Genomic DNA, 115,343 nt, shown 5'->3' on the forward strand with positions numbered 1-115,343 from the left:
ACCCAAAGATTAAGTCTCCTTAATAATAAAGTTTAGACTTTAAATAATAAACTGAAAAACACAAGAGACCATTACAAAAGTTCCCACAAACTTATACATCCATTATTGATTGCATCAACCCGTGATGAAAATGCATGCTCTTCATCTTCATGTATAACCAACGCTGGTAAAATCGATAAAGCTGCTCTGCTTCCCCGTTTTGCGTAAAATAAAAGACGAATTGCCGGAGTTGATGCACGCGCATGAATGGGAATGATACAGATACCACCAAAGCGACCTTCTAAAGCATGCAAGATATCCGTTAGTGATTGTGGACGCGCAATGAGCCCTAAATATCCACCTGGCTTAACGATAGCTGCTGCACTGCGTAGCCAGTTATCAAACATCGCTTCAGGCATAACATGTGCTTCAGATTTTTGTTTATCAGGTGTCTTGCGATCCATAGGATTATTAAAAGGTGGATTCATAATGGCAAAATCAAAGCTATTATCTATCAAACCTGCTTTTATACGAGCACTCCCTGTGAGGGTCACATCTGCTTTTAACAAACAAACTCGCTCAGAAAATTTTTCATTTTGCTTTAGCGTAAGTGTTTTTTGTGCATAAGATGTCATAAAAGATGAGCGCTCAACTAATGTAACATGAACTTGCGGACAACGCGAAGCAACAGCCAACCCTGCTGCTCCAGCCCCCGCCCCTAAATCAACAACCTTGCCCTTTAAATCAGTGGGAACCAAACTGGCTAATAACATAGCATCCATTCCAGAACGATGACCATGTTTATGGGGTTGAACCAAATAAAATTTCCCGCGATGAAAACTGTCTATTGTTTCATCACTCTGATTCGTTGTTTTATCCATTCCATTTAAAAGCCTAATGTTCACCTTTATCAACAACCCTTTGGTCCTTAGAACAACATTACACGCGTTAAAAAACATTTCTTACCCATATCATTCCAAGCTTACACTTCAAAGCACCATCAAAAGCTTGAGTCAAAACAAAACCCCCTTTATGCTAGCGAATAAATAAAATTTATATATGTCCATTGCAACACTCTAGGAGTCAACATATTGAGTGCCGTTATCAAACAAGAACAAATAAGAAATAATCAAATTTCTCTTCAATCTCTCATTCGCCTTACGCAACAAGATATGGAGCGCGTCAATCAATTTATTTTCTCTATGGCAACATCAGAAGTTGAGATGATCCCTGAAATTTCTAACCATCTTATTTCATCAGGTGGAAAGCGATTACGTCCAATGATCACATTAGCTGCTGCTCATATGTTCGGCTATCAACATGACGGGCATATAAGACTTGCAACAGCCGTTGAGTTTATGCATACAGCGACTTTGTTACACGATGATGTGATTGATGAAAGTGATTTACGACGCGGAAAATCTACAGCACGAATGATTTGGGGAAATCAAGCAAGTGTCCTTGTTGGAGATTTCCTATTAGGACAAGCTTTTAAAATGATGGTTGATGTTGGCTCTATAGAAGCGCTCTCTGTCTTAGCAAACGCTGCTGCAATTATTGCTGAAGGAGAAGTTATGCAACTTTCTGCCGCAAAAAATATCAAAACCAGCCCTGCAGACTATCTGAAAATCATCAATGCAAAAACAGCGGCACTTTTTTCGGCAGCTGCTGAAGTAGGCCCCATTGTTGCTGGTTATGGAAATAAAGAGCGTTCTGCATTACGTGATTATGGAACATCTTTAGGATTGGCTTTCCAATTGATTGATGATGCGCTTGACTATAGCGGTAGTGCTCAAAACTTAGGAAAAAATATAGGAGACGACTTTAGGGAAGGAAAGATTACAATGCCTGTGATTCTCGCATATGAGCGTGGGAATATGGGTGAAAAAGCTTTCTGGAAAGAAGCGCTTGAAGAAGGCAATAGCAATGACGAAGCCTTTGCACACGCGCAACACTTAATGGAGAAGTATAATAGTGTCACAGATACCATAGAACAAGCACGCATCTATGGAAAACAAGCAATTAATGCTCTTATTCCCATGCATGAAAATCTTGCTTACAATGCTCTCGTTGAAACTGCTGAGTTTTGCATTGCCCGCGTAAACTGATTCTTTGTAAGAATCGCAGTATTTCTTAAAAAGTAATGAGATATGATTTATAAACGACACAATCGATTGATTATCTTGAAAAGGATTAGCTCCATGTGCTCTGCAACGATATCCCGACTTTTTACCCTCTTTATGGTGGGCATCATGCTGATGCCATCCCCTACCTACAGTAAAATAAGCACGGCGACTCACACAAGTTCATTTACAGGTGCTTATTTAGCTGGAAGGGTTGCAAATCATGAAAACAAAACAGATCTTGCGATCAATTATTTTAAACAGGCACTTGTTTATCAACCTGATAACATTGAAACACAAAAAGAGCTCCTTGAAGCTATGCTCTCAGTCGGAGACTTTAAAGAAGCTGTGCAACAAGCTAAAAAACTCAAAGAGCAAGATGTTATAACTCCCTTTGTTTCCTTAACGTTGTCAATAGAAAGTCTCATTAAAAAAGACTATAAGAATGCCAAGCTTCTTCTACAATTAAAAGAACCTCCCATAGCCAATAACCCAATACCTGAACTCATCGGTGCTTGGATTACATTTGGATCTGGACAAAAATCTCAAGCAATTGCTGATCTTAAAAAGCTCAAAGGTCCTGTCTGGTATGAGCTTTTTATATCTTATTATCTAGCACTTATGAGCGACCTTGCAGAACGACCACAGGATGCAAAAAAATATTTTATTAAAGCACTGAATAACAAACAGGGCACTCTTATCGCTCCTAATACTTATGAACGTATTATTACAGCCTATGCTTCATTCCAATTGCGCCATAATATGCGTAAACAAGCTCTTCAGACAATCCAGCATGGCGAACAAATGTTGTCAGCTCGAGAGGTTTTCAAAAACTTTCGAGAAAAAATTGAAAAAAATACTTTCTTAGAAAGATTGATTAAAACACCTCAACAAGGAGCAGCCGAGGTGTTGTATAATTTTGGAACAGCTCTCAACCACAAAAATTCAGGACACATTGCACGTATTTTCAAACAATTATCTTTCGCCTTATATCCTCAAAATGACGCAACGCTATTTCAGCTCGCACATATTTCTGCTAAATTGGATGATCCTTATCAAGCCATCAAACTTTATCGCGCTTTATCCCCTAAATCTCCTTATTATAAAGATGGACAAATTCATCTTGCATTTCTTCTTGCCAATAACAACAATTATAAAGAAGCAATAAAACTATTGACATTGTTAAATAAAAAATTTCCCAATGATCGTAACATTTTGATAACGCTCGTTGCTTTTTATATGCAGGATCATAAGTTTCTTGAAGCTACTCAAACTCTAGACTATGCTATTGCTCAGATAAAGAACTTTCAGAAGGACGATTGGAAACTTTTTTATCAACGTGGTATTGCTTTTGAACGTTTAAAACAGTGGGCGAAAGCAGAAATTGATTTGCGAAAAGCCCTTGAATTTTTTCCAAACCAACCGCAGGTTCTAAACTATTTAGCCTATTCGCTTGTAGAACGAGGTGAGAAGCTTGAAGAATCACTCCACATGCTGCAAAAAGCTTCTTCTTTGCAAGCGCACAACAGTCATATTCTTGATTCTTTAGGGTGGGCTTATTATAAACTAAAAGAATACAACAAAGCAGTCCAAATATTGGAAAATGCTGTCAGGTTACAACCTGAGGACCCAACATTGAATGATCATTTAGGGGATGCTTATTGGAAAGTTGGACGTAAACGTGAAGCAATATTTCAATGGAATCATGCAATTGACGAAAAACCAGAAAATTCTAAACAAATTCAAGAAAAATTGAAATTTGGTTTGCAATAAACAATGCTTAACCGTAAACCACATAAAATAATAAACAGAGAGACTAGAATTTCTTTAGTTTCTTTCTATGTCGTTCAATATTTAAAGAGTATAAAGTGTGAAATTGCCTGAACATCTTAACCCTAAACGTTCTTTTCAGGGGCTAATCTTAACTTTGCAAAATTATTGGGCCCACTATGGGTGCGCGATTTTGCAACCTTACGATATGGAAGTTGGAGCTGGAACTTTTCATCCAGCAACAACGCTACGCTCTCTAGGTCCGCGACCTTGGAAAGTCGCTTATGTTCAACCCTCTCGACGTCCAACAGATGGCCGATATGGTAAGAATCCAAATCGTTTACAACACTATTATCAATTCCAAGTGCTTCTCAAACCCTCTCCGCCCAATCTACAAGAACTTTATATAAAGTCGTTACAAGCTATCGGGCTTGATACACAACTACATGATATTCGTTTTGTTGAAGATGACTGGGAAAGCCCAACCCTTGGCGCTTGGGGACTCGGATGGGAATGTTGGTGCGATGGGATGGAAATCTCTCAATTTACTTATTTTCAACAAGTTTGCGGCATTGAATGCGCCCCAGTTTCAGGAGAGCTCACATATGGTCTTGAGCGTCTAGCGATGTATATCCAAGGGGTTGATAACGTCTATGATCTTAACTTTAATGGTTTGGAGAAAGAAAATAAAATAAGTTATAGAGATATCTTTCTACAGGCAGAACAGGAATATTCATATTATAACTTCGAATTTGCTGATACAAAACTGCTCCACCAGCATTTTATCGATGCTGAACGCGAATGCAATGCACTTCTTGATGCGGGAAAACCTAATAAAGAAAATGCATTCCATCGCTGTGTTTTTCCTGCATATGATCAATGTATTAAAGCGAGCCATATCTTTAATCTTTTACAAGCACGTGGCGTTATTTCTGTAACTGAACGACAAAATTATATTCTTCGCGTCCGTGATCTCGCACGCCGTTGTGGGGAAGCCTTCTTACTCACAGAAGCTGGACAAATATATACTGGAGAAGCCTAATGTCTGATCTTCTTCTTGAACTGTTCAGTGAAGAAATCCCTGCACGTATGCAACGAAAAGCTGCTGCTGATCTTAAAAAAGCTGTTACAGATCAACTTGTCAATGCTGGATTGACCTATAAAGCTGCTCGTGAATATTGGACCCCCCGTCGACTAACATTGGACGTACGTGGACTTTCTATACGCTCAAAAGATATCCATGAGGAACGCAAAGGTCCCAGTACAAAGTCACCACAGTATGCAATTGATGGTTTTCTCCGTGCAACGGGGCTCAACGATATTTCTGAAGCGCAGATTGGACATGATGATAAAAAAGGGGATTTTTATATTGCTAAAATTGTAAAAAAAGGCAGGTCAGCAGAAGAAATTATTGCCGATGTTTTACCAGATATTATTCGCAACTTTCCGTGGCCAAAATCTATGCGTTGGGGAAAAGATTCCGCAAAAAGTGGTGCTCTAAAGTGGATTCGACCTTTACAAAATATTCTTTGCGTCTTCGGACCAGAAATTGGTGAAACGCATGTTATTCCGTTTACAATTGGCTCTCTTGAAAGTAACAATCTCACTTATGGTCATCGTTTCTTAAGTAACGGAAAGCCATTCCAAGTGCGCCGCTTTGATGATTATGTGATGCAACTTGAAGCCCATAAAGTCATTCTGGATACTGAAAGACGAAAAAATATTATTTTAGCAGATGCCCAAAATCTTTGCTTTGCAAACGGTTTAGAACTGGTTCAAGATAATCTCCTCCTAGAAGAAGTTGCGGGTCTTGTTGAATGGCCTGTTATTCTTATGGGTGATTTTGACAAATCATTCCTTGATATTCCTCCAGAAATTATTCGCTTGACCATTCGAGCCAATCAAAAATGTTTTGTCACCCGTAAACAAGGAAAAAAGGTAAAACTTTCTCATCACTTTATTCTCGTTTCTAATATTCTTGCCAATGATGAAGGCAAAGAAATTTCGAAAGGAAATAGTAAAGTTGTTCATGCCCGTCTTTCGGATGCCCTTTATTTTTGGCAAACAGATCAGCGTGATTTACCCGATATTCAACACTTGGAATCTTCTGTAAAAAAATTTGATCTTGATATAAAGAAACCTCTTGATCAAAGAATGGCGCGACTTGATCATTTGAATGTAACTTTTCACGCCAAATTAGGGACGCAAGGTGCAAGAGTAGAACGCATCGCTAAACTCGCCCAAGAAATTGCACCTTTAATACAAGCAGATCCTCTTTTAGCAAAGCGTGCAGCAATCCTCGCAAAAGCTGATTTGCAAACGGAAATTGTCGGAGAATTTCCTGAACTACAAGGGGTTATGGGGCAAAAATATGCCCTTCTGCAAGGGGAAGATCCTCGCGTAGCTGTCGCAATTGAAGAGCATTATAAACCTCAAGGAGCAACAGATCGTCTTCCGCAAGAACCACTTGCTATAACCATTATGCTCGCCGACAAAATTGACATGCTGGTTGGCTTTTGGCTCATTAATGAAAAACCAACGGGCTCGAAAGATCCCTATGCATTAAGACGAGCAGCCTTGGGAATTATTAGGCTTGTCCTTTCACGAGACTGGAAAATTAATCTTATGCCACTGTTTCAGTTGGCAACGAATCTTTTCATACAACAAAAAAATAAATATGAAATCTCTCAACAAGAAAATCCACAATTGCAGAATTTTCTTCCAGAAAAAACAGAGTATATTTTATCTGATCTGTTATTCTTTTTTCATGACCGTTTAAAAATCCATCTAAAAGAGGAAGGGGCTCGCTATGATGCCCTTGAAGCGGTTTTAAACAAAGATTCTGATGATTTTTTATTGGTTGCACGTCATGTCGAGTCTCTTATCGCTTTTATTAATACCCATGATGGAATGAGTTTTGTAGCCTCTGTAAAACGTACTGCCAACATTCTTGAAAATGAATTTCAAAAAAACACAACAATAGCGCATGAAATTAATCCTGAGCTCTTTGTTGAAAAAGAAGAAAAGAAGCTCTATGATGCAATCTGTGAAGTAGAAAGAAAGGTTCTTGCGCCCATCTATGCAACAAATTTATCGTTTGCACTCGGTATTTTAGCGCCGCTTGGAAAATTGATAGATCTATTTTTTGAAAAAGTATTGGTAAACGATAAAAGCCCTGACGTTCGTACGAACCGCCGGGCTCTTCTCAAACGTACTCACACACTTACACAAGCGGTTGCAGACTTCTCAAAACTTGTCCTTTAAAACTAAAATGTCCTATGAACTGATAAAAATAATAAAGATAAATTTTTTTTATTAATGAATATTCCAGAATATTATAAAGAATTCTCTCGTGGGATTTGCTTCTAACTTTAAAAAGCAGTAGAATTTTTTATCGTCAATAATACTTTATATTTAATCATAAACACTGTATAGTGTAAATTTTTCTTATCATAAATCCCATCTCTTATTGAATCAATTAAAAAAACTCCTCCGCACCCTACAAGCTGGGTGAATGTGTCGATAACTTATTGAAAAAAAGTTCTCCTCACGAATAGTTCCAAGTAAAATAGGTGCTATCTGTTTGCACTTTTATTAAACAAGAAGATATCATACTCAGTAGATTTTATACACTTTATGGGGAGTGTTCCTCTTCATAAATGCTGTCATAAAATGAAGGAGGAAAATATGTTGAGAATTTCTCTCCAAAATAAGCATATAAATGTGTACCGTATGGCTATTCTGTAAGACAAAACGTCATTGGATTGCTTATCCATTGACCTTCTTTAAAAAAATATTTTTTAAGTCTCCCAAGCCCTTTTTACGACGGAGACCATAAGTGTGTATAATGATAAAGCCATTTAGCCCCCTATCTTTGCACTTGTAAAAGGAGCCAGCGAGCTCCCTTACGTACTTTTACCAGCCCCAAATGCTGCCGATAATCCTTAGCTCTTGAGACAGTTCATAAGAGATGACTTTTCTTGCACAATTTTTGTACACAAACCATTCTCCCTTGTTGCGTGCAAAAAAACGATTTTGCTTAATTCAAAATAGAACAGTTTTGAAATGAGAAAGCTATTTTCCATAAAACTGCTCAACATAAAAGCAATTGCTCAATACAAAAATCGTCACACTATCTTAACTGATAATATAATAACAGTGCTCGCTTATCGCTTCATACAAACAAAGACAATGGCGCTTCTCATTATAATCTTTATGAAGAAAATCAAAAGATCAATCTAAGCTAGAGAATACGGCCCTTTAAACTCAATCCACAGCCAACTCAAGACTAGCATCATGATATAGTAGATTAAAGCTATTTGATATTGAAAAAATTATGCACTTAAAGAAGCTGTTTTTTATCTCTAAAATGCTATTAATTAAGATATGTTTTCATCTTTCTCAATGCTTCTTTCGAAAGAGCCTCTTTAACAAGTTCGTCTGACCTGTTAGAATCTAATTCCTTTGCAATAAGGGTACGTGCTGTAGAAATTGCCAAATCGATAGCTGATGAAGAAACCATGCGGATTGCATCCGCTTCTGCTTGAGCGATTTTTTGCTCAGCCAATTTGTTGCGGTTTTTTACATATTCTTCTGCTTTTGTACGAGCTTCAGCAATCACGGATTCAACTTCATGCTTTGCCGCTGCAATAATTTCTTGTGCATCTTTTTCTGCTTCTGCATGCTTGCGTTGATATTCAGCTAATATTTCCTGTGCTTCTTCACGAAGACGTAGAGCCTCATCCAGCTCATCTTTGATACGCTTCGCGCGTGCATCAAGATGATGTAAAACTTTCTGCGGAATCTCGAAATAGACTAAAAGAGCTAAAAAAAGAACTAATCCAACAAAAGCCCAAAAGGTATCACTCATCTTTGTCTTCCTCAATAATCCGCAGTTTTAACAACTGAACGAACAGCCTCTTTGCTGATATCAACATCAATCAATTTTTTCACAATTTCAAGGGCGACTTCTTCAGCGATAGAACCAACATTTTGCATCGCTTTATCGCGAATTTTTGCTATCTGTTTTTCAGCATCTGCAAGCTTTTTCTCTAAACGCTCTTCAATTTCTTTCCGTTCAAGCTCTGCCTTTTCTTTTAATTCTTCACCAGCAGCTTGTGCTATAGTATGAGCTTTCAAACGCGCTTCTGCTAATTCACACTCATAAGTTTCAACAACAGTATCTGCTTCCTGCTTCATGCGCATTGCCTGATCTAAATCAGATGCAATTCGATCTCGACGTGTTTCAATAACACCACCAATACGCGGTGCAATCACACGAGAGATAAACAGATAAAAAAGTCCGAAAGAAATTGCCAACCAGAAAAAATGCGAACTAAAATGAACAAAATCAAAAGGCGGAAACACACGACTTGCATGCTCTGCCACTTTCTTGATATGTTCTATCGACGTTTCAGTATTCTGTGCACAAGCGCTGGAAACAAACATCTTCTTTCATCCTTTAAATAGCTTAAACCCTCTCTAACCAATGATAATTAACGAATAATTCTCTGGTTAAGAGCCTAAAAGGGTAAATCTTTCCTCCTAGCGAGAACAAATATACCCTTTTGATGATGATTAAACTCCAAAAAGAAGTAATAAAGCAATGAGCAATGAAAAAATACCCAAAGCTTCTGTCACAGCAAAACCAAAGACGAGACGTCCAAACTGACTATCTGCGGCTGATGGATTACGTAACGCACCAGAAAGATAGCTCCCAAAAATATTACCAAGCCCTAAAGCTGTTCCTGCCATACCAAAGCAAGCAAGACCAGCGCCAATATATTTTGCTGCAAGCACCATTTCCATATTATTCTCCTTTAAAGCGAAATTGCACTATTCGACGGAAAACCGCCAGTTTTATTAATGTCCTGGATGAATTGCATCATTAAGATACATACATGTTAAAACTGTAAAGACGTAAGCTTGAAGAAATGCAACCAAAAACTCAAGGGCCGTAATCGCTACAGTCATAATAAGGGGCAAAATCGAACCACCAACGCCCACGATTCCTACCCCAATCATTGAAACAACAAAACCTGAAAACACTTTGAGCGTAATATGACCAGCTAGCATATTCGCAAAAAGACGAAGTGAAAGACTGATGGGGCGGGAGAGAAAAGATATAATCTCAATCATTGTCACGAGAGGCAAAACGACGACAGGAACCCCACTGGGAACGAACAGTTTCAAAAAACTAACCCCATGCTTATAAAAGCCATAACCAATCACCGTCAAAATAACCACCATTGCCAACGAAAACGTGATCATGATCTGTGAGGTCACCGTATAAAAATAGGGGAAAAGACCAATAAAGTTAGCAACCAAAATAAAAGTAAACAGAGAAAAAACTAAAGGGAAAAACTGCATTCCCTGCACACCAGATGATTCCCGCAAAGTCGACGCGACAAACTCATAGGCCATTTCTGAAAGAGATTGCATCCGCGTTGGAACCAATCCACGACTTGATGATGAAATAAAGAGAAAAACAGAGGTTATAACAACTGTAACGACTGTAAACAACGATACATTTGTAAAGGATAAATCCATATTCCCTATGGAAATCTTAATCAGCCGTGAAATCTCAAACTGATGAATAGGATCTGGAGCGTGCGCTGTCACTTCAACCTCATTTATCGGACCTTCTCATTGGTCTCTTTATTTTGTTCATCTTGGCGCAATACGCCTTTTTGCCCTAATTGACTGGAGGAAACATACCCCACAGACCGAAGAATACTCAATACACCAGCAGCAAATCCAAGAAAGAGGAAAAATACCAATCCCCACGGCCATGAACCTGCTAACTTATCAAACCCTACCCCCAAAACAATACCAACAATAACACTTGCCAGAAACTCACTGGAAAGCTTAATAGCATCCGCCATCCTTCCTTGTGATTTTTCCCGCCTATCCTTATGCTCACGCTTCCTTAATGCTTGCTTGCGCACTAAAGCTACACTTAAGTTCTTACTACGACATTCCAAATCCTCTGAATGAAAACACTCTCTTTGCTTTTTCTCTTCAACCTTCTTGCGACTTATAACGGGTTTTTCGCCCATCGCCATCATTGGGCTCCTTCATCAAAAAGCAAAGTAAAAATGCATCTCATAAAACTGTGTGCATCATATTGTTCCCGAATTTATTCGTCAAGACACTAAAAGAAATCTATCACCAATTATCGTATAAATTTTATCGCCTAAATAACATATTTTTCAATTCACATGCTTTTTTAAAGATATTTCTTAAAATCCCCAAACCAATTTCACAATATCTCCTAAGAATACATAAAAGCTTCTGTGAATAATATAAAACTCATAGGCCCACCCTCTTTATGCTGAAGCGACAAGACAGCACCATTATACACTTTGTTAACCCCAATGTTGCAACAGCTCGCGTCTTGAAAAAAGCATAAAGAGCATTTTTTTTCTTTAATCGTTTTTACTTACACATCAAACCTACTTATTCATAATGGTAAAGACACCATTTTAATTTATTCAATATGAATATGTTTGAAATATGAAAGAATTTTATGATTTTCGACGTTCTTAAATCAATATAAAAAGTGATGATTTATCATAATAAATCAAAAGATTATAAAATTTATAACGCTAAACATTAACACACTTGCACATCATCATTCTCGCTTGCAAACAAATGGAATGCTGTCTTATTTTCCATCAAAATCATATCTTTTCTTCCTATTCTTTAAATATTCTGAACATATGTGAATTCATATACACAAAACATATCGTGTAACACTTTGATAAGAGTGCACAAACATAACTGATGTCTTCTTCTTGGTAACATACACCTCTTCACTGGTTGTGAATCAATTGTGTAGGCTTTACCCTCATGCGTTCATGAAAATTAACATACCATTGAAAGTTGAAAATAATATGAAATCATTCGCTAGGTCTTGTACGTTAATACCTATTTACAGGCACCATCGTGAAATGGGCTTAGAAGCATAAAGAGATTTTTCTTTAAGCCTGCGATATAATGAATTACAATTTCAAATAGAGTACAACAAAACTCGAATACGATCGCTATACCGTTTTATATAATTTAAATCTAATTTTTGAATCTCACACTTTAAAATTGAATGTTGTTAGATTCAGCGGATATTTTTACTTGTTATTAAAAAAAATCATCGCAAGCAAAAGTGCTTATGAATACTCTTTAGTTTTATGAAAATATAATTTAATGCTTCTCTTCAAACGAGTACCATCATTATATTCCCTCCCCTCATATTATCTTTATTTTTACATCAAAATACACTCTTAAAGGGATTGTATGCTCTTTCTTCAATATTCCCTATTAAATTCTTCTCATAACATACAAATAAAGAAGCTTTATCAAGAAAAATTAAACTGAGAAAGTTCTATAGCACGCATGATAAATGATTATTGATTTATGAATACATTAAAATAAAGATTTTTTTCTTTTATGAAAAAGAAGCTATTTGTCTGTGAAAATTATCATTTCACTTTCGATATTTAGAACACTATAAATCATGAAAAGGCTTATTTTTAAGGCTCTATAGATTTCATTCACTTTAAAATAAAGAGCTATCATTTCTTTTTAGAACGTGTCGCAAAAGGATTATCAGATGCGCGTAATGATAAGCGCACTGGGACACCAAACATATCAAATGTTTCACGTAATCCATTGACAAGATAACGCAAATACGATTGGGGCATGACTTGGGGACGTGAGCAAAAAATCATAAATCCGGGAGGACGTGTTTTCACCTGTGTGATATATTTAACCTTAAGTCGACGCCCAGAAATCGCAGGGGGTGGATGATGTGCCACGACAGTTTTAAGCCATTGATTCAATTTAGCCGTGGAAATGCGACGATTCCATACACGGTGCATCATCATGACATTTTCCATAAGCTTATCAATCCCTTGGCCATATTGTGCTGATAAAGGAACAGCTCTCAAATCGCGAACTTGAGGAAGAAATCGCGCACATTTTTCATGCAAATCAATCAATGTAGCCTGACTATTTTCAATAAGGTCCCACTTATTGAAAGCAATAACTGGAACACGCCCTTCACGAATCACAAGATCAGCAATTTGTAAATCCTGCTTCTCAAAAGATATCGTTGCATCAAAAACAATGACCACCACTTCTGCAAAACGAATGGCACGTAAAGTATCAGCGACCGATAGCTTTTCTAATTTTTCCTGAATTTTCGATTTCCGACGTAAACCTGCAGTATCAAAAAGTTTAATATGACGACCACGCCATTCCCAATCGACAGAAATAGAATCCCGTGTCAATCCTGCTTCTGGTCCTGTTAATAATCGATCTTGCTTCAGCATACTATTGATAAGGGTGGATTTCCCAGTATTGGGACGACCCGCAATGGCAATCCGAATGGGCTTGCTTTCATCGTACATAAACCCCTCTTCTTCCAAATTGTTTACATCATCACCAACAGATGCAGGCTGTACCGTCATATCTTCCTCTTTGTTGTTGCCAAAAGCGCGCTCTGACCCTACAGCCTTTATAATGGCATCACGAAGATCGCTAAGTCCCAAACCATGTTCAGCCGATATTGGACACGGCTCTCCCAAACCTAATGACCACGCCTCATACTCTCCCCCTGTTGCCGCTTTTGACTCAAACTTATTGGCAACAAGAACAATCGGTTTTCCTGATTTGCGAACCAGTGAAGCAAAATTTAAATCACTCGGTGTTATTCCGCTCTTTGCATCAAACATAAATAAAACAAGATCTGCTTCATCAATCGCAGCTTTTGTCTGAGAACGCATACGCCCCTCAAGGGTATGATCTCCCGCTTCTTCCAGCCCAGCCGTGTCAATTACATCAAAACGTAGATCTTGAAGTTTTGCCGCATGAATACGCCGATCACGTGTTACACCAGGCTTATCATCAACCAAAGCCAATTTTTGCCCAACCAAACGATTAAAAAGTGTTGATTTCCCAACATTGGGACGACCAACGATAGCAATGGTAAGGCTCATCGATTTATTCCTTATTTACTTTGCCCTCAGCTTGCATAAGCTCAAGCATTATTCGAGCCCGATCTGTTATATTTGATCTCAAAACACCTTCTGCAGAAATTTTCTGAAAATAATCAACAGCCTCATCAACCTTTCCTGCTTTATAAGCAGCTAAGCCTAAAACCTCTCGTGCAGACATACGCATAGGATCAATATCACTTGCCATATCTTTAACGCGCTTTTTGACATCATCCAAGGTCCCTGTATCAACCAAAATATAGGCTGCCCGAATTTTCGCAACTTTCCGCAAAATCTGCGGTGCTTTCTCATCCGCTGCAACAGAATCAAAGATTTCTACCGACTTGATAAGATCACCTTGCTCCATGCGTAAAGAAGCCTCTCGCAAACGAGCGAGAAAAGGATATCCCCCAAAATGAGAGTCTTTAACATTTTCCAATTGCTTTATCGCCTCATCAAAATGACGTGTATCCGCAAAATTAAGGCTTTTTACAAATGCATCACCAATATGGCTGGCTTTCTTTATTTGTGCATGATGATAAATTTGATAAGCAATTATCATGAGGATGAAAAGAAGAGCAGCCCCAATAATTGAAAAACCATACCGTCTCCAAAAAGCAAGCGCCTTTTCCTGACGAAATTCTGCATTAACTTCAGCAATAAAACTATCATACGACATATCACATACCTTGCAAAAAATTCACTTTCTACACTTTTACGCATAAATGGACAAAGATGGTAGTCCTCATTCACGAAAAAAACTTTAAGTTGCTCCGTTTATTCATTTCAAAGCAATATGTATTCCAATCGATTGGACCTTTGCAACTGTATCAATTAAAAATGATGTAAATATCCTTTTGCTTCACATAACCATTTTTATATAATTTGAATTTATAAAAAAGATCATAACCGTAATGTCATACATGCGCTTGTTGATAATGTTAATCATTCGTCCCTCATTAATGCATACAAAAGACAATTTTTAAAAGTCTTTTTAAATAACCCTTTCCCTATCTTTGGTTGTAGAATAGCATTAAATATACTTCCTAAGCTTTAAATAAAAATTTTTATATATCCCTTCAACTTATCTGCATACGATGAACAATCTTTTGGTATCGATCCTTAAAGCTTTCAAAAAATATCCTATTGTAACGGCCAAACCCACATAAGCATGGGAACAGCAACAATAATGATCAACACCGCTAAGGGAGCCCCCAAACGTGGATAATCACTAAAACGATATCCTCCTGGCGCCATCACGAGCATATTGCTTTGATGTCCAATAGGTGTAAGAAATTCACACCCCGCACCAATGGCAACAGCCATCAAAAAAGCTTCAGGTTTATAATGAAGAGAATGAGCAAAACTTGATGCGATGGGAGCGACCATCATAACTGTCGCAGCATTATTTAAAAATGGCGTGACCAACATGGCTGTCACCAACATCAGTGCTAAAGCGCCAGATGGTGGGAAAAATATTGCCAGTTGGCTCAGCCATTGACCAATGAGATCCGTACATCCCGTTTTCTCTAACGCTTCACTCACTGGAATAAGAGCCGCTAATAGGACCAATATTGGACCATCTAATGCCTGATACAGATCACGTACGGGCAAAACGCGAAAAATAACCATTGCAGCAGCAGCAGAAAAAAAAGAAAAAGCAACTGGAACAATATGAAAAGCTGTAAAAATAATGGCTATAAATAAAATGGCTAAAGATATAAAACCATGTCGTAAATTTCCAAACACAATATTTCGTTTTGCTAAGGGTAAACATTTCAATTCCCTTAATAAATTTGGAATAACCGCATCTTGTCCTTGTAAAACAATCACATCTCCAAGATGAAAAACAATATCATCAAGTCTTGCCCGCACCCTTTCATGTTGACGACTTAACGCAAGCAAATTGACATTATAGCGATCAAAGAGGGAAAACTCTTTCGCACTAATGCCAACAAGAGGCGAATTATGCGTGATGACCGCTTCAATAATATCAATGTCACTGTCCTTATCCCCTGTAGAAAGAGTTTGCTCCTTAGAAAACTCTAAACGAGCAGAATTCATCACGCTATCTATTCCTGTATGCGATCCTTCCAACAAAACGATATCGTTTTCAGACAAAACAAAATCTGGTAGTGGCGAAATAGATACTTTATTTCTGATGATTTGAATCACCATAACATCACCACTTGATGGCTTAACCAAATCAACAATACTTTTCCCCACAATGGGTGAATTTATTGGAATATGCACTTCTACAACATAATTACGAATATCAATGGCATCATCAAATGATCCACCAGAACGCACACGCACTGGCAAAAGCCAATAAAAACAGACCAAATATAAGACACCAACCGTCGCAATAACCGCACCAACTGGTGTAAAATCAAACATCGTAAAAGGTGTTCCTGCTAAACGTTCTTGCATCGCTGAAATAACAACATTGGGAGATGTTCCTATCTGTGTCATAAGCCCCCCCAACAAAGAACCAAAGGCCATGGGCATCAAAAAGACAGAAGGAGAAACCTGAGAACGACGAGCAAACTGAAAAGCGATCGGGAGCATAATAGCCAAAGCACCAATATTTTTAACAAACATTGATAAAACGACAACAGAAAAAACCAAAAAAGCTAATTGAAGGCGCACCGATTTCACATCTGGCCATATCCGCTGAATAATAAATTCCATTATACCAGAGCGTGATACAGCCGTACTGACAACAAACACACTTCCCACGATAATAACAATATCATTACTAAAACCGCTAAAAGCTTCCTTTGGACTGACAAGACCAACAGCACACGCTATTAATAATGTACAAATAGCGACAAGATCATAACGAAATCGATCCCAAATAAATACAACCATCATGAGACCAATGATCGAAAAGGCCATTATTTGATTTTCTGTCATAATACTCACCTCTCCCCATTAAATTATAATGAACAAAAACATAACTTTATATGTTTTAAATATTCCTATAAACAGCAGTAAGATAAAAGCAGACATAGGAATATTTTATGATAATTTAAAGTGATAAAAAATATGATGCGCGTAAACTTATCTCTCCTTCATTATGCGTGCTTTTCTATAACGTGCTCAATCCAAAGAAAATCAATAAAAAATTGATAAAGTGATATTGCAAAAAAGATGAGAATAACTCTAATATAGAGGGTAGATGACTGTTGAAACTGGTACACGCTATATTTTAACCTTTGTCATTGCTTAAAAGAGTTTATCTTCACTCTCAATTTTAAAGAGTGATAAAAATGAAAGAAAAAAGAATGGTCAAGCTTAATAGTGGGTATCAAAGTAACCTGAAATATTGGCTCACTTGCATTATTGGATTTATTGCTATCTTAGCAATTATAGTTGTTGGTGGATTTTATATTGCAAAACCCTATCTTGACAGTTTTGTAAAACAAGAGATAGCCCGTCGTGCCATAAAAGCAGAAACATCTGAAGTCAGCATTCTAGGTAAAGTCAATTTGAAGAATGTTACACTCCCCGTTCCAGCCGGTACATCACTGAAAATTGGTGCCATTTCTGCCCGTCCTCCTTTTTCTTTTATTCCTGGAACTTTTACATTTTATAATGTTGATTTAAAACATAATAATATTCATGTAAAAATACCCCAAATTTCTGTTAAAAATGTATCCTTAAAAGATAAAGACAGAACAATCACATCACGTCTGTTACAATCAATGATGCGTATTGATCTTGCTTCAATAAGTGCCCCGAATATACAGCTTTCTATAGAAAATAAAAACAAACGAACAGAAACAGTTGAAGTTAAGAATTTCCAGCTTTCTGATTTTAAAGGCGGCCATATCCGTTCCGTTAGTATTAAAAATATGGATCTTAAAACGGTCGCAGTCAATGGCGATAAACAAATGCAACTGATGGCTAAAAGTGATACAATAAAGGCTTATGATATCGACATCAATTATGCCTATTCTATCATTTTCGGAAAAAATAACGCTCTCAATCAAGGGAAAACCGTTACAGGTCCTATCTCTCTGAACAATATAAGTGTCGATATTTTTGAAGAAGCAGAAAAAAATAGCTCTTTCTTTCTCGGCCAATTTAAAACATCTGGCCTAAAGATGAAACCGCTTGAACAAACGCCTGAAAAACTGCTCAAAGCTTATCTTAATGCAAGGAAAGAGAATAATAAAGTCGCAGAAAAAAGAGCACAAAATGGTCTCCTTCTAAACATACTGCTTGCTATTACCTCAGCAGATGCCAAAGTTGATAATGTCACCATTGATATCCCACCATTGAAAGCAACGCTTGAATCATTTCAACTTAAACCAAGCTTGTGGAAACATCCTATCCCCAAAAAGCTTTTTCTTTCACTCAATAACTTTTCCGTTTTACCTAAAAAAATGAATGAAAAAGATTTAGAACTTTTAAAAAATATGGGATTTGAACAAATTGATTTTTCAGGAAAATTTGATATTTCTTACGATGAAAAAAAACGTATGCTCTTTCTTGATGCAATGTCTTTCAATATGAAAGATGTTGGATCTGGAAACATATCGGCTAAGGTTATTGATGTTGATGAAAAGCTTTTTTCTGGTCAACAAAATGTCATGATAGCTGCTTCTCAAAACCTTGGCATCAATGAAATTGATATACAATATCGGGATGCAGGCTTTATTGATAAGCTTTTTTCTTATCTTGCAAAAAACCTTAATGACAGCCAACATGATCTTAAAAAGGAACTCTATGACGATTTCTATTTAATGATGACACAAACCCCAAAAATATTGCTCAAAAATCAAAATGATGCAGAAAAAATTTCAAAATCCTTAGGTGAATTTGCTAAAAATCCACAAACATTAATTGTTAAGATTAAAGCAAAAGATAATAAAGGGCTCACAATGGTTGATCTCGAATCCGCTCTACAAAATGATCTATCCAAGGCTTTAAGCAAAGTAGATCTCGCTATTAAAAATGAAGCATCGCCTTAAACATATCGCGTTTTAGAGATGATGATCTTGTCTATAAATCAAGAACTTTATTCCTCTTTTTGCTTTTATATGATACAGAAAATATCATGATAGAGTCACTTACACAGAGAATATAGAAACATAAAATTGTCGATAGTTGGAGTTGTTCATGTCTGATTTATCTTCAAATCGCTTGCCTAATCGCGCTTCTCGTGTCACCAATCAAGCGCTTTCTGCTATTGAGCGTTTTCTCCATATTGAAGCTCTTAGTGGTATTGTTCTTTTACTTGCTGCTGCTTCTGCACTCATTTTTGCTAATTCTCAATATGCTGCTCTCTATGAATCTTTCTGGCATACACCTCTTGGCTTTAATTTGGGACATTTCACTCTTTCATGGGATTTACATTTTTGGGTTAATGATGCCCTTATGACTATTTTCTTCCTCGTTGCAGGAATGGAAATTCGACGCGAAATTCATGAAGGTGCTCTTGCCGATTTTAAACAAGCAATTTTACCAATTATTGCTGCAATAGGGGGCGTTTGTGTCCCTGCAATCATTTATTTCATTTTCAACTCTAACGGCGGACATATCCACGGTTGGGCTGTGCCAACTGCAACAGATATTGCATTTGCTCTTGGTATTCTGGCTCTTCTCGGAAAAAAAATTCCTTCTAATCTTCATATCATTCTTCTATCATTAGCGATCATTGATGATATTATCGCTGTTCTTATTATTGCTTTTTTCTACTCAACAAACATTGAGCCTAGCGGTTTAATGATTGCAGGAGCGGGTATTGCTTTGGTACTCTTTTTTCAATGGATTGGACTTGCATCAGCATGGCTGTACATTTTACCTGGTGCAATCATCTGGTGGGGTTTATTGGTAACAGGCGTTCACCCATCACTTGCTGGTGTCATCTTGGGTATGATGACTCCCGTTTTTCCTACACGCACTCTTGTAGCACCACTGACTATGCTCAGCAACGCTATGCAAATTCTTCAAGAAAAAAACACAAAAACAGATCTCCATCATATTTCAACTGCATTGAAAAAAATGCGTAAAGGACAACGGGCCATGATTGCTCCAGTGACACGTGTTCAAAAGGCGCTGCATCCATGGGTTGCATACGGTATCATGCCGATTTTTGCCTTTGCAAATGCAGGCGTAAGTTTTGCAAACTTTGACCTTTCTTCTGACAAATCATTCTTAATTGTTCTTGGTGTTGTCATTGGTCTTTTTGTTGGAAAGCCTCTTGGTATTATCACTGCCAGTTATCTAGCCGTAAAATCAGGACTATGTCGTCTTCCTCCTCAAATGACATGGGCCGGTATTTTACTGATTGGTTTTTTAGCAGGAATTGGCTTTACAATGTCTATCTTTGTTTCAATGCTCGCCTTTAAAGATATTATCCTGCTTGATGCTGCAAAAATTGGTGTCCTTTGTGGCTCTGGTTTATCTGCTCTTATTGGTCTAGGATATGGCTTTATTTATATTAAGCGCAATAAAGACATCTCTCATAGTTCCGAATAAAACCAAAGAATCATCTGCTTTGTTGAACTGATTTTTGAGCATAATCAAGATTTTGCCTACCGTTCTTGAAATGGATGTATCTGCTTGCTAAGATATTTTTATCTTACTTTCTTGCTGGTTAAATGAGCGATTTGAAAAGCTCCATAACAACGTTAAAAATTGCTTTTTGTTGTTTCATTTATCAGAGATAAGAATATTAAAGTCTCAAAAAAAGTTGCTGTTATTATCGCCTCTGTCCTTAGCTTATTTGCTGCCCTCAAACATGCTTGAATATATCTCTACAGATCGTTCTTATATCGCTATATTCGTCTCTACAAGAATGAAAACTACCATGATCACAACAGAGATTAATAATCTTTTTGGCAGAGCTTTCCTCTTTCAAACTTTTTAAAAAAGTGGGTTACAATTTAATGATTAGCAATCGTCTCAATTAAAATATTAAGATATATAATATTTTTTCAGTACTCTTAAATTATCGTGAGAAAACCTTTAAAACTTTAGATCCCACATAGAAACTAGATCATAAAGGAGAATAGATCACAGATAAATTTTTAAATGATATTCATAAATGGGTATATTTTATTTATTGTCAAAACAAGTCTTGTCTACATGATGTTGTATTTGATTATGAATTAAAGGAACAGAGGCGGTTCCATCAATGATGATAAATCGTTCGTCTATTTCTGATAAAAGTTGATATCTTTCATAAACCTTTGCAATAAATAAGCGTTTTTCTTCGTATTTTAAGGCTAGACCATCCCTTTTTTGCAATCATTCGATAAGAGCAGCAGGAGGCAAATGAAGGTAAAATGTGATCTAAGGTCTTGGAATAGCTTGATTTAATTGAATCACACTTTCAAGAGAAAGACCTCGAGCGTAGAAATAAACAAGACTAGAATAAACATATCGATCACTGATTAATAAATTTTGCGATGAAGTTAAAGAAGGGGCAATAATTTCAAGCGTATGTTTGCGTCTATCTGTTGCGGCTAAAAGAGCTAAAAGCAATGGATCAATCTGTTTTCCACTCTCTAAATAATCTCTAACCTCTGATTTATTTCTATACCAATTACTAGGCTGAAAAGTTTGTATGATATGTTTTTCTTGTGAGTAATGACGAGAAATTTCTTTTGTTTGAGTTGTCTTTCCACTCCCATCGAATCCACATAAAGTAATAAAAGAGCCAGAATATTTTTTTAGAGACCACATGGAATGATAAATATCTTTATTAAGATTACATTTTCTCTCCATCCATATAATTTACATCATTTTACATCCAAAATCTTCTTGTTTACAGATAAGACATTTTATCTCTTGACATCAGAAGTATGATATCAAGAGCCCCCTCCCCATCAATATGTGCAAAGGTACACTGAAGAGGCGGTGTCTCTTTATAGAGCTTATGAAGATTTAATAATTCTTTCTGTATGTCTTGAGAGTTAAATGTATCACGGATACGTTCAGAGGTCTTGATATCTTTACAAAAAGCCAAAGCCCGCCGCATAGGCTTGGGGTCATCACTCAAGTCAACTTTCAGATCTATTTTACTCAGAGCTTGATAACAGCCTATAATCTTAGTCTTATCATCAAGGGTAAGTTCATAATTCTCATCGGTCATCAGATATTGAATGGATTCACTGATTTCCCCCTCATCAACACCCAAGATAATAATCTTATAAGGAACTAAGAGTTCATTCTGGACGGCTTTTGAGAATGTATAGGTGTAAAGCTCTTTTCCATAAAGCGCTTCATCATCCATAGACGCCAGAATGCCATTCATTTCATGAGCTTGTTTTTTAGCATTGTCAGCAAAGATCTTAGGCGTTGCTGTCATATATAGACGTTTTTTACCTTGAATGATGCTGTTGTCATGAACCTTGATAAATTCAGATTCATGCTTATCTGTTCCCATTGAGCACCCCCATCTTTACGCTTATGGAGTAACAAGCCGGCACCATCGTTATATTTGCCAGCCCCCAATGTTGCGACAGATCTTGCATTAAGACGGTTCATAAGAGCCATTTTTAATCCTTTCTTATACAAATTTTATCCACACATTCATCCCGCTTTTGATATGCAAGGGAATGATTTTGATTGATTCAACATAAACAGATTTGAAATGAGAGAATCTTACGGTATTCGGGGCTCTCATTCAATATGCAAAACAGTGAATTATCATTATAAATCAATGTGTTATCAATGCATGGAGGAGCTTGAAATTTTTATAAATTATTGACTGCTAGGATAATATTTTTAATTTTGAACCAAATAAAAAGAAAATTCTCAATGAAAGAATTTCACTGTATTCATTATCTTATTAAATTAAAAATATAAATTATGCTTATAAAGAAAATCATTCATACATATAAAAACTTTATGTTCTTGAAATTGAGCGTTTAAAAATACTTAACTCTTATCCAGTCCATAAACAGCATGTAATGTTCTCACCGCAAGTTCAGTATAAGCGCTATCAATTAAAACAGAAATCTTAATCTCAGAAGTCGTGATTGCTTGAATATTAATGCCCTTTTCAGCTAAAGCCTTAAAAGCTGTCGCCGCAACACCTGCATGGCTGCGCATTCCAATACCAATCACAGATATTTTGGCAAGATCACTTTCAAATTGGAGAACATCAAATCCAATTTCTTTCCGATTTTTTTCAAGAAGTGCAACGGCTTTTTCTACATCAGCTGATGGGACCGTAAAAGTCATATCTGTTTTTGAGCCATCTTCAGAAATATTTTGCACAATCATATCAACATTAATGCATTCTTCAGCCAAGGGACCAAAAATTGCTGCCGAAATCCCTGGACGATCGGCAAGCCGACGCAGCGAAATTTGTGCTTCATCCTTAGCAAAAGCAATACCAGTAACATTTTGTTGTTCCACGATTTCATCCTCATCGCAAATAAGTGTTCCAGAAGAACTCATTGGATCCTCCATGCCTAATGCATCAGGATCCTCAAAACTTGAACGTACAAAGGTACGAACTTTATGAACCATAGCCAATTCAACAGAACGAACCTGTAAAACTTTTGCTCCAAGAGAAGCCATTTCCAGCATTTCTTCAAAAGCTACTTTTGGTAAGCGGCGGGCTTTTGGTTCTATACGTGGATCCGTTGTATAAACACCATCCACATCGGTATAAATATCACAGCGATCAGCTTGTACAGCCGCTGCTATAGCAACAGCACTTGTATCTGATCCCCCACGTCCTAAGGTAGAAATCCGATTATCCGGAGCTACCCCCTGAAAACCAGCAATAACAGCAACCTGACCTTCCTGAAAACGCTCTATTAAAAAAGATCCATCAATATCAATAATACGTGCACGACCATGCGCATTGTCTGTATGAATAGGGATCTGCCAGCCAAGCCATGAACGTGCATCAACACCCATTTCTTGAAGAGTTAAAGCCAGCAAACCTGAAGTAACTTGTTCACCAGAAGCAACCACAACATCATATTCACGAGCATCTCTATGGATAGGCGAAACATCACGCGTCCACTGAACAAGTTCATTGGTTTTACCGGCCATCGCAGAGACTACAACAGCAACTTCGTGGCCTGCATCAACCTCTCTTTTAACATGCCGAGCAACATTATGAATACATTCAATGTTTGCGACAGACGTTCCACCAAATTTCATGATAATGCGCGCCATTAATAACACTCTTACCTTTACATCTTTTATCTCAAACGATAATGAAAATAAGATGCTGTATCAACTAACCATTTTCTCGACATAGCGAATATCTATCATTTGTGCAAGTTGCATTATGATTATATTAATTTTTCTTGACTTTGTATAAAACCTACTGGACTTGATCATTAAAAATAAAAGGAAGGCAACATGATAGATGAAACACAAACAACTGTTGATCAAAGTGAAATTGATCACTTCTCACGGATTGCTACAGAATGGTGGAATCCACAAGGAAAATTTCGACCTCTTCATCAATTTAATCCAACACGTCTTGCTTACATCAGAGAAAAAATCTGTTTAGAATTTAATCGTGACCCTGTTTCACTGACGCCCTTTGATAATTTGAAAATTCTTGATATTGGCTGTGGGGGAGGATTGTTATGTGAACCAATGGCACGTCTTGGCGCTACTGTTGTGGGCGTTGATGCCGCACAAACGAATATTGAAGTTGCAAAAATCCATGCAGCCCAAAATAACCTTTCAATTGATTATCGCACGACAACAGCAGAAGCACTCGCCAATGAAGGAGAAAAATTTGATATCATCCTTAATATGGAAGTTGTTGAACATGTCGCTGACGTTAATCTCTTCATAAAAGCGACAGCAAAAATGCTAAAACCACAAGGGTTGATGTTTGTTGCAACACTCAACCGCACGTGGAAGGCATGGGGGCTTGCTATTGTAGGCGCTGAATATATCCTCCGTTGGCTCCCTAAAGGAACCCATGATTATAAAAAATTTCTAAAACCTCGAGAGCTTAAAAATTTCTTATCAAAAAACGCTCTGTCTGTCATTGATGAGATAGGGATTACTTATAATCCATTAAACGACAGCTGGAATCGCTCAAAAGACATGGATGTTAACTATCTCCTTCTCGCAAAACGGTCTTAAGGGTATGTCATAATCTTAAAAGTATGTCATTTACAGCGATTATATGCCTTGCAATAAAGAATTGAGTTTTCCCTCAGCTTCTAAAGCGTAAAGATCATCACAACCACCAACGTGATAATCACCTATAAAGATTTGTGGAAACGTATTACGTCCATTCGCACGCTGTACCATTTCTTGACGAAGGGACGTGGAGGCATCAATATCTGTATATTTTACGCCTTTTTTATCAAGCAAATCACGTGCTTTTGTGCAATAAGGACAATTAGGACGTGTATAAATAATTATCTCTTTCATAAGTATTATCCTCCAAGTATTTTTTAATAAAATCCACTTTAAATTCCTATTGAGAAGAAGGAAATATAGAATCTTCTTTAAGGACACGCGAAAATGTTAGCACATCAACCCGTCGTGCACCTGCATATTTTAGTGCAGCAGCAGCTGCCGTAACTGTTGCACCCGTTGTAAATACATCATCAATCAGTAAAACGGAACATTCTTTGAGATATTTTTTAACTTTATGCGAAACCTTAAAAGCATTTTTTACGTTAAGTTTTCTTTCTCTTGAAGAAAGGCTAACCTGCGGGCGCGTATGCCGACAACGAACAAGCCAACTGGGTTTTAAAAGCTTTTTTTGTGATGCTGCAATATAACGCGCAAGCTCAGCAGATTGATTATAACGCCTCTCCCAAAAACGACGAAAATGCAATGGAATGGGAATAATAACATCACACTCATCGATAACCTCACGTCCAGCAGATATCATCCAATTTGCCATAAAAGAGGCCAATTCTATATGATCACCATATTTTAAGCGCGTTACCAAAGTGCGTGCAAGACCTTTATGAACAATGACTGAGCGAACACGTGAAAAAGGGTAAGAATTACGCAGCGCTTCACCACTGAGAAAACCATCCCCCATATCACAAACAAAAGGTGTCCCCATAACAGGACAATAAGGTTTCGTAATAAATTGGAGGTCTTTCCAACATTCAGAGCAAATCGTACCATAAGTAGAGACATTTTGCTTACATCCAGGACAAATTGGTGGATAAAGCATCGTTTTAAAGCGCTCAATGAATTGACTGAGTACATCCCCGCTATTTAAAGCCGCTTCTCGAAAGTAAAACATTATAAATTTAGGCTTTTACAAGTTTCCCGTAGAACAAAAGTTCCTTTGTATTTCCTCAATTTATAAATTTAATTTCTTTAAAAACTCTTAAGCTTCTATAAACTTATTTTTCTTTCACATTATAAACTTGACAGAGCGCGCACAAACATGAACCTTTTCAAAATATATTCTTTCATAAATCGAAAGTGTTCCATAATATGCCGTATCCTTTAATTTTTGATCATAACTGCATTGAACAATTCCGCAAACGCGCCTTCCAAAAAGCAAAAAAAGGATATGACTTTTTACTCTCTCTCACGGCAGAAGATCTCTATCAACGTCTTAGCACTGTTGAGCGTATCTTTACATTAGCCCTTGATTTACACAGCCATACAGATCTTGCCACACAAGCTCTCATAAAATCTGGAAGGGTTTGTTCTATAGAACGTATTGAAACCGATACGCTTTATCAAAGCCATGATAAAAAATTTCATTTACGTCATCGAGAATTTCTTGATTTCCCTCAAAACTATTGTGATCTTATTGTTTCACTTCTTTCATTACAATTGACGAATGATACCCCTGGTGTTCTAAGCCAGATAAAAAACACCCTTAAACCAGATGGCTTATTTCTGGCTGTTATGACAGGAGCAGGGACACTCAAAGAATTACGTGAATGTCTCCTAGAGGCTGAAATTGAGATCTATGGTGGAGCAAGCCCTAGGATCTATCCTTTTGTCGACATTCGTGATGCAGGCGCTCTTTTACAGCGTGTTGGATTTGCTCTTCCTGTAGCAGACGTTGAAGAGATTACAATACGTTATAATACAATGTTTGACCTTATGCACGATCTTAAAGCAATGGGAATGCAAAATGCCCTCATCAATCGCTCACGACGCCCTGTCTCCAAACGCTTTTTTCTCCGCGCTGCTGAAATCTATGCACAAAAATTTAGCGATCCTGATGGACGTATTCGTGCCCATTTTTCTTTCATCTGGCTCTCTGGTTGGGCTCCTCACCCCAACCAACAAAAACCTCTACACCCTGGTTCTGGGCAAATATCTCTTACAGAGGTTTTAAAACCCAAAAAAATATAACCCAAAATTATTTTTCAAAAATACTTTTATCCGTTGTTTGTAATATTTGACTGGTGATTGTTCCTGCTATCATTGAATCACTCACATTTAAAGCGGTACGTCCCATATCAATCAGCGGCTCAATAGAGATAAGGACAGCGACCAAAGTCACAGGAAGCCCCATGATTGGTAACACAATCAATGCTGAAAAAATAGCCCCTCCCCCCACACCAGCAACACCAATGGAACTCAATGTTACAATCCCAACAAGCGTCGCAATCCAAGTAGGATCAAGAGGATTAATCCCCATAGTCGGTGCAATCATGGTCGCAAGCATCGCTGGATAAAGACCTGCACACCCATTTTGTCCAATTGTTGCCCCAAAAGAAGCTGCAAAACTCGCAATGGATTGCGGTACACCGATCCACTGTGTTTGCGCTTCAATATTCAAAGGAATAGTTGCAGCGCTTGAACGACTGCTAAAAGCAAATGTTAAAACCGGCAAAACCTTTTTAAAAAAACGGAAGGGATTAATCCCAAAAATGCCGAGCAACACTCCATGAATGCCAAAAATTAAAATAATACCGACATAAGAAGCAATGATAAAAACGAGTAAATTTAAAATATCTGCAACATGCGAAGATGCACCTACTTTTGTCATAAGTGCAAAAATACCATAAGGCGTCAAAGCAATCACAAGACGAACTAACCGCATAATCCAAGCTTGTGCTATTTGAATAAATAAAAGTGCTTTTTCCCCTTTTTCTGGCTCATCTTTCTTCAAAAGAAGAACCGCAGCCCCTAAAAATGACGCAAAAATAACAACACTGATAATTGATGTACGCTTGGAACCACTTAACTCAGCAAAGGGGTTTTTAGGAATCAAGGATAAAATCATCTTTGGAATATTCATATCTCCAAGTTGAGAAATACGATCTCCAAGAACAGTAGAAACATTTTGCCCTTCATGCACCAAACCATTTGCGGTTAAACCAAAGGCATTCACGACTAAAACGCCAACCAACGCTGAAAGAGCCGTTGTAAAGAGCAATATTGAAATGGTCATTATACTCATTTTTCCAACAGCATAAACAGAATGCAAATGAGCAACCGCTGAAACGATAGAGATAAAAACCAATGGCATAACAATCATTTGGAGTAACAAGATATAACCATTCCCAACAATGTTAAACCATTCAACGGATTTCAATAAAGTGACTTCACCTTCTCCATAAATAACCTGTAAAACAGCACCAAAAATCAAGCCAAAAATAAGCCCCAACATAACACGGCGTGAAAGACTCCATTGCATTCTCTTACTTTGGGCAATCCACAATAAAAAAATAACAAATAGAAATAAATTAATGAAAAAATTAAATGTCATTGTCTATGCCCAGTCTACATCCACGATTGTTATGATTGATGGTGAATAATATGCATCATTCAAAATCAATGCATAATATTTAAAACTAAGGTATAAAACTTATAAGGATTTTAAAAAATCATTATTTTTTTAATTTATAGATTAAAAGAGAATTTTTTATCCACGAATAACTGTTTAAAGAAAATAAATAAATTTATTTCCCCACTCTTTAAAATTAAAGAGCTTATCAAATAGTTTAAAAAGAGAAATATAAACACCCTTCATTGCATTTTAATACTGAATAATTCCAACCTATCTTATTCTATCAAAGTCCTTATCTCACTCTCTTTTTCCCTTTAAGTTGAAAAAAGCTTTCTTAAAAAATCATTCATTAACAAAAAAACATTCATGAATTTTCTGAAAAATAAACCATCTTAGCAATTTTATGGACTGCGCTCTCAAAAGCTTTTTAGGAAAACTTTTTTACTTTTAGAAATTCCCTTAGGCATAAAAATATGCCCTCTCAATAACAAAAAAATCGCAAATGTGAAGGCTTGAAAAATCACGATCCTATTGAAAGGAAATACAACCAATAATGAATAATATTATTTAATACAACCTAAAACATAATACCAACAAAAATACCCTATATCCTATCGATATAGTCAAATTAAGTGATATCAACCGTCATAATAATCGTATTCAATATCGATCTATTTATCAAAGATAAGGAGTTAAATCACGCATGAAACGTACCATAACATTTATTATTTTATCTTCTCTATTGATACTTTTGTTTGCTGTATTAATATCACTTGGATATACGAAAGTGAGCGATCTGAATTTGTACGATGAACTTTATCATTCATATCTCACTAAAAATTCAGGGTATTGCGAAAAAGGGGAAATAGCAAAAGAATATATAAAAATCTTTAACAGTAAGATGGAATCTATCACATCTACAGAATAGGATAAGGGATCGTTTTAAAAATATTGCATAGAACAACAAATGAATCTTCATAATTAGATATTTTAAAACATTACCACACGATATTTATCTCTTGTGGAGAGTGTTTGGTTTTTAAGTAAAGAACCCAATATGAAAATCTGCTAAGTAGTCAAATAGGATGCTATTCGATTTATTGAGAAAAGGCCTTTTCCTCAAAAAACTTGAAGCAGACTTTTAGTGATCTGATGTTTGAATACGTAGAAAATTTCTAGATTCTCCAACGAGCATTAACCAAAAAGAACACATTATACGTATAGAGAAAATAATACCTTGTAATTTTCTACCCGTTTTAAAAATCCAAGCCATTGCCTTCATGATGATATTGTATAACGATATCGTAAATGTCACGAAAAAGGTACACAAATCCCCCCGCCATCTTGCTCTTAAAACACGGAAGCAACAAGCAGTTAGGAAGTGTACTCTAAATTTTTAAATAATACAAGAGGTGTGTTTGTGGCTTATCAGCATAACAAAATAAGGTTTTGCATTTTTACTTTCCAGAATAAAACACTTCGTATTTTTATAAGTATAGCATTGAGGCTATTGAATATAAATAATATTTTTTTTATCTCTTATTTAAAAGTAATAAAATTATTTTCTATCCTCCGCCATAAGAGAAATAAGCCAAGCAGATAAAAAATGTTTGATAAAAAGCTAAATAGATCAAATCATCTTTAGCACAACGATATAACATGGAGATTACAGAAATATCGTCATCGTTGTCATCTTTAGTATTCTTGAGGTCTTTGTATTATATCCCTTATAAGCAAAGTTGAAAGAAACGGGGATATTCTCTATAAAAAAATGAATAAATGAACCGCTATGATAATATACAGTTTTAAAAGAGTACAAAGTGTCTTTGCTTTCAATTTAATAGGCACATTCTAAAAATATAGGTTCGATAGACTCATTCCAAATAGAAGAGTAATGAAACAAAAGTTTTTCAGCATCTGTTTGCCCTGTTGCCATAACCTCTTCTAAAGGATTAAGAAAATTTGTTTCATCAAAACCATTTGCATCATACTGTTTGCGATTTTTTAAGCCCTTGCGTGCAATCGCAATAGCTTGACGAGCTAATTCTAAAAGAATGGTCTGACGAAAAGGGGTTTTTAACCCTTCTTTGGGAACGCGTTGACGCATATCTAAAACTTCTTCAACACACCAATCTTTGGTCAAAGCCTCTGCCTCGTTAAGCGCTTCTCTATCATAAAGAAGCCCAACCCAAAAAGCCGACAATGCACAGATGCGTTTCCAAGAACCGCAATCAGCGCCTCTCATTTCTAAAAATCTTTTTAAGCGGACTTCAGGAAATAACGTTGATAAGTGATTAATCCAATCCCCCATGTTCGGAATTGAATTTGCAACGTGTCCTCTTAATGCTCCATTCATAAACTGACGAAAGGTTATATGTGTACAATCATAATAACGGCCATCGCGTACAACAAAATACATGGGAACATCAAGAGCCCATTCAACGTAATCGGCAAAACCAAAACGCTCAGAAAATATAAAGGGAAGAACACCTGTCCTGTGATTATCCGTATCACGCCAAATTTCAGAACGCCATGACAAAAAGCCATTTGGGCGTCCTTCTGTAAAAGGTGAACTTGCAAATAATGCAGTCGCAACAGACTGTAACTTCATGGATACTTGCATTTTTCGCCGCATATCACTTTCAGATGAAAAATCAAGATTAACCTGAACTGTTGATGTGCGATACATCATATTAAGACCATTATGCCCGACTTTCGGCATATAATCAGTCATAATCTGATAACGTGATTTAGGCATTTTCGGCGTTTCAGCTAATGTCCACTTTGGGCTCGCTCCCATCCCCAAAAAACCAATACCCAATGGTTCTGCAATTTTCTTGAGAAGCGTTAAATGTTCCATTAACTCATGATACGTCTGACCTACTGTTTTTAATGGTGCCCCAGATAATTCAAACTGTCCTCCAGGTTCCAAAGAAATAGCCCCCTGATCAACTGATCCTACGAGCCCTATAATATTCCCGTCATCTAAAATAGGTTTCCATCCTAAAGCGCTTTGCATCCCCTCTAACAGCGCTCGAATTCCCCTCTCACCGTCATAAGGGACAGGACGAAAACCATCTCTATAAAACGGAAATTTTTCATGTTCTGTACCAATACGCCAATCTCCTTCTGCTTTATACCCCCCTTGGAAATAGCTAACCAAGGAATCTAAGTTATAAACTTCACTTTCATCCATTACATCAAGCGCCATAACTTATCGTACCCTATCATTAGTATTATCATCTTAAATGAATTGTTTAGAATGATTTTACAGACATCTCAATCCATTGACCAATCCCCCACGGTGGCATTAAGAAGAGCCAAAGCCGCAACAGCGGCAGTGTCAGCACGTAAAATGCGTGGACCTAATGATATTGGAACTACAAAAGAATACTTTTTTAAAAAGCTCCGCTCTTCTTCACTAAATCCACCTTCTGGTCCAATGAGAACACCAGGTGCTGTAACATCACGCTTTTTAAAAGAAGATAATGGATTATGCGATTGATGCTCTTCATCACAAAAGAATAAAGGCTGTGTCTCATCCCAACGTGCTAAAAGCTCTGCTAATGATAGAGCCGATACACATTCAGGGAGAGATAAAATACCACATTGTTCAGAAGCTTCAATAACATTGGCTTTCATACGCGCCATATTGATACGCGTAACCTGTGTATGATGCGTTATAACAGGCTGTAAAACCGATACTCCCATTTCAACAGCTTTCTGCACCATATAATCCAACCGCGCGTTTTTGAGTGGAGCAAAGCAATAAATAAGATTGGAATGCGTCGTTTGTAATCTTTCTTGATGAATAGGCTGAACCACAACAAATTTTTTCTTAATAATAATAAGTTTAGCAAGCCACTCACCATCCTGTCCATTAAAAAGTAGAATTTCTGCTCCCTCTTTCATCCGCAAAACATGCACAAGATAAAAAGCTTGTGTCCCTTCTATCTTTATTTCTTCACTCAAAGACAATGTCTGTCGGATAAATAATCTTTTAAGTTTATAATTTATGCGCATAAAATCTTGCCAATGCTTACTATCGTCATCGAGAAATAAAGAAAATATATAACAAAAAGAAAAAATTATATCTATAAGACTCTAATATATTAAAGAATTATAGAGTTTTTTAGCTTTATGAAATAATGATAGGAACCTATAGATCATTAAGTGATTCTGCTTTCATAAAATTTAAATAATACACCATTCATCTCTGTATTCAGTCATTGATGCATCAGTGGAGAAAAGATATGTCTGCTAAAAAAGCTACCATTATTACGATTACAACCCTATTAGCCTTTATTTTGATTACAGTGGGAATTGGTTCTGTTGGAGCAGATGGAAAGCATACAGTGACCAAAGATGGTTATGGTATTTCTTCTCAGATTCAATAAGCACTGGCTGATATGCCCTGAATATTTTAAGGCTACAAAATATTTTGTAGCAACTTTCTAAGATTTGCACTCATATTATGACTCTCCTATATTTGGAAAATTCCAGAGAGAGGTGTTTTTATTCCTCTCTTAAATTGTTTATCCACATAACAACTGCATTTATGTGAGGAAGAAGAAGATTTTTGGTTTCATCACGAATAGATTTAAAGTAAGAGAATCTTGTGATCTCTTATTTAAATTTAAAAATGACTTTAAGTTGCAAAGGGACGAATTATTATAGAATAGAGTGTTATGCAGATAAAAAACAATGTTCAATCTGTGTCAATGTCTTTTGTAACCCAAAAATTACCGTGATCCTGTCCTTTAGAGCTTAAAGAAAATGTAAAAGGCCATGCAAGGCTGTTAGCAAGACATTGGACATCTTTACATAAAGTTTCTGATCTATGATTTTTGCGCAATTGTGCCTGTAATATCAATTCATTCTTCCTCCCTTGAGTAATAGCCGTTATAACAGCCCCCTGTATGGATAAACTCAAATCTGTTGTACGCATCAATGACTCTATCACCTTCATCATAGCTTCTGAAAAGCTTGCCTGAATATCCCAGTGATCAAAAGTTGTTGAGAGAGAATCACTATTCGTTAAAAGAAATTGTTGTTTGCTTGAAAGTCTTGCTTGTAATTCATTCAAATCATACCCTAAGAGCCGACCAGAAGACATCTTTAGTGTTAATCCACCCTGTATTTTTGTAAAAACTTCCATCCAAGAACCCGCAAGTGTTTGTATCGTTGCGGTAAAATTTGCTTTGCTCTGTACAAATGGAATAAATCCTAAAGTTTCTAAAGCCTCCTGCGTATCAATAGAAGACCCTGAAATATTCCCTCCAATACGTATTTTCTGTCCAACCGGCGTAACTTCAATAGTACTTTGAACGGATCCACCCCAAATATTTGCATGTCCAAGATCAAAAATCCCATGCCCCTTTTTTATTTGTATCGCAGCAGCTAAATTTGTGAGTGAAATATTTTCTATTTTGGCTTGTGGCGCAGAAAGTCGTATATCCACCCCAATACGATCAAAAGGCGCCATATCAAAGAATGAATTTTCCTTTTTAACTGAAAAAAGCATGGAGCTCAAAAGGTTAAGATCTAGGTTATCAAATGCTAAAGAGCCCATAACATTTGGTACATAAGCTTGAAAATCAAGTTCCAAAGCCCCACGTGCATTAACTTTCCCCATCCTAAATGTAACATTGTTCATTTGGATATGCATGGGGCGCGCTAAAAAATGAGATTCCCATACAATGGGTATTTTTAATCTATGGCCCCAAAACTGATTTCCACCAACCCAAGACAAAGTCTGATTCCATCCCGGAGAACGCATCGATACCTTACCGTCAAAAATATAGTATTCAGATAACCGAGCCTGTCCTATAAAAGTTATTCCCCCACGTACAGAATTGAGACTTGCCTTAATCTGGCTTTTTCCTCCTGCCAGAAGCAACAATGCTTGAGAAGCATCAATTGATAATTTTGTAAATTCTCCGCGCCAACGAGCATCTGCACGCAACCGTACTTCCTCAGTCGATTCTGGCCAATCTAAAGTCGCATTTAATCCTGTTATTTTTTCTGATACTCCTGAAAGACTATCATGATACACAAGAACACCATTTTCAATGATAACCCGCCCAAAAGGTTGTTTTAAAAGGTGCTTTATCTCTGGATGTTCAGGAGTATGTTTTAATATTTCACGCGCCTTACGTATGGCTAATCCTAAAGTCCCTTGTGAACGAGAAAATCGATCAAAAAAATCTGCCATTGTTTTAACGGGCTTTTCCATAACAAATTGAGGACGCATAATCCGCGTCTCTGAAAAAGAAACACGCCCCCAAAGAAGATCGACGACAGAAAGATCAACTTCTATGGATTCAGCTTCCATGAGTGGCGCAACATCATCCATTTTTGATGTTAAAGTAACTCCGGAAAGCAACGCTTTAGGATAAGGAAAAAGATTCAACCGCGGTGGATCACGCAATTGCACATTATAACCTGTCCAGGCACTCAATTCTTGCGCTAAACGAACACGAATCGCATCCGTAGAAACAAGATAAGGTAAAACAAGCCCCCCCACTCCAGATAAAAAGATAATTGTAATAAAGATTCCGCTCAAAAATTTTATTATTCTGATGCGCACAATATCCCTCTATACGTATCCCCCTAGCAACAGATTAAAAACAAACTTAAATAATCGTTAAAGATTTTTTTATAATCCTACAGTTAACCATATCCATTTTGTAATTTTCACTATTTTTTTCTTTATCCAAAGTTTATTCAAACGGCAATATTGCTGCTTCTTTATAAAGCAATTATTTAAGAGTCGACTAAAACTATAAATCCACAACATTATTAAACCATTCTTACTGTTCTCTTATAAATATTGCTATAAAACTCTATTGTATTATTAGAAAATGCTTTACAAAAAAACAAACAGCCTTACCGAAAGGACCTCTCTCATGAATAATATTATCGACGGAAAAAAACTTGCTGAAGAGATTATTGTAAAAGTTAAGGCTGAAACCACAAAACTCCGCAATAACTATAATATACAACCTAGTATCGCTGTCATTATCGTTGGAGACGATCCTGCAAGTCAAGTCTATGTCTCCTCAAAAAATAAAAAAGCTGAAGAATGTGGGTTTCTTTCAATTAAACATGTCATTTCCAAAGAAACGCAAGAAAAAGAGCTTCTTCAACTTATTGCAACATTAAATTCTGATCCAAAAATTCATGGTATTTTGGTACAGCTACCTCTTCCCGCCCACATCAATACAAACTGCATAACACAAGCCGTTGCTTTTCAAAAAGATGTTGATGGTTTTCATTATGTCAATGTAGGAAAACTCGCAGCAAATGCACTTGACGATGCTATTATTCCCTGTACACCAGCTGGTGCTATGATGATGATTGAACAACACTGTGGGCGCGATTTATCTGGACTGGACGCTGTCGTTGTTGGACGCTCTAATATTGTTGGAAAACCTATGGCTGCACTTTTAACAGCAGCCAATGCTACTGTGACAATTGCCCATAGCCGTACCCGTGACCTTGATGATGTATGTCGGAGCGCCGATATTCTCGTAGCGGCTGTAGGCCGTCCTCAAATGATTAAAAAAGACTGGGTGAAAAATGGTGCAATTGTTATTGATGTTGGGATTAACCGCATTGCCGCACCAGAAAAAGGTGTAGGAAAAACGCGTCTTGTTGGGGATGTCGATTTTGAAAATGTAAAAGAAAAAGCTGCTGCAATTACCCCTGTTCCAGGAGGTGTCGGCCCCATGACAATTGCTATGCTTATGGTTAATACACTCAAAGCCGCTGCCCGATTACACAATCTTCCTATACCAAAATTCTAAAAATTTTAACTATCATTGTACATGGTTTCTTGTATATGATTCATCTTATTTCTTTTTGCATTTCTTATGTCATAAAAACAGATGCCCCTTGATCTGCCCAATTAACCGATTGACGAAAAACACAAAAAAGTTCGTTTCCAACTTCCTGTTCGTTTTTTGAAAGATCCGGAGGTGTAATTGTTCACGCGTTAAATTTTGCTAAATCCTCTAAAAGAGTTAATTTACCCTCATCAATGTCAAAGAAAACAATGTCACCATCTTGCAAACGCGCAATGAAACCATTGTCTAAAGCTTCTTGTGTCACATGGATGGCAGCAGGAATTTTCCCTGATGCTCCGGATATACCATTGGCTTTTGGTCCTTGGTAGCGAATAACAGTGACAAAATCTTTATCATGCAACGCTCCAGATTGAAAAGATTTTTGGAGCTCTTCTTGATCATTAAAGACAAGGACTGGTGCTTTAATCTGCCAATATTCTGGTTTTACAGATAAAACTTTTATAATAGCTGTTCCCAAATCTCCCGATAAAATACGAAGACCACCGTCAAGCTAAAATGGTTTTTTCCACCCTGCTAACATCTTACAATCACCACGTTCCTTGAGAGCCGATTCATGTACCACAAGGACATCCGTAGAAAGCTTGGCTTCAATTGCATAAACATTGAGATCTTTACCATAAACTGTAGAAACATCTTCATGCACTAAACCTACCTCAATAAGCTCACGAATAATAAATCCTATCCCCCTGCTGCATAAGAATTATTGATATCAGCCAAACCATTCGGATAAATTCGCGCTAAAAGAGGCACATGACATGAAATTTCTGCAATATCATGCCATGTCAATTGAATATCGCAAGCCACAGCTATAGCCATCAAATGAATCGTATGATTGGCAGAACCTTCTGTTGCATTTAACCCTACAATGGCATTCACAAAAGAACGCTCATCAATGATCATACCAAGTGGTCTATGATGATCACCGAGATCAGTCATTTCAAGTACACACTTTGTCGCTTCTTTTGTTAAAGCATCACTCAACAGTGTATTCGCATTGACCAAAGAAGCTGCCGACCCGGCATATGCAGCCCCACCATCTCCAGTATCACCTGATTGGAATTAGCGGTTCCATAAAATGTACATGTTCCTGGTCCATGATAAGCACGGGTTTCTGATTCCAACAAAGTTTGGCGATCTATTTTGTTTTCCGCGTAAAGTTGACGTATTTTTGCTTTTTCATCATTATCTTGCCCCATTGTCATAGGATCAGCGGAGATAAAAATTCCTGGTAAGTGACATGTAAGTGCACCAATCAATAAATCGGGGATGATTTTATCACACACCCCGAGATACAATGCTTCATCAACGACATCATGTGATAAGCTTATCGCTGTCGCCATTGCACAATCACTTCACGGAAACAAAAGGAAGGCTCCATCCTTGCATTCCCTCTGCATAACACCATCGCACATCGTAGGGACATCTCCTGCTACCTATGCAACACCTCCAACCATACGAGCCTCCTCTTTAATTAAGTGAGGAAACTTTTCAAAAGATTGATGTGCTGAAAATATATCGTTATAGGTTATGATAATATGCCCAACGATATTTCCCTTCAAACGCTCTTTGTCTATTGCTCCACAAGCAGCAAAACCATGAGTCTGATTAGCGCATCCCCAAAACTCCACTGGGGACGATGAGCTTATGCGTTCGCAATACGATTTAAATAAATTTCTCGTGTTGATCGAGAGCGTTCATAAATCCTTGTGTAACTGTGGAAATTGTCTTGGAAAGTGCCATATTTACCTCCCCCTTTCATTGATGCTCCCCCTCATTCATTAAAGAGAGATTGCGTTTCTATTCCCCTTGTCTCTCATATTCTGCTTCACTTATTTCATTTTCTGCAGGTGACCAATAGACTTGAACAAGATGAGGAGAATTACGCAAAATCGCTCGAATCGGCATTTCTATATCAGATCCATCTTGACAAGCTTCTTCAAAACAATCGCGTTTCTGAAAACCTTCAAAATGGAGAATAATGCAACGCGATTGCATAATAACTGGCAAAGTTAGAGAGAGCCTTGGCTCAACAGCACTCTTAGCATAAAGAGGTAAAACAAGAGCTTGTGTTCGAAGATCAAGCGCTTGCTTTAAACGATCAGCATCAGGAAAAAAGGAAGCCGTATGTCCATCAATCCCCATTCCTAAAACAACAACATCAAAGGGTTTAGGCAAAGTATTAACACGACTTGCTGCTGAAAAAGCAGCAAGTTCAACGGTGCGTGCCTTATGATAAAGTCCTACAAAACGCGCTTTTGCAGCAAAATTTTGTAACAAATAACGCTGTACCATATGTTCATTTGAACGCTCATGGTGAGCAGGTACAAAACGCTCATCAACCAAAGTGATAATGATATTTTGCCACTCAATATCCGCTTTTGACAAATAATGAAAAAACAATTCCGGTGTTTTACCACCAGAAACCGCTAAAATGGCTCTCTTGCGCTCAAGAACAGACACACTAAGCTCTGCTGCAACTCGATCTGCTAATGCCAAAGCTAAAGTCTGAGGGGTTTTAAAATCTAAACGATCAATATTCATTTTATACATACTTATTGTTCTAAACCAAATTGTTCCATAGACGCCCATCACGTTCCATTAAAATCGTCGAAGCAATGGGTCCCCATGAGCCCGCACTATATTCATAAATAGGCTGCTTTATTGCTTGCCACCCCTCAAGAACAGGCTCAATCCAACGCCAAGCCGCTTCAACTTCATCACGACGCATAAAGAGTGTTTGATCTCCACGAATAACATCCATTAATAAGCGTTCATAAGCATCAGGATTACGTTGAGAAAATGCAGAAGCAAAACTCATATCCAAGGGGATATGACGAAATCGCATACCACCAGGACCCGGATCCTTAATCATCAACCATTGTTTGACACCTTCATCAGGCTGGAGACGAATAACAAGCCGATTAGAAAAAATCTCATCCGAATCCACATTAAAAATATTATGTGGAATGGATTTGAAAACAACCACAATTTCAGACATTCGCGTAGGCATACGCTTACCAGTTCGTAAATAAAAAGGCGTATCTGCCCAACGCCAATTATTAATCTTAACCTTCAACGCTACAAATGTTTCGCTCTCACTTGCTCTTCCCAAATCTTCAAGATAAGATCCCACACGAACACCATTCAATGTACCCGCAACATACTGCCCACGCACAGTATGTTGTTCTACATTATGAATATCAAGAGGTGTTAAAGAATGCAAAACTTTCAGTTTTTCATCACGTACAGCATTTGCTCTATTCGTAAATGGTATTTCCATCGCCACCAAACAGAGCAATTGCAACATATGATTTTGCACCATATCGCGTAGCGCACCTGCACTCTCATAATATTCTGCACGCCCTTCCAAACCTAAAGATTCAGCAACGGTTATCTGAACATGATCAATATAATTAGAATTCCATAACGGCTCATAAAGTGTATTCACAAACCGTAATGCCATCAAATTTTGAACAGTTTCCTTTCCAAGATAATGATCAATGCGAAAGATTTGATTTTCATTACAAACACTTGCAAATGCATCGTTAAGCGAAACAGCTGTTTTTACATCACGGCCAATAGGTTTTTCAATGATAATTCGTGTTTGTGGTGTTACCAAATTGCTTTTCCCCAACTGCATCGCAATATCAGCAAAAAGTGGCGAACCAACAGCCAAATAAAAAGCTCGAATATCTGCTGAATCTTGTGACAATACCAGCGCAAGATCTTGCCACCCTCGGTTTGAGGAAACATCAACAGAAACGTAAGTTAAACGTGCAAGAAAACGATGAAGTTCAATTGAATTGAGATCTTTTGGATGAACATGTGTTTCTAAAGACGCACGAACAAAATTTTGATATTCTTCATTATTCCATGCAGAACGTGCAACCCCAATAATATGGGTGGGCTCATTAAATTGCCCAACACACTGACAATGATAGAGAGCAGGCATAAGTTTGCGTGCTGCTAGGTCACCGTTACCACCAAAAACAATACAATCAAAGGGAGAAACTGGAATAATTTTACTTACCATGAACTTATTTTATTTTTCTATTCGATTATTCAATCCTATAATTACTTATAACAGCTTCCATCATTAAAGCAGACAGAACCTAAATAAGCCATTAATTTTCTACATTTCAATCAATATTTCTGTTAAAGACGATCCATTAAAGAAAACCAACGCATTGCTAAAAATATAAGCGGATAGCGTAAAACGTTTCCTCCCGGAAAGGATGAAATCTTTAAGTTCTGAAAATGGGCAAAACGTTCATGATTCCCAGTCAACCATTCTGCGTATAATTTTCCCATAAAAGGAGCAAGCATAACACCATGCCCTGAATAACCGCCACAATAAGTCATCCTTGAGAAAAGTTGGCGAACATAAGGCATACGCTCAACCGTGATGGCAACCGTTGCCCCCCAACGATGGCTGAGATTGATAGAATGTAATTGAGGATAAATTTCAGCAATTTGCCGTTTTATACGTGCATCTAAATTTACAGGTTTCTTATTATTGTAACTTTCTACACCACCAAATAAGAGACGATTATCAATGCTTTTGCGAAAATAGCGAACCATAAAACGGGAATCATCAACCGATTCACCCCTCATGAGAATTGAACTGTTCTTTGGTAATGGTTCCGTTGCTCCAATATACGAGCGAATAGAAAAAATCTTTTTCTGAACAAAATGCTGCAAACCAAGTTTATACCCATTCGTTGCGAGTAAAACATGCTCTGCTGCTATACTCCCTTTTTCTGTTATTACTTTCCAATGAGCTCCCTTGCTCTTCACGGTTGTTACTTGTGTGTTCTCATAAAGCTTAGCACCAGCATCTTTGGCTCTTTTTGCCAACCCAATAACCAATTTTAAGGGATTTATATGGCCGGTATCTGCATCATAAATACCACCACAATAAAAAGACGATCCAAGTCGCCTAGATGTTTCAGCCCTATTCATAAAAGTAAGCGCGTGATAGCCATAACGCTGCATCACCTCAATATGCCGTTGATAAGAGAGAAGCTCACGCCTTTTGTGGGTTACAGAAAGCTGTCCTGCCATAAAATCACATTGAAAATCAGGTATCGTACACAAATATAAAATATCTCTTTTAGCTTCTTCTGCTAAATCAAATAGCACTTTACTGCGCTCAAAACCATATTTTTTCTCTAATGTTTCGACCCATTGCCGTTGCCCCGTTCCCAATTGTCCACCATTGCGCCCTGAAGCTCCATCCCCCAAACGTGATACTTCAAATAAAACAACATCCACTCCAGTGTTCGCTAAATGATAAGCAGCTGAAAGGCCTGTCAATCCACCCCCAATAATGACCACATCACACTGTCTATCTTCACAAAAAGAAGGATAAGAGGGACGCTCTTTTAAAGTATCTTCATACCAAGAAAGTCCTGGAGAAATTGGATTAGAGTCAATCATCGTGATAAACCTCAAACATTAAGCAAGAGATATTCGCGTTCCCACGGACTAATCACTTCCATAAAAGTTTCAAATTCTTGTCGTTTAATTGCAGCATAAGTACTGACAAACACGTCCCCTAAAATAGCACGTATTTCTGTATCTTGTTCAAACAAATTGGCAGCCTCAATGAGTCCACGCGGTAACTCAATCTTATCAGCATTCACATTATTTGTCGTTGGCTCATCCGGTTCAATTTTCTGTTTTAAACCAATGAGACCACACGCTAAAGAAGCTGCAAGAGCTAAATAAGGATTTGCATCTGACGAAGGAAGCCTATTCTCGACACGTCGCGCTTGAGGAGCAGAACGAGGAACACGAAATGCTGTGGTTCGGTTATCATAGCCCCATCGTAAATTAACAGGTGCTGAAACATCCGGCATAAGGCGTCGATAAGAATTAACATAAGGCGCAAGCATGACAAGTCCTCCCGCCATATGTTTTTGTAATCCACCGATAAAATGGCGAAAACAAACACTTTCTCTACCATCTTCTTGCGTAAAAATATTTATACCTGTCTTCTTATTAACGACTGATTGGTGAATATGCATCGCAGAACCCGGCTGCCCTTGAATGGGCTTTGCCATAAAAGTTGCATACATATTATGTTTCAGTGCTGCTTCACGAATCGTTCGTTTAAACATAAAAACTTGATCAGCCAATTCAATCGGATCGCCATGACGTAAATTGATTTCAAACTGACCTGCCCCCTCTTCGTGAATAAGTGTATCAATCTCCAATCCTTGCGCTTCCGAAAAATGATAAATATCATCAATGAACTCATCAAACTCATTCACACCAGCAATCGAATAGCCCTGCCCCCCACCAATCGAACGACCAGAACGACCAACGGGAGGAACTAAAGGATAATCAGGATCAGGATTTTTCTCTACTAAATAAAACTCAATTTCTGGTGAAACAACCGGCTTTAGATCCATTTGCGTATAAAAGTTGACTACTTTTCGCAAAACATTTCGTGGTGTATAATCGACAACTTGGCCATTTTGATATACAAGATCACAAATCACCTGTGCTGTGGGAGCATCTTCCCATGGCACAATGCTTAGCGTAGACAAATCAGGCTCAAGACGTAGATCACCATCAGTTTTAGGATATTCAAAGCCATGACCATCTTCAGGATAATCTCCTGAAATTGTTGTCATAAAAACCGCTGAAGGCAATGCCAATGATGTTTCCGATGTAAATTTTTTAGAAAGCATCATCTTGCCACGCGGCACTCCTGCTTGATCAGGCGTGATACACTCAATATCCTCTACCTTACGGAAAGCAAGCCATTGTAAAACTTGTTCCCAATTTTTTACACCCCTTAAATTTTTAAGGAAATGAGCGACAGGCTTAGAATCCTTTTTTCCCACTTGTTTACCATTTTTCACAGCCATAACACACCAACTTAACAAAACAATCAAGTCCCGCAATTCATGGTACCATCCCATGCATGAATGTCACAAAAAATCTTAATCAACTTAATTTTGATAAAATACATAACTTCTATCAAGATAAAATGACCTTACCCTCATTATAAGCTACTGATTATATCAAACATGATGGGAAAATGGTACTGCAACACATCGCCTGCTAACCTGCACCGTATAAAAATCAGCGCAAACGAGCATAATCATCGCGCCCAGCCTCTTGCCAATATCATCTGACAGCCGACAGAAAATTTGTAATATTCAGCAGCAAAAGACGCGTTTTAAAAGGGTATCAGATATCTCCTAAAAAATTAATCATCCACAATAGCACTGCTGAATTTCTAATTTTCCCTCGGCTGTCAAAAGCTTATGGCAGAGTTATTTAGCGCAGATGTCCGTACAATCAGCGAACATTTAAAAAATATATTTGAAACTCAAGAATTAGATGAAAATTTAGTTATCCGGATTTTCTGAATAACTGCTTCTGTCCGTAAAAACTATAAGACACAATTTTACAACCTAGATGCCGTTATCGCCGTTGGATATCGGGTCAACTCCAAACGCGCAACACAATTTCAACAATGGAGCACGCAAATACTACGTGATTTTGCAATTAAAGGCTATGTCCTAGACAAAAAGCACCTTGAAAACGGTCTAGCTCTTAATGAAGACTATTTCGGACATTTACTCACTGAAATAAGAGAATTTAGCCTTAGTGAACGGCGTTTTTATCAAAAAAATTACAAATATTTATATAACCAGTCTGTATTATAACAAAGATGCGCCAACTGTCTTTCATGTAAGTCATAGGCAAAGCCTGTTCAATTGTATATTCACTCTCAGACTCCCTCGTCTTTTATTAACTTTTTATCAGTACAAAGCCAGACCAAATTAAGTGGGATAACGAAACATATACAAAGCAAGGTGAAACAAAAAGCTGCTTTTATACAAACATTACTTGCCAACCAACCAATCAGCACAAGCACTAAAATACCAAAAATACGGGCAAGAAAACTAGCAATGGATAAAACCGTATTCGCTATTCTTTTATTGAATATGTTTAAAAAATTCTGCTTCAAACTGCGTCACAGGGATAGAAAAAAAACTGTGAAATACGGTGAATAAAATAATAGGAGCCCAACTGTTTGCAACGAGAAGCAGAGCAAGCATAACAACAGCACTCAGAACGAGTGAGCACAAAGTTATCGCCATAGGAGCATATTTTTGCATAAGATATTTAATGACAAAGCGATTAAATAAGTATTTGACAAAACTATAAGACACAAAACACAGGCCAAGAATAAGAATTTCAGTCTTTCCTGTTGCATTGTCTAATACTCCTGTTTGCCCCAAAATAAAAGGTTGCCAAAAATGAAATATTGGCTGCAATGCAGCAACAATAAAACCACATATCAATATATAAAATATAACCCGACTTTTGAGGGAACTAAATAAGCAAACGCTTCTGTTGCACGCAACAAAGAACCCGAGTCTCTTGGCTGACGACTCCAAACGGATGCAATATCTATCCCCGTCACCCGACTAAACCAGAATACAAGCACGAGAAACCCGAAAGAACAAAAATAATATGCCGACTGATAATTACCCATACACAAAACAATAAGAACACCTAGTGCACCAGCTATCATATTCATGAATGCTGTCAGTTCCCTCTTATAGGCGTTTGTTTGGTGGTAGATCAAACTACCCTTGTAACTACCGCCGTCGATTAAACCTTTAATCCACACGCTATCAGCGCCAGAACATAAAGCAAAGGCTAAAGCATAAATAATTTCTGCCGGAATTAAGACAAACAGACTAGGCGCGTAGATACATAAAAAAAGAAGCATGATAAGATAACATTTTATTTAACACCGATTTTATCTCCTAAAATCCCACACGGCACTTCAAAAATACAAATATTCACGCTAAACACAATTTGCAGTAAAGCTAACTGTGTTATACTAATACCCATAGGCAACAGAAAAAAAGCATGGAAAGAACCGGTAATCAACCGAACTCCGCTCATTGCCGCACAGCCATAGAGTAACTTTTTAACTTCATAATCTATCGTCGTTAATATATCCAAAAACTATAAAGCTGGCAGCTTTTTTTGCTGCCAGCTTTATATATTTAAAAACCTCAATTCAGAAGGCTGCGTCGAGCAGCCATTTTCTGCTTATTTGATAGGGTTTTGAGCGCAACAACATCATTCCGCTTAATTTTAATTTTTTTCAGCGGTTTACACATATGTTTAGTTTTCATAATTTTACCCCTGTATTAAATGAAGACAATTAAATTTAATATGAAGCGTATATTATAGTTACCTTTTGTCAATTTATTATTTTGATGTAATAAGCTTTGCTCTCCCCCCCTACGTTCATATTCAATATTTCATGCACCAATCATTCTGTAACAACCACCGCAGTACTTGGACACTCATGCGCCCCTTCGGGAAAAGTACGCTTATATTCACGCCAATTTGTCACCGGCTTGTCATTAAAAGCAACGCTCGTTTGCAGTGCATCAAAATGCGCTTTGCCGCATTTAATCTTCAGCATTTCTTTAAGGCGCAAATCAAACTCGCTGTTTGCCCCTTTTGTTTCCAGAACAAAATAAAGCTTTTCTTGGCCATCCCACTCTAAAAAGACCGCCCAATCAGGTGTATAAGAACCAATGGGAGTGGCTATTTTAAAACTTCTTGGCAGTTTAAAAAACAATCTGACTTCAGGATCATTTTCAAGACTTTGTGCAAACTCTTTCTCCACGCTACTTTCATAAACCACATGATCATACACACTCTTCTCACTCACAACAGCTGTACGCTCTAAATTCGCTACAAGCTCTTCACTGATAAAAAGCTCTTGCACACTATATTCTTGCCCAATCAACTTTTAAATATTTAATGCCATCAATTATAAGATTAACATGGATTTTATTGAGTATTTCTTCTATGCGCTCTAAAAAAGCTTGTGGATTTTTCACAAACTCATACACACGACCACTCTTTATCAAAATGCCAATAATTGTCTTTGCAGTTAATTTCAGCTTTAAAGTCAAATAATGTACAATGTTCGGCAGTGCACATGAACTATAATCAAGTGCTCTCTGCTTTAATAACTGCTCTTCATAGGTCACACCAGTACTATCCAGTTCTAGCTCTGCTGTCTGATAAACCAAATGTGCGGGCACAACTGGCGCCATTTTTTTCACTGCATCCACTGCTTTGGCAACAAACTCTGTGCAATCAAGTTTTGCACGATAAGTGGTCTTTTTATTGATCTTCTCCCACAAGGACAAAAACTTCGGAGAAGCCACTGTTTGCTTTTTAAGCTTAACCTGCACCTCGCGCGTAGCATTACGAATAAACGGCATGGCTTGGCTCGCTTCAAACGCCTGCAGCACAGCTCGCTCTTGCCCTTGATTAAAACGTTCACTTAAATCCAACGTCCCAGACGCCCATTGCATTTTAATGTATCTGTGATTTTCCCTGCTGATGTAAACAAGGCTTTTTCATGCAACTCAACCAATATATCAGCAGCCTCTTGTGAAGATAGAGTCTTTGTTTCCATCACAGCTGTCGTATAAGTCAGATCTTGCAGTGTCTCAACATTAATAAATGCACCCGCATCAATTTTTTTACAATTTTTTGACGCAACTCGCGTGGTATTTCCGACGTCCCTATAGCTTCAAATTCATTCGCCACTAAATCTTGATCTACTTTAATGACACCCGCCTCATCAATCAAATCTTTTGAAACAAGTGTTTTAAAAATTTTTTGTGCTTGCGGCACTTCCACTTTAGCGGCCACATATTTTACATCTTCATAAATACGGCCAACCAACTGCTCCATCTGCAATGTACCAAGTTTATAACCAATATCCGCCTCTAATTCTTTTTGCAATGTACTCACAAACTCAGCAAAACTTTCATGCACCATGACATGCAGAACATTTATATCTTTATCTTCCACCTGCTCACCTTGTTAGTTTACGCACAAGCGCAAACCGCGACCAATCTTTTTCCGTGCGGTAAAATTCGATTTTTGTTCAATCAACATGCACACTTGAAACACATTTGGATTATCCCAGCCTTCTCTCAATGCCGAATGCGAAAAGATAAAACGTAAGGGGCATGCAAAAGATAGATAACCACTTCTTATCGCGTATGATCGTGTTATAAGTATCATCATCGGCTTGGCTGTCGCCCTTTGTATCCTTATACACCCCCTTCTTATCTTGCGAGAAATAGCCGTCATGCACCGCCATCATATCTTGCGCAAATTTATTACGCAAAGGCGCATATTTCTCCTGAACGATAAGCTCCTCATAGCACTCTTTAAATATATGCTCATAAAGCGCCTTCTCGCCATCGCTGCTGCGATATTTGGCAACCTCATCAATGAAAAATAGCGAGAGCACTTTTATGCCTAGTGGGAAAAGGCGCAATTCCTTATCCAAATGCGTCTCTATGGTGCGATAAATTTGTGTGCGCTTCAACTGCATTTCATTAACATCACCGATCGCTTGGCCGAATTTGATATCTTCCGTATCGGAAAATTCAACCTCTTCATCCCCCTCCATGCAATTAATACCAGAGACCACATAGCCCTTGTAAAAATCACGCCCGACCGTAACGAGATAAAGATCATCCCCTGGTTTAACAGTCATGGTCTTGTGGCTGACAGTGCCGTCTTTGCCCGCAACGTCTAGCTCTAGCCGCGCCTTAAAGCCATTTTCCTGCGAAACAGATTTTAGCGCTATATAGGGGCGGTTAAAATCTTGTTCTATCTGATTGGACGAGACACAAATTTGCTTGACCAGCCCCTTTTGATACGCATCAACGGGAGTTAAACGATAGAGCAGATTTACCTCATCCCTATGCGTCGCGCTATAGCGCAACACACAAAGCGGGTTAAGGCTGGCAATGGCCTCTTTTGCTTTTGGTGTATTGTCGACCGATTGTAGCTCATCAATAATCACAATTGGGTTAGTGTCTTGAATATAGCGCATGGCGGTTTCGCCATTCAGCCTATCTTGCGGTAGGTTGATAATATTCTCGGCCTTTTAAAGGCATCAATATTGATGATCATAATCTCGATATTGGTCGAGCTAGCAAATTGGCGGATCTGCGCAAGGTCTTTTGAATTATAAACAAGCAATAAGGCAAATTGGCAAACTCTGCGTTAAAATGCTCTTTTGTTACTTGCAGCGATTTATATACACCTTCGCGAATAGCCACACTTGGCACGACAATGATAAATTTAGTAAACCCATATTGTTGGTTGAGCTCAAAAATCGTTTTACTGTAGACATAGGTTTTGCCTGTGCCCGTTTCCATCTCAATAGAAAAGTGTTTTTGCGCCAATTCTTTACTTGCAAACAGCCTATTGCCCTGCTTGCACTGCACGCAAATTACCTAATAAAGCCTTTTCATCCAGCAGCAATTGATTGCCATAACCAAATTCATTCAAAGCGAACTGTCCCTCACCAACGGGCAGAGCAAAAGAAGAGGCACGCATTTGCTGCCCCCTAAATAAATCTGTAACGCTTTTTACTGCTTCACTTTGAAAGTCCCTGGTTTTTAAATTGAAGTTTCATAGAGCCCACGCTTGGCTTGTTACTTATTTCAATTCTGGAAAAACTCACATCATTATCGCGCAAAATATGCACGCAATTGACCAGATCATTCGCATCTCTAAACGCACCTTCTAGCATAATCACTTTGGCTGGAAGATGCCTGATCATACCTTCCGCGTCTTCTGGTTAAAAGGGCAGGTTGATATAAATCATCTTCACTTACTGGAAATAGGCCCGCTGGATAAGCTTTAAGACTTCAAGATTATCGCCCTTAATATCAACATTATGCGTCTTGTCAAAATTCACACTCTCTACAATTTTAGGCCACAACGTTGCTAAGGAAGGTTTTTGCGCAAATTTTAAAGATGCCCCCTTGCCCTGTCACTCAAATTTAAACTTCTCAAAATCATTATCGATATATTCGCCGCATAGATTTAAGAGCTGATCTATATCAAGCTTGCCCTCCCCAAAACATTGCGGAAAGGCCTCTTTAAGCTTTGCTAGAGCTTGATCATCTGGTGTTTGGCTTAAGCCATCGATTTTATCTTCACCCGTTATTATACTCATCCCCGCGTTTCCCCTTATGCTCAGTATAGAAGAATAGGATATTTATTTTCATGCATATTGCAAGCTTATCGTAGAAAAACAAAACGTTATAGGGGATTTATAGCGATTTTACTTAAACGAGGATCTTATGTTTGTATCTCGTCTGCTACCCATGAAATGCGCGCCAACCCAAAAAGGAGCGATTTTATAATACGTTGAAAATAAAGCATAAAAAGATCAGAGACTTTTTAAAAAAGTCTCCGCTATTTTAGACGGCTTAGCCAGTTTTGGCAAAATTTGAGAAAAATCATCCGCGCAAGGTGTCTGCTCCGTGACGGCTCACACGCAAAAAAGCCCGCCAAGCGCGGCTTCTAACCGCCTCACAAAACGCCAAAAATAAGAATTAGAAAAGCTGGAAAAGATAAATGGTACGGTTGGTGGGATTTGAACCTACGACCTCTGGTGCCACAAACCAGCGCTCTAACCAACTGAGCTACAACCGCATAAAAAGCAAATCTATCATAATTGTTCACGATTTTGTAAACATTTATTCTTCGCTTATGTGACATAAGGAAGATCAACAAAGTTTGCAAGCCCCTTAAAAAAAATCTCGCAATTTTTTGTGAAGAAAAAATGTTTTTTACAAAGAAAATTTTTACAAGGGAAATTTTGCCCAATGCTCAAGACCATGATCACGATAGTCTTTTATGTTATCAACACCATCTTGTTGCATCATCCGTAAAATCTCTTTCAAAATAGTTATGACAAGATTTGGACCTTCATAAACCATCCCACTATATAATTGAATTAAATCTGCACCTGCTTTTACTTTTTCCAAAGCGGTTTCAGCATCCTTTACACCGCCAACGCCGATAATTGCAATCTCCTTCCCTAACTTTTGACGCATTTTTGCAAGCACAATCGTAGAACGCTCAAAAAGTGGACGTCCAGAAAGCCCTCCCTCTTCATTGCGTAAGAGACTATTTTTAAGACCTTGACGTGAAAGAGTTGTATTGGAAACAATGAGCCCATCAAAATCAGAAAGTTTTATTTCTTCAGCAATATCATCCAATTCTTTCTCTGATAAATCTGGAGCAATTTTTAAAAAAATGGGAATCGAGAATCCACGCTTTTTCTTTTGCTCCTTTCGCGCTTGTGAAATGGCATTCAACAAAAGATGTAAACTATCACGAATCTGTAAATCGCGTAAACCTGGTGTATTAGGAGAAGAAATATTAACCGTAAAATAATCCGCAACATCATAAAAATGAGCAATGCCAACAGTATAATCGTCAATCTTATTAACCGTATCCTTATTGACTCCAATGTTGACTCCTACAATATCAGTTTTTTTACATGTCCGCAGTCTGTCGTAAACAACTTGATGCCCGTCATTATTAAAACCCATTCTATTAATAATTGCTTCATCTTCTTTTAAACGAAAAAGCCGGGGTTTAGGATTGCCAATCTGAGGCTTTGGTGTCACTGTTCCAATTTCAGTAAAACCAAATCCTAAACGAAAAATTTCATCAACAACCTCTGCATTTTTATCAAACCCCGCTGCAAGACCAATAAAATTTTTAAACTCAAGCCCTGCAATATTTACATACAACCGCTTATCAACAACCTTTTGACAACCGTTTAATCCACTTTTTAATCCCACAATCGCTAAACGGTGCGCATGCTCTGGATCTAACATAAATAAAGCAGAACGGCCAATACAACGAAAAAAACTCATCAATCCTTCTCCACAACATAAAAATGATCCATCACACCTCACATACACCTTTTAACACAAAAGATCGCCAAGAAAGCATATTATTCAAATAATACTCCACCCTTTCATAAGAAAATTCATCACCTCATCGGCATTCACGCGAATTTTTACGAACCCTGAATAGAAAAAACATTTATCTTTTTCACAATTGTCCAGTTAATTAAATATTCTGTAAATTCTAAATCTTATAAAATGTAAAATGCCTGTATGAATTGAGACATCAATGCCCCTTCGCCAAACCATGGTCTTATCTCTTGTCTCTCGCAAGCAAGCTCATAATCCCCTTAATAAAAGAAAATGACTTCTATTCCCTAAATTCCTTTGTATAATATTGTTTTCAACAGAATAAAGCTTGCTCCATAAAGCTGTTTTTCTCCTAGTATTGAGAGTACACAGTTCGTAAAATCATCTCACATTCATGCCATTGTTGCACCATTTAGCAGCGTAGTATTCAACCGTTTTTCCTGTATTATAAAGTTTTGAAGAACCTGCGTTATTACCATTACTGATGCACGAAATATAATTTTGCATCTATAGATGCTTTATCTAACATACAGTTTCAGTGATGACAGTTGATCATTAACGCACACTTATCATACCAACGGCTCGCAAACTCTATTGTTCTGCAATCTATAAACTGGTACAATCTACCAACTGATGAAAACGTGATCCAATGGGAGGTGTGCCCCTTGTATAAAACAGAACGCCTAGGCTCTTTATTAAGCCTCATAAAGTTCTTGGAAAATAATATTAATGTTGTAGTATAATCTTAAAAATAAAATCTGCCCTTTCCTTTTTCCTTAAAAGCGGTAAGTAAATTACCGTATATCGCTTACATAAAGGGGAAACTGCAATGCTTAAAGAATTCAAAGAATTTGCCCTAAAAGGTAATATGATTGATCTTGCTATTGGTGTGATTATCGGGGGCGCTTTTGGTGGCTTAGTCAACTCAATTGTCAATGATATTTTTATGCCCATCATTGGACTTGTTACAGGTGGAATTGATTTTTCTAATATGTTTATTCAACTTGCTGGCGAAAAACAAGCGACTTTGAGTGCCGCCAAAGCAGCGGGAGCAACCATTAGCTATGGGCACTTTATCACTTTATTGATCAATTTTCTTATTATTGCTTGGGTTCTTTTTTTCTTCGTTAAAGCTATGAATAAAATCCGTAGAAAAGAAGAAGGAGAAAACCCTAAAAAAACCTCTTCAGAAGAACAACTTCTAACAGAAATTAGAGATCTCTTGGCTAAGAAAAAGTAAATTTATGGGATAATTGACATCATGGAACACGAGGAAAAAACATTTCCACAGTCGTTCCATGATTGGATTTTGAAAACAATAAAAATTCTCCCCCACTTTCTTCTACCATTGCCTTACACATTGGGAGCCCTAAGCCTGTACCCATAAAAGCACTGTCTCCAGATCGACCATCTTTGCGCTCTATTTGACCATAAGGTTGTAGGGCCTGTACAATCTCCTCTTCGCTCATTCCTATACCATTATCACTCACTGAAATTTTTACGCGTTCTTTTCTATAAGAAACATGAATAATAATCTGACCACCCAGAGGTGTAAAACGAATGGCATTGGAAAGAAGATTCCATATAATCTGGCGAAACATTTGTTGTGATACAGGAATAAATGGAACATGCGGTGGAGCAACAATGCGCATGATAATGCCGTTATGATTGGCTTCTGTTTCAAGAAAAGCTATCGTCGCACGTAAACAAGATATCACATCAAATGTTTCAGAAATAAGGGAAGAATCAATCTGGTTATTGGAACCAGAGTAATTGATCTTCGAACATTCTAGTAATTGATTAATGAGTGATAATATATGTTTTCCAGAAGAGATAATATCGCGCAAATATCCATGATAACGTTCATTGTCTATCGAACCAAAACGTCCCTCTTTCATAATTTCTGCAAAACCAATAAGAGCATTCAAAGGTGTTCGTATTTCATGAACAACTCCAACGATTTTATTCTCTTCTGCTTTTTTTTCTTCTGATGGAACTGTTTTTGTCATATCACGCAACATAACAGCGTAATTGCCTTGCTGTGTCAAAAATACAATCGTTATAAGAACGGTTCTATTTTTATGATTTTTCGTCATTAAATCAGCTGTTTCATTGCACTTTAAAACCTGATTTTTCCCCTTCATACGGATTAATTTAAAATATTTTTCAACCAAAAATCGGCTTTGCAAAGTAAAGAGGGAAGAGAGTGGCTGTCCTCGTAGTTCATTTATTTCATAACCTATTAATGCTAAAGCAGTCTTACTTGCCGATTGAATAAAGCCGTGTTCATCTAACCATAAAACACCATCTGTTGCTGTCTCCAACAATGATAAAACTGCAGCGGGTTCTTTTATGAGCACTTGTTCTATAGCATTTACTGGCAATGTTTGTGGATGTGATAACTGGATAGCTGTTTCTTCAACAAAATTCTCTTCTTTTACCGATGAATTCAATTCATCACGTAATTGCTCTGCAATCTCACGAAAAGCTGAGCGTTCTATCTCCGTAAGACGCGGCATTTCCGTCTCCAGCTGTTCGTCTCTTTTTTCTTGAACTCTTTCTTGTATTTTTAAAACACCAAAGCCACAAAACCCCTTAAGTTGCTTTTTAACATCAAAAATTGGTAAAGCCGACAATTCAACATCAAGCCATTGTGAACAACCATCAACAGGCCATTGAACAATCTCTTTACTCCACGGCATAGCTGCTTCAATAAAACGACTGAGAACCTGATATCGATCATCATGAAATTGATGAGCAAGCTCATGAAAACTATATCCTAGAATAGAGGAAGAGAAAGGACCAACAACTTCAGCTAGCTCTTTTGAGACTTCACAAAATAAACCATTGTGATCGATTTCCCATGTAAAAGGTCGAGGCAAAAGCTCTGGTATAAAACAAAAAGCTTCTTGCTTACATTCTAATTCACTTGTACTTAACTCATCTGCTTTTAATGACATAACTAAAACTAAAAAAGTGTTGGATTAACTTTCAAACGAATAATGCTCATTTATTAAAAAATACCTGCTCTCGTTAAAATAACTGGATATCTCATTATCAATTATCTGTAGCAAAATTTTGACTGTTTCACCAACAAAACAAGAGTAAAAAGAATCTTCCAACACTGTTACTTATTCTCTTATTATTGTAATAAAGCTTGTTACAAAGAAAAATGCCCCTCACATAAAATAGTCCTCTCAGAAGAATATACTTGCGCATTCATACACCTGTCTTAAAGAGACATCTTGTTCCAAGCTTATTTTATTATGTCGACATCGGTAAATGTTGTAATGTAAAGGCCCCCATCACGGATATCAAGGCATTATGCTTTACCTTTTTATCCTGCTAAAAGAGCTCGTTTGCACTATTATTATATTCGTCTAGTCCATAATATAGCCAATGGTTCTTATGTTTGCAAATGTTCATAAAAGGTATTCTTATTCCTTTTAAATGTTTTGTACCCTCCACTGCTTCTACTATGATGGACAAAAAACGGTTTTGATTCTTTCAATATAAACAGAGTTGAGACAAGAAAATTTTACGATACTTGAGACTAAAAATTTTTTTCAAATAAAGTTTTCAGTCACAACATCTTATCTTACGCCAAAACATCAAATGATTATAAATTCAGCGTAGCGTTTTAAAGCATCCTAAACCTTTGGGGACATCTTCTTATGATGTTTTCTAGAAGACTTCAAAGACCCTTTTTTCATCAAAACCATTATAGAAAAAAACAAAAAATATACTATTGTACTATTTTGACTAAATAATCTTTTTGTAATCAGAAAAAACAATAAAAATCATCCGTTCTCCTATAAAGATTTATTTCATTTCCTTACATTCAAGCCCCTCCAGAAATGTTAAAAACATCTCCGCTCTTTTGTATCAGTCTGTTCTCTCCATAAGCAGTTTAAAGGTTGCTTTATTATTCTCTACTCAATTTTTTAATAAGGCTCTCAAAAAAATAAATAGATGATCACATCTGACTTGAAAAAATAAAACACGTATTCACTCTTTAAATAATGACTGTCAGACATTTTAAAAATCGCATATTGTTAAATGTGCTGTTTTAAATATGCTTGTTTATTTTCCTTCATTGAGTAAAATTTCACGTTTACCAACGTGATTAGCGGCTCCCACAATGCCTTTTTCTTCCATACGCTCAACAAGAGAAGCTGCTTTATTATAGCCGATTGAAAGTCGGCGCTGAATATAAGATGTTGAACATTTTTTATCACGCATAACAATCTTTACAGCTTGGTTATAAAGTCTCTCACTCTCTTCATCAAAATTTTCTTCCTCAGACATTTCAGCCATTGAATCAGTAGAAATCTCATTGTTTTCGTCTTCATTATCCGTGACCGTTGCTAAATAATCAGGTTTTCCTTGCATTTTAAGATGAGCAACAACGGATTCAACTTCTTCATCAGAGACAAAAGGTCCATGAACGCGCACAATGCGCCCTCCACCTGCCATATGAAGCATATCTCCTTGACCTAAAAGCGTTTCAGCCCCTTGTTCACCTAAAATTGTACGACTATCAATTTTTGATGTGACCTGAAAAGAAATGCGAGTAGGAAAGTTTGCTTTAATGGTCCCCGTGATAACATCAACAGAAGGACGCTGCGTTGCCATAATCAGATGGATACCTGCCGCACGCGCCATTTGCGCTAAACGCTGAATGGCATTCTCAATTTCCTTCCCCGCCACCATCATGAGATCAGCCATCTCATCAACAATCACGACAATATAAGGAAGCTGCGTGAGATCCATGGCTTCTTCATGATAAAGCATTTCCCCCGTTTCTTTATCAAAACCCGTCTGTACAGTACACATGATCGTTTCGCCTTTTTGAGCGGCAAGTGCAACGCGTGCATTAAAACCATCAATATTACGCACACCTAATTTCGCCATTTTGCGATAACGCTCTTCCATTTCTCGAACCGCCCATTTTAAAGCAGTGACCGCTTTTTTAGGATCTGTTACAACAGGTGTTAAAAGATGTGGAATGCCATCATAAACAGAAAGCTCTAACATTTTAGGATCAACCATGATCAAACGACACTGCTGGGGCGTCATCCGATAAAGAATCGACAAAATCATTGTATTAATTGCAACAGATTTTCCTGATCCTGTTGTTCCTGCAACCAATAAATGAGGCATTTTTGCTAATTCTACAATAACAGGTTCCCCATTAATCCCTTTCCCCAAAGCAAGAGCAAGCTTAAATTCACTTTCACGAAAAGAACGCGTTTGGATTAATTCCCGTAAATAAACAGTTTCACGAACCGCATTAGGCAACTCAATCCCAATAACATTCCGTCCAGGAATGACAGCAACGCGTGTGGAAATGGCAGACATAGAACGTGCAATATCATCAGAAAGATTAATAACACGCGATGACTTTACACCCGCAGCTGGCTCAAATTCATACATTGTTACAACTGGCCCCGGATGAACATGGATAACTTCACCCTTAATGCCAAAATCTTCCAAAACACTTTCCAAAAGTCCAGCACCACGTTCTAATGTTTCCTGAGGAATCATCGTCCCTTCATGAAAAATAGGTTTCTGTAATAAACTAATCGGAGGAAATTCATAAACATCACAGTCAATAGATTGAATATTTTTCATAAAAGAAGAATTATGATTGCCTAAGGGTATGTGGGTAGATTGCAATGTTTTCGTTTTACCGTTTGCTTGCATCACAGACAATTCTTTTGAATTCTTTGTAACATCCTTTGTTTGACAATCGAAAGTGTTATGGGCGACAGTATTATGAGTTTCTTCAGTCTCTATAGTATCCCCAGTGTTACTTAACACCTCAGTATCATTTAATATATGAGCGGAATCTTCAACAGAAAGCTTAGAATGACCCTCTTTAGACTCCTTTATAGGATCATTATTCGTATTCATTAAATCAGAAATTTGCTCAACGCCTCTCATCCTTTCCGCTGGAGAGTCTGATGTAATTGAATCATAGAGTTGCGGAAAGCGGTATTCAAGAACACGGTAAAGAGCCGTTATTGACTCATCAAAAGCAGAAGGAACATCAAGTGTATCAGGTATCCTTTCATTTGTTATATCAATCGGTGTGCCATTCTCTTTTGAAGTTTGAGTATCCACAGGTTCAAATATCAAAGATCCACACTCAAAAAATGCATCATCGGAAAGGTGCAAAGTAGGCTTTATTTTTTGTAGCTCATTTTTCACTTGTAATTCATACTCTTGTTTATCTTCCTCAAGGGGAATATTGGCTGATGGTATGCTAATCGTTTGCTGTGACAACTGCTTTAAAACTGTTGAACGACAAACTGAGGTTTTATTCTCTATTGATTGGGGATTAATGACTTTTTTTGTCGATGGAATATTTGTTGTTTTCTTTTTAGAATGCACAACATCTGTAATTTTTTTTCGATCTTGCTTCGTAAAAATTTTAAACTGTTTTGCAAAAACTGGATCTGTTTCTATACGACGACGTAAAATTTCAACTTCTGGGGTTCGCGTAAAACGGACATTTTTTCCGAGGGTAAATGCCTCTTTCCACACTTCCGGATAAGGAAATATCTCTGTGATCTTAATAGATAAATCTTCTCTTGATACACCTTTCGTACCATCATCAGACAAAGAAGACGTAGAAATAGATTTTGTTTTCGAATTATGCATGGCACCCAACAAATTTATAGCAATGAGAAAAATGATCTTTTCAAAAAGAATTCATAGAAGCTATCATATGAAGGTTAATAACCTTTTGCTGATGGTTACTTTTTAATGAAAAAAATGAGAGTAAAATGCATAATATTTTCTTTTAAAGTTTATGACAGAAACTGCTAAGGTTTATAGTGTCTTATCGCGCGTATTCCGTTTGTTTTGAAAAAAGCTTCATGATAAAAAGCGTCAAGAAAATTGTTTATACCTATCTTCCCCTCTCATTTTATAAAAACGATGTGTCCTAATAATAATACAAACAATTATAGAAACATTGCTCTATTTAATGCTCCATGTTTGATGATCATAACATAATCTCATTTCTCGCGTTTTTATAAGATTATCCTTGTTATCCTCGTTTAAAAAGGCTTAGACTAGGACAATCATAATTACATAAACACAAAATAGAAAAAAGGGAGTAAATTATGTTTAATAAACGGAAATTTTATATCAATGGTCTATGGGATAATCCAAGTACACCTCACGATTTTGACGTCATTAATCCATCAACAGAAGAAGCTTGTGCTGTCATTAGCCTTGGAAGCACAAAAGATGCCGATAAAGCAATTAACGCAGCAAAAGAAGCGTTTCCAAAATGGAAAACCACTTCACCAAGCGAACGTCTTGGATTCGTTGAAAAAATTTTAGAGATCTATGAAAAACGTTCCAAAGACATGGCTAAAACCATTTCAATGGAAATGGGAGCACCGATTGATATGGCGTTTAATGCGCAAACCGCAGCCGGCGGTTCCCACATTCGCGATTTTATCGAAGCTTATAAAGAGTTTTCGTTCCAAGAAACTTTAATAAAGGGAAATGAGCAAGCAATCCTTCACTACGACCCTATCGGCGTCGTAGGATTAATTACGCCATGGAATTGGCCCATGAATCAAGTAACTCTTAAAGTTATCCCAGCTCTCTTGGCGGGCTGTACCATGGTGCTAAAACCCTCTGAAATTGCACCTCTTTCTGCTATGCTTTTTGCTGAATTTTTAGATGAAGCCGCACTTCCTGCCGGCGTTTTTAATTTAATCAATGGTGATGGTGCAACTGTTGGTTCTTACCTTTCAGCACATCCAGATCTAGAAATGATCAGCTTTACTGGTTCAACCAGCGCAGGAAAAGATATTTCTAAAAATGCCAGTGCTACTTTAAAAAGAGTCTGTCTGGAACTTGGAGGAAAAGGCGCAAATATCATCTTTGCTGATGCCGACTCAGATGCTATTCAGCGTGGTGTACGACATTGCTTCTATAATAGTGGACAAAGTTGTAATGCACCGACTCGCATGCTTGTGGAACAGAACATCTATGACAAAGCCATAAAAATAGCCAAAGATATTGCAGAAACGACAAAAGTAGGACCAAACTGTCAAGAAGGTAATCATATTGGACCTGTCGTTTCAAAAAAACAATATGACAAAATTCAAGATCTTATCCAATCGGGCATTGATGAAGGGGCAACTCTTGTTGCAGGAGGAACCGGTTTACCTATAGGGATGGAACGCGGTTATTATGTCCGTCCTACAGTCTTTGCCGATGTAAAACCCCATATGCGTATTTTCAAAGAAGAAATCTTTGGTCCAGTTCTCTCAATTCTTGCCTTTAGGACAGAAGAAGAAGCCATCGCTTTAGCAAATGACACTGAGTATGGTCTTACAAACTATATTCAATCGCAAGATCGCAACAAATGTCGTCGTATTGCGGCACAAGTACGCTCTGGTATGGTAGAAGTTAACGGACATGGATTACCTGATGGAAGCTACTTTGGAGGTGTAAAATTCTCTGGGCGCGCTCGTGAAGGGGGACATTGGGGGATTAAAGAATTTCTCGATAGCAAAGCAATTTCATACTGGTAAAAATCTTATTAAAAACTTAATAGGAATCGTATGGTCATACAGAAAATAACAGATGAAGGTGCTCTTGGGCAACGTCTTGATCAGTGGCTTGCAAAACAATATCGTACTGTGCTCTCACGTTCGCGTTTGCAAACCCTCATCCGTGAAGGCTGCCTTAAAATTGATGGTCAATTCATAAAGGAACCAAAAACAAAATTAAAACCTAACCAAACAATTGAATTGGCAATGCCTGACCTTCGTGACGCAGAACCTAGCGCTGAAGCCATTGCATTGGACATTCTCTTTGAAGATGATTATGTCATTGTTATTAATAAACCAGCGGGTCTTGTTGTTCATCCTGGCAATGGTAATTGGACTGGTACGTTGGTTAATGCCCTTATTTACCACTGTGGAAGTAGTTTATCTGGTATCGGTGGTGTTAAGCGCCCGGGCATTGTCCATCGCCTTGATAAAAATACAAGCGGTGTTATGGTCGTTGCAAAAAATGATCTGGCTCACAAAAACCTCAGTACTCAATTTTCTGATCATGGACGAACCTGTGCGTTAGATCGACGCTATCACGCTTTGATTTGGGGGATACCCCACCGCAATGTCTCGACAATTGATGCATCGCTTGGCCGTTCACCCCATAACCGAACAAAGCAAGCTGTCGTCCATAACCAAAATCCTCATGCTCGTCATGCTGTTACACATTTTTCACTGCTTGAAAAATATGGTCCTCGCGAAGACTCAACCTCTTTTGCTAGTCTTCTGGAATGTCGTCTGGAAACCGGACGTACCCATCAAATACGTGTTCATATGGCACATATCGGACATCCACTCGTCGGTGATACGGTTTATGGAAATGCTTTTAAAACAAAATCAAACACTCTTAATCCCACTCTTAAAAATGCAATCGATCAATTCAACCGACAAGCACTCCATGCCGCAAGTCTTACTTTTGAACATCCTTCTACCGGTAAAGTTATGTCGTTTTTTGCACCGATGCCTCAAGATATGGCTAAACTTATTAAGCACTTTAAAAAAATGAATTGAAACTTTTCTCCGTCTCAAGATTTCAGAATAAAATATCTTTTTTTGAACAAAATTGAAAAATATGCTAGAGTGAAGTTGCTAGGATAGTTGGCTATCTTAAACGTAGAATTTGCCTTATTAGGGAATTCAGATAAAAGGAGGGTGCTATATGGCCCATATGAATTTGTTATCAGTAATCACAGGTGATGGCGGATTAAACCGTTACTTAGAGGAAGTGCGTCGTTTTCCAATGCTTGAACCAAAAGAAGAGTATATGCTCGCTCAACGTTATCGTGAGCATAATGATTTAAAAGCTGCACATAGGCTGGTTACCAGCCATTTGCGTCTCGTCGCTAAAATCGCGATGGGATATCGCGGTTATGGACTCCCCATTGGGGAAGTCATTTCGGAAGGTAATATCGGACTCATGCAAGCTGTTAAGCGTTTTGAGCCAGAACGTGGTTTTCGTCTTGCGACCTATGCAATATGGTGGATTAAAGCATCAATCCAAGAATATGTATTACGGTCTTGGAGTTTGGTGAAAATGGGGACAACAGCCAATCAAAAGCGTTTGTTTTTCAATCTTCGTAAGTTAAAAAATAAACTTCAAGCATTTGATAGCGGCGATCTTGATACAGAACAAGTAAAGGAAATTGCAACCCAGTTGAATGTCACAGAAGATGAAGTTGTATCAATGAATCGCCGACTTGGTGGTGACACTTCGCTCAACGCCCCCCTTCGTACAAAAGAAGGAGAAAACAGTGAATTGCAAGATTGGTTGGTGGATGAATCGAACAACCAAGAACAAATTTTAATTGAAAAAAGTGAATTAGAAAATCGTCGTTCCATGCTTATCAATGCCATGAGCAATCTCAATGACCGGGAAAAGCGTATATTCAAAGCACGTCGTTTAAACGATATACCGTTAACGCTAGAGGAGCTCTCTGGTGAATTTAATATTAGTCGAGAGCGAGTGCGACAGATTGAAATGCGTGCATTTGAAAAAGTACAAAACTCTATCAGAGATTCTGCTTTATCTCAAAGTCAAGTGTAAGACTTTAAAAATTAGGTATAAAGCCAATTGCTTGTACTTTCTTAAATTGGAAATGAGAAAGGCATCTATTGGCTTTGTATTTATCAATGAATCTCTTAAACTCTTTGAGTTATTAATATGTGCACTTTATTGAGTACGTTTAGATATAACGGATAAAAAACAGATGGTGAAAAATAACCTTTTATCTTATTGGTATCTATGTTTTATTTTTTGATCAAGAACTATTAACTTATCTTGTTGTGCAAGCCATTGTCCAATAACTTCATTAAAAATAGACTCACCTGTCGGACCTTTTGCAAAGGTTAATTCATTTATACGTCCATTTTTATCCGTTAACACCAAACGCATCCAATTTAATTCTCGCATCAATTGTAAATTTCGGTCTATCAATGGATGATTACCACTCAATGCAACAAGAAAAAAATCATCGTTAATCTTTGCAGAAATAGCCCTTGTTAACCCCTGCCCAATGGATTGTTCACTTGTTTTAAAGGTTAATGCTTGAACATTGCTTATAGCTTTACCTGAAAATTTATCAGAAAGAATAAAAATAAGGTCCATCATATATGCAGCAGGAAATGACCGATCGGTATTGCGACGTAAGATTAATCGTAATGATAGCCCTTCATCAGGAATTGTTATATCACCTTGTATCGCAATTTCCTCTGGAGCCCCCTTTACATGAGATTCTCTTATAAGCGTCCAGCGAGCACTTCCCGTTGCTACTTTTTCTGCATCATAATTTGTACGTGCTTGATAGAAAAAAGCTTCACCTGATTTGTCAAGCAATTGCAAATTACTGGCAACAACTGTTGAGCTTCCTTCTTCATCAAAAGAATCTACTGCTTGTTTTAAACCAACATCAATTTCACTCCCATCCTCTAATAAGCGTTGTGTTAATTTTCTCTTAACTGAAAGTTCCTTTGGTACCCCATGAGAAGCTTGAAGGTTTTCTCCTAACAATTGATGATCATTTAATACAAATACACGCCCACCCATAAAAAAAATACCAACAGTTAGAGCAACAAAACTCACAACGGCAACAACACTTATTAAAATACGTTTTTGCACCAATGATTTATTAGAACGACGTAAAGCTTGAGAAAAAATATGCGAAACAATATGCGGATTATCTTCTTGTGAAGGAGGAACCTTTAACGAACAGGCATTACTAGGCTCAGAGGACAAATAAGGCTCCATATTAACAGGTTCTGCCTCTGGCATATCTGATACACAAGGACCACCAAAAACCTTGTTATCCTTTGAAGATGTAACAAAATCCTGCTTGCTCTTTGTATTTACCTCTGGAAATTCATTATTCTTTGGTCGTATGATTTCTTTGGTATATTTTTTATCTCCATTTATATTTGTGGGATTCCACCCAATAACTGAAGAGAGCAATTTCTTTTCGACGTCTAAATATTCCTCTTCAACCGTTGTAATAGCACTTTGAAGAATCTTTCTTTGCTCATCTGCTATTGCTTGCGGTATTTTTGCTGTTAAAAATTGATGTTCTAATGTTTCGATAGCCCGTTTATAAATCCGCTTACGCACTTGTGGTGTAACATTATTTTGCGCATTAATCGCCTTTTTTAAGATTCCCACAAAATCTACCATTTCCTCTATAATCTCTCTTAAACTGAGAAAAGAAATCCCAGCCCTAAAGCCAAAACACCTTTTAGCCTCATAAATTGATTGTCATTTATATTTGTGTAACTATCGTAACAGTGTAAAATGAATACGAAAAATAAACAACGTTATTTTACACCTCTCTCTCACGCGCTTTTAAAAACGCTTTTTGTTAAAAGATACAGAAATGAACAAAGAATCTATATGAAAATCTCAAAATAATCATCAATTTGCAAAGGGATCTGTAATAAGAATTGTATCTTCACGTTCTGGACTCGTGGATAATAAAGCTATTTTTGTGTTAATTAATGCTTCGATATAGCGTATATATTTAATAGCTTGCACTGGTAAATCTTCCCACCTCAATGCATGGGCTGTTTTTTCCTTCCAACCTTCTAATGTTTCATAAATAGGCTTTACACGGGCTTGAGCTCCCATGGAAGAAGGTAAATAATCAATCTTTCTACCATCAAGCTCATAACCAATACAAATTTTTATTTCATCCAAACCATCCAGAACATCAAGTTTTGTCAATGCTACACCTTGAACACCACAAATTGTGACCATCTGACGAACTAAAACTGCATCAAACCAACCACATCGACGCTTTCTACCCGTTACAACACCAAATTCATGCCCCCGTATCCCAAGAAATTCACCAATATCATTTATCTGCTCTGTCGGAAACGGTCCTTCTCCAACACGTGTAGTATAAGCTTTTGCAATACCCAAAACATAATGAATGACTCCAGGTCCCATCCCAGATCCTGTACATGCCTGCCCAGCAACTGTATTCGATGAGGTTACATAAGGATAAGTGCCAAAATCATTATCGAGTAAAGCCCCTTGTGCGCCTTCAAAAAGAATGTGCTTTCCCTTCCTATAACCTTCATGTAAAAGATGCCACGTACAATCCATAAAGGGCAGAATTTTATCTGCAACTTGCATCAATTCATCATAAAGCGCTTGAGAATCAATCTCTGCAACACCCATCCCACGACGCAAAGCATTATGATGCCTCAAAAGCCGCTCAATCTTAGCCATAAGCGTATCTTTTTCAGCCAAATCCATCACTCGGATGGCACGGCGTCCCACCTTATCTTCATAAGCCGGCCCAATACCACGCTTTGTTGTTCCAATCTTTAAACCTGATAAACCACTTTCTCGAATTGCATCAAGATCACGATGCAAAGAAAGAATTAAGGGAGCATTTTCAGCAATCCGTAAAATTTCTGGTGTAATTTTTACACCCTGATCACATAATTTTTTTAACTCTGCAACAAAATGATGAGGATCAACAACGACACCATTACCAACGATTGATAACTTCCCACGAACTAAACCAGACGGTAAAAGTGATAATTTATAACTCACTCCATCAATAACCAATGTGTGGCCAGCATTATGCCCCCCCTGATATCTTACCACAATATCTGCGCGCTCAGACAACCAATCCACAATCTTACCTTTGCCTTCATCACCCCATTGTGTACCGACAACAACTACATTGGTCATAACTCTCTCCGTCGTATTTGGTCAAAAAAACCAGCATTCAAAAACAAATACCTCTTTATAACGAAACCTTAGAGCAAGTGCGACTCCTCATTTCAGATTTTTCTCAATCTTCAAGTCTTTAAATTTTCAAATTTATGATAATAAAAATAAGTAAAGACAAAAATATTCTAAATCTATCATTTTTGCTACAAAAAGTAAAAAAATGAGAGATTTTAATTTACGCTCCCTCACTCCTGACAAAACTTTCATTTCTTCTCTTAATCTTTTACAATTCCTGTAAAGTATTTAGAAGTTGTTTGTCTAATACAAAAACACGAAAAATCATCATAATCTCTCGTATTCTTTTTCTGTTTAAAAACACATTGTAAAAATTAGCAGTCATTATTTAAAGCTGTGCTTTTTCAACCTGGAACGCCCATTCAAGCCATTGTGTTAAAATTTCAAGATCGGAAGCCTCAATTGTTATACCCGCCCAAATTCGAAGTCCAGGAGGAGCATAACGATACGAACCGATATCATAAGCAACACCTTCCTCATCAAGACGATTCACAACCGCTTTTATAAAAGATATTCGTTTTTCAGTTTCTAAAGCAGTGATCACTGGATCCACAATATCTAAACAAATAGATGTGTTAGAACGCACTTCAGGATCTTTTGCCAAATATTCTAACCATGGCGTTTTACGAACAAAAGCATCAAATACAGAAAAATTTTTCTCAACCCTTGCTCTTAATGCCGCTGCGCCTCCTAGAGATTTTGCCCACTTCAACCCATCAAGAAAATCCTCTACACAAAGCATAGAAGGCGTATTGATTATCTTTCCTTTAAAAATATCTTCGTTCAGTTTTCCATTTTTTGTCATACAGAAAAGTTGAGGCATAGGCCAAGCCGGAACATGATTCTCAAGCCTCTCAACAGCACGAGGACTTAAAATCACCATACCATGAGCTGCTTCACCTCCCAAAACTTTTTGCCACGAAAAAGTAACAACATCTAATTTTGAAAAATCAAGATATTGTGCAAAAGCAGCTGATGTTGCATCACAAATGGTCAATCCTGCTCGCTTGTCCGGAATGAAATCCGCATTAGGAATACGCACACCAGAAGTTGTGCCATTCCATGTAAACACAACATCACGATCAAAATCAAGTTGTGTTAAGTCCGGTATTTCACCATAAGGAGCTTCAAAACGACGCACATCAGAAAGCTTTAATTGCTCAACAACATCTTTATTCCACCCAAATCCAAAACTTTCCCACGCCGCCATATCAATACCACGCTCACCTAATAAAGACCATAGGGAAGCTTCAACAGCACCGGTATCTGAACCTGGCATAATTCCTATACGATGATCAGAAGGAACCTCAAGAATCTCACGGGTTAAATTAACAACTTCAGCAAGTTTTAATTCTGCTTCTCTAGATCTATGGGAACGCCCAACTAATGCCTTTTTAAGAACATCAAAAGTCCAACCAGGCCGTTTGCTACAAGGGCCTGAAGAAAAATTAGTATTATTGGGACGACTGCTTGGTTTTGTAACATTATCATTATTTCTCCTTATTTATATATTTTCTTCTTGATAAAGAAAAACAAATCGTTATAAAGATTCATCAATCGTCTTTTTGGAAAAAAGCCAAAAATGTTTTATCTTATTTCGTAGGCTTAAAATTCACGGAAACTTTGTAAAAAATCTTTCTTAATTATGCCTTCTCAATTGATTATTTTAATTTTTTTCGTATCACCACTACGATAAGATAACATTCTGATAACAATACCCTAATGTATCACAATATACCTATCAAGTTTATTTTATGATAAAGATTCATTGATAACTTTCTAGAATAGGGAGATAAACTTATTAAAAAATCAATTATTTTTCTTTTGATGACTGGACAGAGAAAATTTTAATGTTATAACCGCACACGCTCTATATTTTTTATGAAGCATGCCCAGATAGCTCAGTAGGTAGAGCAGCGGACTGAAAATCCGCGTGTCCGTGGTTCGAATCCGCGTCTGGGCACCACTCTCTTTTTTATCAAGCATAACTTATTGTTTATACTAGTATTTTTAAAAGTGAGTGTAGCTTGCCAGCAGGTTTTGTACCAATTTATTTTCTTTAAAATGATTTTTAAGGGGTTCTCAAAGGGTCTTCAAAGACCTTTCAAAGATCATTTTAAGCCTCTTTAATGAGTCTTATTTTTCTTCTCTTAAAGGTCGCAATTTCTGATGATCAGTCATGAGCAAGAATCGCATTAAAAGAATCGTATTATTTGAGAAGAAGCATGCATAAAATGGTACCTTTTCTTTAGCATAAACTGCGTGACAGCTTTTCGGTTTTCTGAGGCATTATTAAAAAACAAAAGAAGCTTGGAAAAATTCGGTCATGTTGACCGTATTGCACTTCTATATGCAATTGCGCAATGTTTGCACTATTGCTCCTTTCTGCAATTGGTGCAAGTTGCACCAATTCCTCCAAATGTTCATCACCATCGATCAAAGGGACAAGTTGTCCCTTTGATTTTCTGTTCTGATCAAGTTTCCCTTTCTCCTGTTTCCTTTCCTTGATTTAGCGCTTCTAGGGTAATTTCTGTGATGTATCCGCTTTGCTTTTCATAGCGATGGGTCACGGTTGCAGCATGCCATGGGCCATTGATTTCGCCTCGAAACCCTTGAAGCAAAAGCGGTTGCCCCGCCATGATTTCAGGGCGCCCCTCAAGGCTTAAAGAACCACTACCCATGGCTCGACAAAGCCTATCCGACTCAGAAGCTACTGCAGCTTGTGCTTGCTGCTTACAAGGGTAGCACGTCCGCAGACGGCGAATGGGCCCCGTATACCCTGTGCGATGCGTAACAATGTGCTGTTGCCCTTTTGCGCGATCAAAATACCGTGCTTCTATCATGCCATATTGGGTGCGCGGCTCGAGACTAAATTCCCAATGGGAACACTCCTGTTGATGGATGGTCTGAAGCGGGAGATTGTCCCCGCTTAAAAATAAAAACTTATTGTCTTTGATCAAAAAACGCCCCTGCATCCGATCAGCAAGCCGGGTTAAAAAATCAATCGCCGATTGATCGGTGCGCACCACATAAGGCAAGGTTTGTTTGGTAAACTGTGGACTGACCTTTGCTTGATAACCATGACGTTTGGCAAGGCTTTCAACAATCTCAGCAATGGTTTTGTGGTCAAAATGTTCGCTGTCCTGTTCTTTGATCTCCGCACGCATGGAAGCGCTTTTGCCACAAAGGCGCAAAATCTCTCCATCACTGCCTCCACAATTGATCACCGTCTCCACAACAAAACGCCCCATAAAGGCACGAATGCTGTTCTCATAACCAAAGGTGACATGGAGCGCAGTGTTACTGGAGGGGATCTCTAAATCATTGCCGCTATCATCAAATTCCACCTCGAATGTATCGGCTTCATTACCCGCATTGTCTGTGATGGTTGCCGTTAAAAGACGTTGGTAAAAAACTTCATGAACAAGCTTATCCCCTACCCTTACCTCAATAAAGGGATGTGTGCGCATTAATCCCATAGCCGTTTGACCACGCTGTTTTTTTCTTGGGAAATAAATTCAGGCAAAAGAACCTTTAAGCCCCGCGGCAAAAAAGCATCATACCCAGCAATCTCTGGATTAGCCTCCAGTGTGGCTTCTAAATAACCTTTCAGTAAACCAGCTTGCCTCCGGTCTCCTAAAACAGACAAGGCATGGTGATAACAAATCAGGTCTAAACTCATATCCTCTAGTTCGACCACAAGCTGTTTTGCGGGGATCTTCATGAGGTATCCTCCTCTTGTCCCCCTTGGTATTGCCCTATTTGATATTGGCCTTGCGGCTTGCCCCCATCAAAAAACGGCAACAGGCTAATGGAATAGCGAATACGCCCTGATTGACCAGAGCGGCTAATATAGTCATGATCTTTCGTGACACTGGTAATCACCACGGATCCAAGCATTAAGGCACTGTAGCTATCATCACTCATCCAACGGATCATCTGAACGGGTTGAGCCGCACGTATGGTTCTGGTGATGGCATCAATGGCAACCCGGTCACCAAACTCTTCTGGAAATAATACCCCGTGGATGGTTTTGGGATCATTGCCATAGCCGGTAAATTGCAAACCAGGGGACCTGCCAAAACGCTCTAAGCAAACCCATGAGGCAGAAAACTCTTCCTCAAACGATTGGAAATATTGATTGGTCAAATTGCATGGCTTTATAAAGAGGGACGATTAAGGTTGCCGTTTGGGCAATGGCGCCTACCATGCGCCCACGCGCATGAATATAAGCATTTTGTGCTTTTGCTGTAGCTTCCTCCAAGTGCTCAGGGTCAAACCACCCTTTAAAATGCTTTCGTGTTTGGTTTTGGAAATGCGCAATATCAAGGCTAAAAGCTCTTAAGTCTCGCTTGGCAGAGGCGATCCCTTCTTGCAGATGATTCACAAAACGCACAACAAGGGAAACATCCATAAGCGTATCTCATCCTAACATTTGGCTTTCATATTCTTGTTGTTTCAAGCGCACTAATTCTTCGCGATAGGAAATCACTTCCAGCCAATCCATCTGATTGATCTCTAGAGCCGACCAGTGGTAATAAAGCGCTAATTCGGCTTAAATGATCATTTTTAGAAAAGAAGAATTTGGCTTCTCTTTAGGTAATATTGTTATGAAAAACGATACAAAGCTGAAGCATTTGGTGCACCCGACAGAATTCGAATCTGTGACCTCTGCCTTCGGAGGGCAGCGCTCTATCCAGCTGAGCTACGGGTGCTTCATACCGATTATCAAAATCAGTTGTGGTCTTTTAACTAATCATACGCTCAGCTTCAATGTTTAAATGATCATTCTCATAAAAAAATTATTTATTTGTAAATTATCTAACAACGCAATCTTCTTTCTTGTCTACAATGATGCTTTATCTTGAAATAGCTTCTCTTTTTATCTTCAATACTCTTTTTATTATAAAGAGAGCTTTGATTACAACTTCAAAACTCTCAAAAAATAAGTTACAAGATAAATTATAAGTATCAGGATAATTCTTAAATGACTACATTACCAAGTCGCTTTCATTTTATTTGCGCAGAAACTGAGGAAGCTCTCAAAGCTACCCAGAAATTAATTTCCGTCTACGGTCATTCTTCTCTGGAAGAAACTGATATTGTTGTTGCAATCGGTGGTGATGGAACAATGTTACAAACCGTACGAGATGTTATGAACACTGGAAAACCTATTTACGGTATGAATCAAGGTTCTGTAGGATTTCTTATGAATGAATTTCATGAAAAAAAATTACCCAATCGTATTGCTGTCGCCCATAAAAAAGAAATTCATCCCTTACGCATGATTGCAAAAGCTGAATATCAAGAATCTATCGAGGCACTTGCAATTAATGAAGTATCCCTCTTTCGACAATCCTATCAAGCAGCAAAAATTCGCATCACCATTGATAACAACATACGCATGGAACAGTTAAGTTGTGATGGTATCCTCGTCGCGACACCTGCAGGATCAACTGCCTATAATTTATCAGCACAAGGACCTATTCTCCCCCTTATGGCCCCCCTTATGGCCCTCACTCCTGTTAGTCCTTTTCGCCCAAGACGTTGGCATGGCGCATTGCTTCCCAATACAGTAACGGTTCGTTTTGATATGCTTGAACCTGACAAACGCCCTGTCAATGCTGCTGCAGATAATGTTGAGGTTAAATCTGTCCATTCAGTGACTATTTCAATGGCAACAGAAGTAACCGCTTCAATCCTTTTTGACTCAAATCATTCATGGGATGAGCGCATTTTATCAGAACAATTTCGCTATTAATGATTGTATTATGCGCTTTATATGTATATGATTGTTATAGTTGGCTTTTTTTGAAAGCATCTTAATACTCTTTAAGAGTAGAGAGTATTGGTTGTACTTATTATTGAGATAGCGAAGTTAAAAGCACAGAGCAATTGATAAAAAAATGATACCATCTTTGAATAGTTTTGATGATTTAGGTCTTTCCGCAAAGGTTATTAATGCAGTAAAGTCAGTGGGATATACAGTTCCAACACCTATTCAAAGTGAAACAATTCCTCATGTCCTTCAAAGAAAAGATGTTCTAGGAATAGCTCAAACAGGAACGGGTAAAACCGCCTCTTTCGTATTGCCTATGCTCACTCTCCTTGAAAAAGGTCGTGCAAGAGCACGAATGCCCCGTACACTCATCTTAGAACCAACACGGGAAATCGCAGCTCAAGTTGAAGAAAATTTCGATAAATACGGAATAAATCATCGTTTAAATGTTGCTCTTTTGATTGGTGGTGTTTCTTTTGAACACCAAGATCGTAAACTGGAACGAGGAGCGGATGTGCTTATCGCAACACCAGGGCGTCTTCTTGATCATTTCGAGCGTGGTAAATTACTCCTGATGGGCGTTGAAATCCTTGTTATTGATGAAGCTGATCGCATGTTAGATATGGGCTTTATTCCTGATATTGAACGTATCTGTAAACTAACCCCTTTCACGCGTCAAACTTTGTTCTTTTCCGCTACAATGGCGCCAGAAATTACAAAGTTAACAAAACAATTTTTACATTCTCCTGTTTCTGTTGAAGTTACAAAAGCATCTTCAACAGCGACCACAATTACACAACGGCTTGTCAAATCTGGGAATAATTCATGGGATAAAAGAGCGGTTTTACGAGAGCTTATCCAAAATGAAGGTTCTAAGCTTCAAAATGCTATTATTTTCTGTAATCGAAAGAGAGACATCTCTGAACTTTTTAGATCACTCATCAAACATAACTTTAATGTAGGGGCACTTCATGGGGATATGGACCAATATTCACGCATGAATACCTTAGCCGACTTTAAAAATAATAAACTTACGCTTCTGGTTGCTTCTGATGTTGCGGCCCGTGGACTTGATATCCCAGCGGTAAGTCATGTATTTAATTATGATGTTCCTACACATGCTGAAGACTATATCCATCGAATTGGTCGTACAGGGCGTGCAAATCGTCGTGGAAAAGCCTTTACAATCGTAACAAAAGATGATCAAAAATATATCAACGCCATTGAAGAAATAAGCAATGAAAAAATTGAATGGCTCAATGGAGATCTCTCGACTTTAATAACCGATGATCAAACAGAAGATATTGTTGTAAAGAAAAAATTTTCACAATCATCAAAGAAAACTGCTGCCAAAGAGCCTCTTGCCTCCCCTAAAAAGACTGCAAAAGAGAATAAAGTAGATTATATCAAAAATGTGAAACGTAAAGAAAATCCATCCGAGCAACAACACTCACGAAAAAATAGGAATTACCTGCCTCTTGGATTTGGTGACGATATTCCTGCATTCATGCTCATAAAAACGCGTAGATAAACCCGTGTTTCATTCTCCACGTAAAAATAAATAAAAAATGTTTTTAAAAATTTCTCTTATTTCCTAGAGAGTCTTTCTATTACCTTTTCGCGCCCTAAAAGCTGTAAAAGCTTTCCCATTTCTGGTCCATGATCCATGCCCGTAAGTGCTTGACGTAATGGCATAAATAAAGATTTTCCTTTCCGCCCCGTTTTTTCTTTTAATACTTTTGTCCAGACTTGCCAACTTTCATCCTTCAATACACCCTCAGGTAAAAAATTGAGTGACTGCTGTACAAATTCACGATCCTCTCGTGCCACGGTATCAAAACTCTTTTCTTCATGAATAATTTTCCACCACAAGACAGCATCATTGACTTTATCAATATTGCTTCTTATCGCATTCCAGAAATATTCCGCCTTTTCTCCTTTAATAGAAAGATTTTGAAGGCGCGTTTTAACGTCCTCATAATTTAATTCATGAACAAGATGACTATTCAAAGTATAAAGATCAGAAATATCAAATTTTGCAATGGATTTTGATGTATTTTGTAAATTAAAATGTTCTAAAAGCGCTTCTTGATGGGGGTAGGGATGCACATTTTGTGATGTCCCAATCAAAACAGCAAGACACTGAACAGCTATCGATTCAAATCCTTCTTCCCGTAGAGAACGAATAGAAAGATCATTGTTACGTTTTGAAAATCCTTTTCCTAAAACTGTTGCCAATAAATTGAAATGACCAAAAACCGGTAATTCCGCACCAAGAGCTTTAAAAAGAGCAATCTGAGCTCCTGTATTTGTAACATGATCATCGCCACGAATAATATGTGTAATGGCCATATCGACATCATCCACAACAGACGGTAATGTATAAAGATAGGTTCCATCTTCACGAATAAGAATAGGATCTGAAAGAGAAGCTAAATCTATCGTCTGCTTTCCCTTTACAGCATCATTCCAGCAAACTTCTGTTCGCTTTGTTTGCAAAGGATTATTTTCAAAATTAGGAAGAAGAAAACGCCAATGGGGTTTACGACCTTGTGATTCAAAGTTTTTTCTCTCTTCTGCTGTCAACTTCAATGCTGCACGGTCATAAATAGGAGGCAGTTTGCGTGAAAGCTTTATTTTACGGCGTCGCTCTAATTCTTCTGCTGTTTCATAACAGGGATAAAGCAAACCACGTTGTTTGAGAATTTCTGCCACTTCATCATATCGATTAAATCGTTTAGATTGGTAATAAATTGTATCTGGTTGAATACCAAGCCATTCAAGATCAACAGCAATAGCATCGATATATTCCTGTTTAGAACGCTCAATATCTGTATCATCATAGCGCAAAATAAACTTTCCTTTATGCGCCCGTGCATAAAGCCAATTGAAAAGCGCACTACGAATATTACCAATATGAATATAACCTGTTGGAGAGGGAGCAAAACGAACTTTAACCATAAAAGAATACTCAATTTTTATCGCGAAAATGATTGACAATAGGATAACGACGATCGCGTCCGAAATTCTTGTAACTGATTTTTACACCGGGTGCAGATTGTCGCCTTTTATATTCAGCACCATAAAGAAGCTGTTCAATTTTCTCAACAGTTTCTCGTACATGCCCACGTTGAACAACATCACAAATACTCATGTCATTTTCTACAAGAGATTGCAAAATATCATCTAGAATAGGATAAGGGGGTAGAGAATCTTCATCTTTTTGATTTTCCCGCAGCTCTGCAGAAGGTGCTTTTTCTATAATATTGGGTGGTATGACAATTCCTTCTGGTCCCTTTAAATGATGCAAATAATTTTTATTGCGCCACTCAGCTAATGCATAAACTTGCATTTTATAAATATCTTTAAGAGGATTAAAACCTCCATTCATATCACCATACAACGTTGCATATCCTACAGCCATTTCCGACTTATTGCCTGTTGTCACCACCATTGAACCAAATTTATTTGACAGAGCCATTAAAAGTGTACCGCGTATACGACTTTGAAGATTTTCTTCTGTTACATCAGAGGGTAAACCTAAAAAAAGAGGCGATACTATATTCAAAAAAGCCTCAACAGCTTGCTCAATCGGTATGATTTCATAGTGACATCCCAAACGATGGGCACATTCTTTGGCATCGTTTAATGATTCTTGCGAAGTATAATGATAGGGCATCATAAAGGTACGAACCCTCTCAGCACCAAGAGCATCCACCGCCATTGCTGTACATAGGGCTGAATCAATTCCTCCTGAAAGACCAAGAATAACATCTTTAAAGCAATTTTTATTGACATAATCTCTCAAACCCAAAACACAAGCTTGATAATCAGCGGCTAATCCATTGAGAAGACTTTCCTTCGGACCTGAAACACAGTGCCACCCTGTCGTTGTTCGTTGCCAATGGCTCAAAGCGAGATGACTGTCAAAGTGTTTCATTTGAAACACCTTTTGACCTTGTCCATTCAAGGCAAAAGATCCTCCATCAAAAACTAGCTCATCTTGCCCACCAACTTGATTAGCATAGATAATTGGCACTCCAGATTGAAGTGCTTGCGTATGAACAACGTCTATACGTTTTAAGGTTTTATTACGATAGTAGGGAGATCCGTTAAGGACCAAAATCATTTCAGCGCCTTTATTGCCAAGCTCTACACATAAAGACGAATCATTCCAAATATCTTCACAAATGACTATTCCCAATTTTATCCCATGATAAACGATAGGCTCAGGACGTGCTCCGGAAGAAAATAGACGCTTTTCATCAAACTCAGCGTAATTAGGTAAATCAAACTTAAAGCTTTCGGCAATGACTCGCCCTTCATCAAGAAGCATGACACCGTTATAAATATTGCCATTACGCCTTAAAGGAAGACCAATGACAATTCCTGTTCCACCTACAGTTGTTTTTGCTAATTTCTCAATAGCCTCTTCACATGTTTTTGTAAAAGCAGGCTTTAAAACAAGATCTTCCGGGGGATAAGCGCTTATAAAAAGCTCTGTGAATAAAACAAGATCAGCCCCCTCTTCTTTAGCCTTTTGATGCGCCATGACAGCTAGAGAAAAATTCCCCTCAATATCACCGACAATAGGATTTAATTGGGCAACTGCTACCCGAAAGTTATCTTTCATAAGTCTTTGTATCACTTCATCAGTTTGGCAACCACAACTTTATTCTTCACCATCGGAAATATTATTTTTTAAAATTCTTTTCAGCCATAACGATCTAAAATAAAAAATGCCAGAAATTTTTTTTCCTACCCACCAGCAACAAGTGCTAATGAATCAGTCACACGATTTTTTTTAAGGAGTTCAGCAACAAGAAAAGCTAATTCTAACGCTTGATCTGCATTTAATCGTGGATCACATTGCGTATGATAACGATCAGATAAATCATCGATAGAAATAGCATGCGCCCCGCCCGTACATTCCGTTACATCACGACCTGTCATCTCAATATGAATGCCTCCTGGATAGGTTCCCTCTCCACGATGCACTGCAAAAAAATTCTCTACTTCTTTTAAAACATAATCAAAGGGGCGCGTCTTATAACCATTGGCAGTAATTGTATTGCCATGCATTGGATCACATGACCATATAACCTCTCGCTTCTCGCGCTCAACAGCACGAATGAGTTTAGGTAGATAACTTTCAACCTTATCATAACCAAAGCGCGTAATAAGAGTAAGCCGCCCCAGTTCGTTTTCAGGATTTAAAATATCAATTAATTTTAAAAGCTCATCAGGCTCAATGGAAGGACCACACTTTAATCCTATAGGATTTTTAATGCCGCGACAATATTCAACGTGAGCATGGTCAATCTGACGTGTGCGGTCACCAATCCATAACATATGGCCAGATGTTGCATACCAATGTCCTGAAGTTGAATCAATCCGAGTCAAAGCCTCTTCATAACCAAGCAAAAGCGCTTCGTGACTGGTATAAAAAGATGTTTCACGCAATGAAGAATGCGTTTTGGATGTAATCCCTATGGAACGCATAAAATCAATTGCTTCAGAAATACGTTCTGCCAATAATTCATAACGTTCCCCCTGTGGACTGTTAGAAACGAAACTCAACATCCATGTGTGAACATTTTCTAAATTAGCATACCCCCCTTGTGAAAAAGCACGCAACAGATTAAGGGTTGCTGCAGATTGGCGATAAGCCATAGACATCCGTTGCGGATCTGGTATACGAGAATCGGCTCCAAACTCAATGCCATTGATAATATCCCCCCGATAAGAAGGAAGCTCGACTCCCTCTTTGCTTTCGACATCAGAAGAGCGGGGCTTTGCAAATTGACCAGCAATACGACCAATTTTAACAACGGGTTTAGAACTCCCAAAGGTTAAAACAATCGCCATTTGCAAAAATACACGAAAAAAGTCACGAATATTATCAGCTTCATGTTCTGCAAAGCTTTCAGCACAATCACCACCTTGCAATAAAAAAGCTCTACCTTTCGCAACAGCTGCTAATTCATTTTTTAAATCACGTGCTTCACCGGCAAAAACCAAAGGCGGATATCTTCTCAGCTTTCGTTCAACATTTTCTAACATAGACTTATTCGGATAAGTCGGAACTTGCTTAATTGGCCTTTTTCTCCAAGAGTCAGGCGCCCATTCTTTTATCATTACACTCTCTCTAAAAAATTAAGCTTCCAGCCTAGCATATCAAAAACTTTTTACCACATTGAGGTATTGTTTAATTCTCTATTTTCTTCCCATTTTCATATATATAACTTGGTTTATACATCGTTACCAACTCTTCTGCCATCGTTGGATGCACCGCCATCGTTTCATCAAAAATATCCTTCGTCAGCTTACCTTTGAGAGATATTCCAATAAGTTGTGCCATCTCACCAGCGTTTTCTCCTAAAATATGAGCGCCTACAACAATACGACTTCCACCATCAACAATGAGCTTCATAAACATTTTTTCTGAACTACCGGAAAGAACATTCTTCATAGGACGAAAAACTGTCCGATAAATTTCAAGACCCTTATAACGCTGTATCGCCTCTTCTTCTGAAAGACCTACCGTTCCAATTTCAGGCTGTGAAAAAACTGCTGTTGTAATTAAGTCATAATTAGGTTTTGTGGGAATATTTTCAAATGCTGTCTTAACGAAACACATTGCATCATGTATCGCAACAGGTGTTAATTGAATATGACCCGTTACATCCCCTACAGCCCAAATATGGGGGATATTTGTGGTCATTTTCTCATCAACAATAACACCACCAAACGCATTAACTTCTATACCTGCCCTATCAAGTCCTAAACCCACTGTATTGGGCATACGCCCTGTGGCTAACATAACTTGATCCGTGTTGATCATTTGCCCATTTGATAAAAGAACATTATAACAATTTTCTGCCGCCTGAACTTTAGAAATTGTTACTCCATAGAGAATAGAAATCCCTTTTTCAATCATTGCATCATTGAGCAATTGTCGCAAATCGTGATCAAAATCACGAAGAATTAAATCACCTCGATGAAGGAGTGTCGTTTTTACACCTAACCCATGAAAAATATTAGCAAATTCAACACCAATATATCCTCCACCAACAATGACTATTGATTTTGGAAGTTCATCAAGATCAAAAATCTCATTAGACGTCAGGCAAAAATCGGCACCTTCTATGGTCGTATTTGGTGCAACTTTTGCCCCCGTTGCAATCAAAATTTTTTCCGCAGTTACCCGCTCACCCGTAGTAGAAAGCTCTAATGTGTGATCATTGATAAAAGTAGCACGGCTTTCATAAATATGCACATTGTTATTCTGTAACCCCTGACGATACAGCCCTTCTAATCTTGATATTTCTTTATTTTTGGCTGCAACCAACTTTTTCCAGCTAAAAATTGGATCTGCATATTCCCACCCAAAACCAACACTTTTCTTAAATTCTTTTGCATATTGTGAAGCATAAACATAAAGCTTTTTGGGAACACAACCACGAATAACACAAGTCCCCCCTATACGGTATTCTTCTGCTATAGCGACACGCTTACCAAGACCTCCAGCAAGCCTTGCTGCACGCACCCCACCAGAACCACTTCCAATAACAAATAAATCAAAATCAAAAGAGCCCACAAACTATTCCTTCTTATATATTTGCAACGATAGGCTAAAGTCATTTATTATTAAATGAAAGTCTTTTTTCTTTTAAAAGAATATTTTTCTATAAAGCAATAGTCTAAAAGGACAGACTCTTAATAAAATATTAAAAACGGCGGGAAAACCGCCGCTTTTAAAAAATCAGAAATTTCTGATTGCTGTCATTCTATCAATCAAGTCATTTTTTATTTTCTGGAGCTTCTGATTTTATAGGCATCGTAGAATTATTCAAATTAAGTGTTTCAGACATTTCTTTTTTCACATTTTCTACAAGATCCTGCATAAGAGTAGAACGCCATACATCAAATGCGGAATAGGAATCACGTGCAATATTAGGAACTTCTGTCAAAAACTTTTTACCGGTATCAGAATTATAAAATGCTGTGATTGCATCAAGCTCTTTTTGCGTAAAATATTTTGCATACACATGAGCAATCTCTTTTTCCAGATCAGAGCGCCTTTTAGCTAAAGCAAGCGCCTGCTTATCAACGATATCAGAAATAGCTGTTGCTAAATTCGGATCGTCACTGATCAATTCATTTTTAAAATCATGGACTGCATTTGGTAAAAAACTATCAAATTGATCCGTTGCATGAATGGCTCTAATCGCCTTTCGGGCTGAATCTAAATGTTGATCACTCACACCTTGCGCATAAACCATTCCAATATTCACAAAAAAAACGGCAATTGCACCAAAATATACAAAAAAACGCTGAAAAGAAAATATTATCCTCATTTAATGATTACCCCAATCGCTAATTATAATTTAAATTCGTTATTCTACCCAAAAACTTTTTTATTGTGCTAACATATCACCATGTAAATGTCTTTTCTAAAAATCAAATGGTTCTAAAATTTTTATTTGACCATCAGTCATAGCTACAATTGCACGTGAAGCCAACCCCAAAAAAAGACCATGCTCAACAACGCCAGGAATGGCAAGAAGCGCATCCGATAATAATTTGGGCTGCAAAATGCGTCCCCAAAATGCATCAAGAATAAAATGACCACCATCTGTTTTAAAAGGATTTTTTCCATTCATTCGCAATGCAATTTCTCCAGAAAGTCCTAAATCATCTGCGACTTTTTCGATGGCTTTGCGTGTTGTATGGATACCAAATGGATTCACTTCAATCGGTAGTGCAAAAGCACCAAGTCTTTTGACCATCTTTGTTTCATCAGCAATAACAAGCATTGCACGAGAAGCCGATGCGACAATTTTTTCATACAACAATGCTCCCCCTCCCCCTTTAATGAGCATCATTTCAGGACCAATTTCATCTGCTCCGTCAATATCCAGATCCAGTTCAGGGATCTGTTCTAAAGTGCTAACAGGCACCCCAAACTTATGACAGAGTTGTTCAGAATATCGTGAAGTCGCAACACCGGTCACACGCAGACCATCCGCAACACGCTCACCAAGAAGACGTATAAATTCATTAACAGTTGAACCAGATCCGATACCAAGCCGCATATCATCTTCAATAAATTCAAGTGCTTTAACAGCGGCCCTTTTTTTTAACTGCTGAACATCCATGAATGACTTTACCTTTTATCCGCAAACAACATTTATCACCACTCTTGCCACCAATAACAATAATAATAAAAGGTACCCTCTTAAACTCAATCTATCTAAACTTAACCGTCATCTTTTTCTTGAAAAGATATTACGCATTATAGAAATATATGATAAGAATAAAAAAAATAATCAACAATTATCTTTTTTATTTCTTCGAGAAAATTTGTTGGTATTTTCCTCATTCACAATGCAATTGATAAACTGATCAATTTAAAAAACGTAAAAATATATCAGAAATATCTTCTGTTGTTTTTTGTTTTGTCAATTGTTCAAATATGAAAAAAATGCGTAAATTATAGGTTTTTTTGTGAATGCTGTCTGTGCATATTCCACGGCCTATGAGCCCCTAGCGAAAACCAAATAATATCCCCATCTTTAGTCACCATAACGCTTCCTCGTGATAATACTTGTTGAGGCGTAAAGATTATTTTTGCCTTCTTGTGACATGTTGGATTCTGCATTACAAATGTCTGAATGAGGATATCTGCCTCTATACAGTGATCTATTTTTTCACGTAAAATGATAATTTTTAATCCATTCTCTAATAAGGATGTGCATATATAATGATCACAAATAAATTGTCCATGAAACGAAGGACCATACTTTGTTGGTTTAATTATTTCATTCAAATGAAATGACTTTTTCCAGATGGATGTCGTGAACTTAGAATGATGATAACGATCAATATATAATTTTTTATCCTGGATAACACCCACAAGACGCATATTATCTGCTATAATCAATTGTATAGGTGAATGCATTATACAAATAGTAATACCAGCTACAATAAAAAGATTAAAAAAGAGCCTGATGGGTGTTCTGCAAAAAGTCAGTCCAACCAAGCCTATGCTCAATAAAACTAACGCAGACAACGGCATAAAACCAGGATTCAAATCAGGAGAAATAGTCTTGATAGCGTGTGCAATCTTTATCACAAGATCAACACCAAATCCCATAATTTGAAGAGGAAGCCATTCGAATCCTCCTAACATTGCAAGAACTGCGATTAATCCGAAAGGGATAACCAAAATTGAGATGATAGGCAAAGCAAAAGCATTACTGATAATGCTTAAAGATGCCACATTAGAAAAATGATAAGCAGCATAAATTCCACTTGCACTCCCTGCTATAAGCGAAGATGCACATGTTGAAAATATTGATATAAAAGCGAAATTTATCACTCTTTCTCCAACATAAGAGGAGATTATTTTTCTTGTACGAAAAAGTGACCTTCTGCTCCACCAATCAAAAAAAGCAATCAAAGCAGCCGTCGCAGAAAAAGACATTTGAAAGCTAGGGCCTAATATTTCATGGGGTCTAATCGCTAGAGTTATTAACCCCGCAATAGAAAAATTACGCATTGTGATAGCTGAGCGATTACACAATATAGCAACCAACATAACAGCAATCATCACAAAACTTCTTTGCGCTGATATTGCTAAACCCGACAAGAGCAAATAAAAAGCTGTTATCATAAATGCAACGATAGCAGCCAATTTTTTACTGGAATAATAAGAAGAAAAAACTGGAAAAAATGCTAAAAAACTACGGATGCTCAAAAGAACTAGCCCGCTCAACAAAGCCATATGTAAACCTGATATGGATAAAATGTGCGCTAATCCAGCCACACGCAGTGCCTCATTTGTCTCATTTGAAATCCCAGCACGCTGTCCTGTTATGAGAGCTGCCGCAACACTTCCCTTTTCTCCTTCAATGGCGAGACAGATTCTTTGTGTCATCTTCATACGTAAATTTTCAATTTTCTGTAGAACGATAGCGAATATTCCATCAGATTGCGAAATGGATATTTTTCTTGGTTTTCCTAAATAAACGCCTTGCGCCCCAATCCCTTTAAAGTAATTATGAAAACTAAAATCGTAGCCTCCTGGACGCACCGCCCCAGAGAATGCACGAATCTTAACTCTCCCGTACAGACCATCACCAATTGCTAATCCAGATGGCAAATATCTTGCCGATAAACGAACACGATGAGGACTATGGTGTAATATGGGCTTTTCTGTACTCAAAACATCCAAAACTAAACGAAATCCCCCTTTGGTAACTGACTCAACGGAAACAATTCTTCCCGTCAATGTGGTGACAATGTCACTGCTTAACATGGGTGTTGCAATACGCCACGTTTCTATTTTTGCCGCCAAAGCCCCCAATACGATACAAAACAAAAATCCCGTAGGAATCCATATTTTTCGATAAAAACGTGCAATGTAGAATATTACCAAAAAGATGCTAACCAATACCCCCAATTGTTCCCAGCTTAGCTCCTGTTCTAAATGAAAATAAAAAATGATTCCTAGGGAAAAAAAGACTAAAATCAGCGAAAAAAGGATACCAAAAGAAACTTCTTTATCGATACAATCCGCTAACCATTTTCTCATAACGATGATTGCTTCTTTTAAGAGCGTCAATAAAAAAAGATTTTGTTGGTTATAACTACCATTCTTTGCATCATCACACCTGGAAAAAACACCCTGCCCTATTTGACATGTGTTTTTTCTTTCTATAACAGATTTTGCGGATAAACCCTTTTTAACTTTACTTTGATTAAACATCCGCCCCCCACTTTAACTCGCAATGCGGCTATTGCACACCTCGTCACCTATGCTAACATAACCTTTCTATAAAGTTCCATATGTAATACCTCAATTTAAAGGAAAATATTCGTGTCTGTTATTACTCGTTTTGCCCCCTCTCCCACAGGATTCCTTCATATTGGTGGGGCTCGTACTGCTCTTTTTAATTGGCTTTATGCAAAACATACCGGTGGGAAAATGCTTCTACGCATTGAAGATACAGACCGAGAACGCTCAACAGAAGCAGCTGTAAAAGCCATTATAGATGGCTTACACTGGATGGGGCTTAGTTATGATGGTTCCCCTATTTCACAATTCGAACGTGCAGAACGTCACCGCCAGATCGCCGAACAGTTGGTCAAAAATGGCAAAGCATATTATTGTTATGCCTCACCTGAAGAGTTAGCTGAAATGCGTGAAAAAGCCCGTACAGAAGGACGCCCACCACGTTATGATGGACGTTGGCGTAACCGAGAAATTTCTGAAGCACCTCAAGGTGTCAAACCTGTTATTCGCATCAAAGCCCCTGAAGATGGAGAAACGATTGTACACGATCGTGTTCAAGGTGATGTTCGTTTTCCTAATAAAGATTTAGATGACTTTATTATTTTGCGTTCTGATGGTTCGCCTACCTATATGCATGCTGTTGTCGTTGATGATCACGATATGGGTGTCACACATATCATACGGGGTGATGATCATCTAACCAATGCAGCCCGACAAACGATCATCTTTAAAGCTATGGGATGGGATATTCCTGTTATGGCTCATATTCCTCTTATCCATGGTGAAAACGGTGCAAAATTATCAAAGCGGCATGGTGCGCTCGGTGTTGATGCTTATCGAACAATGGGGTACCTTCCTGCTGCTTTGCGCAATTACCTTGTCCGTTTAGGATGGAGCCATGGTGATGACGAACTCATGTCACTTAAAGATATGATTTCTTGGTTTGATATTGAAGATATTAACAAAGGCGCTGCTCGTTTCGACCTCAAAAAGCTTGATTCCATCAACGGACATTATATGCGCATGAGCAATGATCAAGAACTTTTTGATGCCGCTCTTGATATTCTACCAGAAACTGATGGGGGAGCACAAATCATTGAAAGTCTTGATGAACAACGTCGTGTTCAATTTTTTAAAGCAATCCCACATTTGAAAGAGCGTTCAAAAACACTGTGTGAACTGATTGACAATGCCTCCTTCATTTTTACGCAAAGACCATTACAGCTTAACGAAAAAGCACAAATGCTTTTAGATAAAAATGGACGAACCATTTTAAATGATCTTTATCTTGCCTTAAAAGCTTGTCCCTCTTGGAATACAAAAGCCCTCGATGAAACTCTTCGCTCTTATATCCAAACACAGAATCTTAAATTTGGATCTATCGCCCAACCCCTTCGTGCGGCTCTTACAGGGTGTACCACATCGCCAGGTGTTTTGGATGTTTTGACTTTATTGGGACGCGATGAATCTCTTCATCGCATTAATGACCAACTTATCACAACAATAGGTTCATAATGTGTACTGAGTGAGTATATCTCCTTACATGAATATCTCATGTAGATACTTCAATGCAATCTAAAAGAGTTTTTTTATTTTATATCATTGAAATACAGTTTTTATTGAGTAATAATGATCAATAAGGAAATATTTTTAGATTGCATGTGCTCATTTTTAGAGGCAATCTACCCTCAATATAAGTAAGAAAAGCTTCAGTTATTATATATCTCGCACTCTCATGAAGCAGAGTCTTAATTTTTAGAAGAGAAGGATCTGAAAGGAATACCGAATGTCTGAGAATAACGCACATATTATTGTGAATGATAAAAAAATAGAGCTTCCCCTGCGTAAAGGCACGAGTGGACCTGAAGTCATCGAAATTTCTTCTCTCTACAAAGAAACCGATATTTTTACTTATGATCCTGGTTTTACTTCAACGGCTTCTTGTGAATCAAAAATTACTTATATTGATGGCGATAAAGGGATATTGCTTTATCGTGGATATCCTATCGACCAATTGGCTGAAAAAGGTGATTTTCTCGAAAGTTGTTATCTTCTTCTTTATGGGGAACTCCCAACACAGCAAGAAAAAAACGACTTTGATCGATGTATCATGCAACATACAATGGTCCACGAACAATTTTCACGCTTCTTCCACGGTTTTCGTCGTGACTCCCATCCCATGGCTGTCATGGTTGCCTGTCTTGGTGCTATGTCTGCTTTCTATCACGACTCTATTGATATTACAGACCCTCACCAGAGAATGATTGCTTCTGTTCGTCTTATCTCAAAAGTTCCAACACTTGCTGCTATGGTCTATAAATATAGTATTGGACAAGCATTTGTTTATCCACGCAATGATCTTAGTTATGCTGCAAATTTCCTCCGTATGTGCTTTGCTGTTCCTTGTGAAGAATATAAAGCAAACCCTGTGCTTGTTCGGGCAATGGATCAAATCTTTATCCTTCATGCAGATCATGAACAAAATGCTTCTACATCTACGGTACGTCTTGCTGGATCATCAGGGGCTAATCCGTTTGCCTGTATTGCTGCAGGTGTTGCATGCCTTTGGGGACCAGCACATGGCGGCGCCAATGAAGCATGTCTAAAAATGCTACAGGAAATCGGTTCTATTAAAAGAATTCCTGAATTTATTGCTCGTGCAAAAGATAAAAATGATCCTTTCCGCCTTATGGGTTTTGGTCACCGAGTCTATAAAAATTATGACCCACGTGCAAAAATCATGCAAAAAACCTGTCATGAAGTTTTAAAAGAGCTCAATATTCAAGATGATCCACTTCTTGATATTGCAATAGAACTGGAAAAAATTGCCTTAAGTGATGAATACTTTATTGAGAAAAAGCTTTATCCCAATGTTGATTTCTATTCCGGTATTACATTAAAAGCTCTAGGCTTTCCAACCGAAATGTTTACTGTTCTTTTTGCATTAGCACGCAGTGTCGGGTGGGTGGCACAGTGGAAAGAAATGATTGAAGATCCTGCACAAAAAATTGGTCGTCCTCGACAACTCTATACAGGCTATGCTACGCGTGACTATGTTCCTATAGATAAACGTGCCAATTAAAGCAAAGAAATCAATAAAGCTTCAGTAAACTGGAGCTTTATTGTAAATGATTAAAAACATCCTTTAAAATTTTTTACAAAGATAATTAATTAATTTTAAATGAAACTATTATTATTCATTCCATCATTAACAAGAACTTTCCTTCTTTCCCGTACTTCTCCCCCCATACTTGATACGAATAACTCTTTTTTTTTGACTGTAATTTAGCGTAATGATAGCAAAATGGAGACAGATAAATTTTTACATTGCTCCTAAAGAGCTTACAGATTATAAAAATGCCTCATAGTTTCATATTTGTCAGCTTATTGAATAGGAGAACATAATGAAGTTATTAGGAAAAGCTCTTATAATAAGCGCAACATTCTTTACTCTATCAGCTAATTCTCAAACGCTGAAAATTGCAAGTGATGCTTCTTATCCCCCGTTTAGTTACATTGACTCAAATAATGAGCTTAAAGGGTTTGATATTGATATATCTTATGCCCTTTGTGAAAAAATGAATGTTGAATGTATGATTGTCACGCAAGACTTCGAGGGGATGATTCCCGGCCTTCTGTCCAAAAAATATGATGCGATTGTTTCTTCCCTTTCTCCTACAAAAGAGCGCTTACAAAAAATTGATTTTACAGATCCTTATTACAACACAGCACTGGCTGTCATTGTGACCAAAAATTCGGGGATTACAGAAATCTCAACACAAGCCTTTAGAGGTAAAAACCTTGGTGTACAATCAAATACAACACAAGCTGCCTATGCAGAGGATCATTATGCCTCTGAAGGCGTGAATATCAAACTTTATCCTACAGCAATAGAAGTGAATCGTGATCTTTTAAGCCACCGACTTGATATCATCATCTTTGATCAATTAAAGGCATTAAATTGGCTTGAAAATGAAGGAAAAGATTGCTGTAAGCTTCTAGGAACTTTAGAAGAAAAAAAAATTCCTGTCGCAATTGCAATCCGTCAAAACAATAATGATCTTAAAAACAGCTTTAATAAAGCAATAGAAGAAATACGCGCCGATGGAACCTATGAGAAAATTATGAGGAAATATTTTATATTCAATATCAATTAAATTTGGATCTTTTTAAGAAATATCTTTAGCCTTTTGTTGAACATAAAAAAATAGGTGGAAATTCAGCATTTTCATAAGAAGGATTTACATCTATCAAAAAAATTATTTTTTTTTAATTGTTTCTCGATAGTTAAATGTTTATGGAATCCAATGACAACAATGAGATTGTATTGTTATCTTATCTAAATCTAATTTTATGTACAAATTGAAGAGCTTATCTTTAAAGAAAAGCCTTCAGTTTTTACTTATGAAATGATGTAAACATATCATTTCAATGGAAATTAAGCATCATACAACGATGAGATATTTATTCTTCTCTCAATTAATGAAAAAGATAATTTTTTGATAATAATGTCCAGCATCACAATCTAAAATAAACAGCGATAAATTTTTGCATTGCTCCAGAAAAGCTTACAGATTATAAAAACGTGACGATTTCATATTTGCCCGCTTATCCAATAGGAGAATATCATGAAACTATTCGCAGGAGCTCTTATAATAGGCGCCGCGCTATTCACCCCATTGGCTGATGCGAAAACATTAAAAATCGCTAGTGAAGGCACTTATCCTCCCTTTAGTTATATTGACTCAAATAATGAGCTTAAAGGGTTTGATATTGATATATCTTATGCCCTTTGTAAAAAAATGAAAGTTGAGTGTACAATCGTCACGCAAGATTTCGAGGGGATGATCCCCGGACTTATTGCAAAAAAATATGATGCGATCGTTGCTTCCCTTTCCCATACACAAGAGCGTTTACAAAAAATTGACTTCACAGATCCTTACTACGATACAGCACTGGCTGTCATTGTTACCAAAGATTCGGGAATTAAAGAAATCTCGTCACAAAGCTTTAGAGGCAAAAATCTTGGTGTACAATCAAATACAACACAAGCTGTTTATGCAGAAGACCATTATGCCTCTGAAGAGGTAAAAATCAAACTCTATCCTTCTACAATAGAAGTGAATCGTGACCTTTTAAATCATCGACTTGATGTGATTATTGTTGATAAATTACAAGCATTAAATTGGCTTAAAAATGAAGGAAAAAATTGCTGTCTCCTCCTAGGAACTCTGGAAGAAACAAAATTTCCTGTTGCAATTGCGCTGCGTCAAAACAATAATGATCTTAAAAATAAGTTCAATGAAGCAATAAAAGAAATCCGTTTGGATGGAACTTATGAGAAAATTATGAGAAAATATTTTACAAGCGATGTCTATTAAAGATCCCTATGATATTTAAATGAAATCTACTGTTGATTTTTAAAAACATTATCTAACTCTTTCATGAGGAACACAAGAATGATTGAAAATTTAGCATTGCTATCATTTAGCAATGGTGGATGGGGAATGGTGATACTTTCTAGCGCAGGAATGACACTGTCATTGGCCTTATGTTGTGGCCTTCTTGGACTTCCTCTAGGACTTTTAAATGCTGTGATGATTCGATCTGATATTAAGATAGCAAAAGCTATTGCACGTCTTTTTTCAACGGTGTTTCGTGGGCTCCCAGAACTTTTAACCTTGTTTTTAGTGTACTACGGATTACAAAGCCTTATTCAAAATGTCTTTGATTATTTTAATCTTGAAGTCATGTTTAGTATCAATGCTTTTGTTGCTGGTGTTCTTGCTCTGAGTATGGTTCTTGCCGCTTTTTCTTGTGAAGTTTGGCTTGGAGCATTCAACATTTTTGATAAAGGGCAATATGAGGCTGCTAAAGCTTTAGGGCTTTCACGCTCAACCACATTCTTTCGTATTGTCCTGCCTCAGCTCATCCGAAATGCCTTGCCAGGACTTTCTAATAATTGGCTTACTTTACTGAAAGATACATCCCTCGTTTCAACTATCGCGCTTGTTGACCTCATGCGACAAACGAATTTAGCTGTCGCTGCGACCAATAAACCCATGCTATTTTATCTTGTTGCCTGCTTACTCTATTTATTATTTTCAGCGTTTTTTGCCGCAATCTTACGCTATTTAGAAACATACACTCAAATAGGCTATAAAAAGGTACTAAGTTAATGATTCCTGAGTGGCTTTATTTCCTTTTTAATCCTGATCTTTTAAGCCGTTATGGGCCAAAATTTATTGATGGCTTGATTGTTACTGTTGAGCTTGTTTTTATTTCTTGTTCTCTTGGTTTTTTCCTTGGTATGCTTATCGCTTCTGCACGTTTATCAAAGAATACATTTTTACAATATTTTGCAAATGCTTATGTCTATTTTTTCCGCGGCTCTCCTTTGTTAGCCCAACTCTTCCTTTTTTATTATGGACTTGGTTCAATGAACAATTTTTGGCAACAGGTTGGTCTATGGTGGTTTTTTCAAAACGCGTGGTATTGTTGTCTTTTTATTTTCACACTCAATTCTGCGGCCTATCAATCTGAGATCTTTAAAGGAAGTTTTCTATCCGTAACCACTGGACAACGTGAAGCGTCAAAAGCTTTAGGTCTGAGCAATTCTGTCACATTTTTTAGAGTTATTCTTCCACAAGCAATGATTGTAGCATTACGCCCCTTAGGAAATGAGTTGATTTTAATGATTAAATCGAGTGCCATTGCCTCACTTGTTACTGTTTATGATTTAATGGGAATTGCTAAACTCACTTATTCACGTACATTCGACTTCCAAGTTTACGTTTGGTCCGCACTTATCTATCTTTTTATTGTTGAACTCATTCATCGTTTTATTGTTTTTATCGAACATCATCTCACGCGATATTTACGGTAAAATAAAGTGATCATAAAAAACTTTACCAAATCAAAATGGTGCATTAATCAATTTATTCATCAATGAAAGAATAAAACAAGATGAATTTAAAAAATAATCAATCAATCTCTCCCAGTAAAAACTCTGTAATTTCCATTCAAAACCTCAATAAATGGTATGGAAACTTTCAGGTCCTCCATAATATCAACTTTGATGTTCAAGCTGGTGAACATATCGTTATTTGTGGACCATCTGGATCAGGAAAATCAACGCTAATTCGTTGTATTAATCAATTAGAACAAGCACAAAAAGGTTCAATCTGTATTCATAACGTTGATATCAATACTGCTCCTCTACAACAGCAAAAAAATGTTCTGCGAAAGATAGGAATGGTTTTTCAGAACTTTAATTTATTTCCTCATATGAGTGTTCTACAAAATTGTATTTTAGCCCCCATGACAGTTCAAGGACTTTCCAAACAACAAGCAAAAGAACGGGCAATTCGTTACTTAACGCATGTCGGTATTGAAAAACACTGTGAAAAATATCCTTTACAACTTTCTGGTGGACAACAACAGCGTGTTGCAATTGCTCGTGCGCTTTGTATGGAACCTGAAGTCATGCTTTTTGATGAACCCACTTCAGCTCTTGATCCAGAAAGTGTGGGAGAAGTTTTGGAAGTAATCGCTCAATTGGCCGATACTGGAATTACAATGCTTTGCGTTACCCATGAAATGGGCTTCGCAAAAAAAGTCTCAGAAAGAATACTCTTTCTAGAAAATGGAAAAATTGTTGAAGATACAGCCTCTGACAAATTTTTTACCAACCCTAAAAGCCAACGTGCCCGTGAATTTCTTGCTAAAATTAAACATTAGTCCTCAAAATATTACTTTATTTATATAATTTTACCCCTACTTCTTAAAAGATTGATAATTTTTTGCGCACCTACAATCCCCGATGGGACTTCTGTTTTCATTTTCTGTTCCACCATCTCAAAAGCATCGAGTTGAACCTGGCGCAATAAAGGATTAGATAAAAGTTGTTCTACCTGTCTTGCTAACATACCAGGACGGATCAATTCATTCAAATATTCTGGAATAATCGGCTTATCAGCAATAATATTTGGAAGAGCAGCGCTCCATAACATCATTTTAGGAAAAATAAATAATTTAGAAAAATGATCAAGTTTATAGCAAAGAGCCATAGGAATTTTTGCTAAAGCTAATTCAAGAGAAACCGTTCCATGGGCTGCAAGAGCAACATCTGCTTGCGCAAAAGCACGCCATTTTTCATCTTCACCAACAACAATCTCTACTTTGCTTTTCCAGCCCTGTACAAAATCACGGATTCTATCCACCAAATGGGGCAAAGTTGGTAAAATAATCTGTAAATGAGGGATACGTTGTAAGAGAACCTCTACTGTTTCTCCCAAAATAGGCATTAAAGAACGAATCTCTAAATTGCGTGATCCTGGCAAAATAACCAATGTAGGCGATGATGTTTGGTGACCACACAAATTTCTTTGTTCTTCTTGGCACTTTTTTTCTGACTGAACTCTCAAAAGAGGAGGATATGTCAAAAGACGATGTCCAACATAGGTGGTAGCAGGACCTCCCAAATCCTGCATAACCTTTTCTTCAAAAGGAAAAACCGCTAAGATATGATCAACAAATCCGCACATAGCTTTTGCACGCCCTGGCCTCCATGCCCAAACGGTTGGTGCAATATATTTAATAATCGGAATAGAAGGCGCTAAAGTACGTACCTTTTTTGCAACACGATGCGTGAAATCAGGACTATCAATAATAATTAAACAATCAGGCTGTTCTTGTGCGATAAATTTGGATAAATTACGAATATGCAGCAGCAGCAACGGTAATTTTTTCAATACCTCCTTTAAACCTATTAAAGCAATATCATGAGAATCAAAAAAGCTTTTTAAACCTAATGCCTTTAAATGCTGTCCCCCAACACCTATCAAATGAATGTTGCCTCCTATTTGTTGTGATAAACAAGAAATTAAATCAGCCCCGAGCAAATCACCAGATTCCTCACCTGCAACAATAGCAACTTTTAAGAAACAATTATTCATGGTCAGCCTTTTCAAATGTTTCTATAAATAGAGAATATTTGTTGGCTTTTTCTATTGTTGTTTTCACCGATAATATGAGACTTCTATTTGCCTCCACCGCAATACCAGATAAACCACTCTTTGCAATATTCATTATTGTAGCAGGCCCAATTGATGGCAAATCAACGCGATTATCCTGTTGTGGCTTTGCGCATTTAACAAGAACACCACCTTGAGGGGGAATTTGCCCTCTTTCTCGCATTTCACAAACACGCCACAACATATTATCAGTTCCCTCAGCCCCCTCCAGAGCAACCACCCTACCTTGAACAACGACAACGGCTTGTCCTATATCCAATTGACCTAAAAGCTTTGCTGCTTCTGCTGCTAAAAAAATATCCTTCTTCTCTTTCTGTGTGGCACGCCGTACTGTTAAATTAAATTCTATAGGAGCTAAAAGATCTGGAACTATTTCGTGAGCACCAATAACAGAAAAACCGTGCGCTTCAATAACCCGTATAAAAGCTTTTAATAACGCATCGTCCCCCCTCCTCAAAGCCCCAATTAACTTAGGAAGAGCTAAAAATGTTGTCCAGTCCAGTCGCAATTGTGTAAGAAGTGGTCGCTTTTTTACACCACCTGCCAAAACAACATTATAAACTCCAGCTTCTTTTAAGATTTTAACGAGTCGCGCTAACTCTACAATTGATAGCTCGCAGTGTTCATAACGATAAAGAACAGAATCTGCCTCACCATGCAAAAGCACAAGAAAAGGATTCTCTCCATTCTTCTCAAGAGCCTGCGCAACAGTAATCGGTAAAACACCACTTCCTGCTATAATAGCAGTACGGCCGGAAAGAAAATTTCTGGCTCCCCACATAGGCATTTTTAATCCTTATGTTCTTTTATTCTATCACCTTCAAATTTTGGTGTGCAATAAAAACGCTTTCCTTCTTCTTTAATAAAATTAACAACGTCAACAACCGACTGAGAAGAAGAATAGAAAGAAGCAACATCATTAACACGCTCTTTAAAGGGCTTGCTATGATCAAAAAGCATGGCAACCGCATGACGGAGTGCGTGAATATCTTGACGCTCAAGCCCTGCACGCTTCATGCCAATAATATTGAGTCCGGCAAGTTTTGCCTGCACACCAACAGCTGTTCCATAAGGAATCAGATCACCCACCAGTGCAGATACACCGCCGATAAATGCATGATGTCCAACACGAACAAATTGGTGAACAGCAGCACCACCACCGATAATCACATAATCACCAACAGTAACATGACCAGCAATCATCGCATTATTAGCAAATGTTACATGATTGCCGACATGACAATCATGAGCGATATGCGCATAACAAAAAAATTGACAATTATCACCAACAACTGTCATTCCCACACTCGAATCGGAGCCTCTATGCATTGTTACGCCTTCACGAATCGTACAATTCTTACCAATAAAAAGTGTGGTAGCTCCCCCTTTATGTTTATTATTTTGCGGATCTGCCCCCAAAACTGCATGAGAAAAGACTTTACTCTTGGCGCCTAACGTTGTCTTTCCCATTATTACAACATGACTTGTCAAACTACATTCATCACCAATAACAGCCTCTGAACTAATATGGCAAAATGGCCCAACGCGTACATTCTCACCAAGCTGCGCTCCCTTCTCCACAAGAGCCGTTGTATGGATTTTCGTACCGGACATTTTTAATTTCCCATCAAATATCGTTTATTCTTCTTCAACAATCATCGCAGCAATTTCTGCCTCAGCGACGCGGACATCTTCTACTTTTGCAACACATGAAAAACGCCTCATACCAGATCTCTTTTTCAAAAGCTGAACATGAATTTTAAGCTGATCACCAGGCATAACCGGCTTACGAAATTTTGCATTATCAACCGTCATAAGGTAAACCAAATTTGTTTGCTTATTGCCTAAATTTAAAAGTGCTATTGCTCCGGCTGTTTGTGCCATAGCTTCTAAAATCAAAACCCCAGGCATAACAGGCTTTGCTGGAAAATGTCCCGTAAAATGTGGCTCGTTAATCGTTATATTTTTAATTCCAATCGCTTCTTGTTCACCATCAATATCAACGATACGATCGATCAATAAAAATGGATAACGGTGCGGTAATATTGAGAGCAATTTTTCAATATCAACAGCCTCTAAATCTCTAGTTCCTTTAGTGCTGATCATCTCAGCTTTTCTCCTTTTTAACTTTTCCCATACTGCGCAACGTTGCTACTTCACGAAACCATTGTTTAAATGGCCGTGCTGGACTCCCTCCCCATTTTTCACCATCCGGAATGTCATTCATAACGCCACTACGACCAGCAATCTGAACACATTTACCTATTACGATATGATCCGCTACCCCAACTCCCCCGCCAAGCTGAGACATATCCCCTATCGATGTACTTCCCGCAATTCCACATTGAGCGGCAATAAGGCAATAACGACCAATTTTTACATTGTGGGCAATTTGTACAAGATTATCAATCTTGCTTCCTTCTCCAATAACAGTATCTTGAAATGTTCCTCGATCAATCGTGGTATTCGCACCAATTTCCACACCATCCTCAATAATCACGCGACCAAGTTGTGGTATTTTCTCGATACCAGCTTTCCCCCCAACATAACCAAAACCATCTTGCCCAATGCAGACACCAGGATAAAGCTGAACCCTATCCCCTATTAAGGAACACTGAATGGTTACTTTAGGAGCAATATAGCAGTCACGTCCAATACGGCAATTTTCACCGATAACGGCTGTGGATGAAATAAGAGTTCCTGCACCAATCTCAACATTTCTTCCAATAACAGCTCCCGCTTCAATACACACATCATCGGCAAACTTAACCGTTGGATGAATATACGCATGCGGTGAAATCTCTTTCTGTCCAAACCAAGGCATTGGCTTGACAGAATCAGGAAATAGAATACGACCAATCTGAGCAAAATCACGCTGTGGTGTGGATGTCACCAAAATTGCCATTGTGTCAGGAACTTTAAAAACAATATCATTCGTACAAAAAACAGCAACAGCAGAACTGTCTCGTAGAGCATCAGAAAATTTCCGATGCTCCACAAAAACAAGAGAGCCTTCCACAGCACTGTCAAGCGAAGAAAGAGTATTGATAACTTTATGAGAAAACTCTGGATTAAGAAGCTTTGCACCCGTCAACTCAGCAACATTTGCAACTGTCAATTGCCGGGACGGCGTAAAAAAAAATGTATCCGCCATCAAAACACTTTCTCTCCCAGCTTAAGCTACTCTCTTCAAGCTTTTCCTTCTTAAAAAACGCTCAAATCAGAACTTCGTAGAAATACCAAAGTTCAATTGCTGCAAACGATCTCCCTCCTGCTTTGTTATTGGCCAAGCATAATCAAAACGCAAAGGACCAAACGGAGACTCCCACATCAAGCTCACACCTGCAGATGAACGCCAAGCACTTTTTGTATGGGTAACAGGTGGTTCACCCTTAAAAACGGCTTTATAATTATTGCCATAGAGCGTAGCAACATCGGCAAACAAAGCACCGCGCAATCCAAATCCTTCAGGCACAACAGGAATAGGAAACTGTACTTCAGCAGTTGCATTCATATATGTCGTTCCCCCTAAGAAATAAACTTCACCTTTACTGGAAACCTGTCGTGGACCTATTCCATTGTATTTGAAACCCCGGATCATATCCGTATTCGCTTTAAACATATCGAAAATACGAACACCTTCCTTGCCTATTTCGTGGATATAACCACCACCAAAGGAAAGTAAACCAACAATATCCCTTTGATCAGAAAGAGTCTTGTACATCATCGCCTTACCCGTGGTCTTCAAGAACTTTGCTCTCCCACCAAGTCCGGCATATTCCTGCAGAAGATGCACGTACCATCCATCATGGGGGGCTCTCATATCGTCAATCGTATTATAGGTTAAACCATAACTAATTGATGAACGTTTCCACGGGCTTTGCTTAGCTGCTTGAACAATCGCACCAGAATATTTCCCATATAATTCTATTATATCACTCTCTTTGTTGAAATCATACTCTCCACCAAAATCATATTCTTCCTGTACATAAGAATAAGCAACATTCGCAGATAATTGATTATTAATAGGCAACGAAAACCGTAGTGATCCCCCTGTCTGCCGTACATCATAGGCTTTATCAGCACGGTAAGTGCTACGAAAAACATCAACGCCAGCCGATAAACGGTACCCTAGGAAATAAGGATCAACAAATGATAAATTATAATTACGGGATTTTTCTTGCCCTGCCCCTAACCCCAAACGAACGTACTGACCACGCCCCCCAAGATTACGCTCAGTAACAGAAACTTCCAGCGACATACCAGGGCTTGTTCCCCCCGTTGTATAACCTCCAGAAAGAGAGAGATCTCCTGTTGAAGCTTCAACGACATCTATCACCAAAACAACCTGGTCAGATTGCTCAGTAGGAACCATTGAAATATTAACAGTTTTGAAGAAACCTAAATTTTCTAGACGACGTTTCGCCCGCTGCAATAAAGTTTGATTGTAAGCATCTCCTTCATTTAAATCAATCTCACGACGAATGACGTAATCACGCGTTTTCTCATTGCCACGTATATCAATACGCTGAATATATGCACGTGTACCTTGTTCAATATTATATAAGATTGAAATCGTATGATTTGCTAAATCACGATTTCCCCGTGGTTCAACTTTAGCAAAAGCATATCCTGAATCAGCAACCTTATTATTAATAATAGCAACAGACTGTTCAATATCTTCTGCACTATAAATATTACCTGGCTGAGTTTTAAGCTTGCCTTTCATAGATTGAACGTCAATTCCATCAACATCACTTTCAACCTGAATATCACTAATTTTATAGCGCGGACCTTCATCAAGAACGAAAGAAATTTTATACGTATTGCTTGCAGCATCAAAAGTCGCTTTAGAAGAGACAACACGAAAATCTGCATAACCACGATTATAATAAAAGCGCCGTAAAGCCTCTTCATCAGCAGCGAGGCGCTCTTCACTGTAAACATCGCCTCCCAACAACTTTGAAAAAATTCCTGAAGATTTTGTTGAAATCACATCACGCAACCGGCGACTTGCAAAGACAGTATTTCCCTTAAACGAGATATCACTAATCTTTGTTTTTTGTCCTTCAACAACATTAAATACCACATTAACACGCCCTTTTCCAAGGTTAATCGTTTGAACGTTAACAGTGATATTATTACGACCTAGCGTTTTATAAGCCTCACGAATTGTATTTATATCAGCAGAAAGCTTAGCAGAATTAAAAGGTTCATTTGGCTTTAAAGAAATAAACCGTTTAAGATCTGGGTCTTTAAAAGACTTATTTCCCTGAAATAATATTTGATTGACAACCTCATATTCTTTTACGAATACAATCAATTTATCACCCACTTGGTTTATTTTAACATCATAAAATAAACCTAACTCGAAAAGATTCTTCACAGCATGATCAACATCACCACTGGAAATCCCTTGTCCAACCTTAATACCCATATTGTCCCGAATCGCCTGAGAACTTACAAACTTACTCCCACGAACCTCAATAGAACGGACTACAGATGCTTGTATTTCTCCAACCGCAGCAATTGACATAAAAACCGTTGCTGGGGCAATCATCCCCATCTTTAACACCAACACAGATGCTGCATTTAAAAACTTTGAATTCGTAGTCATTGGTTTTTTTACCTTACTCTTGTTCCTTGGACATGATGCCTTAAAAAGCTAACTGCCATAACAACCTTTTTACAGCGAGACTTTTCATCCCTTAATTACTCATTATAATGTACGACGCCACAATATTTTGCAGACATGGTAAACAACCTTCAATTTATTTTTGCTATTATTACCCAATTTACAAAGCGTTTTCCATAATTTAATTAGCTAAACCAACAAAAATAATCATTAAAGAAGACAAAAATCATAAAAAGCAGAAGAAGGGAAAAACCTAAACGAAAAAAAATTCCCTGAATTTTAGTGGATATTTTTCTCCCAGTAATGACTTCAATGACATGAAATAAAAGATGCCCACCATCAAGTGGCAGAATCGGAAAAAGGTTAATAAGCCCAACACTTACTGAAAGAAAAGCGGCCAAATTCAATAAAGAGATAAAACCTGTCTCGCTCACTTTCCAAGCAATTTTTACGGTTTTAGAAGGCCCACTTAGCCGACAACGATCTTCTTTGCCTCCGATTAAACGACTCATAAAAAGAACAGTTTGAGTGGCAATAAACTCCGTACGGTTTAAGGCTTCTCCTATAGCTGTTACAAAACCATAGCGAATATGTTTTATATAAGTTGGATCTAAACGTGGAGGATTATTTAAATCAACAGGAACACCTACACCGATCATAGCTCTTTGTGTTCGATTCCCAAATCCATCATCTCGCTCAATGACTTTGGGGGTGATGACAGTGGTAAACACGCGCCCCATGCGTTCTATTTTAAACTCTATCGGTTCTCTTCCATGAAAAGCTACATAATTCATCAAATCTTCAAAGCTTTCAACCCGTCGACCATCCATTTCAACAAAACGATCTCCTAATTCCAAACCGGACTGAATAGCAGGACTATCTTTTACCAAAGAACCAACAACGGGTTCAATGGCGACACGACCATAAATAAAGAAAAAAAACGTTAGAATAACGATAGTAAAAAGAGCATTGAAAAAAGGACCAGCAAAAACAGTTGCTGCTTTTTTCCAAGCATGTGCACTGGCAAATGAACCATCAATAATCGGAGATGATGGTGATAATAGCACCTCGTTTTTATCCTCCTCCCCAACAAATTTTACATACCCGCCTAAAGGGATAAGAGCTAAACGCCATTTCGTACCATGCTTATCTGTGTAACTGGCTATTTGTGGTCCAAATCCAAGTGAAAAAACTAACGCCTTAATACCACACCACCGCCCAATGAGATAATGCCCAAGTTCGTGCACAAAAATGATAATCATAATGATGAAAATAATACTCAAACTTCTTAAAAGAAAATCACCCATAGTGACCATATGATTTAAAAGTCCCAAAATATCTTCTCCCCATTAAATCATGCTAAAAAGATTAAAAGGTGCATCCATGCCAGACATCAATGAACCAATTAAATAAAGAAGACAAGTTGCTCCTACCAATCCATCCATACGATCCATAAAACCACCATGTCCAGGCAATAAAGAACTGGAGTCTTTAACAGAAAACCGTCTTTTAAGCCATGATTGTCCTAAATCACTCAATTGTGAAACAATTGACAAAACAAGTGTAAGGAGTGGCACAAAAAAACTTGCTGAATTTATATCAAAAAATCCAAAAGCAACCCATATACCACCGAAAACGCCGACAAATATACCACCAAGTGCTCCTGACCATGTTTTATTAGGAGAAAATTGTGGTGCTAATTTAGGCCCCCCTAATGCACGTCCGATAAAATATCCACCAATATCGGTTCCCCATACTATCGTAAATAAGAAAATAACGACTTGGAACCCCAACATCTCATGATCCCGTAAAAAGCATAAAGCCACAACAGGAAAAGATGCATATAAAAAACCACAAAAAACCCAACCACTGTTTTTTATAGATATAATAGCCAACACTGCAGCCAATACGATTAAAGCACAAAAAATCAATGAAGCAGATACATTCAACACTAAAAAAAAGCCAAAGAGCAAATAAAAAATACCTGCTAATATCTTTTGTAAAACACACCACTTCTCTTGAGTAATATTCATCCACTCATAAAGAATAAAACTGCCAATACACCATGCAAACAGAAAAAAAGTGATCCCTCCCAACCATGTTAGATACAAAGCAATAACGCCAAATACAAAAGCTGTTAGAACACGATAAACCAAATTAGACAAAACAACATCCAAACAATAAAAATAAAAAATACAAGCTCTAAAATTAATGCAAGAAAAACTTCCCTACCCAGTATTTTTATTTCATACTTGTGCAAATCTCTCTTATAATTTACCATCAATGATCCAATCTACCAAGATAGCGCTTATAAGACGAATAATCAATGAAAACAGATCAAAAATCTTCCTTATCTAGGTAATCTTAAAATAAGTTTCCAAAGATTTTCTCAAACATAAAATGAGAAAGTGGCTATCTACGCCCTACATAAATTAACTTAGAGGTTTTTTCGTATAAAAGAGCTGCTCTATTAACTCTTCATCATTAAAAAACGAATTACGCCCCATAACATCCGCTTGCCCCATCATCCTGCGCGCATGCTTTATAATAGATGCTAAGAGTAAGGAAATATTGTTTGTGCTATATTACCCCAACCCCATCTTAGAATATTTGAATCATCCCTCATAATGTTTCTCATCACATGGTTTAATAATGCCTCCAGTAAAGGGAAGACTTCACTCACAGATTAAAGAATAAAAGCATCAACTCTTTTAAATCAATCTTTCCCCTATCAAGATGATAAAATAGCCCCCTCCATCACACCTTGCTATCACAGCGCACATGACTCTCTGCTCTTATCCATAAAAATAATTTACACGCTGAGGGTGAAATATTTTTCCTAGCAAAAAAAGTCTTAAACGTGCATAATTTCGGATTCTTTCACGGCTAAAATTTTATCGATATCAGCAATGGTTTCATCTGTGAGTTTTTGAACTTTTTCGGATAAACTATGGGCTTCATCTTGTCCAATTTCACCATCTTTTTCTAACTTTTTCAAATTGTCCATACCATCACGACGAACATGACGTGTCGCAACACGCGCTTGCTCTGCATAGTGATGCGCAATTTTTACAAGTTCTTTACGGCGCTCTTCATTCAACTCAGGTAAAGGAATACGTAAATTCGTACCATCCGTTATAGGATTCAAACCAAGACCAGAATCGCGAATAGCACGCTCGACAGCTCCTACCATTGTTTTATCCCATACAGAAACAAAAAGCATCCGAGGTTCGGGAACAGAAATATTAGCAACCTGATTGATGTGTACAACAGAACCATAAGATTCAACGGTCAAAGGTTCTAATAAACTCGCCGATGCCCGCCCCGTCCGTAAGCCACCCAACTCATGTTTAAAAGCCGTAATAGCGCCATCCATGCGGCGTTTCAGATCATCCATAATTGATGCAACATTCATATTTCTGTCTCCTTCAATTGTCCTTTGAAGCTTACTCTTATTCCGATACCATTGTAAAGCGCCCTGTTCCATTCAAGACCTTAGCTAATCCGCCTTTTTCATGAATGGAATACACAATAATCGGTACATTATTCTCACGAGCTAAAGTAACCGCCGTTGAATCCATAACCGATAATCCCCATTGCAAAATTTCAACATGTGTTAACTGGTCAAAACGCTTAGCTGTAGGGTCTATTTTGGGATCGGCTGAATAAATACCATCGACTTGTGTTCCTTTAAGAAGAACATCCGCACCAATTTCTGCTGCACGTAAAGTGGCAGCAGAATCAGTGGTAAAAAATGGATTTCCGGTACCACCCGCAAAAATAACAACTTTTCCCTGATTCATATACGCTATTGCTTTACGTTGCGAAAAACTTTCACAAATTTGTGGCATAGCAATCGCAGAGAGTACAACAGTTTCAACGCCTAATTTTGTCAATGATGTTCGCAATGCTAAAGAATTAATAGCCGTTGCAAGCATTCCCATATGATCACCTGTCACGCGATCCCCACCATGCGAAGCAACAGCAACACCGCGAAAAATATTTCCCCCACCGATAACAACCGCCACTTCTATCCCCATTGCGCGCACTTCTGCAATATCAGCAGCAATACGATCGACAACAGAAACATCAATACCAAAACTCTGTCCCCCCATAAGAGCTTCACCAGAAGCCTTTAAAAGAATACGTTTATACGGAAGTGCTAATGCCATTCATAATCTCCCCAAAAGCACATTGTCTTTTTGCTTTTGACACCACGAAGGGCACCACTTTTTTCACGTGACGCCCTCTTAACAATCACATCGTTTCCATTAGAGGCTCTAAAACCAATGAGGATTTTAAATCTCTGATCAAGAATTTGCAATAACTAGCCTTTTGCTGCGGCCGCAACTTCTGCAGCAAAATCAGACTCCTCTTTTTCTACACCTTCACCAAGTGCAAAACGAACAAAGCCTGTGATTTTTGCTGGAGAACCTATTGATTTCTCAGCGTCCTTTAAAGCAGCCTCAACAGTCATATCAGGATTCATAACAAAAGCTTGAGACAGCAAAACAACCTCTTCAAAAAACTTACGCATACGTCCTTCTACCATTTTTTCAATGATATTTTCAGGTTTTCCAGACTGACGTGCTTGATCCGAAAAAATTGCTTTTTCACGCTCAATGGCACCAGTATCGACATCTTGTGCTGTAAGTGCTAACGGATTGGTCGCCGCAATATGCATTGCAACCTGCCGACCAAAAGCAAGAGCTGCTTCTTTATTTCCCGTTGTTTCAATTGCAACCAAAACACCAAGTTTTCCAAGCCCATCAGCCACACTATTGTGTATATAAGTCGCAACAACACCATTCTCAACAGACAATTTAACAGAACGACGAAACGTCATATTTTCGCCAATTGTACCAATTGCATCTTTAATTGCAAACTCTACAGTCTTATCAGAGCCTGGATAAAGAGAAACAGAAACAGATTCAACATCACCTGGCGTATCCAAAGCGGCAGTTGCTACTTTGCGCACAATGTCTTGGAATGCATCATTGCGTGCAACAAAATCTGTTTCAGAATTAATCTCAACCAAAACTGCATGTGAATCTTTTGATACGACTCCAATTAATCCCTCAGCTGCTGTACGACCAGCCTTTTTATCTGCTTTCGCTATTCCTTTTTTACGAAGCCAATCAACAGCAGCTCCCATATCACCATTGGTTTCTGCCAACGCTGCTTTACAGTCCATCATTCCAGCGCCAGATAATTCTCGAAGTTCTTTTACTTGTGCAGCAGTAACGCTCATATTTGCCTCTTCATTCTGTAACAGTGAAAGCGTGCAAATTTCCTCTGCACGCCTATAACTTTTTCTTTAGATAATAAAAGTACCTTAATTAGGCGTTTTATATTACTCAGAAACTGCCGAAACCGCATTTTCTTCCAAAATAGGCTCCATAGGTGCATCAACTTGAGCTCCTAAATCGACACCCATTGCACCTTGCTGACGAGCAATACCATCAAGAGCAGCACGCGCAAAAAGATCGCAATAAAGAGAAATCGCACGTGAAGCATCGTCATTCCCTGGTATAGGATGTGTTACATCATCAGGATCACAATTGGTATCAATAATAGCAATCACTGGAATGTTTAAACGTTTTGCTTCTTGGAGTGCAATATTTTCTTTATTTGTATCGATAACAAAGATAAGATCTGGGACAGAACCCATATCTTTAATACCACCAAGCGCACGATTAAGCTTTTCACGATCACGCTCAAGATTTAAACGTTCCTTTTTAGTAAAGCCTTGTGCTTCAGCAGCAAGAATTTTATCAAGCTTTCGCAAACGATGTATCGAATTGGAAATCGTTTTCCAATTCGTCAGCATACCGCCAAGCCAACGCGCATTAACATAATATTGGGCAGAACGATTTGCTGCATCAGCGATAATTTCAGATGCCTGCCGTTTTGTACCAACAAAGAGAATACGACCTCCACGCGCAACAGTGTCTGAAACAAGTTTAAGCGCTTGATGTAAAAGTGGAACGGTTTGAGCAAGATCAATAATATGGATATTATTACGCTGACCATAAATATAGGGGGTCATTTTGGGATTCCAGCGATGAGTCTGGTGACCAAAATGCACACCTGCTTCTAAAAGCTGGTGCATAGTAAAATCGGGTAGTGCCATAAATCTTATCCTTTCCGGTTCAACCTCCGCGGAAAAAGCAGGAAAACCTACTACCGGCGGATGCTTGCTAGACTTTCCTCACAGATTATCTACAAACACCCAAACTCCGCGTGTGGAATAGCGCAAACATACTAATATTTGATTCTTTTTCAAGTTATTTTCTTCAATCATTTAATATTTACATTTTCACATTGATCAAGATCTTTTCCAAGTTCAAGGAATTCAAGACTGTTCAATTTTGCACGCACTGAAAAAGTTCCATAATCTATATGAAGATCACGCATGACACCATTCTCATGTAAGAGAAAACTGCTCTGATAAACTGGCAAACCATCTTTATTTTCACCATCATCAAAATAAGAGATTGTAATAGGCCAATATTCTTCTTCATCCAATTTTTTCATTTTTTCCGTCTCGCTATCAGATAAAAGCGCTTTCTTTTCCCCGATGACGATACTTTCTTTTATAACTTTATCCGCTTTATTTGTCCCATCAAACACAGTAACATTATAAAAATGATCCCCCGCTTTTGCATGGCGAATAATATTCTTTAATTGCATTATTGGGAATTCAGCCATTGCAAGCTTATACTCTTTTTCCTTTGGCTTTTTTAAGGTAACTGTAATACCATTTCCTGTCCGCTCAGCGACCCCTTCAGCACGATGCGCAACCTCTTCTCCTTCTTGATCGGTAACATTAAAACGAAACGTACGGCTATCTCCTGTTTCATAACTCGTCGTCTGTTGATCCGTTAAACGGACCGGCATATCTTCAATATGAAGACGGCTAATGAAACGAAAACGTGTGCTATAGCCTTGGCATGCCGAACCAGTAAGCTCATAAACCATTCGCCCTGACATCCCAGAAATTGTCATTTCATGAGAAACATTATCGAGCTGAAAATCATAAATTGCTCGATGAGGCACAATAAAAATAGGCTCTTCAGCTTTCGCCGTACAGAAAAAAACAACATATAAGATTATTGTAAATAATGCTCTAATCATTCCCAACTTCCAAACTTTATTCCCGTTCCATAACATCATACAATAAGGCAAAAAAAGCTAATTTCTCAATTAACCACACATTTCCTTCAATAAAAAAATAGGTTATGCAATGATATGTTTATAGAATAGCTATGGAGTTTAAATTATGACCAATGTAATTGAAAGAAACTTAGAAAAGTTCGGAATCACTCTTCCTGTAGCAACGCAACCCCTTGCCAATTACACCACAACTTCACAAAGTGGCAATCAACTCTTTATTTCTGGACAGCTCCCTCTTATGAATGGAAAACCTATAGCCATCGGTAAAGTTGGGAGCACTGTAAGTACTGAACAAGCTAAACAAGCATCTGAAGCTTGTGCTCTTAATATTCTCGCTCAACTCAAAGCAACTCTGGATAACCTCGATAGAATAAAACGCGTGGTAAAAATTACTGTTTTTGTGGCTGTTGATTCCCATTTTACCGATATCCCTTTTGTTGCCAATGGAGCTTCTGATTTATTTGTCAATATTCTTGGTGAAATTGGGAAACACGCCCGTTCTGCTATTGGTGTTGCTTCTCTCCCTATGGATGTTCCTGTAGAAGTTGAAGCCATCATAGAAATCTAAATCTTCATTAAAAACAGTGCGTTCCTTAAAGATCACTGAAGTCGAAATATTTTTTTATCTTACACTCTGATAAACCTTGCACTTTTCCGTTTTGACATTAAAATTCCACCCTTACAATAAAAGGAAATATTCATATGAAACAAGCTTATGACAATAACAATATTTTCGCTAAATTAATTCGTAATGAAATCCCTTCTGTTCGCGTTTACGAAGATGATGATGTTATTGGATTCATGGATATCATGCCACAAGCACCAGGTCATACACTGGTCATTCCTAAAAAAGGCTCTCGAAACTTACTTGATGCCGATACTGAAATATTATTTCCTGTTATTAAAGCTGTTCAAAAAATCGCTAATGCTGTCAAAAATGCCTTTCAAGCCGATGGCATAACGATCATGCAATTTAATGAAGCGGCTAGTCAACAAACCGTTTATCATCTCCATTTTCATATTATACCACGTATGGAAGGAATAGAACTTACCCCTCATAATGGAGTGATAACACCTACAGAAATACTTGAAGAGAATGCCAAAAAAATTCGTGCTGCCCTATGATAGGCCCTTTTGTAGCGTGTTCTTAAGATGTTGCACTTTTCTTTCCTACAGTTTTTTTATTAAAATTTTTCGTTTTACTTTTCTTTGAGCCAACAGATAGATTAGAAGAGGAAATTTCTAACTGTAATCTTTCTTTTTCGCCATTTGACTTTTGTGTCAATACGCGGACAATGCCACCATTGCGTAACTTTCCAAATAAAATTTCATCCGCTAATGGCTTTTTAATATATTCTTGTATAACACGTCCTAAGGGGCGTGCTCCCATCTGAGAATCATATCCTTTATTGGAAAGCCATAAAGTTGCAGAAGGGCTTAATTCAAAACAGATTCCCCGATCAGCTAATTGTGCTTCAAGCTGAAAAATAAATTTTTGCACGATCTGATTGATACTTAAGTGAGATAAAGGTGCAAACGGAATAATTGCATCTAATCGATTACGAAATTCTGGTATAAATAACCGATTGATTGCCTCTATATCCTCACCATCACGATGGACTTTCCCAAATCCAATCGCTGATTTTGCCATATCTGAAGCACCAGCATTGGTTGTCATAATCAAAATAATATTGCGGAAATCAATTTTCTTGCCATTATGGTCTGTTAATCGACCATAATCCATGACCTGCAATAAAACATTAAATAACTCTGGGTGGGCTTTCTCAATCTCATCGAGCAATAAGACTGCGTGAGGTTTCTGATCAACAGCATCTGTAAGGAGACCTCCTTGATCAAACCCTATGTAGCCTGGAGGAGCACCGATTAAGCGCGCTATCGTATGGCGTTCCATATATTCTGACATATCAAAACGTAAGAGCCCAATACCTAAAGATGATGCAAGCTGTTTTGCAACTTCAGTTTTTCCAACCCCAGTTGGTCCGGAAAATAAATAACTTCCTATTGGTTTATCTGGTTCGCGTAAACCTGCTCGCGCCAATTTTATGGATAACACTAAGGCGGAAATTGCCCGATCTTGCCCGTAAACAACATGCTTGAGTTCTCTCTCAAGTTTACTCAATATCTTCTGATCATTCCGCGAAACTGTTTTGGGTGGAATCCTTGCAATTGTCGCAACGGTCGCTTCAATTTCTTTAACACCGATAGTCTTTTTGCGCTGTTTTCGTGGCAACAGCTTTTGTGCTGCACCACTTTCATCAATAATATCAATTGCTTTGTCAGGCAATCTACGATCAACCATATAGCGTGAAGATAATTCTACGGATGCCTTCATCGCCTGATCTGTATATTTGATCTGATGAAAATCTTCAAAGTAGGGCTTCATCCCCTGCAAAATCTTAATCGCATCAGAAACAGAAGGTTCATTAATATCAATCTTCTGGAAACGGCGCTCTAAAGCACGATCCTGTTCAAAGAATTTTCGATATTCTCTGTAAGTTGTCGACCCAATACATCGCATAGTTCCAGAAGATAATGCAGGTTTTAAAAGATTTGCTGCATCCATATTTCCCCCTAATGTTGCCCCTGCTCCAATTAAGGTATGAATTTCATCAATAAATAAAATAGCATCTGGATATAGCTCAAACTCTTTAATAACTTGCTTTAATCGTTCTTCAAAATCACCGCGATAACGTGTACCAGCAACAAGTCCCCCCATATCAAGAGAAAAGATCGTTGTATTTGATAAAACTTCAGGTACTTGCCCATCAACAATACGCTTTGCTAATCCCTCAATGATAGCGGTTTTTCCTACTCCAGGATCACCAACCAAAAGCGGATTATTTTTTGATCTTCGACATAAAATTTGAATCATGCGTGAAATTTCTTTTTCGCGGCCAATTAATAAATCAATTTTCCCATTCCGCGCTTTACAATTGAGATCAATACAATAACCCGTTAAAGCATTCGTTACCCTTTCACCATTTTCTGAAATCTGCTGATCTAATTGCTCTTCAAGTCCTTCAAGTAACATGGATAATCCATCATCACGCGTAATACCATGTGAAATAAAACGGACAGCATCATAGCGTGTCATTCCCATCTCTTGAAGAAAATAGGCTGCATGGCTTTCACGTTCAGAAAAAATTGCAACAAGAACATTTGCCCCTGATACTTCATCTTTTCCAGCAGATTGAGCATGTATCACCGCACGTTGGATGACACGCTGGAAAAAAGCTGTAGGCTTTGTATCTTCATCTGCTCTAATCTGTTCATCTAAGTCTGAGCGAAGATAATTGGTTAAGCGCTCACGCAATTCCTCCACATCTACTTGGCATGCTTGAATAACGGAATTTGCATCGGCATCATCTAATAGTGCAAGGAGAAGATGTTCTAATGTTGCATATTCATGTCGCGCTTGAGTGGCAATTGTTAATGCACGATGCAAAACCTCTTCAAGACTAGGTGTAAAAGATGGCATAATTCCTCACTTCCATTCCATTACACATTGTAACGGATGTTCATTTTGACGTGCACACTCCCTCACTTGTACAATTTTCATTTCAGCAACTTCATAAGTATAAGTCCCGCATTCGCCTATACCCATTGTGATGAACATTTAACATAATCCGCATTGCCTCTTCGAAACTTTTTTTAAAAAAGTTCTTCAAAACGAAAACAACAAAATCCATAGGTGTGTAATCATCATTCAGTAAAAGAACGCGATATAATTTAGGTTTTTGGAGTTTTGCTTTAGCTTTAGGTATTATAATCGCACTATGCTTACCTTCATCCCAATTCTTGCCCTTTTCATTATGCATAATCTCATTATGCATAACATGAGGTGTAGAGTTTATTATGAGTATTTGTCCCATTATCATTTTCCATGCAGCATATTTTTTATTAATTTTAAGTGCTTTCACAACTATTGCAATACCTCTTTCGTATGAGAAAAGACTTTCCTCCTATGGTTAGATTGAAGTCACTTATAAAATAACTCTCTGTAAATAAATTAGTAATACCATTCGTCTAAACTGCTTAAACACGTTACGGAAAGCGAAGCTTTATAGAAGTTTTTCAGAGTAAATGGAGAAATAGGATACTGCAAGTGTATATTAATGAGCAAAAAATTATGCGCTGCTATAAAAAAATAGCAATTTCTTTCGTTATGTTAGCTTTTTCTTACTGTTGGGCATCAGCAACACCTCAAGGAGCCTATCCTGATAAGTATGCGGCTATTGTTATAGATGCAACGACCGGAAAAACTCTCTTTCAAGCTAATGCAACACTGAAACGTTATCCTGCTTCTTTAACAAAAATGATGACATTGTACCTCCTGTTTGAAGCTATGCAGATGCGTCGAGTGACACCCAATACACCAATTCCTGTTTCACATTATGCAGCAATGCGTCCACCGACAAAAATTGGATTTAAAGCAGGCCAAACAATTTCTGCAGAAGCAGCTGCTAAAGCACTCATTACAAGATCTGCAAATGATGTTGCTACAGCCATCGCAGAATATCTTGGAGGGAGTGAAAAAAAATTCGCTCGAATGATGACAGAAAAAGCGCGTAAACTTGGCATGAAACATACACATTTTGCCAATGCTTCAGGACTTCCCGATGTGCACAATTATTCTACGGCACGAGATATTGCCACTTTATCATTAGCTCTCCGTAAGCATTTTCCAAAACAATATAAATTATTCAAAATAAAAAGCTTTACTTTCCGTGGACATACGATTAACAGCCACAATAAACTCGTTAAAATAATGAACGGTGTCGATGGAATTAAAACAGGGTACACACAAATGTCAGGTTCTAATTTAGCAACTTCGATGCGTCTTGAGGGACGCTCTATTGTCGCTGTTGTTATGGGAGGTAAATCATCTACTGCACGGGACGAGCACATGGCTAGCTTATTGAATCAATATTTTCCTAAAGCAAGCCAAATAAAAAATGCAGAACGTTTAATGGCTTCTGTACACTATCACTTACCCACTGGCGCAAAGACTCCTATACCGACCATTAAAGCTGATTCAAGTAATTTTGATGATGAAATTTCAACTATGTTGACAGCTTTTGCAGAACAACCTAAAAACTCCAATGTTGCGATAACGGCTGTAAATAGGGTCATTGTACCAATACCTAACCCTCAAAAAGCTATACCGGTTGAGACTCATAAAATTGTAAGCGCTTCTTTGTCCACAAATGCCGGATGGGCTATCCAAATTGGTTCTCTTCCTAGTAAAGAACAAGCAAACACTCTGCTTTTAAAAGCAAAAGATACAGCTTTTTCTACTTTAAAGAACGCCTCTTCACATATGCAACGGTTTGAAAAAAATGGGCAGCGTTATTACCGAGCCCGATTTACAGGATTTCAATCAAAAAAAGCAGCATTTGATGCTTGTTCTACATTAAAGAAAGCAAATTTTAACTGCTATACTGTAGCCTACTAAAAGTTTTTGAATTCTGCGTTAAGGATAGTATTATGACAGATAATGCTTTTGCTTCATTTCATGAAAAAGAAAAATTATTGAAGCAATCATATCTTCTTTCATTGCGTTCTCTTCACGATGCTGCAGAAAAACTTACTGGTTTAAAATATAATTCAACTGCATTAGATACACAATCCCTTGTTAATCTTCTCATTTGCCAAACAATGCGCAATCGCCGTCTCATGATGCCTCCTGTACGCATTCATTTGCGTGTTGCGAGTCAAACTGGTACTGTGCCTATTAAAATCCGTCTAGGAGCAACAAATATTTAACTCTACAAACTTTTTCTAAAAGAATTATTTTATTATTGCACCATTGTCTATAGTCTTAGAAAAACCTTTGATAGACATACTTCTTTATTAAGTCGTAGGAATTATATTTATGGCTTTTTCAATTATCCAATATCTTTAAGCTTCCAATCAAACTATCTTTTAAGAACACAAAGAATACCAAATATTTTTCTACTTTTTGATTTAATAGCAAAAATTGTCCTTGAAATCTTTCTGAAAAAAATGATCCCTACATGGGATGAAAGCTTATTATTTTAGAGATTATTGTAAAAGTGCAATAAAGAAAATCCTCTTAATAACGATTTCCTCTACAACAGACACGCTGTAAAAAATAATCTAAGCCCTTTTAATTTTATTTCTTGAAACAAACAAAGCAAATTTGAAAATACAAAGACTATCGATAAAAAACGTAAAAGAAATTATCAGATTAAATATCATAATACAATTTCCATAAGATTTTAATTTATAATGATAATTTTTTTTATATACTTTGATATAGTAGCAAGTGAAATAGGACAATGAGGTGAAAAAATTAAATTACTTTTAGAGATGCAACAGGCTTTTTAATTATTTTCATGCTTCTAATGATAAAGATATACGAAATTCTTCTTTAGCATCCCATCAACCTTTTACACCTTCAGCAGGGATTATCCATAAATCATCTTCAACCTAATTATCACAACTATAACGCAATGGATATGTACGAATACCTGTAAGAATAAATATACGCAAAATCAAATGTGTTATGTGTTGTTTTGCAAAGTCTTTTTATAAAAAGCAGGCTTTTCTTTTCAATCCATTGCTGGTAAATTTTTTGTTTTATGGAGTTGTTTTCCTAAGAGAGCCTGTACTTTTTCTATTGCCTGTAAATCAATATCCAAATCCCGAGCAATCGCATGTTTAAGACAAAATATTCAAGCGATTTAGTGTTTTTCTTTTGTTGCAGCTTTTATATGCCAGATGGAAAAAAGGGTACTGCGTATCCTCTGTTGGGTAATCTCTAAAACAGACAGAAAACTTAATTTTGGAAGAATATAAAAATTTTAAAAAGGTAAAAACTAATCCTAAGCCTTGCCATCACCTTTTAATTAAGCTTTACAACTTTCAAAAGTACCTAAAGCGAGTCCTTTAAATAATGAAGATTACGCACTATCTCACGCTTTTTTTTATCACATTCTTTAATGGTATCACAATCTTCATGTAAAACAAACTCACGAATAAGCAACACGATAACATTCTATTATCTGCATTCTATTCTTCATGAAAATTTTGAAAAATATTTTTAATGTATATGCTATTATTTATTTTAATTTTTTGCCGGTACAAGAAATTTTAAATAAAAGTTGGAAAATAAGATTTTCTAAGATCCCTTTTAATTATTGCAAATTAGAGTTTCTTTTCAAGGTATTTTTTCGCCATATCAGATGTCCAAAAAATCTCTACTTTTAAAATCCAGCTAGAAAGGAATGATAGATTAATCGCTCATTTTATTTATTTGCACTTTTTTATTTTTTTCTAATGAGACTGTTTTTCCATTTAAGAGACAAATCAAACAGATATAAGTAATATTCTCCTTCCAATCTTGCGGATAAAAGCTCCTCCTCGTGCAGAAAGAACGAAACCATCCCAAATTTATCTTAAGCATACTGCTGAATTAAATTGGAACTTTTTTATAAGCAACCAAAAACATGAGCTTTCTTAGAAAGAAAAAATGCGATCCTTCCCCAACGAGTCCAGTTATGGATTAATAAAATATTCCAGCTCTTAACAAGATATTGTATTAACTGCCAGGCCACCTTTACTTGTTTCTTTATAGCGTTCACTCATATCATGACCCGTCTGACGCATTGTTTCTATACAAGCATCAAGAGAAACAAAATGTTCCCCATTACCATATAATGCAAGAGAAGAAGCCGTTACTGCCTTAACCGCCCCCATTGCATTACGCTCAATACAAGGAACTTGGACAAGACCTGCAACCGGATCACACGTCATTCCCAAATGATGCTCAAGCGCAATTTCCGCTGCATTTTCAATTTGAGCCGGCGTTCCACCTAACGCCGCCGTCAAGCCCGCCGCGGCCATTGAAGATGCCGTTCCAACTTCACCTTGACACCCAACCTCTGCACCAGAAATAGAAGCATTATGTTTAATAACACCGCCAATCGCTGCTGCCGTCAATAGAAAATTATGTATTCCCTCTTGATTTGAATCATCATTAAACTGAAGATAGTAACGTAAAACTGCGGGAACAACACCAGCGGCCCCATTTGTTGGAGCGGTAACAACACGACCACCTGCTGCATTTTCCTCATTAACTGCCATAGCATATACCGAAAGCCAATCATTTGCCCAAAGTGGATAATTGAAATTTTTCTTTTGATTTTTCAAAAGCGTTTCATGCAGCTTTTTAGCACGCCTTAGAACACGTAATCCACCAGGCAACTCACCTTCTTGTGAAAGACCTCTATCAATACAATTTGTCATCGCTGAAAAAATTTCATCAAGTCCTGCATCTAGAGAAGAACGCTCAATCTTTGTTTCTTCATTTAAGCGCTTCATTTCAGCAATCGAAAGTCCGGATTTTTCCGCCATTGATAACATTGTACGCGCAGAATCAAAAGGATATGGCACCTCAAATGCTTCTGGTTGTATATCACCATTTATATGGTTTAATTCATCCTCAGTCACAACAAAGCCACCCCCGATAGAATAATAAATCTGCCTTAACAGAACATTCCCACCCGTATCAAGTCCTTCAAATGCTAACCCATTTGTATGTCCAGGTAAGATTTCTTTTCGTTCAAAAATAAGATCACTTTGCAAATCAAACTGATAAGCGGGATGCTCTTCTGGTTGTACTTTTTTTTCATGGATAACTTTTTCTAACAAAAATTCCATATTATCAGGATCAACAGTAGAAGCTTTTTCTCCTAAAAGTCCTAATACAATAGCCCTATCTGTCGCATGACCAATACCCGTGAACGCTAAAGAACCGTAAAGATAAACACGTATACGAGAAATTTGAATATCGGATGACTGAGAAAAATCTCGTATCTTTTGCAAAAACATATTGGCAGCTGTCATCGGCCCCATCGTGTGTGAGCTAGAAGGACCAATTCCAATTTTAAAAAGTTCAAAAACAGATAAAAACACGTATCACCTCAAAACTGTAGTATGGTTTGAGCATACGCTTTTTATAACGTTTGTCCCATTTAAAATCAAATTGTGAGATAAACTAAAAAAATGACAGCAATAAACACAAATGTCGCTCGTCTTGCTACCACCCAACACTTTCTTTCTATAGTGCTTTCCATAGTCAACCTTTAAAATGAACAATGCCCCTAGAGTCATCTATCTTTCCAAACGTAGTAAAATAAGTGTTCATATGCAAGACTAGAATTTAATAAACCTTTTTTAAAGTTATAATTTACTGTATTCACATGCCTTTTTTACTGTGAGGGATACCTGAATAAAAGTGAGGGTATAGGATTTTGCAACGTGCCTCTATAGGGCGCTTCTTTTTTTATCGAATTTCTCTAACCATTTTTTAAATTTTGTTAAGTCTTGTTGTGAAAAATTCTCTAAGTTTCTAACAAACATACCAACAATTTCACATCTGCATGTATCAGAAGGTTTTATTGTAAAACTCCTTCGACATGCATAGGCTTCTTTTCTTAAAAGTAATGCTTCCTTTTGATCTAAATCATATAATTCTATGATTTTGACTTCCATGTCAACCGGTACAGATTTCTTGCCAATCTCGACTGAAGATAAAAATGATACAGATATGTCTAATTTCTTAGCCATATCTAAGAGACGTTCGGAGTGATCAACGCGAAGTTTACGTAAAATTTTACCAAAAGATGTAACCATATAAAAAGTCCTGTTAGAGAAGAAATATTCCTTCTGATTCTAACAAATCTTTTTCAAACTTTCCTCAATTATTACGAATCAGCACTTCTTTTCGAGGTGATTTTTTTGCCATTTAAGGAGAGGTTTGGATAATTTTAGAATGAAAAACCTTACGGTATTTCTTGTTTCCTAAATGAAGTGGAAAGCTAAAACCGTTTACTTTTGCCACGAAATAAAAATCATCAAAACTACCAGAACTATAGCATCTTGCAATATAGCAATCATCAAAATCTTCCTTGAAGAAATCAGACAAATAATAACTAATCAACGCAATACGTTGTTCAATCGCGTCATCATCAGAAAAATCAATCACATCCTTCTGAAAACTAATATCTGGATTCTTTACTTTATTTTTTTTACGAGAATGATAGCTAGCTATAAGAAGATTATTAAAATTTTTTTGCCATTGACGATTCATTGTTGATGTTAAGAGGCGATCTTGTTCTAAGCTTGAATCTCCATTATGAGTTTTTAAAAATCTAATTCTATGCGGTATATCAAACATAGGTTTTCTCTAACTTTTCGTTATCCATTTTTTAAAGTGTGAGAAGTGATTATCTAGCGCATCTATGAAACGGGATAAATCGATGACAAACATAAAGACAATGAAGGCTAACCACTTCATAATGCGTGACATCATCTTTAAGCCTTGATACGTCTCTATCATCTCATGAAGCAGCTGTTGTTCTGTCTCCGTGAGATCTTGTTCCGGTTTACGCTTTCTACTCATTTGACCAACCACATAAGCGTGCTCCCTATTTTGCGCCCCCAAATCACAAACGCTGTTCCTTAAACCGCTTGGCAACAATCACCAGTCCTGTACACGCCGCTAAAACCATAATCCCTGCTAACGCCCACTGAATTGGTCCATTACCAACAAAAAAGCCTCCAAATCCTGAACAAGACCCTATAATCGGGGCTAGCGCCTCTATCTTGAAAAGACCTGTTCTCTCCTTCGTTTCTACCCTGTGATAGTTCGAAGCAATGTAAGACCCTTTCGCCCACAAACCGGCTTCGGCTGCTCGACGGTTGGATAATCCCACAAAAGGCTTACCCCCTATCTTATTCCATTTCTGTAATTCACTAGGAACAGCTTCATAATCCCCTTGATTAAGCTTCTTC

General features: G+C 37.6%; 96 protein-coding genes, 3 tRNA genes and 5 pseudogenes (1 of these 104 only partly in view). 29 read left to right on the forward strand and 75 right to left on the reverse strand.

The features are described 5' to 3' along the window. Positions 1-71 precede the first annotated feature (71 nt). Positions 72-860, reverse strand: coding sequence for a tRNA1(Val) (adenine(37)-N6)-methyltransferase (locus NNJ85_RS01545; protein ID WP_254473893.1), 789 nt, complete (start codon positions 858-860; stop codon positions 72-74). A gap of 210 nt (positions 861-1,070) precedes the next feature. On the opposite strand from NNJ85_RS01545, the gene NNJ85_RS01550 reads away from it, so the two are divergent. The 4 genes from NNJ85_RS01550 (at position 1,071) to glyS (ending at position 7,136) form a co-directional block, all read left to right on the forward strand. Beyond that, positions 1,071-2,087, forward strand: a complete 1,017-nt coding sequence (locus tag NNJ85_RS01550; protein WP_254473002.1) for a polyprenyl synthetase family protein — start codon at positions 1,071-1,073, stop codon at positions 2,085-2,087. A 93-nt stretch (positions 2,088-2,180) separates the two neighbouring features. Next, positions 2,181-3,875, forward strand: coding sequence for a tetratricopeptide repeat protein (locus NNJ85_RS01555; RefSeq protein WP_254473004.1), 1,695 nt, complete (start codon positions 2,181-2,183; stop codon positions 3,873-3,875). Between the two features lie 97 nt (positions 3,876-3,972). Then, the gene (locus NNJ85_RS01560; protein ID WP_254473006.1) at positions 3,973-4,914 is read left to right on the forward strand and encodes a glycine--tRNA ligase subunit alpha; all 942 of its coding nucleotides are present in this window, start codon (positions 3,973-3,975) and stop codon (positions 4,912-4,914) included. Beyond that, the gene (gene glyS, locus NNJ85_RS01565) at positions 4,914-7,136 is read left to right on the forward strand and encodes a glycine--tRNA ligase subunit beta (protein WP_254473008.1); all 2,223 of its coding nucleotides are present in this window, start codon (positions 4,914-4,916) and stop codon (positions 7,134-7,136) included. Before NNJ85_RS01560 ends, glyS begins: the two co-directional genes overlap by 1 nt. A gap of 1,111 nt (positions 7,137-8,247) precedes the next feature. Here glyS and NNJ85_RS01570 read toward each other — a convergent pair. From NNJ85_RS01570 to NNJ85_RS01605, 8 genes are all read right to left on the reverse strand, one after another. Further along, the gene (locus NNJ85_RS01570; protein ID WP_254473010.1) at positions 8,248-8,742 is read right to left on the reverse strand and encodes a F0F1 ATP synthase subunit B; all 495 of its coding nucleotides are present in this window, start codon (positions 8,740-8,742) and stop codon (positions 8,248-8,250) included. A gap of 11 nt (positions 8,743-8,753) precedes the next feature. Continuing rightward, positions 8,754-9,320 carry a F0F1 ATP synthase subunit B gene (locus NNJ85_RS01575; protein ID WP_254473012.1) on the reverse strand — a complete coding sequence of 189 codons (567 nt, stop codon included), beginning with the start codon at positions 9,318-9,320 and terminating at the stop codon, positions 8,754-8,756. Positions 9,321-9,449: 129 nt separating this feature from the next. After that, positions 9,450-9,680: a F0F1 ATP synthase subunit C gene (locus NNJ85_RS01580; protein WP_005773968.1), complete on the reverse strand. Its 231-nt coding sequence runs from the start codon at positions 9,678-9,680 to the stop codon at positions 9,450-9,452. A 54-nt stretch (positions 9,681-9,734) separates the two neighbouring features. Continuing rightward, positions 9,735-10,493 carry a F0F1 ATP synthase subunit A gene (locus NNJ85_RS01585; RefSeq protein WP_005773970.1) on the reverse strand — a complete coding sequence of 253 codons (759 nt, stop codon included), beginning with the start codon at positions 10,491-10,493 and terminating at the stop codon, positions 9,735-9,737. An 11-nt stretch (positions 10,494-10,504) separates the two neighbouring features. After that, complete coding sequence (locus NNJ85_RS01590; RefSeq protein WP_254473895.1) at positions 10,505-10,936, reverse strand: AtpZ/AtpI family protein; 432 nt, start codon at positions 10,934-10,936, stop codon at positions 10,505-10,507. A gap of 1,506 nt (positions 10,937-12,442) precedes the next feature. Next, positions 12,443-13,867 (reverse strand): ribosome biogenesis GTPase Der, encoded by a 1,425-nt coding sequence (gene der / locus NNJ85_RS01595; RefSeq protein ID WP_254473014.1) that lies wholly within the window; start codon positions 13,865-13,867, stop codon positions 12,443-12,445. Positions 13,868-13,871: 4 nt separating this feature from the next. Continuing rightward, a complete protein-coding gene (locus NNJ85_RS01600) occupies positions 13,872-14,543 on the reverse strand; it encodes a tetratricopeptide repeat protein (RefSeq protein ID WP_254473016.1) in 672 nt (223 codons plus the stop codon). A 464-nt stretch (positions 14,544-15,007) separates the two neighbouring features. Then, on the reverse strand, positions 15,008-16,780 hold the full coding sequence (locus tag NNJ85_RS01605; protein ID WP_254473017.1) for an SLC13 family permease: 1,773 nt from the start codon (positions 16,778-16,780) through the stop codon (positions 15,008-15,010). A gap of 356 nt (positions 16,781-17,136) precedes the next feature. On the opposite strand from NNJ85_RS01605, the gene NNJ85_RS01610 reads away from it, so the two are divergent. Further along, on the forward strand, positions 17,137-18,843 hold the full coding sequence (locus tag NNJ85_RS01610) for a hypothetical protein (protein ID WP_254473018.1): 1,707 nt from the start codon (positions 17,137-17,139) through the stop codon (positions 18,841-18,843). 148 nt (positions 18,844-18,991) lie between these two features. Beyond that, positions 18,992-20,353 (forward strand): Na+/H+ antiporter NhaA, encoded by a 1,362-nt coding sequence (nhaA, locus tag NNJ85_RS01615; protein ID WP_254473019.1) that lies wholly within the window; start codon positions 18,992-18,994, stop codon positions 20,351-20,353. A gap of 816 nt (positions 20,354-21,169) precedes the next feature. Here the strand turns inward: nhaA and NNJ85_RS01620 are convergent. From NNJ85_RS01620 to NNJ85_RS01630, 4 genes and pseudogenes are all read right to left on the reverse strand, one after another. Next, positions 21,170-21,562, reverse strand: coding sequence for a hypothetical protein (locus NNJ85_RS01620; protein ID WP_254473020.1), 393 nt, complete (start codon positions 21,560-21,562; stop codon positions 21,170-21,172). Positions 21,563-21,701: 139 nt separating this feature from the next. Next, positions 21,702-22,274, reverse strand: a pseudogene (locus NNJ85_RS01625) (damage-inducible protein); the annotation flags it as partial. Then, positions 22,262-22,375, reverse strand: a pseudogene (locus NNJ85_RS09715) (integrase); the annotation flags it as partial. The pseudogenes NNJ85_RS01625 and NNJ85_RS09715, both read right to left, overlap by 13 nt. Before the next feature lie 384 nt (positions 22,376-22,759). Next, positions 22,760-24,016 carry an aspartate kinase gene (locus NNJ85_RS01630; RefSeq protein WP_254473021.1) on the reverse strand — a complete coding sequence of 419 codons (1,257 nt, stop codon included), beginning with the start codon at positions 24,014-24,016 and terminating at the stop codon, positions 22,760-22,762. A 189-nt stretch (positions 24,017-24,205) separates the two neighbouring features. Between NNJ85_RS01630 and ubiG the strand changes: the two genes are divergently transcribed. Then, positions 24,206-24,949 carry a bifunctional 2-polyprenyl-6-hydroxyphenol methylase/3-demethylubiquinol 3-O-methyltransferase UbiG gene (gene ubiG, locus NNJ85_RS01635; protein WP_254473022.1) on the forward strand — a complete coding sequence of 248 codons (744 nt, stop codon included), beginning with the start codon at positions 24,206-24,208 and terminating at the stop codon, positions 24,947-24,949. 39 nt (positions 24,950-24,988) lie between these two features. Here the strand turns inward: ubiG and grxC are convergent, their stop codons facing one another. Beyond that, positions 24,989-25,243, reverse strand: a complete 255-nt coding sequence (grxC, locus tag NNJ85_RS01640; RefSeq protein ID WP_254473023.1) for a glutaredoxin 3 — start codon at positions 25,241-25,243, stop codon at positions 24,989-24,991. A gap of 46 nt (positions 25,244-25,289) precedes the next feature. Then, a complete protein-coding gene (locus tag NNJ85_RS01645; protein ID WP_254473025.1) occupies positions 25,290-26,078 on the reverse strand; it encodes a ComF family protein in 789 nt (262 codons plus the stop codon). A 197-nt stretch (positions 26,079-26,275) separates the two neighbouring features. Here NNJ85_RS01645 and NNJ85_RS01650 point away from each other — a divergent pair, with 197 nt between their 5' ends. Next, positions 26,276-27,154 carry a methyltransferase domain-containing protein gene (locus NNJ85_RS01650; RefSeq protein WP_254473027.1) on the forward strand — a complete coding sequence of 293 codons (879 nt, stop codon included), beginning with the start codon at positions 26,276-26,278 and terminating at the stop codon, positions 27,152-27,154. A 7-nt stretch (positions 27,155-27,161) separates the two neighbouring features. On the opposite strand, the gene NNJ85_RS01655 is transcribed toward NNJ85_RS01650, so the two are convergent. The 3 genes from NNJ85_RS01655 to NNJ85_RS01665 all read right to left on the reverse strand — a co-directional run bounded on the left by NNJ85_RS01655 (position 27,162) and on the right by NNJ85_RS01665 (position 32,561). After that, positions 27,162-28,517: an L-cystine transporter gene (locus NNJ85_RS01655; protein ID WP_254473029.1), complete on the reverse strand. Its 1,356-nt coding sequence runs from the start codon at positions 28,515-28,517 to the stop codon at positions 27,162-27,164. A gap of 1,858 nt (positions 28,518-30,375) precedes the next feature. Continuing rightward, a complete protein-coding gene (locus NNJ85_RS01660) occupies positions 30,376-31,749 on the reverse strand; it encodes a glutamate--cysteine ligase (RefSeq protein WP_254473031.1) in 1,374 nt (457 codons plus the stop codon). Between the two features lie 68 nt (positions 31,750-31,817). Further along, positions 31,818-32,561, reverse strand: coding sequence for a 16S rRNA (uracil(1498)-N(3))-methyltransferase (locus NNJ85_RS01665; protein ID WP_254473033.1), 744 nt, complete (start codon positions 32,559-32,561; stop codon positions 31,818-31,820). 230 nt (positions 32,562-32,791) lie between these two features. Between NNJ85_RS01665 and NNJ85_RS01670 the strand changes: the two genes are divergently transcribed. Further along, on the forward strand, positions 32,792-32,935 hold the full coding sequence (locus NNJ85_RS01670; RefSeq protein ID WP_005773989.1) for a hypothetical protein: 144 nt from the start codon (positions 32,792-32,794) through the stop codon (positions 32,933-32,935). 311 nt (positions 32,936-33,246) lie between these two features. Here the strand turns inward: NNJ85_RS01670 and NNJ85_RS01675 are convergent, their stop codons facing one another. Beyond that, on the reverse strand, positions 33,247-35,127 hold the full coding sequence (locus tag NNJ85_RS01675; RefSeq protein ID WP_254473035.1) for an AsmA family protein: 1,881 nt from the start codon (positions 35,125-35,127) through the stop codon (positions 33,247-33,249). Positions 35,128-35,446: 319 nt separating this feature from the next. Here NNJ85_RS01675 and folD point away from each other — a divergent pair, with 319 nt between their 5' ends. After that, positions 35,447-36,346 carry a bifunctional methylenetetrahydrofolate dehydrogenase/methenyltetrahydrofolate cyclohydrolase FolD gene (gene folD / locus NNJ85_RS01680; RefSeq protein WP_254473037.1) on the forward strand — a complete coding sequence of 300 codons (900 nt, stop codon included), beginning with the start codon at positions 35,447-35,449 and terminating at the stop codon, positions 36,344-36,346. A gap of 64 nt (positions 36,347-36,410) precedes the next feature. Here folD and NNJ85_RS01685 read toward each other — a convergent pair. From NNJ85_RS01685 to NNJ85_RS01705, 5 genes and pseudogenes are all read right to left on the reverse strand, one after another. Beyond that, positions 36,411-38,146: pseudogene (locus NNJ85_RS01685) on the reverse strand (dihydroxy-acid dehydratase). Positions 38,147-38,203: 57 nt separating this feature from the next. Beyond that, the gene (gene pgl / locus NNJ85_RS01690; protein WP_254473039.1) at positions 38,204-38,956 is read right to left on the reverse strand and encodes a 6-phosphogluconolactonase; all 753 of its coding nucleotides are present in this window, start codon (positions 38,954-38,956) and stop codon (positions 38,204-38,206) included. A gap of 10 nt (positions 38,957-38,966) precedes the next feature. Then, on the reverse strand, positions 38,967-40,439 hold the full coding sequence (gene zwf, locus NNJ85_RS01695) for a glucose-6-phosphate dehydrogenase (protein ID WP_254473041.1): 1,473 nt from the start codon (positions 40,437-40,439) through the stop codon (positions 38,967-38,969). Between the two features lie 122 nt (positions 40,440-40,561). Next, positions 40,562-41,845, reverse strand: a complete 1,284-nt coding sequence (locus NNJ85_RS01700) for an FAD-binding oxidoreductase (protein ID WP_254473043.1) — start codon at positions 41,843-41,845, stop codon at positions 40,562-40,564. A gap of 11 nt (positions 41,846-41,856) precedes the next feature. Beyond that, the gene (locus tag NNJ85_RS01705) at positions 41,857-43,284 is read right to left on the reverse strand and encodes a glutamine synthetase family protein (protein ID WP_254473044.1); all 1,428 of its coding nucleotides are present in this window, start codon (positions 43,282-43,284) and stop codon (positions 41,857-41,859) included. A 507-nt stretch (positions 43,285-43,791) separates the two neighbouring features. Between NNJ85_RS01705 and rhuM the strand changes: the two genes are divergently transcribed. Further along, positions 43,792-44,091: a RhuM family protein gene (rhuM, locus tag NNJ85_RS09710; protein WP_371923323.1), complete on the forward strand. Its 300-nt coding sequence runs from the start codon at positions 43,792-43,794 to the stop codon at positions 44,089-44,091. A 273-nt stretch (positions 44,092-44,364) separates the two neighbouring features. Here rhuM and NNJ85_RS01710 read toward each other — a convergent pair whose 3' ends face one another. The 13 genes from NNJ85_RS01710 to NNJ85_RS01760 form a co-directional block, all read right to left on the reverse strand. Further along, complete coding sequence (locus NNJ85_RS01710; RefSeq protein ID WP_254473046.1) at positions 44,365-44,733, reverse strand: hypothetical protein; 369 nt, start codon at positions 44,731-44,733, stop codon at positions 44,365-44,367. Beyond that, positions 44,730-45,167, reverse strand: a complete 438-nt coding sequence (locus NNJ85_RS01715; RefSeq protein WP_254473048.1) for a hypothetical protein — start codon at positions 45,165-45,167, stop codon at positions 44,730-44,732. Before NNJ85_RS01715 ends, NNJ85_RS01710 begins: the two co-directional genes overlap by 4 nt. Positions 45,168-45,181: 14 nt before the next feature. Further along, entirely contained in the window at positions 45,182-45,406 is a 225-nt protein-coding gene (locus tag NNJ85_RS01720) for a hypothetical protein (RefSeq protein WP_254473050.1), read from the reverse strand. A 316-nt stretch (positions 45,407-45,722) separates the two neighbouring features. Further along, positions 45,723-46,187 (reverse strand): hypothetical protein, encoded by a 465-nt coding sequence (locus NNJ85_RS01725; protein WP_254473052.1) that lies wholly within the window; start codon positions 46,185-46,187, stop codon positions 45,723-45,725. Position 46,188: 1 nt separating this feature from the next. Beyond that, a complete protein-coding gene (locus NNJ85_RS01730; RefSeq protein ID WP_254473054.1) occupies positions 46,189-46,764 on the reverse strand; it encodes a hypothetical protein in 576 nt (191 codons plus the stop codon). Then, complete coding sequence (locus NNJ85_RS09640) at positions 46,755-46,889, reverse strand: hypothetical protein (RefSeq protein WP_256480867.1); 135 nt, start codon at positions 46,887-46,889, stop codon at positions 46,755-46,757. The genes NNJ85_RS01730 and NNJ85_RS09640 overlap by 10 nt, the downstream gene beginning before the upstream one ends. A 17-nt stretch (positions 46,890-46,906) precedes the next feature. After that, positions 46,907-47,290, reverse strand: a complete 384-nt coding sequence (locus NNJ85_RS01735) for a hypothetical protein (RefSeq protein ID WP_254473056.1) — start codon at positions 47,288-47,290, stop codon at positions 46,907-46,909. A gap of 109 nt (positions 47,291-47,399) precedes the next feature. Further along, positions 47,400-48,329: a hypothetical protein gene (locus tag NNJ85_RS01740; RefSeq protein WP_254473058.1), complete on the reverse strand. Its 930-nt coding sequence runs from the start codon at positions 48,327-48,329 to the stop codon at positions 47,400-47,402. Positions 48,330-48,405: 76 nt separating this feature from the next. Further along, entirely contained in the window at positions 48,406-48,726 is a 321-nt protein-coding gene (locus tag NNJ85_RS01745) for a DEAD/DEAH box helicase family protein (protein ID WP_254473060.1), read from the reverse strand. Further along, the gene (locus NNJ85_RS09645; RefSeq protein WP_256480870.1) at positions 48,704-48,838 is read right to left on the reverse strand and encodes a hypothetical protein; all 135 of its coding nucleotides are present in this window, start codon (positions 48,836-48,838) and stop codon (positions 48,704-48,706) included. Before NNJ85_RS09645 ends, NNJ85_RS01745 begins: the two co-directional genes overlap by 23 nt. A 439-nt stretch (positions 48,839-49,277) precedes the next feature. Further along, complete coding sequence (locus NNJ85_RS01750) at positions 49,278-49,463, reverse strand: hypothetical protein (RefSeq protein WP_254473062.1); 186 nt, start codon at positions 49,461-49,463, stop codon at positions 49,278-49,280. A gap of 405 nt (positions 49,464-49,868) precedes the next feature. Then, positions 49,869-49,945: transfer RNA gene (locus NNJ85_RS01755), tRNA-His, on the reverse strand. A gap of 152 nt (positions 49,946-50,097) precedes the next feature. After that, complete coding sequence (locus NNJ85_RS01760; RefSeq protein ID WP_254473064.1) at positions 50,098-51,180, reverse strand: quinone-dependent dihydroorotate dehydrogenase; 1,083 nt, start codon at positions 51,178-51,180, stop codon at positions 50,098-50,100. An 892-nt stretch (positions 51,181-52,072) separates the two neighbouring features. Between NNJ85_RS01760 and mscL the strand changes: the two genes are divergently transcribed. Beyond that, positions 52,073-52,483, forward strand: a complete 411-nt coding sequence (gene mscL, locus NNJ85_RS01765; protein WP_254473066.1) for a large conductance mechanosensitive channel protein MscL — start codon at positions 52,073-52,075, stop codon at positions 52,481-52,483. 19 nt (positions 52,484-52,502) lie between these two features. Here mscL and NNJ85_RS01770 read toward each other — a convergent pair whose 3' ends face one another. Then, a complete protein-coding gene (locus tag NNJ85_RS01770; protein ID WP_254473068.1) occupies positions 52,503-54,203 on the reverse strand; it encodes an ATP-binding protein in 1,701 nt (566 codons plus the stop codon). A 1,123-nt stretch (positions 54,204-55,326) separates the two neighbouring features. Then, positions 55,327-57,909, reverse strand: a complete 2,583-nt coding sequence (locus NNJ85_RS01775) for a DNA translocase FtsK (protein ID WP_254473069.1) — start codon at positions 57,907-57,909, stop codon at positions 55,327-55,329. 467 nt (positions 57,910-58,376) lie between these two features. On the opposite strand from NNJ85_RS01775, the gene NNJ85_RS01780 reads away from it, so the two are divergent. The 3 genes from NNJ85_RS01780 (at position 58,377) to rpoH (ending at position 61,875) form a co-directional block, all read left to right on the forward strand. After that, positions 58,377-59,807: an aldehyde dehydrogenase family protein gene (locus tag NNJ85_RS01780; RefSeq protein ID WP_254473070.1), complete on the forward strand. Its 1,431-nt coding sequence runs from the start codon at positions 58,377-58,379 to the stop codon at positions 59,805-59,807. 30 nt (positions 59,808-59,837) lie between these two features. Then, positions 59,838-60,842 (forward strand): RluA family pseudouridine synthase, encoded by a 1,005-nt coding sequence (locus tag NNJ85_RS01785; RefSeq protein WP_254473071.1) that lies wholly within the window; start codon positions 59,838-59,840, stop codon positions 60,840-60,842. A 148-nt stretch (positions 60,843-60,990) separates the two neighbouring features. Then, positions 60,991-61,875 (forward strand): RNA polymerase sigma factor RpoH, encoded by an 885-nt coding sequence (gene rpoH, locus NNJ85_RS01790; protein ID WP_254473072.1) that lies wholly within the window; start codon positions 60,991-60,993, stop codon positions 61,873-61,875. Positions 61,876-62,061: 186 nt separating this feature from the next. Here rpoH and NNJ85_RS01795 read toward each other — a convergent pair whose 3' ends face one another. The 3 genes from NNJ85_RS01795 to NNJ85_RS01805 all read right to left on the reverse strand — a co-directional run bounded on the left by NNJ85_RS01795 (position 62,062) and on the right by NNJ85_RS01805 (position 66,580). Beyond that, positions 62,062-63,492: a hypothetical protein gene (locus NNJ85_RS01795; RefSeq protein ID WP_254473073.1), complete on the reverse strand. Its 1,431-nt coding sequence runs from the start codon at positions 63,490-63,492 to the stop codon at positions 62,062-62,064. 237 nt (positions 63,493-63,729) lie between these two features. Further along, positions 63,730-65,019: an adenylosuccinate synthase gene (locus NNJ85_RS01800; RefSeq protein WP_254473074.1), complete on the reverse strand. Its 1,290-nt coding sequence runs from the start codon at positions 65,017-65,019 to the stop codon at positions 63,730-63,732. A 385-nt stretch (positions 65,020-65,404) separates the two neighbouring features. Beyond that, positions 65,405-66,580, reverse strand: a complete 1,176-nt coding sequence (locus tag NNJ85_RS01805) for a phosphoserine transaminase (protein WP_254473897.1) — start codon at positions 66,578-66,580, stop codon at positions 65,405-65,407. Between the two features lie 386 nt (positions 66,581-66,966). Between NNJ85_RS01805 and NNJ85_RS01810 the strand changes: the two genes are divergently transcribed. After that, positions 66,967-67,042 (forward strand) — tRNA-Phe (locus tag NNJ85_RS01810). Between the two features lie 282 nt (positions 67,043-67,324). Here the strand turns inward: NNJ85_RS01810 and NNJ85_RS01815 are convergent. The 6 genes and pseudogenes from NNJ85_RS01815 to NNJ85_RS01840 form a co-directional block, all read right to left on the reverse strand. After that, complete coding sequence (locus NNJ85_RS01815; protein ID WP_254473076.1) at positions 67,325-67,516, reverse strand: hypothetical protein; 192 nt, start codon at positions 67,514-67,516, stop codon at positions 67,325-67,327. Positions 67,517-67,550: 34 nt separating this feature from the next. Next, the gene (locus tag NNJ85_RS01820; protein ID WP_254473898.1) at positions 67,551-68,546 is read right to left on the reverse strand and encodes a phage late control D family protein; all 996 of its coding nucleotides are present in this window, start codon (positions 68,544-68,546) and stop codon (positions 67,551-67,553) included. Beyond that, entirely contained in the window at positions 68,546-68,800 is a 255-nt protein-coding gene (locus NNJ85_RS01825; protein ID WP_142416575.1) for a tail protein X, read from the reverse strand. The genes NNJ85_RS01820 and NNJ85_RS01825 overlap by 1 nt, the downstream gene beginning before the upstream one ends. Then, complete coding sequence (locus NNJ85_RS01830) at positions 68,797-69,225, reverse strand: phage tail protein (protein ID WP_254473078.1); 429 nt, start codon at positions 69,223-69,225, stop codon at positions 68,797-68,799. Before NNJ85_RS01830 ends, NNJ85_RS01825 begins: the two co-directional genes overlap by 4 nt. Next, a pseudogene (locus NNJ85_RS01835) lies at positions 69,212-69,490 on the reverse strand (phage tail tape measure protein); the annotation flags it as partial. The pseudogene NNJ85_RS01835 and the gene NNJ85_RS01830, both read right to left, overlap by 14 nt. Before the next feature lie 224 nt (positions 69,491-69,714). Further along, positions 69,715-69,791, reverse strand: a tRNA-Arg gene (locus NNJ85_RS01840). A gap of 272 nt (positions 69,792-70,063) precedes the next feature. On the opposite strand from NNJ85_RS01840, the gene NNJ85_RS01845 reads away from it, so the two are divergent. Both NNJ85_RS01845 and NNJ85_RS01850 read left to right on the forward strand, forming a co-directional pair. Beyond that, complete coding sequence (locus NNJ85_RS01845; protein WP_254473082.1) at positions 70,064-70,837, forward strand: NAD kinase; 774 nt, start codon at positions 70,064-70,066, stop codon at positions 70,835-70,837. Positions 70,838-70,982: 145 nt separating this feature from the next. Then, positions 70,983-72,386, forward strand: coding sequence for a DEAD/DEAH box helicase (locus tag NNJ85_RS01850; protein WP_254473084.1), 1,404 nt, complete (start codon positions 70,983-70,985; stop codon positions 72,384-72,386). Positions 72,387-72,442: 56 nt separating this feature from the next. Here NNJ85_RS01850 and gltX (NNJ85_RS01855) read toward each other — a convergent pair whose 3' ends face one another. The 7 genes from gltX (NNJ85_RS01855) to NNJ85_RS01885 all read right to left on the reverse strand — a co-directional run bounded on the left by gltX (NNJ85_RS01855) (position 72,443) and on the right by NNJ85_RS01885 (position 82,628). Further along, a complete protein-coding gene (gene gltX / locus NNJ85_RS01855; protein ID WP_254473086.1) occupies positions 72,443-73,816 on the reverse strand; it encodes a glutamate--tRNA ligase in 1,374 nt (457 codons plus the stop codon). A gap of 10 nt (positions 73,817-73,826) precedes the next feature. Beyond that, positions 73,827-75,488, reverse strand: coding sequence for an NAD+ synthase (locus tag NNJ85_RS01860; protein WP_254473088.1), 1,662 nt, complete (start codon positions 75,486-75,488; stop codon positions 73,827-73,829). Positions 75,489-75,613: 125 nt separating this feature from the next. Next, positions 75,614-76,993: a class II 3-deoxy-7-phosphoheptulonate synthase gene (locus NNJ85_RS01865; RefSeq protein ID WP_254473090.1), complete on the reverse strand. Its 1,380-nt coding sequence runs from the start codon at positions 76,991-76,993 to the stop codon at positions 75,614-75,616. Positions 76,994-77,063: 70 nt separating this feature from the next. Then, positions 77,064-78,455 carry a glutathione-disulfide reductase gene (gene gor, locus NNJ85_RS01870; RefSeq protein WP_254473092.1) on the reverse strand — a complete coding sequence of 464 codons (1,392 nt, stop codon included), beginning with the start codon at positions 78,453-78,455 and terminating at the stop codon, positions 77,064-77,066. A gap of 202 nt (positions 78,456-78,657) precedes the next feature. Beyond that, entirely contained in the window at positions 78,658-79,215 is a 558-nt protein-coding gene (locus tag NNJ85_RS01875) for a DUF2059 domain-containing protein (protein ID WP_254473093.1), read from the reverse strand. 96 nt (positions 79,216-79,311) lie between these two features. After that, complete coding sequence (rpiA, locus tag NNJ85_RS01880) at positions 79,312-80,016, reverse strand: ribose-5-phosphate isomerase RpiA (protein ID WP_254473096.1); 705 nt, start codon at positions 80,014-80,016, stop codon at positions 79,312-79,314. Between the two features lie 335 nt (positions 80,017-80,351). Continuing rightward, positions 80,352-82,628: a ComEC/Rec2 family competence protein gene (locus tag NNJ85_RS01885; RefSeq protein ID WP_254473098.1), complete on the reverse strand. Its 2,277-nt coding sequence runs from the start codon at positions 82,626-82,628 to the stop codon at positions 80,352-80,354. 111 nt (positions 82,629-82,739) lie between these two features. On the opposite strand from NNJ85_RS01885, the gene gltX (NNJ85_RS01890) reads away from it, so the two are divergent. From gltX (NNJ85_RS01890) to NNJ85_RS01920, 7 genes are all read left to right on the forward strand, one after another. Beyond that, positions 82,740-84,170, forward strand: coding sequence for a glutamate--tRNA ligase (gltX, locus tag NNJ85_RS01890; RefSeq protein WP_254473099.1), 1,431 nt, complete (start codon positions 82,740-82,742; stop codon positions 84,168-84,170). Between the two features lie 271 nt (positions 84,171-84,441). Beyond that, a complete protein-coding gene (gene gltA, locus NNJ85_RS01895) occupies positions 84,442-85,737 on the forward strand; it encodes a citrate synthase (RefSeq protein WP_254473102.1) in 1,296 nt (431 codons plus the stop codon). A 322-nt stretch (positions 85,738-86,059) separates the two neighbouring features. Beyond that, positions 86,060-86,812, forward strand: coding sequence for a transporter substrate-binding domain-containing protein (locus tag NNJ85_RS01900; protein ID WP_254473104.1), 753 nt, complete (start codon positions 86,060-86,062; stop codon positions 86,810-86,812). Positions 86,813-87,283: 471 nt separating this feature from the next. Then, on the forward strand, positions 87,284-88,036 hold the full coding sequence (locus NNJ85_RS01905; RefSeq protein WP_254473106.1) for a transporter substrate-binding domain-containing protein: 753 nt from the start codon (positions 87,284-87,286) through the stop codon (positions 88,034-88,036). A 78-nt stretch (positions 88,037-88,114) separates the two neighbouring features. Then, on the forward strand, positions 88,115-88,834 hold the full coding sequence (locus tag NNJ85_RS01910; protein WP_254473109.1) for an ABC transporter permease: 720 nt from the start codon (positions 88,115-88,117) through the stop codon (positions 88,832-88,834). After that, complete coding sequence (locus NNJ85_RS01915) at positions 88,834-89,541, forward strand: ABC transporter permease (RefSeq protein ID WP_254473111.1); 708 nt, start codon at positions 88,834-88,836, stop codon at positions 89,539-89,541. The genes NNJ85_RS01910 and NNJ85_RS01915 overlap by 1 nt, the downstream gene beginning before the upstream one ends. Positions 89,542-89,621: 80 nt before the next feature. Continuing rightward, complete coding sequence (locus NNJ85_RS01920) at positions 89,622-90,395, forward strand: amino acid ABC transporter ATP-binding protein (protein WP_254473113.1); 774 nt, start codon at positions 89,622-89,624, stop codon at positions 90,393-90,395. 20 nt (positions 90,396-90,415) lie between these two features. Here NNJ85_RS01920 and lpxB read toward each other — a convergent pair whose 3' ends face one another. The 13 genes from lpxB to NNJ85_RS01985 all read right to left on the reverse strand — a co-directional run bounded on the left by lpxB (position 90,416) and on the right by NNJ85_RS01985 (position 104,462). Next, positions 90,416-91,612: a lipid-A-disaccharide synthase gene (gene lpxB, locus NNJ85_RS01925; protein WP_254473115.1), complete on the reverse strand. Its 1,197-nt coding sequence runs from the start codon at positions 91,610-91,612 to the stop codon at positions 90,416-90,418. Further along, entirely contained in the window at positions 91,605-92,477 is an 873-nt protein-coding gene (locus NNJ85_RS01930) for an LpxI family protein (protein WP_254473117.1), read from the reverse strand. The genes lpxB and NNJ85_RS01930 overlap by 8 nt, the downstream gene beginning before the upstream one ends. Positions 92,478-92,479: 2 nt before the next feature. After that, a complete protein-coding gene (lpxA, locus tag NNJ85_RS01935; RefSeq protein ID WP_254473119.1) occupies positions 92,480-93,304 on the reverse strand; it encodes an acyl-ACP--UDP-N-acetylglucosamine O-acyltransferase in 825 nt (274 codons plus the stop codon). Positions 93,305-93,328: 24 nt separating this feature from the next. Further along, positions 93,329-93,796, reverse strand: a complete 468-nt coding sequence (fabZ, locus tag NNJ85_RS01940; RefSeq protein WP_254473122.1) for a 3-hydroxyacyl-ACP dehydratase FabZ — start codon at positions 93,794-93,796, stop codon at positions 93,329-93,331. A gap of 1 nt (position 93,797) precedes the next feature. Next, positions 93,798-94,844: a UDP-3-O-(3-hydroxymyristoyl)glucosamine N-acyltransferase gene (lpxD, locus tag NNJ85_RS01945; protein ID WP_254473124.1), complete on the reverse strand. Its 1,047-nt coding sequence runs from the start codon at positions 94,842-94,844 to the stop codon at positions 93,798-93,800. A gap of 66 nt (positions 94,845-94,910) precedes the next feature. Beyond that, a complete protein-coding gene (gene bamA, locus NNJ85_RS01950; protein WP_254473126.1) occupies positions 94,911-97,307 on the reverse strand; it encodes an outer membrane protein assembly factor BamA in 2,397 nt (798 codons plus the stop codon). A 203-nt stretch (positions 97,308-97,510) separates the two neighbouring features. Beyond that, positions 97,511-98,659, reverse strand: a complete 1,149-nt coding sequence (gene rseP, locus NNJ85_RS01955) for an RIP metalloprotease RseP (protein WP_254473127.1) — start codon at positions 98,657-98,659, stop codon at positions 97,511-97,513. A 15-nt stretch (positions 98,660-98,674) separates the two neighbouring features. Next, a complete protein-coding gene (locus tag NNJ85_RS01960; protein WP_254473128.1) occupies positions 98,675-99,490 on the reverse strand; it encodes a phosphatidate cytidylyltransferase in 816 nt (271 codons plus the stop codon). 689 nt (positions 99,491-100,179) lie between these two features. After that, positions 100,180-100,740, reverse strand: a complete 561-nt coding sequence (gene frr / locus NNJ85_RS01965; protein ID WP_005773638.1) for a ribosome recycling factor — start codon at positions 100,738-100,740, stop codon at positions 100,180-100,182. 37 nt (positions 100,741-100,777) lie between these two features. Next, on the reverse strand, positions 100,778-101,497 hold the full coding sequence (gene pyrH / locus NNJ85_RS01970; RefSeq protein ID WP_005773640.1) for a UMP kinase: 720 nt from the start codon (positions 101,495-101,497) through the stop codon (positions 100,778-100,780). A 155-nt stretch (positions 101,498-101,652) separates the two neighbouring features. Continuing rightward, positions 101,653-102,576 (reverse strand): translation elongation factor Ts, encoded by a 924-nt coding sequence (gene tsf, locus NNJ85_RS01975; protein WP_254473129.1) that lies wholly within the window; start codon positions 102,574-102,576, stop codon positions 101,653-101,655. Between the two features lie 102 nt (positions 102,577-102,678). Beyond that, positions 102,679-103,458: a 30S ribosomal protein S2 gene (gene rpsB, locus NNJ85_RS01980; RefSeq protein WP_254473130.1), complete on the reverse strand. Its 780-nt coding sequence runs from the start codon at positions 103,456-103,458 to the stop codon at positions 102,679-102,681. A 167-nt stretch (positions 103,459-103,625) separates the two neighbouring features. After that, positions 103,626-104,462, reverse strand: a complete 837-nt coding sequence (locus tag NNJ85_RS01985) for a cell envelope integrity EipB family protein (protein ID WP_254473131.1) — start codon at positions 104,460-104,462, stop codon at positions 103,626-103,628. Between the two features lie 145 nt (positions 104,463-104,607). On the opposite strand from NNJ85_RS01985, the gene NNJ85_RS01990 reads away from it, so the two are divergent. Both NNJ85_RS01990 and NNJ85_RS01995 read left to right on the forward strand, forming a co-directional pair. Further along, complete coding sequence (locus NNJ85_RS01990; RefSeq protein ID WP_254473132.1) at positions 104,608-105,069, forward strand: RidA family protein; 462 nt, start codon at positions 104,608-104,610, stop codon at positions 105,067-105,069. Positions 105,070-105,203: 134 nt separating this feature from the next. Next, the gene (locus NNJ85_RS01995; protein WP_254473133.1) at positions 105,204-105,626 is read left to right on the forward strand and encodes an HIT family protein; all 423 of its coding nucleotides are present in this window, start codon (positions 105,204-105,206) and stop codon (positions 105,624-105,626) included. Between the two features lie 22 nt (positions 105,627-105,648). Here the strand turns inward: NNJ85_RS01995 and clpA are convergent, their stop codons facing one another. After that, complete coding sequence (clpA, locus tag NNJ85_RS02000; protein WP_254473134.1) at positions 105,649-108,000, reverse strand: ATP-dependent Clp protease ATP-binding subunit ClpA; 2,352 nt, start codon at positions 107,998-108,000, stop codon at positions 105,649-105,651. 6 nt (positions 108,001-108,006) lie between these two features. Beyond that, positions 108,007-108,394, reverse strand: a pseudogene (gene clpS / locus NNJ85_RS02005) (ATP-dependent Clp protease adapter ClpS). A 233-nt stretch (positions 108,395-108,627) separates the two neighbouring features. Between clpS and NNJ85_RS02010 the strand changes: the two are divergent. Both NNJ85_RS02010 and NNJ85_RS02015 read left to right on the forward strand, forming a co-directional pair. Further along, positions 108,628-109,977, forward strand: coding sequence for a D-alanyl-D-alanine carboxypeptidase (locus tag NNJ85_RS02010; protein WP_254473136.1), 1,350 nt, complete (start codon positions 108,628-108,630; stop codon positions 109,975-109,977). 32 nt (positions 109,978-110,009) lie between these two features. After that, positions 110,010-110,288 (forward strand): hypothetical protein, encoded by a 279-nt coding sequence (locus NNJ85_RS02015; protein WP_139413146.1) that lies wholly within the window; start codon positions 110,010-110,012, stop codon positions 110,286-110,288. Between the two features lie 1,782 nt (positions 110,289-112,070). Here NNJ85_RS02015 and NNJ85_RS02020 read toward each other — a convergent pair. The 5 genes from NNJ85_RS02020 to NNJ85_RS02040 form a co-directional block, all read right to left on the reverse strand. Further along, on the reverse strand, positions 112,071-113,462 hold the full coding sequence (locus tag NNJ85_RS02020; protein ID WP_254473138.1) for an L-serine ammonia-lyase: 1,392 nt from the start codon (positions 113,460-113,462) through the stop codon (positions 112,071-112,073). 351 nt (positions 113,463-113,813) lie between these two features. Next, a complete protein-coding gene (locus tag NNJ85_RS02025; RefSeq protein WP_254473141.1) occupies positions 113,814-114,182 on the reverse strand; it encodes a helix-turn-helix domain-containing protein in 369 nt (122 codons plus the stop codon). A 112-nt stretch (positions 114,183-114,294) separates the two neighbouring features. After that, positions 114,295-114,726: a hypothetical protein gene (locus tag NNJ85_RS02030; RefSeq protein WP_254473143.1), complete on the reverse strand. Its 432-nt coding sequence runs from the start codon at positions 114,724-114,726 to the stop codon at positions 114,295-114,297. Positions 114,727-114,735: 9 nt separating this feature from the next. After that, on the reverse strand, positions 114,736-114,963 hold the full coding sequence (locus NNJ85_RS02035; protein WP_254473145.1) for a hypothetical protein: 228 nt from the start codon (positions 114,961-114,963) through the stop codon (positions 114,736-114,738). Positions 114,964-114,994: 31 nt separating this feature from the next. After that, on the reverse strand, positions 114,995-115,343 hold the 3' portion of the coding sequence (locus tag NNJ85_RS02040; protein WP_254473147.1) for a lysozyme. The gene runs 197 nt beyond the window's last position; 349 of the gene's 546 nt are visible here — the last part of the coding sequence; the start codon falls outside the window, past its right edge; the stop codon is at positions 114,995-114,997.

The organism is Bartonella sp. B1098 (genome assembly GCF_944896145.1).
GTDB lineage: Bacteria > Pseudomonadota > Alphaproteobacteria > Rhizobiales > Rhizobiaceae > Bartonella.

Bases quoted from the DNA above. Each gene is read 5' to 3' on its own strand.
- NNJ85_RS01545 (WP_254473893.1), bottom strand. From the start codon at position 860: ATGGATAAAACAACGAATCAGAGTGATGAAACAATAGACAGTTTTCAT.
- NNJ85_RS01555 (WP_254473004.1), top strand. From the start codon at position 2,181: ATGTGCTCTGCAACGATATCCCGACTTTTTACCCTCTTTATGGTGGGC.
- glyS (WP_254473008.1), top strand. From the start codon at position 4,914: ATGTCTGATCTTCTTCTTGAACTGTTCAGTGAAGAAATCCCTGCACGT.
- NNJ85_RS01570 (WP_254473010.1), bottom strand. From the start codon at position 8,742: ATGAGTGATACCTTTTGGGCTTTTGTTGGATTAGTTCTTTTTTTAGCT.
- NNJ85_RS01575 (WP_254473012.1), bottom strand. From the start codon at position 9,320: ATGTTTGTTTCCAGCGCTTGTGCACAGAATACTGAAACGTCGATAGAA.
- NNJ85_RS01580 (WP_005773968.1), bottom strand. From the start codon at position 9,680: ATGGAAATGGTGCTTGCAGCAAAATATATTGGCGCTGGTCTTGCTTGC.
- NNJ85_RS01590 (WP_254473895.1), bottom strand. From the start codon at position 10,936: ATGGCGATGGGCGAAAAACCCGTTATAAGTCGCAAGAAGGTTGAAGAG.
- der (WP_254473014.1), bottom strand. From the start codon at position 13,867: ATGAGCCTTACCATTGCTATCGTTGGTCGTCCCAATGTTGGGAAATCA.
- NNJ85_RS01600 (WP_254473016.1), bottom strand. From the start codon at position 14,543: ATGTCGTATGATAGTTTTATTGCTGAAGTTAATGCAGAATTTCGTCAG.
- NNJ85_RS01605 (WP_254473017.1), bottom strand. From the start codon at position 16,780: ATGACAGAAAATCAAATAATGGCCTTTTCGATCATTGGTCTCATGATG.
- NNJ85_RS01610 (WP_254473018.1), top strand. From the start codon at position 17,137: ATGAAAGAAAAAAGAATGGTCAAGCTTAATAGTGGGTATCAAAGTAAC.
- nhaA (WP_254473019.1), top strand. From the start codon at position 18,992: ATGTCTGATTTATCTTCAAATCGCTTGCCTAATCGCGCTTCTCGTGTC.
- NNJ85_RS01620 (WP_254473020.1), bottom strand. From the start codon at position 21,562: ATGTGGTCTCTAAAAAAATATTCTGGCTCTTTTATTACTTTATGTGGA.
- NNJ85_RS01630 (WP_254473021.1), bottom strand. From the start codon at position 24,016: ATGGCGCGCATTATCATGAAATTTGGTGGAACGTCTGTCGCAAACATT.
- ubiG (WP_254473022.1), top strand. From the start codon at position 24,206: ATGATAGATGAAACACAAACAACTGTTGATCAAAGTGAAATTGATCAC.
- grxC (WP_254473023.1), bottom strand. From the start codon at position 25,243: ATGAAAGAGATAATTATTTATACACGTCCTAATTGTCCTTATTGCACA.
- NNJ85_RS01645 (WP_254473025.1), bottom strand. From the start codon at position 26,078: ATGTTTTACTTTCGAGAAGCGGCTTTAAATAGCGGGGATGTACTCAGT.
- NNJ85_RS01650 (WP_254473027.1), top strand. From the start codon at position 26,276: ATGCCGTATCCTTTAATTTTTGATCATAACTGCATTGAACAATTCCGC.
- NNJ85_RS01655 (WP_254473029.1), bottom strand. From the start codon at position 28,517: ATGACATTTAATTTTTTCATTAATTTATTTCTATTTGTTATTTTTTTA.
- NNJ85_RS01660 (WP_254473031.1), bottom strand. From the start codon at position 31,749: ATGGCGCTTGATGTAATGGATGAAAGTGAAGTTTATAACTTAGATTCC.
- NNJ85_RS01665 (WP_254473033.1), bottom strand. From the start codon at position 32,561: ATGCGCATAAATTATAAACTTAAAAGATTATTTATCCGACAGACATTG.
- NNJ85_RS01670 (WP_005773989.1), top strand. From the start codon at position 32,792: ATGTCTGCTAAAAAAGCTACCATTATTACGATTACAACCCTATTAGCC.
- folD (WP_254473037.1), top strand. From the start codon at position 35,447: ATGAATAATATTATCGACGGAAAAAAACTTGCTGAAGAGATTATTGTA.
- pgl (WP_254473039.1), bottom strand. From the start codon at position 38,956: ATGTATAAAATGAATATTGATCGTTTAGATTTTAAAACCCCTCAGACT.
- zwf (WP_254473041.1), bottom strand. From the start codon at position 40,439: ATGGTAAGTAAAATTATTCCAGTTTCTCCCTTTGATTGTATTGTTTTT.
- NNJ85_RS01700 (WP_254473043.1), bottom strand. From the start codon at position 41,845: ATGATTGACTCTAATCCAATTTCTCCAGGACTTTCTTGGTATGAAGAT.
- NNJ85_RS01705 (WP_254473044.1), bottom strand. From the start codon at position 43,284: ATGGCTGTGAAAAATGGTAAACAAGTGGGAAAAAAGGATTCTAAGCCT.
- NNJ85_RS01715 (WP_254473048.1), bottom strand. From the start codon at position 45,167: ATGCTTCTTTTTTTATGTATCTACGCGCCTAGTCTGTTTGTCTTAATT.
- NNJ85_RS09640 (WP_256480867.1), bottom strand. From the start codon at position 46,889: ATGGAAACAAAGACTCTATCTTCACAAGAGGCTGCTGATATATTGGTT.
- NNJ85_RS01740 (WP_254473058.1), bottom strand. From the start codon at position 48,329: ATGCGCTATATTCAAGACACTAACCCAATTGTGATTATTGATGAGCTA.
- NNJ85_RS09645 (WP_256480870.1), bottom strand. From the start codon at position 48,838: ATGCGTGCCTCTTCTTTTGCTCTGCCCGTTGGTGAGGGACAGTTCGCT.
- NNJ85_RS01750 (WP_254473062.1), bottom strand. From the start codon at position 49,463: ATGAGTATAATAACGGGTGAAGATAAAATCGATGGCTTAAGCCAAACA.
- NNJ85_RS01760 (WP_254473064.1), bottom strand. From the start codon at position 51,180: ATGAGTTTTTTTCGTTGTATTGGCCGTTCTGCTTTATTTATGTTAGAT.
- mscL (WP_254473066.1), top strand. From the start codon at position 52,073: ATGCTTAAAGAATTCAAAGAATTTGCCCTAAAAGGTAATATGATTGAT.
- NNJ85_RS01770 (WP_254473068.1), bottom strand. From the start codon at position 54,203: ATGTCATTAAAAGCAGATGAGTTAAGTACAAGTGAATTAGAATGTAAG.
- NNJ85_RS01775 (WP_254473069.1), bottom strand. From the start codon at position 57,909: ATGCATAATTCGAAAACAAAATCTATTTCTACGTCTTCTTTGTCTGAT.
- NNJ85_RS01780 (WP_254473070.1), top strand. From the start codon at position 58,377: ATGTTTAATAAACGGAAATTTTATATCAATGGTCTATGGGATAATCCA.
- NNJ85_RS01785 (WP_254473071.1), top strand. From the start codon at position 59,838: ATGGTCATACAGAAAATAACAGATGAAGGTGCTCTTGGGCAACGTCTT.
- rpoH (WP_254473072.1), top strand. From the start codon at position 60,991: ATGGCCCATATGAATTTGTTATCAGTAATCACAGGTGATGGCGGATTA.
- NNJ85_RS01795 (WP_254473073.1), bottom strand. From the start codon at position 63,492: ATGGTAGATTTTGTGGGAATCTTAAAAAAGGCGATTAATGCGCAAAAT.
- NNJ85_RS01800 (WP_254473074.1), bottom strand. From the start codon at position 65,019: ATGACCAATGTAGTTGTTGTCGGTACACAATGGGGTGATGAAGGCAAA.
- NNJ85_RS01820 (WP_254473898.1), bottom strand. From the start codon at position 68,546: ATGCGCACACATCCCTTTATTGAGGTAAGGGTAGGGGATAAGCTTGTT.
- NNJ85_RS01825 (WP_142416575.1), bottom strand. From the start codon at position 68,800: ATGAAGATCCCCGCAAAACAGCTTGTGGTCGAACTAGAGGATATGAGT.
- NNJ85_RS01845 (WP_254473082.1), top strand. From the start codon at position 70,064: ATGACTACATTACCAAGTCGCTTTCATTTTATTTGCGCAGAAACTGAG.
- NNJ85_RS01850 (WP_254473084.1), top strand. From the start codon at position 70,983: ATGATACCATCTTTGAATAGTTTTGATGATTTAGGTCTTTCCGCAAAG.
- gltX (WP_254473086.1), bottom strand. From the start codon at position 73,816: ATGGTTAAAGTTCGTTTTGCTCCCTCTCCAACAGGTTATATTCATATT.
- NNJ85_RS01860 (WP_254473088.1), bottom strand. From the start codon at position 75,488: ATGAAAGATAACTTTCGGGTAGCAGTTGCCCAATTAAATCCTATTGTC.
- NNJ85_RS01865 (WP_254473090.1), bottom strand. From the start codon at position 76,993: ATGATAAAAGAATGGGCGCCTGACTCTTGGAGAAAAAGGCCAATTAAG.
- NNJ85_RS01875 (WP_254473093.1), bottom strand. From the start codon at position 79,215: ATGAGGATAATATTTTCTTTTCAGCGTTTTTTTGTATATTTTGGTGCA.
- rpiA (WP_254473096.1), bottom strand. From the start codon at position 80,016: ATGGATGTTCAGCAGTTAAAAAAAAGGGCCGCTGTTAAAGCACTTGAA.
- NNJ85_RS01885 (WP_254473098.1), bottom strand. From the start codon at position 82,628: ATGTTTAATCAAAGTAAAGTTAAAAAGGGTTTATCCGCAAAATCTGTT.
- gltA (WP_254473102.1), top strand. From the start codon at position 84,442: ATGTCTGAGAATAACGCACATATTATTGTGAATGATAAAAAAATAGAG.
- NNJ85_RS01900 (WP_254473104.1), top strand. From the start codon at position 86,060: ATGAAGTTATTAGGAAAAGCTCTTATAATAAGCGCAACATTCTTTACT.
- NNJ85_RS01905 (WP_254473106.1), top strand. From the start codon at position 87,284: ATGAAACTATTCGCAGGAGCTCTTATAATAGGCGCCGCGCTATTCACC.
- NNJ85_RS01910 (WP_254473109.1), top strand. From the start codon at position 88,115: ATGATTGAAAATTTAGCATTGCTATCATTTAGCAATGGTGGATGGGGA.
- NNJ85_RS01915 (WP_254473111.1), top strand. From the start codon at position 88,834: ATGATTCCTGAGTGGCTTTATTTCCTTTTTAATCCTGATCTTTTAAGC.
- NNJ85_RS01920 (WP_254473113.1), top strand. From the start codon at position 89,622: ATGAATTTAAAAAATAATCAATCAATCTCTCCCAGTAAAAACTCTGTA.
- lpxB (WP_254473115.1), bottom strand. From the start codon at position 91,612: ATGAATAATTGTTTCTTAAAAGTTGCTATTGTTGCAGGTGAGGAATCT.
- NNJ85_RS01930 (WP_254473117.1), bottom strand. From the start codon at position 92,477: ATGCCTATGTGGGGAGCCAGAAATTTTCTTTCCGGCCGTACTGCTATT.
- lpxA (WP_254473119.1), bottom strand. From the start codon at position 93,304: ATGTCCGGTACGAAAATCCATACAACGGCTCTTGTGGAGAAGGGAGCG.
- fabZ (WP_254473122.1), bottom strand. From the start codon at position 93,796: ATGATCAGCACTAAAGGAACTAGAGATTTAGAGGCTGTTGATATTGAA.
- lpxD (WP_254473124.1), bottom strand. From the start codon at position 94,844: ATGGCGGATACATTTTTTTTTACGCCGTCCCGGCAATTGACAGTTGCA.
- bamA (WP_254473126.1), bottom strand. From the start codon at position 97,307: ATGACTACGAATTCAAAGTTTTTAAATGCAGCATCTGTGTTGGTGTTA.
- frr (WP_005773638.1), bottom strand. From the start codon at position 100,740: ATGAATGTTGCATCAATTATGGATGATCTGAAACGCCGCATGGATGGC.
- pyrH (WP_005773640.1), bottom strand. From the start codon at position 101,497: ATGGCATTAGCACTTCCGTATAAACGTATTCTTTTAAAGGCTTCTGGT.
- tsf (WP_254473129.1), bottom strand. From the start codon at position 102,576: ATGAGCGTTACTGCTGCACAAGTAAAAGAACTTCGAGAATTATCTGGC.
- rpsB (WP_254473130.1), bottom strand. From the start codon at position 103,458: ATGGCACTACCCGATTTTACTATGCACCAGCTTTTAGAAGCAGGTGTG.
- NNJ85_RS01985 (WP_254473131.1), bottom strand. From the start codon at position 104,462: ATGATTAGAGCATTATTTACAATAATCTTATATGTTGTTTTTTTCTGT.
- NNJ85_RS01990 (WP_254473132.1), top strand. From the start codon at position 104,608: ATGACCAATGTAATTGAAAGAAACTTAGAAAAGTTCGGAATCACTCTT.
- NNJ85_RS01995 (WP_254473133.1), top strand. From the start codon at position 105,204: ATGAAACAAGCTTATGACAATAACAATATTTTCGCTAAATTAATTCGT.
- clpA (WP_254473134.1), bottom strand. From the start codon at position 108,000: ATGCCATCTTTTACACCTAGTCTTGAAGAGGTTTTGCATCGTGCATTA.
- NNJ85_RS02015 (WP_139413146.1), top strand. From the start codon at position 110,010: ATGACAGATAATGCTTTTGCTTCATTTCATGAAAAAGAAAAATTATTG.
- NNJ85_RS02025 (WP_254473141.1), bottom strand. From the start codon at position 114,182: ATGGTTACATCTTTTGGTAAAATTTTACGTAAACTTCGCGTTGATCAC.
- NNJ85_RS02030 (WP_254473143.1), bottom strand. From the start codon at position 114,726: ATGTTTGATATACCGCATAGAATTAGATTTTTAAAAACTCATAATGGA.